The 113,585-nt window shown below is 44.6% G+C and carries 122 protein-coding genes and 3 tRNA genes (1 of these 125 running past the window's edge); 90 read left to right on the forward strand and 35 right to left on the reverse strand.

What is annotated here, in order from left to right; genetic code table 11:
- On the forward strand, positions 1–479 hold a 479-nt coding region (locus CBI30_RS04680), incomplete at its 5' end, for an RNA-guided endonuclease InsQ/TnpB family protein (protein ID WP_143744360.1).
- Positions 480–533: 54 nt separating this feature from the next.
- Here the strand turns inward: CBI30_RS04680 and CBI30_RS04685 are convergent.
- Complete coding sequence (locus tag CBI30_RS04685) at positions 534–1,160, reverse strand: YhbY family RNA-binding protein (RefSeq protein WP_088527167.1); 627 nt, start codon at positions 1,158–1,160, stop codon at positions 534–536.
- 138 nt (positions 1,161–1,298) lie between these two features.
- On the opposite strand from CBI30_RS04685, the gene CBI30_RS04690 reads away from it, so the two are divergent.
- From CBI30_RS04690 to phoR, 11 genes are all read left to right on the forward strand, one after another.
- The gene (locus CBI30_RS04690; RefSeq protein WP_088527168.1) at positions 1,299–1,973 is read left to right on the forward strand and encodes an RlmE family RNA methyltransferase; all 675 of its coding nucleotides are present in this window, start codon (positions 1,299–1,301) and stop codon (positions 1,971–1,973) included.
- A 127-nt stretch (positions 1,974–2,100) separates the two neighbouring features.
- A complete protein-coding gene (gene ftsH, locus CBI30_RS04695; protein WP_169711248.1) occupies positions 2,101–3,978 on the forward strand; it encodes an ATP-dependent zinc metalloprotease FtsH in 1,878 nt (625 codons plus the stop codon).
- Positions 3,979–4,000: 22 nt separating this feature from the next.
- Complete coding sequence (gene folP / locus CBI30_RS04700; protein WP_420812042.1) at positions 4,001–4,873, forward strand: dihydropteroate synthase; 873 nt, start codon at positions 4,001–4,003, stop codon at positions 4,871–4,873.
- A gap of 40 nt (positions 4,874–4,913) precedes the next feature.
- Positions 4,914–6,257, forward strand: coding sequence for a phosphoglucosamine mutase (gene glmM, locus CBI30_RS04705; protein ID WP_088527170.1), 1,344 nt, complete (start codon positions 4,914–4,916; stop codon positions 6,255–6,257).
- A 115-nt stretch (positions 6,258–6,372) separates the two neighbouring features.
- On the forward strand, positions 6,373–7,395 hold the full coding sequence (gene pstS / locus CBI30_RS04710) for a phosphate ABC transporter substrate-binding protein PstS (protein ID WP_206075566.1): 1,023 nt from the start codon (positions 6,373–6,375) through the stop codon (positions 7,393–7,395).
- Positions 7,396–7,482: 87 nt separating this feature from the next.
- Positions 7,483–8,472: a phosphate ABC transporter permease subunit PstC gene (gene pstC, locus CBI30_RS04715; protein ID WP_088527172.1), complete on the forward strand. Its 990-nt coding sequence runs from the start codon at positions 7,483–7,485 to the stop codon at positions 8,470–8,472.
- Positions 8,469–9,335, forward strand: a complete 867-nt coding sequence (gene pstA, locus CBI30_RS04720; protein ID WP_088527173.1) for a phosphate ABC transporter permease PstA — start codon at positions 8,469–8,471, stop codon at positions 9,333–9,335. Before pstC ends, pstA begins: the two co-directional genes overlap by 4 nt.
- 62 nt (positions 9,336–9,397) lie before the next feature.
- Positions 9,398–10,183 carry a phosphate ABC transporter ATP-binding protein PstB gene (gene pstB, locus CBI30_RS04725; RefSeq protein ID WP_088527304.1) on the forward strand — a complete coding sequence of 262 codons (786 nt, stop codon included), beginning with the start codon at positions 9,398–9,400 and terminating at the stop codon, positions 10,181–10,183.
- 12 nt (positions 10,184–10,195) lie between these two features.
- The gene (gene phoU, locus CBI30_RS04730) at positions 10,196–10,903 is read left to right on the forward strand and encodes a phosphate signaling complex protein PhoU (protein WP_088527174.1); all 708 of its coding nucleotides are present in this window, start codon (positions 10,196–10,198) and stop codon (positions 10,901–10,903) included.
- A gap of 22 nt (positions 10,904–10,925) precedes the next feature.
- A complete protein-coding gene (gene phoB / locus CBI30_RS04735; RefSeq protein WP_088527175.1) occupies positions 10,926–11,639 on the forward strand; it encodes a phosphate regulon transcriptional regulator PhoB in 714 nt (237 codons plus the stop codon).
- A gap of 62 nt (positions 11,640–11,701) precedes the next feature.
- A complete protein-coding gene (phoR, locus tag CBI30_RS04740) occupies positions 11,702–13,009 on the forward strand; it encodes a phosphate regulon sensor histidine kinase PhoR (protein WP_088527176.1) in 1,308 nt (435 codons plus the stop codon).
- A 5-nt stretch (positions 13,010–13,014) separates the two neighbouring features.
- Here phoR and CBI30_RS04745 read toward each other — a convergent pair whose 3' ends face one another.
- From CBI30_RS04745 to CBI30_RS04765, 5 genes are all read right to left on the reverse strand, one after another.
- Positions 13,015–13,233, reverse strand: a complete 219-nt coding sequence (locus CBI30_RS04745; RefSeq protein WP_088527177.1) for a hypothetical protein — start codon at positions 13,231–13,233, stop codon at positions 13,015–13,017.
- A gap of 84 nt (positions 13,234–13,317) precedes the next feature.
- The gene (locus tag CBI30_RS04750; protein WP_240553500.1) at positions 13,318–13,803 is read right to left on the reverse strand and encodes an MgtC/SapB family protein; all 486 of its coding nucleotides are present in this window, start codon (positions 13,801–13,803) and stop codon (positions 13,318–13,320) included.
- A 33-nt stretch (positions 13,804–13,836) separates the two neighbouring features.
- A complete protein-coding gene (locus CBI30_RS04755; RefSeq protein WP_240553501.1) occupies positions 13,837–14,928 on the reverse strand; it encodes a CorA family divalent cation transporter in 1,092 nt (363 codons plus the stop codon).
- A gap of 184 nt (positions 14,929–15,112) precedes the next feature.
- Positions 15,113–16,099 carry a hypothetical protein gene (locus CBI30_RS04760; RefSeq protein WP_088527178.1) on the reverse strand — a complete coding sequence of 329 codons (987 nt, stop codon included), beginning with the start codon at positions 16,097–16,099 and terminating at the stop codon, positions 15,113–15,115.
- Complete coding sequence (locus CBI30_RS04765; protein ID WP_240553502.1) at positions 16,099–16,959, reverse strand: hypothetical protein; 861 nt, start codon at positions 16,957–16,959, stop codon at positions 16,099–16,101. Before CBI30_RS04765 ends, CBI30_RS04760 begins: the two co-directional genes overlap by 1 nt.
- A gap of 171 nt (positions 16,960–17,130) precedes the next feature.
- Between CBI30_RS04765 and CBI30_RS11115 the strand changes: the two genes are divergently transcribed.
- Genes CBI30_RS11115 through CBI30_RS04780 form a run of 3 tightly spaced genes read left to right on the forward strand, consistent with a single transcriptional unit; the run spans position 17,131 to position 19,352 of the window.
- Complete coding sequence (locus CBI30_RS11115; RefSeq protein ID WP_161492272.1) at positions 17,131–17,295, forward strand: hypothetical protein; 165 nt, start codon at positions 17,131–17,133, stop codon at positions 17,293–17,295.
- Positions 17,296–17,307: 12 nt separating this feature from the next.
- Positions 17,308–17,814 carry an arsenate reductase ArsC gene (locus tag CBI30_RS04775; RefSeq protein WP_088527181.1) on the forward strand — a complete coding sequence of 169 codons (507 nt, stop codon included), beginning with the start codon at positions 17,308–17,310 and terminating at the stop codon, positions 17,812–17,814.
- 59 nt (positions 17,815–17,873) lie between these two features.
- Entirely contained in the window at positions 17,874–19,352 is a 1,479-nt protein-coding gene (locus CBI30_RS04780; protein WP_088527182.1) for a DUF2252 domain-containing protein, read from the forward strand.
- On the opposite strand, the gene CBI30_RS04785 is transcribed toward CBI30_RS04780, so the two are convergent.
- On the reverse strand, positions 19,345–21,291 hold the full coding sequence (locus CBI30_RS04785; protein WP_088527183.1) for a PhoX family protein: 1,947 nt from the start codon (positions 21,289–21,291) through the stop codon (positions 19,345–19,347). The two genes, CBI30_RS04780 and CBI30_RS04785, sit on opposite strands and share 8 nt — an antisense overlap.
- 167 nt (positions 21,292–21,458) lie before the next feature.
- On the opposite strand from CBI30_RS04785, the gene CBI30_RS04790 reads away from it, so the two are divergent.
- The 3 genes from CBI30_RS04790 to CBI30_RS04800 all read left to right on the forward strand — a co-directional run bounded on the left by CBI30_RS04790 (position 21,459) and on the right by CBI30_RS04800 (position 24,118).
- On the forward strand, positions 21,459–22,175 hold the full coding sequence (locus CBI30_RS04790; protein ID WP_088527184.1) for an MgtC/SapB family protein: 717 nt from the start codon (positions 21,459–21,461) through the stop codon (positions 22,173–22,175).
- A 65-nt stretch (positions 22,176–22,240) separates the two neighbouring features.
- A complete protein-coding gene (locus CBI30_RS04795) occupies positions 22,241–22,453 on the forward strand; it encodes a GDCCVxC domain-containing (seleno)protein (protein ID WP_088527307.1) in 213 nt (70 codons plus the stop codon).
- A 180-nt stretch (positions 22,454–22,633) separates the two neighbouring features.
- Positions 22,634–24,118, forward strand: a complete 1,485-nt coding sequence (locus CBI30_RS04800; protein WP_088527308.1) for a Ppx/GppA phosphatase family protein — start codon at positions 22,634–22,636, stop codon at positions 24,116–24,118.
- A gap of 33 nt (positions 24,119–24,151) precedes the next feature.
- Here CBI30_RS04800 and CBI30_RS04805 read toward each other — a convergent pair whose 3' ends face one another.
- Genes CBI30_RS04805 through CBI30_RS04820 form a run of 4 tightly spaced genes read right to left on the reverse strand, consistent with a single transcriptional unit; the run spans position 24,152 to position 27,378 of the window.
- Positions 24,152–25,087, reverse strand: coding sequence for a GNAT family N-acetyltransferase (locus CBI30_RS04805; RefSeq protein WP_240553503.1), 936 nt, complete (start codon positions 25,085–25,087; stop codon positions 24,152–24,154).
- Between the two features lie 42 nt (positions 25,088–25,129).
- Positions 25,130–25,534 carry a diacylglycerol kinase gene (locus tag CBI30_RS04810; protein WP_088527185.1) on the reverse strand — a complete coding sequence of 135 codons (405 nt, stop codon included), beginning with the start codon at positions 25,532–25,534 and terminating at the stop codon, positions 25,130–25,132.
- A gap of 9 nt (positions 25,535–25,543) precedes the next feature.
- Positions 25,544–26,572 carry a glycosyltransferase family 4 protein gene (locus CBI30_RS04815; RefSeq protein ID WP_088527186.1) on the reverse strand — a complete coding sequence of 343 codons (1,029 nt, stop codon included), beginning with the start codon at positions 26,570–26,572 and terminating at the stop codon, positions 25,544–25,546.
- Positions 26,569–27,378 carry a UDP-2,3-diacylglucosamine diphosphatase gene (locus tag CBI30_RS04820; protein WP_088527187.1) on the reverse strand — a complete coding sequence of 270 codons (810 nt, stop codon included), beginning with the start codon at positions 27,376–27,378 and terminating at the stop codon, positions 26,569–26,571. The genes CBI30_RS04815 and CBI30_RS04820 overlap by 4 nt, the downstream gene beginning before the upstream one ends.
- An 85-nt stretch (positions 27,379–27,463) precedes the next feature.
- Between CBI30_RS04820 and CBI30_RS04825 the strand changes: the two genes are divergently transcribed.
- From CBI30_RS04825 to CBI30_RS04845, 5 genes are all read left to right on the forward strand, one after another.
- Positions 27,464–28,240: a lysophospholipid acyltransferase family protein gene (locus CBI30_RS04825; RefSeq protein WP_088527188.1), complete on the forward strand. Its 777-nt coding sequence runs from the start codon at positions 27,464–27,466 to the stop codon at positions 28,238–28,240.
- 66 nt (positions 28,241–28,306) lie between these two features.
- The gene (ppk2, locus tag CBI30_RS04830; protein WP_088527189.1) at positions 28,307–29,215 is read left to right on the forward strand and encodes a polyphosphate kinase 2; all 909 of its coding nucleotides are present in this window, start codon (positions 28,307–28,309) and stop codon (positions 29,213–29,215) included.
- Positions 29,216–29,264: 49 nt separating this feature from the next.
- Entirely contained in the window at positions 29,265–30,092 is an 828-nt protein-coding gene (locus tag CBI30_RS04835; protein WP_088527190.1) for a hypothetical protein, read from the forward strand.
- On the forward strand, positions 30,089–30,661 hold the full coding sequence (locus CBI30_RS04840; protein WP_088527191.1) for a chromate transporter: 573 nt from the start codon (positions 30,089–30,091) through the stop codon (positions 30,659–30,661). The genes CBI30_RS04835 and CBI30_RS04840 overlap by 4 nt, the downstream gene beginning before the upstream one ends.
- Positions 30,658–31,185, forward strand: a complete 528-nt coding sequence (locus tag CBI30_RS04845; protein WP_088527192.1) for a chromate transporter — start codon at positions 30,658–30,660, stop codon at positions 31,183–31,185. Before CBI30_RS04840 ends, CBI30_RS04845 begins: the two co-directional genes overlap by 4 nt.
- An 8-nt stretch (positions 31,186–31,193) precedes the next feature.
- Here CBI30_RS04845 and CBI30_RS04850 read toward each other — a convergent pair whose 3' ends face one another.
- Complete coding sequence (locus CBI30_RS04850; protein ID WP_088527193.1) at positions 31,194–33,269, reverse strand: TonB-dependent receptor; 2,076 nt, start codon at positions 33,267–33,269, stop codon at positions 31,194–31,196.
- Positions 33,270–33,358: 89 nt separating this feature from the next.
- On the reverse strand, positions 33,359–33,760 hold the full coding sequence (locus CBI30_RS04855) for a hypothetical protein (RefSeq protein WP_088527194.1): 402 nt from the start codon (positions 33,758–33,760) through the stop codon (positions 33,359–33,361).
- Positions 33,761–33,784: 24 nt separating this feature from the next.
- Between CBI30_RS04855 and CBI30_RS04860 the strand changes: the two genes are divergently transcribed.
- From CBI30_RS04860 to CBI30_RS04910, 11 genes are all read left to right on the forward strand, one after another.
- A tRNA-Pro gene (locus tag CBI30_RS04860) sits at positions 33,785–33,861 on the forward strand.
- Positions 33,862–33,899: 38 nt separating this feature from the next.
- Positions 33,900–33,976, forward strand: a tRNA-Arg gene (locus CBI30_RS04865).
- Positions 33,977–34,298: 322 nt separating this feature from the next.
- Positions 34,299–35,126: a cation efflux transmembrane domain-containing protein gene (locus CBI30_RS04870; protein WP_052728766.1), complete on the forward strand. Its 828-nt coding sequence runs from the start codon at positions 34,299–34,301 to the stop codon at positions 35,124–35,126.
- Positions 35,127–35,143: 17 nt separating this feature from the next.
- Positions 35,144–35,479 (forward strand): YnfA family protein, encoded by a 336-nt coding sequence (locus CBI30_RS04875; protein ID WP_046330089.1) that lies wholly within the window; start codon positions 35,144–35,146, stop codon positions 35,477–35,479.
- Between the two features lie 212 nt (positions 35,480–35,691).
- Complete coding sequence (locus CBI30_RS04880) at positions 35,692–36,027, forward strand: hypothetical protein (RefSeq protein ID WP_052728767.1); 336 nt, start codon at positions 35,692–35,694, stop codon at positions 36,025–36,027.
- A 70-nt stretch (positions 36,028–36,097) separates the two neighbouring features.
- On the forward strand, positions 36,098–37,381 hold the full coding sequence (locus CBI30_RS04885) for a TolC family protein (protein ID WP_088527195.1): 1,284 nt from the start codon (positions 36,098–36,100) through the stop codon (positions 37,379–37,381).
- 13 nt (positions 37,382–37,394) lie between these two features.
- On the forward strand, positions 37,395–37,967 hold the full coding sequence (locus tag CBI30_RS04890) for a hypothetical protein (RefSeq protein WP_088527196.1): 573 nt from the start codon (positions 37,395–37,397) through the stop codon (positions 37,965–37,967).
- A complete protein-coding gene (locus CBI30_RS04895; RefSeq protein WP_088527197.1) occupies positions 37,964–39,004 on the forward strand; it encodes an efflux RND transporter periplasmic adaptor subunit in 1,041 nt (346 codons plus the stop codon). Before CBI30_RS04890 ends, CBI30_RS04895 begins: the two co-directional genes overlap by 4 nt.
- 10 nt (positions 39,005–39,014) lie before the next feature.
- Positions 39,015–42,137, forward strand: a complete 3,123-nt coding sequence (locus tag CBI30_RS04900; RefSeq protein WP_088527198.1) for an efflux RND transporter permease subunit — start codon at positions 39,015–39,017, stop codon at positions 42,135–42,137.
- A 15-nt stretch (positions 42,138–42,152) separates the two neighbouring features.
- Positions 42,153–42,521: a hypothetical protein gene (locus tag CBI30_RS04905; RefSeq protein ID WP_088527199.1), complete on the forward strand. Its 369-nt coding sequence runs from the start codon at positions 42,153–42,155 to the stop codon at positions 42,519–42,521.
- Positions 42,522–42,793: 272 nt separating this feature from the next.
- The gene (locus tag CBI30_RS04910; protein WP_088527200.1) at positions 42,794–44,014 is read left to right on the forward strand and encodes a tyrosine-type recombinase/integrase; all 1,221 of its coding nucleotides are present in this window, start codon (positions 42,794–42,796) and stop codon (positions 44,012–44,014) included.
- 29 nt (positions 44,015–44,043) lie between these two features.
- Here the strand turns inward: CBI30_RS04910 and CBI30_RS04915 are convergent, their stop codons facing one another.
- Together CBI30_RS04915 and CBI30_RS04920 are read right to left on the reverse strand one after the other, a co-directional pair.
- Positions 44,044–44,793 (reverse strand): AAA family ATPase, encoded by a 750-nt coding sequence (locus CBI30_RS04915; RefSeq protein ID WP_088527201.1) that lies wholly within the window; start codon positions 44,791–44,793, stop codon positions 44,044–44,046.
- An 82-nt stretch (positions 44,794–44,875) separates the two neighbouring features.
- On the reverse strand, positions 44,876–45,700 hold the full coding sequence (locus CBI30_RS04920) for a hypothetical protein (protein WP_088527202.1): 825 nt from the start codon (positions 45,698–45,700) through the stop codon (positions 44,876–44,878).
- Between the two features lie 272 nt (positions 45,701–45,972).
- Between CBI30_RS04920 and CBI30_RS04925 the strand changes: the two genes are divergently transcribed.
- A complete protein-coding gene (locus tag CBI30_RS04925; RefSeq protein WP_088527203.1) occupies positions 45,973–46,653 on the forward strand; it encodes a hypothetical protein in 681 nt (226 codons plus the stop codon).
- Positions 46,654–46,676: 23 nt separating this feature from the next.
- Here CBI30_RS04925 and CBI30_RS04930 read toward each other — a convergent pair whose 3' ends face one another.
- Together CBI30_RS04930 and CBI30_RS11280 are read right to left on the reverse strand one after the other, a co-directional pair.
- Positions 46,677–47,243 carry a tyrosine-type recombinase/integrase gene (locus CBI30_RS04930; RefSeq protein ID WP_088527204.1) on the reverse strand — a complete coding sequence of 189 codons (567 nt, stop codon included), beginning with the start codon at positions 47,241–47,243 and terminating at the stop codon, positions 46,677–46,679.
- A gap of 364 nt (positions 47,244–47,607) precedes the next feature.
- A complete protein-coding gene (locus tag CBI30_RS11280; RefSeq protein WP_240553504.1) occupies positions 47,608–48,057 on the reverse strand; it encodes a hypothetical protein in 450 nt (149 codons plus the stop codon).
- Positions 48,058–48,428: 371 nt separating this feature from the next.
- Between CBI30_RS11280 and CBI30_RS04940 the strand changes: the two genes are divergently transcribed.
- The 3 genes from CBI30_RS04940 (at position 48,429) to CBI30_RS11215 (ending at position 50,314) form a co-directional block, all read left to right on the forward strand.
- The gene (locus CBI30_RS04940) at positions 48,429–48,869 is read left to right on the forward strand and encodes a DUF6641 family protein (protein WP_088527205.1); all 441 of its coding nucleotides are present in this window, start codon (positions 48,429–48,431) and stop codon (positions 48,867–48,869) included.
- Positions 48,870–48,942: 73 nt separating this feature from the next.
- The gene (locus CBI30_RS04945; RefSeq protein WP_143744362.1) at positions 48,943–49,968 is read left to right on the forward strand and encodes a tyrosine-type recombinase/integrase; all 1,026 of its coding nucleotides are present in this window, start codon (positions 48,943–48,945) and stop codon (positions 49,966–49,968) included.
- A 55-nt stretch (positions 49,969–50,023) separates the two neighbouring features.
- A complete protein-coding gene (locus CBI30_RS11215) occupies positions 50,024–50,314 on the forward strand; it encodes a hypothetical protein (protein WP_206075567.1) in 291 nt (96 codons plus the stop codon).
- Positions 50,315–50,684: 370 nt separating this feature from the next.
- On the opposite strand, the gene htpX is transcribed toward CBI30_RS11215, so the two are convergent.
- Positions 50,685–51,296 carry a protease HtpX gene (gene htpX / locus CBI30_RS04955; RefSeq protein ID WP_088527207.1) on the reverse strand — a complete coding sequence of 204 codons (612 nt, stop codon included), beginning with the start codon at positions 51,294–51,296 and terminating at the stop codon, positions 50,685–50,687.
- 50 nt (positions 51,297–51,346) lie between these two features.
- Here htpX and CBI30_RS04960 point away from each other — a divergent pair, with 50 nt between their 5' ends.
- Positions 51,347–52,573, forward strand: a complete 1,227-nt coding sequence (locus tag CBI30_RS04960) for an RNA-guided endonuclease InsQ/TnpB family protein (protein ID WP_088527208.1) — start codon at positions 51,347–51,349, stop codon at positions 52,571–52,573.
- A gap of 23 nt (positions 52,574–52,596) precedes the next feature.
- On the opposite strand, the gene CBI30_RS04965 is transcribed toward CBI30_RS04960, so the two are convergent.
- Positions 52,597–52,950: a M48 family metallopeptidase gene (locus CBI30_RS04965; protein ID WP_088527209.1), complete on the reverse strand. Its 354-nt coding sequence runs from the start codon at positions 52,948–52,950 to the stop codon at positions 52,597–52,599.
- A 467-nt stretch (positions 52,951–53,417) separates the two neighbouring features.
- Here CBI30_RS04965 and CBI30_RS04970 point away from each other — a divergent pair, with 467 nt between their 5' ends.
- The 6 genes from CBI30_RS04970 (at position 53,418) to CBI30_RS04995 (ending at position 61,048) form a co-directional block, all read left to right on the forward strand.
- Complete coding sequence (locus CBI30_RS04970; protein WP_088527210.1) at positions 53,418–54,854, forward strand: NAD-dependent succinate-semialdehyde dehydrogenase; 1,437 nt, start codon at positions 53,418–53,420, stop codon at positions 54,852–54,854.
- A gap of 57 nt (positions 54,855–54,911) precedes the next feature.
- A complete protein-coding gene (gene ppc, locus CBI30_RS04975) occupies positions 54,912–57,707 on the forward strand; it encodes a phosphoenolpyruvate carboxylase (RefSeq protein ID WP_088527312.1) in 2,796 nt (931 codons plus the stop codon).
- A 177-nt stretch (positions 57,708–57,884) separates the two neighbouring features.
- Positions 57,885–58,784 (forward strand): amino acid ABC transporter substrate-binding protein, encoded by a 900-nt coding sequence (locus CBI30_RS04980; protein ID WP_088527313.1) that lies wholly within the window; start codon positions 57,885–57,887, stop codon positions 58,782–58,784.
- A 33-nt stretch (positions 58,785–58,817) separates the two neighbouring features.
- The gene (locus tag CBI30_RS04985; protein ID WP_088527211.1) at positions 58,818–59,606 is read left to right on the forward strand and encodes an amino acid ABC transporter permease; all 789 of its coding nucleotides are present in this window, start codon (positions 58,818–58,820) and stop codon (positions 59,604–59,606) included.
- A gap of 20 nt (positions 59,607–59,626) precedes the next feature.
- A complete protein-coding gene (locus CBI30_RS04990; RefSeq protein ID WP_088527212.1) occupies positions 59,627–60,295 on the forward strand; it encodes an amino acid ABC transporter permease in 669 nt (222 codons plus the stop codon).
- Positions 60,296–60,313: 18 nt separating this feature from the next.
- On the forward strand, positions 60,314–61,048 hold the full coding sequence (locus CBI30_RS04995) for an amino acid ABC transporter ATP-binding protein (protein ID WP_088527213.1): 735 nt from the start codon (positions 60,314–60,316) through the stop codon (positions 61,046–61,048).
- A gap of 1 nt (position 61,049) precedes the next feature.
- Here the strand turns inward: CBI30_RS04995 and CBI30_RS05000 are convergent, their stop codons facing one another.
- Positions 61,050–61,427, reverse strand: coding sequence for a carboxymuconolactone decarboxylase family protein (locus CBI30_RS05000; RefSeq protein ID WP_088527214.1), 378 nt, complete (start codon positions 61,425–61,427; stop codon positions 61,050–61,052).
- Positions 61,428–61,514: 87 nt separating this feature from the next.
- Between CBI30_RS05000 and CBI30_RS05005 the strand changes: the two genes are divergently transcribed.
- From CBI30_RS05005 to CBI30_RS05015, 3 genes are all read left to right on the forward strand, one after another.
- Positions 61,515–61,898 (forward strand): hypothetical protein, encoded by a 384-nt coding sequence (locus CBI30_RS05005; RefSeq protein ID WP_088527215.1) that lies wholly within the window; start codon positions 61,515–61,517, stop codon positions 61,896–61,898.
- A 95-nt stretch (positions 61,899–61,993) separates the two neighbouring features.
- Positions 61,994–62,659: a DUF3313 family protein gene (locus CBI30_RS05010; RefSeq protein WP_088527216.1), complete on the forward strand. Its 666-nt coding sequence runs from the start codon at positions 61,994–61,996 to the stop codon at positions 62,657–62,659.
- Positions 62,660–62,669: 10 nt separating this feature from the next.
- On the forward strand, positions 62,670–62,933 hold the full coding sequence (locus tag CBI30_RS05015) for an EF-hand domain-containing protein (RefSeq protein WP_088527217.1): 264 nt from the start codon (positions 62,670–62,672) through the stop codon (positions 62,931–62,933).
- Between the two features lies 1 nt (position 62,934).
- Here CBI30_RS05015 and ppk2 (CBI30_RS05020) read toward each other — a convergent pair whose 3' ends face one another.
- On the reverse strand, positions 62,935–63,708 hold the full coding sequence (gene ppk2, locus CBI30_RS05020; protein ID WP_088527218.1) for a polyphosphate kinase 2: 774 nt from the start codon (positions 63,706–63,708) through the stop codon (positions 62,935–62,937).
- A gap of 30 nt (positions 63,709–63,738) precedes the next feature.
- The gene (locus CBI30_RS05025) at positions 63,739–64,044 is read right to left on the reverse strand and encodes a serine/threonine protein kinase (RefSeq protein WP_088527219.1); all 306 of its coding nucleotides are present in this window, start codon (positions 64,042–64,044) and stop codon (positions 63,739–63,741) included.
- A 146-nt stretch (positions 64,045–64,190) separates the two neighbouring features.
- Here CBI30_RS05025 and CBI30_RS05030 point away from each other — a divergent pair, with 146 nt between their 5' ends.
- Positions 64,191–65,375, forward strand: coding sequence for an MFS transporter (locus CBI30_RS05030; protein WP_088527220.1), 1,185 nt, complete (start codon positions 64,191–64,193; stop codon positions 65,373–65,375).
- Positions 65,376–65,413: 38 nt separating this feature from the next.
- On the opposite strand, the gene CBI30_RS05035 is transcribed toward CBI30_RS05030, so the two are convergent.
- From CBI30_RS05035 to wrbA, 3 genes are all read right to left on the reverse strand, one after another.
- Positions 65,414–65,599: a hypothetical protein gene (locus CBI30_RS05035; RefSeq protein ID WP_143744363.1), complete on the reverse strand. Its 186-nt coding sequence runs from the start codon at positions 65,597–65,599 to the stop codon at positions 65,414–65,416.
- A 113-nt stretch (positions 65,600–65,712) separates the two neighbouring features.
- A complete protein-coding gene (locus tag CBI30_RS05040; RefSeq protein WP_088527222.1) occupies positions 65,713–66,111 on the reverse strand; it encodes a DUF2069 domain-containing protein in 399 nt (132 codons plus the stop codon).
- Positions 66,112–66,120: 9 nt separating this feature from the next.
- Positions 66,121–66,717, reverse strand: a complete 597-nt coding sequence (wrbA, locus tag CBI30_RS05045) for an NAD(P)H:quinone oxidoreductase (RefSeq protein WP_088527223.1) — start codon at positions 66,715–66,717, stop codon at positions 66,121–66,123.
- A gap of 23 nt (positions 66,718–66,740) precedes the next feature.
- On the opposite strand from wrbA, the gene CBI30_RS05050 reads away from it, so the two are divergent.
- The 4 genes from CBI30_RS05050 to CBI30_RS05065 all read left to right on the forward strand — a co-directional run bounded on the left by CBI30_RS05050 (position 66,741) and on the right by CBI30_RS05065 (position 70,465).
- Positions 66,741–67,589, forward strand: coding sequence for a YihY family inner membrane protein (locus tag CBI30_RS05050; protein ID WP_088527224.1), 849 nt, complete (start codon positions 66,741–66,743; stop codon positions 67,587–67,589).
- Between the two features lie 77 nt (positions 67,590–67,666).
- Entirely contained in the window at positions 67,667–68,122 is a 456-nt protein-coding gene (locus CBI30_RS05055; RefSeq protein ID WP_088527225.1) for a CBS domain-containing protein, read from the forward strand.
- Positions 68,123–68,165: 43 nt separating this feature from the next.
- A complete protein-coding gene (gene aroC, locus CBI30_RS05060; RefSeq protein WP_088527226.1) occupies positions 68,166–69,281 on the forward strand; it encodes a chorismate synthase in 1,116 nt (371 codons plus the stop codon).
- A gap of 26 nt (positions 69,282–69,307) precedes the next feature.
- Positions 69,308–70,465, forward strand: a complete 1,158-nt coding sequence (locus CBI30_RS05065; protein ID WP_088527227.1) for an MFS transporter — start codon at positions 69,308–69,310, stop codon at positions 70,463–70,465.
- Between the two features lie 23 nt (positions 70,466–70,488).
- Here the strand turns inward: CBI30_RS05065 and CBI30_RS05070 are convergent, their stop codons facing one another.
- Positions 70,489–72,159, reverse strand: coding sequence for an electron transfer flavoprotein-ubiquinone oxidoreductase (locus CBI30_RS05070; protein WP_088527228.1), 1,671 nt, complete (start codon positions 72,157–72,159; stop codon positions 70,489–70,491).
- A 199-nt stretch (positions 72,160–72,358) separates the two neighbouring features.
- Here CBI30_RS05070 and CBI30_RS05075 point away from each other — a divergent pair, with 199 nt between their 5' ends.
- The 7 genes from CBI30_RS05075 to CBI30_RS05105 all read left to right on the forward strand — a co-directional run bounded on the left by CBI30_RS05075 (position 72,359) and on the right by CBI30_RS05105 (position 79,656).
- On the forward strand, positions 72,359–73,057 hold the full coding sequence (locus CBI30_RS05075) for a CoA transferase subunit A (RefSeq protein ID WP_088527229.1): 699 nt from the start codon (positions 72,359–72,361) through the stop codon (positions 73,055–73,057).
- A gap of 50 nt (positions 73,058–73,107) precedes the next feature.
- Entirely contained in the window at positions 73,108–73,758 is a 651-nt protein-coding gene (locus tag CBI30_RS05080; protein WP_088527230.1) for a CoA transferase subunit B, read from the forward strand.
- A 67-nt stretch (positions 73,759–73,825) separates the two neighbouring features.
- Positions 73,826–75,646, forward strand: a complete 1,821-nt coding sequence (locus CBI30_RS11390) for an alpha/beta fold hydrolase (protein WP_088527231.1) — start codon at positions 73,826–73,828, stop codon at positions 75,644–75,646.
- 15 nt (positions 75,647–75,661) lie between these two features.
- Positions 75,662–77,707: a RelA/SpoT family protein gene (locus tag CBI30_RS05090; RefSeq protein ID WP_088527232.1), complete on the forward strand. Its 2,046-nt coding sequence runs from the start codon at positions 75,662–75,664 to the stop codon at positions 77,705–77,707.
- Positions 77,708–77,946: 239 nt separating this feature from the next.
- Positions 77,947–78,023, forward strand: a tRNA-Gln gene (locus CBI30_RS05095).
- Positions 78,024–78,230: 207 nt separating this feature from the next.
- A complete protein-coding gene (locus CBI30_RS05100) occupies positions 78,231–78,530 on the forward strand; it encodes a hypothetical protein (protein ID WP_088527233.1) in 300 nt (99 codons plus the stop codon).
- 367 nt (positions 78,531–78,897) lie between these two features.
- Positions 78,898–79,656, forward strand: coding sequence for a sensor histidine kinase (locus CBI30_RS05105; RefSeq protein WP_088527234.1), 759 nt, complete (start codon positions 78,898–78,900; stop codon positions 79,654–79,656).
- Between the two features lie 158 nt (positions 79,657–79,814).
- On the opposite strand, the gene CBI30_RS05110 is transcribed toward CBI30_RS05105, so the two are convergent.
- A complete protein-coding gene (locus CBI30_RS05110) occupies positions 79,815–82,196 on the reverse strand; it encodes a PAS domain-containing hybrid sensor histidine kinase/response regulator (protein WP_088527235.1) in 2,382 nt (793 codons plus the stop codon).
- A 362-nt stretch (positions 82,197–82,558) separates the two neighbouring features.
- Between CBI30_RS05110 and CBI30_RS05115 the strand changes: the two genes are divergently transcribed.
- The 6 genes from CBI30_RS05115 to CBI30_RS05140 all read left to right on the forward strand — a co-directional run bounded on the left by CBI30_RS05115 (position 82,559) and on the right by CBI30_RS05140 (position 87,336).
- Positions 82,559–82,918, forward strand: a complete 360-nt coding sequence (locus CBI30_RS05115; RefSeq protein ID WP_088527236.1) for a hypothetical protein — start codon at positions 82,559–82,561, stop codon at positions 82,916–82,918.
- A 254-nt stretch (positions 82,919–83,172) separates the two neighbouring features.
- Positions 83,173–84,465 (forward strand): EAL and HDOD domain-containing protein, encoded by a 1,293-nt coding sequence (locus CBI30_RS05120; protein ID WP_088527237.1) that lies wholly within the window; start codon positions 83,173–83,175, stop codon positions 84,463–84,465.
- 470 nt (positions 84,466–84,935) lie between these two features.
- Positions 84,936–85,583 carry a response regulator gene (locus tag CBI30_RS05125; protein WP_206075569.1) on the forward strand — a complete coding sequence of 216 codons (648 nt, stop codon included), beginning with the start codon at positions 84,936–84,938 and terminating at the stop codon, positions 85,581–85,583.
- 176 nt (positions 85,584–85,759) lie between these two features.
- Positions 85,760–86,083 carry a flagellar protein FliT gene (locus CBI30_RS05130; RefSeq protein WP_161492274.1) on the forward strand — a complete coding sequence of 108 codons (324 nt, stop codon included), beginning with the start codon at positions 85,760–85,762 and terminating at the stop codon, positions 86,081–86,083.
- 22 nt (positions 86,084–86,105) lie between these two features.
- On the forward strand, positions 86,106–87,050 hold the full coding sequence (fliK, locus tag CBI30_RS05135) for a flagellar hook-length control protein FliK (protein ID WP_088527239.1): 945 nt from the start codon (positions 86,106–86,108) through the stop codon (positions 87,048–87,050).
- Positions 87,043–87,336, forward strand: coding sequence for an EscU/YscU/HrcU family type III secretion system export apparatus switch protein (locus CBI30_RS05140; protein WP_088527240.1), 294 nt, complete (start codon positions 87,043–87,045; stop codon positions 87,334–87,336). The genes fliK and CBI30_RS05140 overlap by 8 nt, the downstream gene beginning before the upstream one ends.
- Positions 87,337–87,353: 17 nt before the next feature.
- Here the strand turns inward: CBI30_RS05140 and CBI30_RS05145 are convergent, their stop codons facing one another.
- Together CBI30_RS05145 and fliE are read right to left on the reverse strand one after the other, a co-directional pair.
- Positions 87,354–88,457, reverse strand: coding sequence for an RNA-guided endonuclease InsQ/TnpB family protein (locus tag CBI30_RS05145; RefSeq protein WP_088527241.1), 1,104 nt, complete (start codon positions 88,455–88,457; stop codon positions 87,354–87,356).
- 106 nt (positions 88,458–88,563) lie between these two features.
- The gene (gene fliE / locus CBI30_RS05150; protein ID WP_088527242.1) at positions 88,564–88,944 is read right to left on the reverse strand and encodes a flagellar hook-basal body complex protein FliE; all 381 of its coding nucleotides are present in this window, start codon (positions 88,942–88,944) and stop codon (positions 88,564–88,566) included.
- A 231-nt stretch (positions 88,945–89,175) separates the two neighbouring features.
- On the opposite strand from fliE, the gene fliF reads away from it, so the two are divergent.
- The 14 genes from fliF to fliR all read left to right on the forward strand — a co-directional run bounded on the left by fliF (position 89,176) and on the right by fliR (position 100,448).
- A complete protein-coding gene (gene fliF / locus CBI30_RS05155) occupies positions 89,176–90,789 on the forward strand; it encodes a flagellar basal-body MS-ring/collar protein FliF (protein ID WP_088527243.1) in 1,614 nt (537 codons plus the stop codon).
- Positions 90,782–91,780 carry a flagellar motor switch protein FliG gene (fliG, locus tag CBI30_RS05160; protein WP_088527244.1) on the forward strand — a complete coding sequence of 333 codons (999 nt, stop codon included), beginning with the start codon at positions 90,782–90,784 and terminating at the stop codon, positions 91,778–91,780. The genes fliF and fliG overlap by 8 nt, the downstream gene beginning before the upstream one ends.
- Positions 91,764–92,438 carry a FliH/SctL family protein gene (locus CBI30_RS05165; RefSeq protein WP_088527245.1) on the forward strand — a complete coding sequence of 225 codons (675 nt, stop codon included), beginning with the start codon at positions 91,764–91,766 and terminating at the stop codon, positions 92,436–92,438. Before fliG ends, CBI30_RS05165 begins: the two co-directional genes overlap by 17 nt.
- Before the next feature lie 44 nt (positions 92,439–92,482).
- Positions 92,483–93,907 (forward strand): flagellar protein export ATPase FliI, encoded by a 1,425-nt coding sequence (gene fliI / locus CBI30_RS05170; RefSeq protein ID WP_088527315.1) that lies wholly within the window; start codon positions 92,483–92,485, stop codon positions 93,905–93,907.
- A 17-nt stretch (positions 93,908–93,924) separates the two neighbouring features.
- Positions 93,925–94,350, forward strand: a complete 426-nt coding sequence (gene fliJ / locus CBI30_RS05175; protein ID WP_161492275.1) for a flagellar export protein FliJ — start codon at positions 93,925–93,927, stop codon at positions 94,348–94,350.
- Positions 94,351–94,493: 143 nt separating this feature from the next.
- Positions 94,494–95,594, forward strand: a complete 1,101-nt coding sequence (locus CBI30_RS05180) for a flagellar hook-length control protein FliK (protein ID WP_161492276.1) — start codon at positions 94,494–94,496, stop codon at positions 95,592–95,594.
- A 14-nt stretch (positions 95,595–95,608) separates the two neighbouring features.
- On the forward strand, positions 95,609–95,944 hold the full coding sequence (locus CBI30_RS05185) for a BLUF domain-containing protein (RefSeq protein ID WP_088527248.1): 336 nt from the start codon (positions 95,609–95,611) through the stop codon (positions 95,942–95,944).
- Between the two features lie 141 nt (positions 95,945–96,085).
- Positions 96,086–96,595 (forward strand): flagellar basal body-associated protein FliL, encoded by a 510-nt coding sequence (fliL, locus tag CBI30_RS05190; RefSeq protein WP_088527249.1) that lies wholly within the window; start codon positions 96,086–96,088, stop codon positions 96,593–96,595.
- A gap of 17 nt (positions 96,596–96,612) precedes the next feature.
- The gene (fliM, locus tag CBI30_RS05195) at positions 96,613–97,620 is read left to right on the forward strand and encodes a flagellar motor switch protein FliM (RefSeq protein WP_088527250.1); all 1,008 of its coding nucleotides are present in this window, start codon (positions 96,613–96,615) and stop codon (positions 97,618–97,620) included.
- Positions 97,610–98,044 (forward strand): flagellar motor switch protein FliN, encoded by a 435-nt coding sequence (gene fliN / locus CBI30_RS05200; RefSeq protein WP_088527251.1) that lies wholly within the window; start codon positions 97,610–97,612, stop codon positions 98,042–98,044. The genes fliM and fliN overlap by 11 nt, the downstream gene beginning before the upstream one ends.
- A gap of 8 nt (positions 98,045–98,052) precedes the next feature.
- Positions 98,053–98,571, forward strand: a complete 519-nt coding sequence (fliO, locus tag CBI30_RS05205; protein WP_206075570.1) for a flagellar biosynthetic protein FliO — start codon at positions 98,053–98,055, stop codon at positions 98,569–98,571.
- 29 nt (positions 98,572–98,600) lie between these two features.
- On the forward strand, positions 98,601–99,365 hold the full coding sequence (fliP, locus tag CBI30_RS05210; protein ID WP_088527253.1) for a flagellar type III secretion system pore protein FliP: 765 nt from the start codon (positions 98,601–98,603) through the stop codon (positions 99,363–99,365).
- Between the two features lie 12 nt (positions 99,366–99,377).
- Entirely contained in the window at positions 99,378–99,647 is a 270-nt protein-coding gene (fliQ, locus tag CBI30_RS05215) for a flagellar biosynthesis protein FliQ (protein ID WP_088527254.1), read from the forward strand.
- Between the two features lie 24 nt (positions 99,648–99,671).
- Positions 99,672–100,448, forward strand: a complete 777-nt coding sequence (gene fliR / locus CBI30_RS05220; RefSeq protein ID WP_088527255.1) for a flagellar biosynthetic protein FliR — start codon at positions 99,672–99,674, stop codon at positions 100,446–100,448.
- 171 nt (positions 100,449–100,619) lie between these two features.
- Here fliR and CBI30_RS05225 read toward each other — a convergent pair whose 3' ends face one another.
- The 6 genes from CBI30_RS05225 to flgA form a co-directional block, all read right to left on the reverse strand.
- The gene (locus tag CBI30_RS05225; RefSeq protein WP_088527256.1) at positions 100,620–100,991 is read right to left on the reverse strand and encodes a hypothetical protein; all 372 of its coding nucleotides are present in this window, start codon (positions 100,989–100,991) and stop codon (positions 100,620–100,622) included.
- Positions 100,992–101,126: 135 nt separating this feature from the next.
- Complete coding sequence (locus CBI30_RS05230) at positions 101,127–101,900, reverse strand: flagellin (protein WP_088527257.1); 774 nt, start codon at positions 101,898–101,900, stop codon at positions 101,127–101,129.
- Between the two features lie 142 nt (positions 101,901–102,042).
- Positions 102,043–102,822 carry a flagellin gene (locus CBI30_RS05235; protein WP_088527258.1) on the reverse strand — a complete coding sequence of 260 codons (780 nt, stop codon included), beginning with the start codon at positions 102,820–102,822 and terminating at the stop codon, positions 102,043–102,045.
- Between the two features lie 311 nt (positions 102,823–103,133).
- Complete coding sequence (locus CBI30_RS05240) at positions 103,134–103,907, reverse strand: flagellin (protein WP_088527259.1); 774 nt, start codon at positions 103,905–103,907, stop codon at positions 103,134–103,136.
- A 30-nt stretch (positions 103,908–103,937) separates the two neighbouring features.
- The gene (gene flgM / locus CBI30_RS05245) at positions 103,938–104,246 is read right to left on the reverse strand and encodes a flagellar biosynthesis anti-sigma factor FlgM (protein WP_088527260.1); all 309 of its coding nucleotides are present in this window, start codon (positions 104,244–104,246) and stop codon (positions 103,938–103,940) included.
- A gap of 112 nt (positions 104,247–104,358) precedes the next feature.
- Complete coding sequence (gene flgA, locus CBI30_RS05250) at positions 104,359–105,120, reverse strand: flagellar basal body P-ring formation chaperone FlgA (RefSeq protein WP_088527261.1); 762 nt, start codon at positions 105,118–105,120, stop codon at positions 104,359–104,361.
- 180 nt (positions 105,121–105,300) lie between these two features.
- On the opposite strand from flgA, the gene flgB reads away from it, so the two are divergent.
- From flgB to CBI30_RS05300, 10 genes are all read left to right on the forward strand, one after another.
- Positions 105,301–105,726 (forward strand): flagellar basal body rod protein FlgB, encoded by a 426-nt coding sequence (gene flgB, locus CBI30_RS05255; RefSeq protein ID WP_088527262.1) that lies wholly within the window; start codon positions 105,301–105,303, stop codon positions 105,724–105,726.
- Positions 105,727–105,743: 17 nt separating this feature from the next.
- Entirely contained in the window at positions 105,744–106,154 is a 411-nt protein-coding gene (flgC, locus tag CBI30_RS05260; protein WP_088527263.1) for a flagellar basal body rod protein FlgC, read from the forward strand.
- 14 nt (positions 106,155–106,168) lie between these two features.
- A complete protein-coding gene (locus CBI30_RS05265) occupies positions 106,169–106,882 on the forward strand; it encodes a flagellar hook assembly protein FlgD (RefSeq protein WP_088527264.1) in 714 nt (237 codons plus the stop codon).
- Between the two features lie 17 nt (positions 106,883–106,899).
- Positions 106,900–108,243, forward strand: coding sequence for a flagellar hook protein FlgE (locus tag CBI30_RS05270; RefSeq protein WP_088527265.1), 1,344 nt, complete (start codon positions 106,900–106,902; stop codon positions 108,241–108,243).
- 54 nt (positions 108,244–108,297) lie between these two features.
- Positions 108,298–109,038 carry a flagellar basal-body rod protein FlgF gene (flgF, locus tag CBI30_RS05275; RefSeq protein WP_088527266.1) on the forward strand — a complete coding sequence of 247 codons (741 nt, stop codon included), beginning with the start codon at positions 108,298–108,300 and terminating at the stop codon, positions 109,036–109,038.
- Positions 109,039–109,102: 64 nt separating this feature from the next.
- Entirely contained in the window at positions 109,103–109,891 is a 789-nt protein-coding gene (gene flgG / locus CBI30_RS05280; RefSeq protein WP_088527267.1) for a flagellar basal-body rod protein FlgG, read from the forward strand.
- Positions 109,892–109,971: 80 nt separating this feature from the next.
- On the forward strand, positions 109,972–110,607 hold the full coding sequence (locus tag CBI30_RS05285; protein WP_240553505.1) for a flagellar basal body L-ring protein FlgH: 636 nt from the start codon (positions 109,972–109,974) through the stop codon (positions 110,605–110,607).
- Positions 110,608–110,619: 12 nt separating this feature from the next.
- A complete protein-coding gene (locus CBI30_RS05290) occupies positions 110,620–111,744 on the forward strand; it encodes a flagellar basal body P-ring protein FlgI (protein ID WP_088527269.1) in 1,125 nt (374 codons plus the stop codon).
- A gap of 14 nt (positions 111,745–111,758) precedes the next feature.
- Positions 111,759–112,826, forward strand: coding sequence for a flagellar assembly peptidoglycan hydrolase FlgJ (gene flgJ, locus CBI30_RS05295; RefSeq protein ID WP_088527270.1), 1,068 nt, complete (start codon positions 111,759–111,761; stop codon positions 112,824–112,826).
- Between the two features lie 501 nt (positions 112,827–113,327).
- Positions 113,328–113,585, forward strand: the start of a protein-coding gene (locus tag CBI30_RS05300) for a methyl-accepting chemotaxis protein (RefSeq protein WP_088527271.1). It continues 1,659 nt past the right edge of the window; only the first 258 of its 1,917 coding nucleotides appear in the window; its start codon is at positions 113,328–113,330; its stop codon lies off the right edge, out of view.

Genomic DNA, 113,585 nt, shown 5'->3' on the forward strand with positions numbered 1-113,585 from the left:
CCAAGCTCTCGAAGACCATTAGCGCCAAGATTAAGAATCGCCGTAATAACGATCAACACCAGTTCTCACGGCTTTTAGCCAATGAGTATGGTGCGATCTTTGTCGGAAATGTATCCAGTAGCAAACTCATTAAAACCAAGATGGCGAAGTCTGTGCATGATGCAGGCTGGAGTCAATTTAAGACAATGTTGGAATACAAGTGCCATGAGGCAGGTGTTGTCTTTTTAGAGGTCAATGAGAGTAATACAACCCAAACCTGTTCTTCGTGTGGCGAAAAGCCACCGTCGAGGCCGAAAGGTATCGCAGGACTTGGAATAAGAGAATGGGCTTGCGACTGTTGTGGAGTCATCCACGATAGAGACATTAATGCCAGCAAGAACATTCTCCGTATCGGACTAGATACGCTAGCAGTAGGAGCCTCGCAGTTAAATCAAGGGAGATTTGAACCCCCTTGCTTTCGTAATAATCTTGCGCTTTAGCGCTTAGATTGTTGGCGAAGACCTTTACGGTCTTAGCTATGGGGAGTAGTCAGGTTAAGAGCCCAATGATTTTTTCTTGGTGCTGCTCATGCGTACCTTGCGTTTCTTAACTGGCGCAGGAGCTGCGGCTGCTTTACGATAACCTGGTGATGACCAGCCAATTTTGGACTCAGCAGCATCAGCGCGCAGAACACGTTTCTTCGGAGTGGCGCTTTTAACTGCCGCAGCTCTTTCAAAAGGGGACTTGCTTGAGGCGGAGCGTCGATCTGATCTCTCGGAGGTACTGGTGCGAACCCCCGTTTTTGCCACTACGCGGTTTGGCTGGCGCTTTGTACGTGGGGCTTGCAATGATTTTTTGGTTTGCTTGCTAGATCTACCTAAATTAGAAAGGGCTTCATCCACTACATCTTTGGGTTTCCAAAGGACGAGTAACTTTCCGATATGCTGAACTGGTGCTGCATCGAGCTTGTCACAAAGCTCTTCATAGATCGCGGTACGAGCTTCGCGTTCGTCACCAAAGACGCGAACTTTAATTAATCCATGATGAGAAATGGCTAATTTAGCCTCTTTAATAACCGCGGGGGTCAGACCATCGCCACCAATCATGACTACCGGACTGAGGTCGTGAGCGTCGGTTTTAAGGGATTTACGTTGTGCGGGGGTAATAGTAAGTGCTGTCATAGGCTCGATGATAGAGCATTAGGGCATGTAAAACGGGGCTTTCGCCCATATATCAGCTCTAATTTGGAGGTTTTAAGTCGATTCCTTTTGCCTTACGGGGCATAAACAAGGAAAATGGACGCCGAAAGTGGGTAAGTTGTGGCAAAGAATAAATTTAATAAAAGTTGGTTGCAGGATCACTTGAATGATCCGTATGTGAAGATGGCCCAAAAAGAGGGTTATCGAGCGCGAGCTGTCTATAAGCTAAGCGAGATAGACGAGCAAGACAGGCTCATTAAAGCGGGTATGACGATTGTGGATCTCGGAAGCGCCCCAGGGAGCTGGTCTCAGTACGCCCGCAATCGCCTCACAGAGCTTGGTAAAAACAATCCCAAGGTCGAGTCGGGCAAGCCAGATGGAATCATTATTGCGATTGATATTCTGCCGATGGAGGATATTGCCGATGTTTCCTTTATTCAGGGGGATTTTCGTGAAGATGAGGGCTTAAAGGCTCTTGAGGCGCTTTTACCGGCTGATGCTGGCGGTAAAGTTGATCTTGTACTGTCGGATATGGCCCCCAATCTATCTGGGGTGGGTGTGGCCGATGCTGCTCGCATGGCCTTTTTGGCAGAAATTGCCTTAGATTTTTCAGTTCAACACCTAAAGCCAGAGGGTGCGCTATTGATCAAGTGCTTCAATGGCAGCGGCTATAGTCAGATCGTCGAGTCCTTTAAAAAGGTCTTTAAAACGGTGGCCTCCAGAAAGCCTAAGGCTTCACGAGCAAAGTCCTCTGAAATCTTTTTGTTGGGCCGAGACCTCAAATCCACTAAATGACCCACTAAAAATAGGGGTTTATTAAATAAAGTTGCTCTCAGCTCTTGAAAAAGCCTGGTAGTAGAATCAAATACTTAGGTATAGCAATCCGCTTTAACTCCCGGATTAATCCGGCAAAGGTCTACTTTTGAATAGCAATATGTTGCAAAAAATCGGTGTGTGGCTCATTGTGGGTCTGGTGCTATTTACTGTTTTTAAACAGTTTGATAAGCCAAAGGATCAGTCTCAGGTCACTTATTCTCAATTCATGGACGATGCCAAAGTTGGCAAAGTCAAGCGAGTTGATGTGCAAGGTCGCACGTTGCAGGTGACCCCCAATGACGGCAACAAATATTCCATCGTCTCCCCAGGAGATATTTGGATGGTTGGCGATCTCATGAAATTCGGAGTGCAGGTAACTGGTAAAGCAGATGATGAACCAAGCATGTTGGTTTCTGCTTTGTATTACCTTGGACCTACTTTATTGATTATTGGCTTCTGGTTTTTCATGATGCGTCAGATGCAAGGCGGCGGAAAGGGTGGAGCTTTTTCTTTCGGAAAGTCAAAGGCACGTCTGATTGATGAGAATAGCAATACCGTTACCTTTGCTGATGTTGCAGGTTGCGATGAAGCTAAAGAAGAAGTCTTTGAGATTGTGGATTTCTTAAAGGATCCGCAGAAGTTTCAAAAGCTCGGTGGTCGTATTCCTCATGGCATATTGCTTGTAGGTCCCCCAGGTACCGGTAAGACCTTGCTTGCACGCGCAATTGCGGGTGAAGCAAAGGTTCCGTTCTTCTCCATCTCTGGCTCAGATTTCGTTGAGATGTTTGTTGGTGTTGGTGCATCGCGCGTGCGCGATATGTTTGAGAACGCTAAGAAAAACTCTCCTTGCATCATCTTCATTGACGAGATCGATGCGGTCGGTCGTCATCGCGGCGCTGGTATGGGCGGCGGTAACGATGAGCGTGAACAAACGCTCAACCAGATGCTTGTTGAGATGGATGGTTTCGAAAGCAATAGTGGCGTGATTGTGGTTGCTGCGACTAACCGTTCCGATGTATTGGATAAGGCCTTGCTGCGTCCTGGTCGTTTCGATCGCCAGGTACACGTAGGTTTACCAGATATTCGGGGCCGCGAGCAAATCCTGCAAGTGCATATGCGTAAGGTTCCCATTGATCCAGATGTGGATGCTGCTGTATTGGCACGCGGCACACCTGGTTTCTCAGGCGCAGATTTAGCAAACCTAGTAAATGAGTCTGCATTGTTTGCAGCGCGTCGTAATAAGCGTGCTGTAGATATGAAAGACTTTGAAGACGCAAAAGACAAGATCTACATGGGTCCTGAACGCAAGTCTGCTGTGATGCGTGAAGAAGAGCGTCGTAATACGGCCTATCACGAGTCTGGCCATGCGGTAGTTGCCAAGGTATTACCTAAGGCTGATCCAGTGCATAAAGTCACCATCATGCCGCGTGGCATGGCTTTGGGTGTGACTTGGCAGTTGCCTGAGTTTGATCGTGTGAATCTATATAAAGATCGCATGATGGAAGAGTTGGCGATTTTGTTTGGCGGTCGCGCTGCTGAAGAAGTGTTCTTGCATTCCATGAGCACTGGTGCTTCAAATGACTTTGAGCGTGCTACCAAAATGGCGCGTGATATGGTGACTCGTTACGGCATGAGCGATAGCTTGGGCACGATGGTTTATGTGGATACAGAGTCCGAAAGTATTTTTGGGCGCAATAGTACAAAGACGGTTTCTGAGTTGACTCAGCAAAAAGTAGATGCTGAGATTCGGGCATTAGTGGATAGTCAATATGCTTTGGCAAGATCCATTCTTGAGCAAAATCGTGACAAGGTTGAAGCCATGGTTGCCGCATTGCTTGAGCTGGAAACTATTGATGCTGAGCAGATTACCGACATCATGGAAGGTCGTCCACCACGCGCTCCTAAGCCGCCATCAGCAACCCAGTTTGGTAACTCAGCTGGAACGCCAGGTCCTGCTGCGGGTGCTGCTCCTGCAACTGCCTAATTATTTCTAAGTAAATAGTTAGGTGATCAAGCAAACACTGCCCGCAACTTGGCGTTGCGGGCGTTTTCTTTTTGACTTTAGTAAACGTCAACGTCCATTAGTGATGGGCATTCTGAATGCCACACCAGATTCATTTTCTGATGGTGGAAAGTTCCGCACAGCAAGTGATGCCATTGCCCAAGCAGAGCGCATGATCACCAACGGCGTAGACATCATTGATATCGGCGGTGAATCTACTCGCCCCGGTGCTGAGCCTGTTTCTTTACAAGAAGAGTTGGATCGTGTCTTGCCCATTATTGATGCCTTGAAAGATTGTGGCGTAGCGCTGTCTATTGATACCTATAAAGCGCAAACCATATGCCAGGCCCTGCGAGCTGGCGTAGATTGTGTCAATGATATTTGGGCGCTTCGACAAGAGGGTGCAGTAGACGCCATTCTTGAAAGCGACAAAAATCACCCAGAAAAACAGTGCGGCATTGTATTAATGCATATGCAGCGTGATCCACAAACTATGCAATTTGATCCTGAGTATGTTGATGTGATTGCAGAGGTAAAGCTGTTTTTGCAAGAGCGTGCAAAGTTGCTAGAAGAGCAGGGGGTTGCTCAAAACCGTATTGCTATTGATCCGGGCTTTGGTTTTGGCAAAAGTCTGGAGCACAACCTCAATATGCTGGCTAATTTTGATCAATTCTCACAATTGGGATACCCAGTTTTAGCGGGGATCTCTCGTAAGTCAATGCTTGGCAAGCTAACAGGTCGAGATACGAATGAGCGAGTGGCGCCGAGCGTTGCGGCTGCCATCCTTGCCGCTGATCGGGGTGCTCGTATCATCCGAGTCCACGATGTCCAGGAGACGGTTGACTCCCTGAAGGTCTGGGAAGCGATTCAGGGATAACTCGCTTGGCTAAATACTCACAAGTTTTATAATCAAGCCCATGAAAAAACAATACTTTGGTACTGATGGCATTCGCGGTGAAGTAGGTCAATTTCCGATCATTCCTGAGTTCATTACGCGTCTTGGCTACGCTGCTGGCATAGTACTGAGTAGTCATGCAAAACCTGGCGAACGTTGCAAGATTTTGATTGGTAAAGATACACGTGTATCAGGCTATCTACTGGAGGCCGCTCTAGAGGCGGGCTTTGCTGCTGCAGGGGTTGATGTCATGCTGTGCGGACCAATGCCAACTCCCGGAGTTGCTTACCTTACTAAAGCCTTGCGCTTATCGGCGGGTGTTGTGATTTCAGCATCGCACAATCCTTATCAAGATAATGGCATTAAGTTTTTCTCGGCTGAAGGCGGTAAGTTAAGTGATGAGCTGGAGCTTGCTATTGAAGCAGAGCTTGAAAAACCGATGGGCTGCGTTAGTTCAAAGGAGTTGGGTAAGGCATTTCGTATCGACGATGCTGCTGGTCGTTACATAGAGTTCTGTAAATCAACTTTTCCTGGTGAGCTCAATCTCAAAGGTATGAAGTTGGTAGTGGATTGTGCGAATGGCGCTGCTTACCATACTGCACCACATGTGTTTCATGAGTTAGGTGCAGAAGTCGTTTCGATTGGCGTTCATCCTGATGGTCGCAATATCAATGATGGCTGTGGTGCTACAGCGCCTGATGCCTTAATTGCCAAAGTGAAAGAAGTGAGTGCTGATATCGGTATTGCATTGGATGGCGATGCAGACCGCCTACAAATGGTCGACGCTTCTGGTCGTTTATTTAATGGTGATGAGCTCTTATACGTACTTGCTAAAGATCGTATCGAGCGCGGCCAAGCTATCGGTGGTGTAGTTGGCACTCTAATGACTAATCTTGCAGTAGAAAGTGCTATTAAAGATTTGGGTATTGGATTTGAGCGTGCTAATGTGGGCGATCGTTATGTCTTAGAGTTACTCAAGCAAAAAGGCTGGATCATTGGCGGGGAGGGCTCTGGCCATCTACTTTGCCTAGACCAGCATTCCACTGGTGATGGCACGATTGCTGCACTGCAGGTCTTGGCGGCGATGAGTCAAACAAAGAAGAGTCTTGCGAAATTACTTGATTCTGTAAAAATCTTTCCTCAGGTGCTTTTAAACATCAAGTTCCAAGCTGGCTATGACTGGAAGTCAGATGACGCCCTCAAATCCAAGATAAGCCAAGTTGAGAGCGCCCTTAAAGGAGGTGGTAGGGTGCTGATCCGCGCTTCAGGCACGGAGCCCGTCCTTCGGGTGATGGTTGAGGCTCAAGATGGTGATGTTGCTATGAGCTCAGCCAAGAGTATTGCTCAATTGGTTCCTACCCAATAACTCATTGATTTAATTGAACTATTTTTCATTAAGAAGCTTGTCATAAAAGCGTAACACTCAAAACGTATCGTTCAGGTATCGCAATATTGCGTTATTTATCTGAGGAACGATCCATATGAACTCATTTTTGAAAAAAGCGTTAGTAATTAGCGCGATTTCATTTGCCCCAGTTGCTTTTGCGGTCGATATGACTGGCGCTGGTGCAACATTCCCATACCCAATTTACGCTAAATGGGCTGAAGCTTTTAAAGCCAAAACTGGCTCCAATATGAATTACCAATCAATTGGTTCTTCTGGCGGCATTAAGCAAATTAAAGCGAAGACTGTTGATTTCGGTGCAACTGATAATCCAGTTAAATTTGAAGAATTAGAAAAAGAAGGTTTGGTTCAGTTTCCAGCAATTATCGGTGGCGTAGTGCCAGTGATGAACGTTGATGGCGTTAAGCCAGGCGAACTCAAGTTAGATGGCCCAACATTGGCTGATATTTTCCAAGGCGTCATCTCCGATTGGGGTGACAAGCGTATTGCCATCATGAACCCAGGTGTAAAGATTCCTTCTGGCCCAATTACCGTTGTTCACCGCGCTGATGGTTCCGGTACAACTGCAATTTTTACTGATTACTTAGCAAAAACTAGCACCCTCTGGAAAGATGCTGTTGGTGCAGGTGCTGCTGTTAAGTGGCCTGCTGCTTCATCTGTTGGCGGTAAAGGCAATGAAGGTGTTGCTGCAAACGTATCTCGCGTAAAGAACTCTGTTGGTTATGTTGAATATGCTTATGCTAAGAAAAACAAAATGACTTACATCTCCTTGAAGAACAAGGATGGTAATTTTGTTGCTCCGGACGATGTCACATTTGCTGCTGCAGCTGCTGGTACTGATTGGGCGAAGATTCCAGGCATGGGTACATTTATTACCAATGCTTCTGGCGCTAAGTCTTGGCCAATCACTGGCGCATCTTTCATCCTCTTGTACAAGAACCCAGAAAACAAAGCAAATGCTGCTGAAGTGATCAAGTTCTTTGACTTTGCATTCAAGGATGGCAAGAAGATGGCTGAAGAGCTCGATTACGTTCCAATGCCTGATGCAACAACTGATTTCATCCGTAAGAATGTATTTTCTAAGGTTGTTACTAAGTAAGGTTTGATGATTAAGATTTCTTAATCATCACTGAATAACAGCTCCATCAAAAGTGGGGCTGTTTCAATATTTAAATAAGCATAATTTATGATTGAATCGACCCAGTCTCACTCGGCACCGACGCCACAGGCGCTTCGCATTGCTAAGCTGCAGCGCGTTCAAGACTTCTTATTTCACGGCATTACTCAATTCTTTGCCTTATCAGTATTAATTGCCTTGGTCGGAATTATGATTTCGCTGGTAATAAATGCCTGGCCTGCATTAAGTACTTTTGGCATTGGCTTTTTCTTCACCCAAGAGTGGGATATTGTGAATGGTGAGTTTGGTGGATTGATCGCCATATACGGCACCCTAGCAACATCTATCATTGCATTGTTGATTGCCGTTCCCCTCAGCTTTGGTATTGCTGTTTTTCTAACTGAGCTATGTCCAGGCCCTTTACGCAGACCATTGGGAACAGCAGTGGAGTTGCTTGCAGCCGTTCCTTCAATCATTTACGGTATGTTTGGCCTGTTCATCTTTGCACCTTTATTTGCCGAGTACATTCAACCAGGTATTGCTGGGACTCTTGGGCAAATCCCTGGATTAGGTATCTTGTTCTCCGGCGCATTTAATGGTATCGGCATTTTGTGTGCCGGCTTGATTTTGGCAATGATGATTTTGCCTTTTATTGCCTCTGTAATGCGCGATGTATTTGAGATTGTTCCTCCAGTACTCAAAGAGTCAGCATATGGTATTGGCTGCACCACTTGGGAAGTAGTCAAGAATGTAGTTCTGCCATACACCAAGGCTGGTGTGATTGGTGGCGTTATGCTGGGATTGGGTAGGGCGCTTGGTGAAACCATGGCCGTGACCTTTGTGATCGGCAATGCCCATCGCTTATCTCCTTCCTTGTTCGCGCCGGGAACTTCAATTGCCTCTACGCTAGCTAACGAATTTGGTGAGGCTGAAGCTGGCAACCATCTCTCTTCTTTATTCGCCTTAGGTCTGGCGCTGTTTATTATTACCTTCGTGGTTCTAGCATTTGCTAAGTGGATGCTAAATAACATGGAGAAGAAGCAGGGTTTAAGAACATGAACAACACTTCCAATATTGATCCAGCAGTTTTTGCTAGGCGTAAGCGCGCCAATAAAATTGGCTTAGCCTTGTCCATGGGTGCCATGGGTTTGGGTATGATCTTTTTACTTTGGATTTTGAGCGTACTGATATTTAAAGGCTTTGCTGCTCTTGATATCACCTTGTTTACCCAAAGTACTCCAGCCCCAGGTTCTGAAGGTGGTGGTCTTTCTAATGCCATCGTTGGCAGCCTAATGCTCGTTGGTTGCTGTACTTTAATTAGCACTCCAATTGGAGTTTTGGCGGGTCTCTACCTCTCCGAATACGGTGATCGCAGTCGCATTGCAGCCATCACCCGTTTCGTTACTGACATCATGCTATCGGCCCCATCGATTGTGATTGGTCTGTTTGTTTACGCTTTTGTAGTCGCTCAGGTTCGCCACTTTTCTGGCTGGGCCGGAACTATCGCTTTAGCTTTAATTGCCATACCAGTAGTGGTGCGGACAACTGAGAATATGTTGCGCTTGGTTCCTGGTAGCTTGCGCGAAGCTGCATATGCATTGGGTACTCCAAAGTGGAAAGTGGCCTTCATGATCACCTTGAGAGCTGCGCAAAGCGGTGTGATGACTGGTATTTTGTTGGCCTTGGCCCGTGTCAGTGGCGAAACAGCGCCTTTGTTATTCACAGCTTTGAATAACCAGTTCTTCTCTACCAATATGAATGCCCCAATGGCGAACTTACCAGTAGTGATCTTCCAGTTTGCAATGAGTCCTTATGACAATTGGGTTGATCTTGCCTGGGGTGGCGCTTTATTAATCACCTTCGCAGTACTCGGATTAAATATCTTGGCTCGTGTAGTCTTTCGCGAAAAGGTTCAGGGATGATGAGCAATATGAAAACAATGTTTGACTTAAATCAGATTGATAGTCAAGGAGTAAATACAAATATGAATACAAATCAACAAACACCAGTCGCAGCTAAGAATGCTCTTGAAGTGCGCAATCTGAACTTTTTTTATGGATCCTACCAAGGTCTAAAAGATATCAATTTAGATATCGAAGAGGGTAAGGTAACTGCATTTATTGGACCATCTGGTTGTGGTAAATCGACTTTGCTCAGAGCATTGAATCGCATGTATGACCTGTATCCTGGTCAGCGTGCTGAAGGCGAGATTAATTTCTACGGACAAAATATTTTGACTCCAGGTCAGGATTTAAATCTCCTTCGCTCACGGATCGGCATGGTCTTTCAGAAGCCTACACCATTCCCAATGTCTATCTACGAGAACATTGCCTTTGGTGTACGTTTATACGAAAGACTTTCCCGTTCAGAGATGGATGAGCGTGTTGAGTGGGCTTTGAATAAGGCGGCACTTTGGAATGAAGCGAAAGACAAGCTTAACCAGAGTGGTTTATCTCTGTCTGGCGGTCAGCAGCAGCGTTTATGTATCGCGCGTGGTGTGGCTGTTAAGCCCTCCGTTATTTTGCTAGACGAGCCAACATCAGCCTTGGATCCAATCTCTACAGGTAAGATCGAAGAGTTGATCAACGAACTCAAACACGAGTACACCATTGCTATCGTGACCCACAATATGCAACAAGCAGCCCGCGTCTCCGATTACACTGCTTATATGTATCTTGGAAGTCTTATCGAGTATGGCAAGACGGACGAGATCTTTATTAAGCCTAAGCGTAAAGAAACAGAAGATTACATTACCGGCCGCTTCGGTTAATTGGAGACATAAATGACAGAAAAACACCTTTCATCACAATTTGATGCAGATTTAAACTCACTTTCCAGTCGTTTGCTAGAAATGGGTGGTCTCGTCGAGTCGCAGATTTCTACAGCTATGCGTGCTTTTACGCAAATGGATATTGATACCTGTAATGTCGTGATTGACAATGAAAAAGCCGTTAATGATTTAGAAATTCAGATTGATTTAGCTTGTACTGAATTGATAGCGCGTCGCCAGCCTACTGCACGAGACCTCCGTTTGGTGATGGCAGTATCTAAGGCCATCACAAACTTAGAGCGTGCTGGTGATGAGGCAGAGCGTGTTGCCAAGAGAACTAAGCGCTTGATTGAAGCAGGCGCTCCTCACAATATTAACGTTGCTGAGATTCGTTTATCTGGGCAAATGGCAATTTCTTTATTGCGTCGTAGCTTGGATGCTTTTGCACGCCTCGATACGATTGCAGCAGCAGAGGTAGTTGAGGAAGATCGTCAAATCGACGAAGAATTCAGAGGCTTTGTTCGCAAACTGATCTCCTACATGATGGAAGATCCACACACCATTACAACTGGCTTGGATATGTTGACAATTGCTAAGGCGATTGAGCGCATCGGTGATCATGCTAAAAATATTGCTGAGTTTGTGATCTATGTTGCCAAGGGTTCGGATGTGCGTCATATCCCACATGAGGATTTGGTTCGCGAAGCCAATAAACCATAGTTAAATCAATACGGAGCTCATGATGACTCACCGCATATTGATTGTTGAAGATGAGCCTTCTATTGCAGAACTGATTGCAATTAACTTAACTCATGCTGGTTACGAAGTTGAGAGAGCGATGCAAACTGATGTTGCACTCAATGTGATGCGCGATCAGTTGCCTAGCTTACTCATCTTGGATTGGATGTTGCCTGGTAAATCTGGAGTTCAGTTTGCTAAAGAGTTACGGGCTAATGATCGTACTCGCGCCTTGCCAATTTTGATGTTGACGGCCAAGAGTGAGGAGGCTGATAAGGTATTGGGACTTGATTCGGGTGCTGATGATTATGTCACTAAGCCCTTTTCGCCTAAAGAGCTTGTTGCGCGTGTAAAAGCCCTGTTACGTCGCCAAACTCCGATTGAGGATACTGGTCCACTTTCCGTAGGTCCCGTAAAGCTTGACCCCAGCTCGCATCGGGTAATGGCAGTATGGCCGAATATGGAGCCGCAATCCGTTGTCTTAGGACCTACTGAATACCGACTGCTTCAGTTCCTGATGGTAAACCCAGAGAGGGTACATTCACGAGCCAATTTGCTAGATAAGGTTTGGGGCAGCGAAGTTTATATTGAAGAGCGTACCGTAGATGTCCATATCAAGAGATTGAGGGCTGCCCTAGCTCCAACCGACTGCGATAGATATATTGAAACCGTGCGTGGCAGTGGCTACCGCATCACTAAGATGCCAACCCAAACCTAATACACCACCTTATCTGACTGGGGTTTTTAGAGTCCCCGATTGAGATGCTCTAAGATTGCTGCATGTTCTCCGTTATCACTCGATTTGCACTACTCGTTTTCTTAGCATTTTTTGCCGCTACTCTTAGCCTGGCATTTTTTGGCCCCCTTACGGCTATATCCGCTGGTATCGCAGTACTTTCTATCCCTCTTATCTATTCCTACATTAATCTCGCGCGTTTGCGTAAGCATGCGATAGCCAACACCGTTGAAAATATGTCCTTGCCTAGTGGTTATTGGGAAGAGATATTCTTTCGCCTGCAACGCTTGGTGCGCAATCTCAAGCAAGAAATGCGAAGAATAGAAAGGCAACACAATCGTTTCATTGAAGCCTTCCAGGCCTCTCCAAATGGTATTGTGATGCTAGATGATCAGGATCAAATTGAATGGTGCAATGCTATTGCTGAGCGCTTCTTTGGCCTGAACTTTAAACGTGATGTGCTACAAAGAATTAACTTCCTCATTCGTCGTCCAGAGTTTGTTCATTATCTGTATAAGCGTCAGTTTGAGGAGCCCTTGCTACTCGAAAGAATGGGGCCCGCCGCCAACCTAAGCCTCATGTTGCAAGCATTTCCATTTGGAGATAAGCGTAACCTATTGCTCATTCAGGATGTTACGGATTTGCAAAAGGCGGATGCCATGCGTCGTGATTTCGTGGCAAACGTGTCTCATGAGATGAGAACGCCAATTACAGTATTAATGGGCTTCTTGGAAACCATGCAATCACTGGATTTGGATAAGGCGCAACAAAATCAGTATTTCGACATGATGATGTCGCAGGCCCAAAGAATGAAAAGTCTAGTGGAGGACTTATTAACCCTGGCCAACCTCGAAGCCAATACTTTGCCAGCGCCGATGCAGTTAGTCAAAATTTCTACTTTGATGGCCTTGTTGAAAAACGATGCTGAAGCGCTTTCTCAAGGGCGTCACGCCTTTAATTTTGACCTCTCTAGCACTGCTAACCTCATGGGCGAGGAGAGGGAAATCCTGTCTGCATTTGGCAACTTGGTTTCCAATGCAATTCGTTACACGCCGGACATCGCTTCTATTAGCGCAGATTGGCATTTAAACGAGCGAGGAGAAGGTGAATTCTCTGTAACCGATACTGGGCCAGGAATTGCCTCGGAGCACCTCTCCCGTCTTACAGAACGGTTCTACCGGGTTGATCGAAGTCGATCTAGAGATACTGGGGGAACTGGATTGGGCCTGGCAATTGTTAAGCACATTGCAAATCGCCATCAGGCTCAATTGATTATTGAGAGTACCCCGGGGAAAGGGAGCACCTTTACGCTGCGTTTTCCAAAAGAAAGGATTGCGAACTCAGTTGACTGAGTCGTTCAATCCTTTTTATCTTTTTTCTTATCTTTTTTCTTATCTTTCTTTTTAGATTCCTTAGGAAGCTTATCTAGCTTTCCATTGGCGTAAAGACACCATACTTTAATTTCCTCAAAAAGTTCATTGAGATCATCGTAAGAGAGGCTTTTAAGGTCTTGCAAGCCAATGGCGCCAGACTCTTGAAGCTGTTTTACAGCATCTTCATACTTATATTCACTCATGGATTTTTCAAGGGTTGGTAATAACAAGCAAATCGTAACAAAGTAATATGACAAAAGTGCTTTTTTGGGTCTTAAAACCTAGTTTTAGTCCGAATCTGAGGAAATTTCTGAGCCGTGCTTAATCCCAGTCATTCTGGCAAGCAGTCTCTCCAAAGGGCCACCGATAATGAGGGTGATTAGGATGGCGCAAAGAGAAAAGGCTCCTAGGACCAGCTCTCCTGCGCCAAAGGCTGCAGCAATTAAGGCGGAGGACCAAATGCTGGCGGCGGTGGTGAGTCCATGCACTTTTTGAGAGCTATGCTCTCGAATAATCACCCCGGCACCCAGGAATCCAAGCCCAGTAATGAGGCCCTGTAAGACGTGGCTAAGGGCTTGTACATCTGTCGTTCCTAAGTGTCCTATGGACATAACTGCCGTAGCAGACCCTATAGCAACCAAGGAGTGCGTTCGGATGCCAGCAGATTTATGGTGCATCCAACGATTCAAGCCCAGGATGATTCCGGCTGAAAGAGCTAAGAAAAGGCGCAAGGCCATTTCACCGTAAAGATCAAAATATTCCATAAAATCCATGGTACTTCAGTTCATTCAAAAAGTTCAAATCGTCTAAATAATTTTTCTAACCTTGAGGGATAGATAGACAGCGGCCCCCGCTAAAGCCATGAGCACCATGACGATATAGAAAGATTCCTTAAGGCCAGGTAAGTCTTCCATATTCATTCCCATAATTCCAGTAATGAGGGTCATTGGCAAAAAGATGACTGTCATCACCGACAGCACTTGCAAGTTACGCGCATTGAATTCGGCGACATGGGCGGCCTGTTCATCTTGTAGCACTTTGGCGCGATCATACAAGTTGGAAATTTCCTGAACCAGGTAGGAGAGTAAGTCCAGGTCATCATTGAGTCGATATTTATCTTCATCAGAAAACCAATAGGGTAAGCGCTTTTGTAAGCGATTTAATGCAATCAGTTCCGGTGAGAACTGGCGACGCAGACGACTGCATTGAATGCGTATCCTACCGAGATATTCATGTTCAGGCAATTCCTTGCCCTTCAGAAGAATCTCTTCTAAATCATCCATTGTTTCGGAAAGGCGTATCAGCAAGGTGCGTAAATACTCCGCACGCAAATCAATCAATTCATGAAAAAGTTCAATAGCTGAGCATGGGTTCAGTAAGCCACCCCTTAAATCTGATCGCAATCGATCGGTCGTTCTGAGGGGATTATTTCTTAAGGAAATCATCAGACGAGGTGTCAAGATAGCCCATAAGGTTCCAAGACTAGAGTCACTATCCTTCTCACCAAATTCTTGATGAAAGTCATTCATCACCATCAATAGGCAGTCATCCAATTTTTCAATTCGTTCTAGCCGACTGCGGGTAACTCCCTCATCAATCATTTCAACTACGCGATCCGGTATGAGGGGGGTATTTTTTAACCAACGCTGTACTTGAGAGTTGGTTAAGTTGAGGTGTAGCCAAATCGATAACTCTGGGTCATTGAGGGCATCGGCAATGTCAAAGAGCGGGATCTCATGATTTTTCCCAGAGGGTGTCATGGCCCAGGCAAATACGACACCATTAATTGGGAAGGGATGGGTTAGGTTTTCAGTCACAACAGTAGGGGTGTATTTATCGAATATTGATTGATCTTTATGCATTGTAAGGTAGGTGTGTTGTAAATATACCCACGACATCTGTTTGCCATATTTACTATCTAAGATATCCGTAGGGGCGAACTGAATCGCTCCGTGAAAGGGACCCAATCATATGAAGAAATTCATCATTACAGCCTTATCCATATGGAATGAAGCGAGAGCGTCCTACAGGGGAAGATGTCTGAAGCATCGTCTGGGAAGTTAAGTCTCGATTGCCTGATGCTTACTGATTTTGTTTGGCTATTGAGTTTTGCGGAACAAATAGCGGTCGAAAACTGAATGGACCCGATTCTTGCGCATTAACACGCACTTCAACAGCCTGAACTTGATTTGCACCCATCACCTCCAGTCTATATACGTTTTCTAGCAACTGATTTTTGCTGTTCATTAACGGCTGATCAATTTTCAACTGATGGCTATCTCCATGTATCAGAAGAATGGGGATCGCCAATTTCTCAGATTGATCGCGAAATGCTGAAATAGTATCTCGATAGCCACTGCTAGTGCTAGTTGCCAATTCTGGGGAGTAGAAGAGGTCTGCTTGAAATGCAAAAATAATGCCCGCATATTTTTTCTCCCTTGCGAATTCATACGCGTAATTAATCCAAGCTAAATTTGCCTGATTACGTATTTGGTATTCTTGATTTGATTCTTCATCTCTCCCAAGGTTGTTGTTAGATCCCGGAATATGCAAATTAACAAATAGAAAGTGGCCTCTAGTCCACAGAGAGTTTTCAACGTAACGTGAAAATTGTGGCATCAGCTCAGACTGCCGCTGAAGCTTTAGTTTGGCCACTCCAAAACTATTACTACTTTGAAATTGCTTGCTGCGGATGTGCTCGAGTCTCTCAAGCGGATTGAATTGACCAGCTAGCGCTCGATGACAGTCGGTCCACTCATTATCCCCAATGCTATAGATTAAGGGCGCTTTAAATGAATTGAAATACGCCGTCATTTTTTCAATATGCTCATTGCTACAGGGTGAGCTACCTGACTTAGTATCGCCAACAAAAATTGAGAACGCAGGCTTTTGGGAGTTAATGCTGCTGATGAGTTGTTCAAACCGAGGAAAATCAGCGGGCTGTGAGTAGGGCATGTCGCCTAGTGCAATAAACTTAAATGATTCTGCGTATGCAATGCCAATAGATAGGTAGATTACAAGAATAAGAAAAATACCGCTGGTGATTGTTTTTTGACCTCTCAAATACATTAAAACCTCCAAGTAAATCCAACTTCTGAGCGAGAAACACTAAGTCCTGAGTTGCTGATAACAATGCCCATATTGGCAGCGCTACGCATATACGATAGACCGAGATCTACTTGATCTGATACCGAAATGATTGCGGCCAGAAGAGCATAGCTGCTTAGGTACTGCTCTGTGCTCGGCGGATTTGTGGTGATACCTGTATCTAAGGCGAGCCGGACACTTTGCGAGACTCGCCATACCGGCGCTGCAGAAAAGAAAAGAATGTTGATTCTATTTGATTCTGGGCCTACACCGACTGCGTAATTGGTATTGTAAGGGGACTTCGAATACGAAGCATTGAGGTGCACTTCAAGTTCATCCGAATAGTGAGAGCCAATCAGATTGAGGGCATAGTTTGGCAAAGCGAGGTCTAGGCCATGGACCTGCTGCTGGGGTGTTCCTGGTAAGGTAAAGCTTGGCTTAATTGCAAGTGCCCACCGCCCATCTTCGGCTTCGGCAAAGCGCCATTTTATGGCAATTACTTTATTGGCAATTGGAGAGTAATTACCTTTTGGAATAGAGAAGTAGGTGGCGCCGATGGATATCTCTATGTTTTCAGCAACTCCCCTGGTATAGGTAAAAGGGAATGCTTTTGCCCCCTCACCGCCAAAATATTCTTCTCCTGGCGTGATAATGTCGACTGTTGCAGCAGATCCACTACCATGCGATGCAGTCGTAAAAAAATACTGCTCGATTTGATTCGTGCCATTGGCGACAGTTCCAGCATCATCGGTATTGAGGGGTTCAAATGCGATCCCCAGGGTCGGGATAAACAGTAGGAGGAGGGCGGCAAATCGCATTTTCAGGATTTGTAAATTTTCCAAATCCTTTAACTTACTGGTTTTATATTACAAATCCATGTAAAAGCCTGATCCTCCAGCTTAATGTGAAGCCCATGATTTAGGCTTAATCAAACTGAAATATTTGCTCCATATGATTAACCATCGTCAATTTCCACTCTACAAAGGTTAATCTCGATGGTCTATGGGACAAATGTGAATTTAGCTTCAATATTTCGTGCGCATGATGCAAAATTAGAGCCAGATCACTCCAATCTGAATGAGCGTTTATTCGAGCCCAAATCTATTAAGGTGGAATCTCGGGCTGACGCGTTTTTGGTAGATAAAAAGTATGCATTGCAACTCGACGAACTTATTTGATTATTCTCCGGCATGAGTCACCCACAAAACATCCTTTTTCTCTGCTCTGGTAATTCAGCAAGATCCATTTTGGCTGAGGCCCTTGCCACGACTCTGAGTCATGGTCGCTTAATTGGCTATTCTGCTGGTGCTAAACCCACTGGCGCAGTCCACCCTATGGCGATTGAGTTAATTCAGTCGATGGGCTATCCCTTGGAGGTGTTGAGGAGCAAAAGTTGGGATGAGTTTGGTTGCGAAGGCGCCCCCAAGATGGACTACATCATTACCCTGTGTGACTCTGCGGTGGGTGAGGAGTGCCCTTATTGGCCTGGGCACCCATCTACAGCACATTGGGGCTTTCCGGACCCTGCGGCAGTGAGGGCGGGTGATGAGGCAATGCTCCATGCCTTTAAGCAGGTAGAAATGGGCTTGCGCAATCGGATTGAGTTGCTGATGGACTTGCCGATGGATAAGCTAGACCACCTAGAACTCAAAGAGCAGCTCGACAGCATTCATCAGCGGATCAAGTTGGGCGAGTAGTCTGCCAGCAGGCTCCCGGGAACTGTAATAATGTGCCCATCTTCCTTATTGGAGTGGGCATGTGCGTTTCTCATAAATCTCGAGCTGCTTCACCGGCGCCAACTAAGTCTTCAGAGCATTTTTCCGTCCTAACTCCTGCAGAGGTACATCAGGGTAAGCGACTCAGCATAGAAAAGCGCTTAAGAAACGGTAAAGCCTTGCGTAAGCGAGTGAACTTTGCTGATCAAGGGATTTATACGCCGCCCAAGAATAGGGTTGGACCGATCGAGATTCTACAGAAGCAGGCTGAGCAACGGATTCAGGCGCTCATTCCGATTCGATATGAGCGCATGCTGCAATCGCCATTCGATTTTTATCGTGGCGGCGCCGCAATCATGGCGCAAGATTTAGCCAGCCAACCTACTACCGATATTACGGTTCAGCTTTGCGGTGATATGCACGTCTCTAACTTTGGGCTTTTTGGGACTGCTGAACATCGACTTGTTTTTGGGATCAATGATTTTGATGAAACCCTTCCGGGAAGTTGGGAGTGGGATATTAAGCGTTTAGTAGCAAGTGCCGTTATCGCTTGCGAGGCTTTAGGTGGCTCTCAGTCTCTTTGCAAAAAATTAGTGTATCGAATTAGCTCTGAATATCAAAAGCGCATGGCTCAATATGCACGGATGCCTTATCTCGATCTTGCTCAGCAATTTATTGGTGAGAAGGATATTCGCAAGCACTTTAATAGCGTTCATCAGAAAAAGTTAGACGCTTATTTGAGGGATACTAAAGGGCAGACTAATATCCAAGTCTTAGAAAAATTGACAACCTTGGTTGGTAAAAATCGTAAGATTATCAATAGGCCTCCACTCATAGAGCATTTTGATAAAACAACTTATGGAGTGTCGTTCGCTGGTTTGGTTAAAAAGGCGATGCAAAATTACAGCAGCACTTTATTAGCTGATCGCCAAGTTTTATTTGAGCGCTATACATTGCAGGATTTCGCGCGAAAGGTTGTAGGTGTCGGGAGTGTGGGAACGAACTGTATGGTCTTGTATTTTGTTGGCGATAGTCAAAAGGACCCGCTGTTTCTTCAATACAAAGAAGCTCAGGAATCTGTCTTAAGTCCTTATTTAGGAAAGTCCAAATATCCGAATATGGGCCACCGCGTAGTTGCTGGACAGCGATTGCTGCAAGGGGCTCCGGATATCTTCCTGAATGGCGGGGAGATTGAGCATAAACAGGATCGGATTCAAGGATTCTATCTTCGCCAGTTGCGCGACATGAAGGGTGGTATTGATGTGGGTCCTCATGGCGTCTCGTTGAAGAATTTCCCAGACTACGCCAAGTTGTTTGGCTGGGCTCTGGCACTTGGCCATGCACGCTCAGGCGATGCGGCTATGATTTCAGGCTATTGCGGCCAGTCAACAGAATTTGATTCGGCAATGTATTCTTTTGCTACGGCCTATTCAAAGCAAAATAAGGCCGACTACGATGTCTTTTGTAACGCAGTCAAGAGCGGAAAAATTCAAGTAGCCAAGAAGAAAACCCTTAAGTAATTTTGATGCCGCTAGGCTTTGCAGTGATATATCCTACTGCAGCACCAAATCGATCCTTGTAATTCTTTTGAATCAAGGGATTTAATATGGGCATCACTTTTGAATGTAATTTTCCTAGCCAATCACCTGGATGTTGAAAGTTGGCAGTGATATAAGTCCAGCCATTGAGGTTATCTACTACGCTAAGGCCGGTTGCTTCTGCGCCGGAGGGCATAGAGGCAATTCTACTGAGTTTCTTTGTATCCACGTTATAGGCCCAAATAAAATTATTCACATGGGTGCTACTGTCTTCCCCGATAAAGAGAGTCCTTAACTTTTCAGAAAACTTGAGGTTATCTGGATTGGAAATAGTATTGGGGTCAGCCAAGTTCCCGAGCTCATCTTGCGCAATATCTCGACCAACGATTAGCGCCGATAGTTGTCTTGGAACCCAATTACTCTGGATGGCATTTCCTGATTGATCGCGTTGATTGCCCTCCAGCTTGCTGGTCATGACTGCGCCAGCGATTAAGGGTTTTTCGAGCTCAATCATGCTCTGTGAATTCCAGCCCTTGCCACCTTTGATCATTGAATCCTGTATGTTTTGCAGGGCAAAGTACGCAACTTTATCTTTGAGATTAGCGGTGGTACCTTCCATCTTGCTAAAGCCCATGCTACCGCCCATGAGATAAGCATAGCGATGGGTTTCCAAAAATGCTGCCGCCTTTTCCATTCCAGGTTTTAGCCTTACCCAATTGGTAATACCATCGTAGTAAATTTTTGTGAATGTGTCGTCGTTGGGATCAGTCTTTAAAACCGTCATGATGTCGGATGGTTTTAAGGTCGCAGCGAGTTTTTTGATTTCATCGCTAGTGGCATGACCGAGCTTGATCCAGGATAATTTCGCGCCATCGTCTTTTGGGTCTATGGAGAATCCCTGGCCTAGTTTGGCTACATAAAGCGTTCCAGAAGAAAGATCAGCCTCTTTATCCGCAATGAAAAGGAATAGGCCGCTATTGGTGTAGTCATCACCCATTAGAACGGTTCTTCTATCAGGCATCACTTCAACTAACTCATGTGAAATACGCCCGAGACAATAGTGCTTTACAAGAGTACCTGTTCCATCGGGATTGACAGTGACTTCAGGAAGGTGACCATAGTTGTATGGGTTTGCACTGGTCTCATTGCCGTAGAGATTTTTACTAAAGGCCTTAAAGCGCACATTCTCATGTGCAAAGGGCGCATCAGGCTCATATTCCTCGCTCGATAAATGTGTATTCCATGGTGATAAGCTGGCGCCACAGGTGATCCATAGGCCTTGAGCGCTAGAAGTATCTACAGGGGTGTATTTGACTAAGGTGAGCTTGCCACTAGCCGGATCCTGATTGAGTGTTAAGACGGCGATTTGAGAGGGTAGGACTCCGTACATTTTTTCGTTGCCCTGATTGGTATTGGTGTATTCAAATTGAACCACTGCAAACACCGTATTGCCTCGCACCCCTTTAACTTTTGCTCTTTCAAGTTTCAATAAAGACATGCCATCTGGACAATCGGAAAAGAATTGCCTTTCTTTGCCTGATACAGAGTTATCCATAATCGGTCTATTGTGAATATCTACATATCCGCCAGCCAATATTTTTCCATTCTTACCATCTGGAACCAGATCTCCAGTAATAAAGAATGGCTCATAAGCGAGTTTGTATGTTTTTGTATCCCCATTCTGCATGGTGACTTCAAGCATCGATCCCACTGAAGTGGTAGCCATTGCTTCTGGATTAGCTAGAGAAGGCGCCTCCATAGAGATAAATTCTGCGGACCTGAAACCAGAAGCCGCTTCGGCAGCAATCAACGGGGAGCTATTGAAGAGTGCGGTTAAGCCGGTAGATCCTATGGGTAGCATGGGAGCGCTAATAGCCATTTTAATAAATGAGCGACGCTTAAGGGCTTTAGGGTTTGACATAGTGCACATGTTTCTCTTCATTGGGCTTGTGTTGAGTATCAAAAACGAGAATGAGGCCATTGTTTAGGTAATAATTTATTGTCTAGCCAGAATATGACAGTTTGATTAATGCTCTGATGGGGCATCGCCACAGTTAGGGCCTGCTTATAGATGAGTATGATTGCTACATGGAATCACTAAACAATATCAATCTCGTTTCATTGGCTGACACGGCGGTTAGCCTCTCGGCTGCTTTTATTTTCGGCGGCTTAATTGGGCTTGAGCGTCAATTTCGTCAGCGTACTGCAGGGTTAAGAACCAATATCTTGGTTGCGCTTGGTGCAGCAATCTTTGTGGATGCTGCCAATCGCTTAGTGGGGCATGAAGGTGCCGTTCATGTGATGGCCTACGTTGTGTCAGGTATTGGCTTTTTGGGTGCCGGCGTCATCATGCGCGAGGAGGGCAATGTCCGTGGAATTAATACCGCTGCAACACTGTGGGGTTCTGGCGCAGTTGGCGCATTGGCAGGCGCAGATTTAATACTAGAGGCCGCCTTGGCAACCCTGTTTGTGTTGGCTGCCAACACATTGCTTCGCCCAGTGGTGAGTCTGATTAATAGGCAGCCCTTAGATACGGAGTCTGTTGAGGTTACGAATTCTGTTTACATCATTACCCCAAAGCACTCTCAAAAGATTGCGCTGAAGCAATTTATTGAAGCTCTGGAAACTGCCGGCTATCAGACGCAAGATGTTGAAGTCCATCAGTTTGGTAGCGATGATGTGGAGATTCAGGCTGTGCTAACTGCCACAGCCGTGGAGGGTGATCAGATGGACGCTTTAATTGCTAAGTTAGCCGATCTTGATTATGTTAATCAAGCGTTCTGGAGCCCTAGCACTACTGATTAGTTGTATAGCTTGCGTTGGATGCGCCTGTCTTGATTCTGAAATATTTTGAGTCCAATATTCTGGCTGTGAATACCTTATCTAAAAACCAGCACTCCATCATTACATGCCCCAATTGCCAAGGGCATGAGATCCTTGAAATACCTCAGGGGTACTCTCAGCATCTCTATCGTTGCCCGTCATGCAGCATCATTCTTAAGCCCAAGTCTGGTGATTGCTGCATATTCTGTAGTTTTGCTAATGTGGATTGCTCGAGTTCCGGGCAAAATTTAGCAGCTTAGTCTTTTGCCAGTAGACTACGGCTTGGTTTCATGAATATGTCACGTTGTTTTCATAAAATAGACATATTCATTTAAATTTGCTTAGCTACTGGGAACATTTTGACCCTTTTTAAAGACATCTCCGGAAATAATTCCTCCGACCTAGTCGCTGCTGTCGATTTGGGTTCTAACAGTTTTCGTATGCTCGTTGCGCAGGTTGTCAAAACACCTTCGGGTACTCAGTTGCGTCCCATTGATACTCTTCGTGAATCCGTACGCTTAGCCGCAGGTCTTACCGATAATAAATTACTGGGTAATGACGCCTATCAACGGGGTTTGACTGCTATTCGTCGCTTTGGTGAGCGTATTAGAGACTTTGATCCTTCCAAAGTCCGCGCTGTTGCTACTAACACCTTGCGAGTCGCCAAAAATGCCCCTAATTTTGTGCGTGATGCCGAGGAAGCCCTGGGCTTCCCAATTGAAATCATCGCGGGCGTTGAAGAGGCGCGTTTAATTTATATTGGCGCCGCTCATGAAGTTTCTGCGATCCAAGGAAATCGCCTGGTAGTGGACATTGGCGGGGGCTCAACAGAACTAATTATTGGCAGGGGTTATGAACCCAAGTTAATGGAAAGTCTGTATATCGGCTGTGTTTCTCATAGCCTTCGATTCTTTCCCAAGGGCAATATTGATGCCCATGCTTTTAAAGAGGCTGAGCTAGCTGCGCGTCGCGAGATTCAGGTCATTTCAGGAGCCTATTTAAAGTGTGGCTGGAAGCAAGTGATTGGCTCCTCTGGTACAGCGCGTGCCTTAGCAGATCTCATTGCAGAGAATAACTTCAATGGTCAGGTAGATGAAGGTCTGACCATGGGTCGTGTAAATGGTTCTAGTGGACTGATTACACGCGAGGGCCTGAGGGCCATGAAAAAGCATCTTCTCAAGTACGACCATATCAGTCAGGTGGAATTGCTAGGTTTAAAAGATGACCGAAGATCGGTATGGCCAGGCGGCCTTGCTATCATGATTGCCGTTTTTGATGAGCTGGGTATTGAGAGTATGGAAGTGACTGATGCTGCTTTGCGTGTCGGGGTCTTATATGATCTTTTGGGCCGCTCTCAGCATGATGACATGCGCTTTGTGACGGTTGAGCAATTTATGCAGCGTTATTCTGTAGATCGAGAACAGGCAAATCGGGTTGGCCAACATGCGGCTGATTTCCTTGCGCAACTGCCTAAGCCTGATATCGAAAGTAGATCCGATAATATTGCATTGCTCCAGTGGGCAGCTAATTTGCATGAGATAGGTCTGTCGATTTCTCATAATGGCTATCACAAGCATTCTGCCTATATTGCTGGTAATGCAGATATGCCCGGCTTCTCAAAAAATGATCAAGCAAGACTGGCTGCATTGTTAATTGGTCATACTGGAAAATTAGGTAAGCTAGCGAATAACCCCAGCTTTAAAGATTGGCGTATGTTGTTTTGCTTGCGCCTAGCTCAGGCCCTATGCCGGGGTAGAAGCGATGCCAACCTGCCAAAAGTAAAAGTATCTGAGCATGATGGATCTTATCTAATTAGCCTGTCAAAAGACTGGGCTAATGAGCATCCTTTGACAGAATTTAGCCTACAAAAAGAAGCGGCCGAATGGGAGCGTATCGGCCGGCCTTATAAAATCAGTTTGAAATAAATTCCAGCCAGCTTAATGTCAGCTGGCTGCCCTTCACACGCCTAAGAAATGCTTAGCGTAACGTGGATTAATTTCTGATAGACGTAACATGGTGAGTACGTCAGCAGTATTGAAATCGGGATCCCACGCTGGGGCGCTGCAAATCTTGGCGCCTAGCTTCAAGTAGCCCTTAATCAACGGTGGTGGCTCGACCTGTAAGCCGCCGTTCAGACGATCCAGTGGGAGTGGCAGGCGAGGGAAGGCATGGTTCTCTACCGGTGCCATTTGATCGTTACTGAGGGAGTTATAGAGGCTAGCTGCAAAGTGACCACCATCTGCCATCGGAATACTTGCGCAACCAAGCATGATTTCATAATCGTGCTTTTGCATGTATTGAGCCAAACCACTCCATAGGGCCATGATGACGGCGCCAGAGCGGTAGTCTGCATGAACACAAGATCTACCAAGTTCCACCATTTTCGGGCGCAAATGATTTAAGCGTGACAAGTCAAATTCAGAATCAGAGTAAAGGCGACCAATTTCTAAGGCCTTATGTGGGGGCAATACGCGATAGGTACCGACCACCTTGAGTGATTCTTGATCTCGAATCAGTAAGTGATCGCAATAAGTATCAAACTCATCGATATCTAAGTTTTCAGCATTAGCGGGGAGCTTGGCCCCCATCTCTTCTGCAAATACTTTATAACGTAGGCGCTGAGCTTCTTTAATCTCGCTGCCATTGCTGGCCCAGGTAATTTGAAAGGCAGGACGTTTAGGTTTAGTGGTAGCTTTATCAATTGCTACTGGCTCTTGAATGCTTAATTCTGCACGCGCTCTAGTAGCAAATTTCTTGCCAAATAGTTTCTTGGCCATTTTCTTGGAAAAGAGTTTCTTGATGGCCTCTGTCTTGCTTTTAATCTTCTTTGGTTTACCTTCAAATCGTGAGTTGAAGATATCAAATGCAGCTAGCGGGTTTGGAATATCCGACATAGTTTTCCTTATTTATATACCTTGAATCGTATAAGCTCTTTGTTACCAATCCATGACAATGGGTGTGCAAATAGTGATCCAAAGTAGCGCAGCAATCAGTAGGGCCAGCATTACTGCGGCTGACCCGAAGTCTTTCGCTCTTTTTGATAGATCGTGATGATCAAATGAGATCCGGTCGATGGCAGCCTCAACGCTCGAATTGAGTAATTCCACCACTAGGACCATAATTAAAGAGGCAATGAGAGCGCACTTCTCTAATGGGCTGATAGGTAGAAAAAAGGCAACTGGGGTCAATAGCACCAGTAGTGTTAGTTCTTGCCTAAAAGCACTTTCTTCTTTAAAGGCATACACAATGCCGCACCAAGAGTTCTTGGCTGCATGCCAAGCTCTGGTTAGCCCCCGATTGCCTTTGTGGGGGTTTTGATTGATGTTGTAGGGAGTGGTCAAAGTGCAGCCTTATGCTAGAGCATTAACGTGCACTTCTGGGGAAGGCACTGGCTTGAGGTGATTGGCAAATTGCTCAGAAGCCGCTCTCCAAGAGAATTTCTCGGCATGAGCTCTAGCAACTTCGCGTGGAATCTTGAGGGCATGTAGGCAAGCTTCGCGTAAATCTTCATTCATTGCGCCGGCTGGGGAGTTGCCCAAGACATCAATTGGGCCGGTAACAGGGTAAGCGGCTACAGGTGTTCCGCATGCCATTGCCTCGAGCAATACCAATCCAAAGGTATCTGTTTTACTTGGAAATACAAACACATCGGCTGCAGCATAAACTTTAGCTAGCTCATGTTGTTGCAAAACACCTAGGTAGTTAATATCCGGATATTTTTGCTTGATGCCGGCCAGTGCTGGACCATCACCAACTACCCATTTAGAGCCTGGCAAATCAATTTCTAAAAAGGCATTGATGTTCTTCTCTACAGCAACGCGACCTACGTACAAAAAGATCGGGTGAGCAGTATTCAGAGCTTTTGATTCTTGCATTTTGAAGACATCGAGATCAACGCCTCTAGACCACAAGACCACATTGTTGAGCCCAAATTTTTCTAGATCATCTTTAACCACAATCGTAGGCGCCATAACCGCCATGGACGGTCCATGGAACCAGCGAATAAACGCATAAGTAATGGCAAGTGGAATGCCGGTACGTGCTTTGACATACTCTGGAAAGCGAGTGTGGTAGGCGGTAGAAAAAGGGAGATGATTTTTTACTGCATAAGCGCGGGCCGATAAACCCAGAGGGCCTTCTGTGGCGATATGCATTGCATCAGGTGCAAAGGCCTTAATTTTCCGGGCAACTTCTTTGCCAGGAAATAGGGAGAGAGCAATATCGGGATAAGTGGGGCAGGGAATAGATCTAAAGCCATTTGGCGTAATCATTTCAACCTCATGACCCATGGCAATGAGTTCAGCACGTGTTTGCTTGAGTGTTCTCACAACGCCATTAACCTGCGGATCCCATGCATCAGTGATGATCATAATTTTCATACGGTAGCCTCTTTGATGAGTAATTCAACAGCGGGTTGTAGGGTAATTTCAGGAACGTGAACTGGATCGCCTTTAATATGGGTCCAGTAGATAATTTTGAGTTCGCCTTCAGTCGTCTCCACTAAAGCAGAAAGGCTTTCAACCCAATCGCCATCATTGCAGTAGAGTAGGCCGTCAATCTCGCGAATTTCCGCTTTGTGAATGTGGCCACAGACAACGCCATCACAATCACGCAAGCGCGCTTCCCTGGCCATGATGTGCTCAAAGTCCGCGATATAACTCACTGCATTTTTTACTTGATGTTTGAGGTATTGAGAGAGGGACCAGTACTGCAGGCCCATCTTGACCCGCAACATATTGAAATAGCGGTTGATATATAAGATGAAGGAGTACAGAGTGTCACCAACGTACGCTAGCCATTTTGCATATTGCATTACGCCATCAAATAGATCGCCATGGGTAACCCAGAGCTTACGACCATCTAAGGTTGTATGAATAACTTCTTCTTGCACCTTAATATCTCCAAAGGACATGCCGAAATACTGCCGAGCTGCCTCGTCATGATTGCCGGGGATGTAAATAACCTCTGTACCTTTTCGTGCCTTGCGCAATAGCTTTTGAACTACGTCATTGTGGGCTTGAGGCCAGTAAAAAGATTGCTTTAGACGCCAGCCGTCAATAATGTCGCCAACTAAATAAAACTGATCGGCTTCATTGTGCTTTAAGAAATCGAGGAGGTAGTTAGCCTGACACCCTGATGTTCCTAGGTGTACATCTGAAATCCAGATAGCTCTGTAATGCATCATGAGTAGGGATTAGGCCTAGCCATCATGTAATCCTCATGACAGTTTTACGACAATTTGATGACATGATTTATATTGATGCTTGTTTATGAAAAAACTTAGTCAAAATCTCAAGCCTATCGAGATATCAAAAATCATGCGTGTCTGGATATGGACCCAGATTTGGGTTCATGTGATTTGCGGCGTCTGTACGCTGTCTTTTATTTTTCCATTTCTCGATCGCAGAAGTAAGGACCAAAAAATTCAAGTGTGGTCAAAGCATCTTCTGAAAATATTCAATATCAAACTGGTCGTTCAAGATGCGGCCTTACTGACGAATACGCCACACCTGATCGCCTCAAACCATATTTCATGGTTGGATATTCATGTGATTAATGCATTTAAGCCTATTCGTTTTGTTGCGAAGTCTGAGGTAGAGGGGTGGCCTATATTTGGCTGGATGGCTAAGCAACTGGGTACTGTATTTATTCGGAGGGATAACACTCGCCATGCAAGGCAGGTTGTTGGTCAGATGGCGGAAGTGTTAAAAACAGAGTCTATTTGCATTTTTCCGGAGGGAACCTCAACGGCAGGAGCTACGGTTTTACCTTTTAAACCCAATCTGTTTGAATCTGCTTTTGCCGCAAATGTCCCGGCTTTCCCGCTTTCCATTCAATACCTCTCAAAAACAAGCGGATTGAGGAGCGAATCCCCAGCTTTTATTGGCGATATGGGTCTATTGGAGTCGATGTCTAAAACCATCAAAAATCGATCCCTGATAGCCCAAATTATCATCCTATCCCCATGCCCCACCAGCCAGGCGTCCACTCTTGATCGCAAGCAAGTGGCAGTCCACTGCCAGGAATCCATCGCCAAAACCCTTTAAGACGACATATGTAATAAAAATGTCATATCCTTGGAATACAAAGAAAAGAATGCCTAAGAGGAAGAAATGACGTCAACAAAACACAAAGAGATGGCTGAGTGGTATCAGCGTGCCCAAGAAGAGATACTGGATAGCATGGATGAAGAGCTCGAAATGGAGCTCGATGATGCCCGCCTATCCCCAGATGGTGGCAGCGGCTCCGTTATCCCTCGCCAAGTCTATTTCAAAGAGCTGTTTCGTTTGCAAGGGGAGCTGGTTAAGCTTCAAGACTGGGTTGTAGAGAATAAGCTCAAAGTCGCGGTTTTATTTGAGGGTCGCGATTCCGCTGGTAAGGGCGGTGCAATTAAGCGCATTACTCAGCGATTAAATCCCCGCGTTTGTAAAGTTGTAGCATTGACAGCTCCAAGCGAACGAGAAAAGACGCAGTGGTATTTTCAGCGCTACATATCGAATTTACCTGCAGGCGGTGAGATTGTGCTGTTTGATCGAAGTTGGTACAACCGTGCTGGTGTTGAGAAGGTCATGGGATTTTGTACTGATGATGAGTACGAAGAGTTTCTCAGAACGGTTCCAGATCTTGAGCGCATGATGATTAACTCCGGAATTATCTTAATTAAATACTGGTTCTCTATTTCCGATGATGAGCAGTACAACCGATTCATGATGCGTATTCATGACCCACTCAAACAGTGGAAATTGAGTCCAATGGACCTAGATGCTCGTCGCCATTGGGAAGCTTATACCAAGGCAAAAGAGACTATGTTGGAGCGTACCAATATCCCTGAGGCGCCATGGTGGGTTGTAGCGGCCAATGATAAGAAAAAGGCACGCTTAAATTGCATCACGCATCTGCTAGATCAAATTCCCTATAAAGAAATTAATCACCCAGAAATTACCTTGCCGGCCCGCGTACATAATCCTGATTACTTGCGTGGCCCAGTGCCTCGCAATATGTACGTACCCGAGGTGTACTAAGTATTTGCAGAAAGTGTTAATCTCTTAATCATATTGGGGGGTTAACACTATGAAGTTACATGAATCGATTACCAATCGGGAGTTTAAGCTCCTGATTAAGCCAAAAGGCTTGGATCGTCGGAGCAGGATTACGGCTTTGAGTGATCAGATACTCAAGTTTTGCAAAAAAAGTAAGGTGGATTTTTTCCACTTAGATAATGCAACTACTGGCCTTCGCAATATTTACTTTTACGATACGCCCGGAGAAGATTTTCGCCGCAACAACATTATCTTGCGGGTTCGTGAATCCCGCCAAAATGTTTGGGTTGATGATTGGTGTGAGGTAACTCTAAAATGCCGAGCGAGCGATCTTTCGGAATCTTCTCAATTCGATCCAAGTCCCAATAAAAAGATCAAATCAAGAATGCGCTTGAAGGAGGAGATATTGCGTGGCGATGTTCTTGGGACAAAGCGAACAATCTATTCAAACAACGCTATTTTAGATGCCGTTCCTTTGGATAATCTATTTGATCGAAGCCTCATTAGTGTGGGCAAGTTTTTCCCTGGCCTAGTCGATCTACCCATTAATAAAAAATTGCCACTGCGTATTGTGGGTGGGAGTACCAACAAAATTCTCGAAGCTTGCTTGCCAATCGGTAATTTGGTTTTTGGGGATGGGGTGCAAGCGCATTGCGATATCGCTATTTGGATGAAGAGTGTTGGCGATCCGATTGTGGGGGAGTTGGCATTTTCCTATCGAGTAAATGATCAAAATCGCTCGCAAGAAAAAGCGCATCAGCGTGCGGATAAATTCTTTAAAAACCTGCAAATTGAGTTGGCTGACTGGCTGGAAATTGGCAGCACTAAAACGGCTTTAATTTATGGAAAGCCAGAGTGACTCTAGCTACTGACATTTCGATTGCTAAACTAAATTCTCCTAAGCTGAGCGATATATTCGTTCAATTTCTCTTGATTGGCGCCATTAGCTTTGGCGGTGGGATTATGGCGTATGAACGCATCCTTTTAGTAGAAAATCGTAAGTGGTTATCTGCAGATGAGTTCATGGCCTACCTGGCGATTAGCCAAACAATGCCCGGCCTTAATTCAGTCAATATGGCCGTGTTATCTGGGGACCATCTGCGCGGCGCCTTAGGGGCATTGATTGCCACCATTGGTTTAATCTTGCCGGGCAGTTTATTTGTTTTAGGTATGGGAATTTTGTACGCCAGCGCCTCAGATCACCCTCTAGCAAACTTGATTTTGATTGGCATTGCAGCCGCTGCTAGCGGCCTACTAGCAGCGATCACTTACCGAATCGGTGAGGATAATTGGCGTCATCTCAAATCACTTCTCATTATTGTCGCCACCTTTATATTGATGAGTATTGCCAAGCTATCTCTGCCAATAGTGTTATTGATCATGGCTCCCATAGCGATCTACCTTTACCGTCCACGTCAGGGCGTATGAGCCTTTTAATACAGCTCACTCTCAGTTTTGCATTGCTATCCATTTTGGCGGTAGGGGGCGGCACTGCAGTCCTACCTGAGATGCAATCCTTGCTGGCTCATCAGTTTGGCATCGACCATACCCAATTTGTCCATATCTACAGCTTTGGTCAACTGGCTCCTGGGCCCAATATGCTGATGGTATTGGTCATTGGCTACCAATTGGCCGGTCTAATTGGTGCCGGCGTTGTTTTGCTTTCGTTCTTCTTGCCCTCTAGCATTCTCTGCTTTTACGTTGGCAGGCTGTGGAATCGATTTGGCGAAAGCCCTTGGCGAAGAGCTGTTCAGAATGCTTTGGAACCCATTTCTCTTGGACTGATGGCTTCTGGAGTTTATGCCGTTGGCAAGGCATCCATCGTGAGTGGAATTACTGCGGCACTTGCTTTAGTAAGTTTTTACCTCATCCTCAAAACCAAAATTAACCCAGTATGGGTTATTTTAGGATCTGGAGGATTTGGTGCGCTGCTCATGACTTATCTGAAATAGCCCAGGGTTTAGAAGGTACCCCTTAATCCCACCATCAAGCTTCTTCCTGGTTGGGGGGCATAAAGTCTGACCGCCATTGGTGTAGTAGCGTACCGAATTTGCTCATTGAGTAAATTCTTCAGGTTCATATACACAGTCCAGTTCACATCCTTAATTTTCTCTGTATATGAGATGCCTGCATTGAGTAAGTTGTAACTCGGAGCAGGGCCTTGCTCCCAACTTGCTAATCTATTTTGCTGATAGCTATAGATGTAAGTGGCATTGGTAAGCCAACCATTCTGTTGATGCGCAATTTCTGCGCCTAAGCGTGGAGCTGGCTGCAGTGGCAGGTTTCCACCAGCATCAAAACTACCCTGAGAGGCATCGCCAAACACACGCCCACCCACACCATGCTGCTGCCAGTTATAAGTAAGCTCACCTTCAACACCTTTAATGGTAGCTGCAGCCTGTTGTGCAACTACTACCGAGAAGTATTCTACTGCGGGGACGGATTGACCGGTGTAATAACCATAGATGTAATTATTAAAGCGGTTGGCATAGGCACTCGCTTTGCCGCGCAATAAACCACTGGTCTTCTGAATATTGAGCTCTAGGTTATGTGAGGTCTCTTTGTTTAGATTCGGATTACCGATATCAAAGGTGGCCGTTGATTCATGAGCTCCATATGAATACAGTTCCTGGGCACTAGGGGCGCGTTGAGAAACGGTGTAGGCAACACCGGCACCATGACCTTGCATAAAGTTCCATAAACCGCCAGCAGAGTAGGACATTAAATTAAAGTTGCGGTTTTGTAAGGTAATGGCGGGCGTATCACCACCAGTATTTACGGGTTCGGTTACCAGCTCGGTTCCTAAATTCGGTTTTTGCGCAACGTTGTTATAACGCAGACCTAAATTGCCTTGCAAGGAATTCCATTTTCCTTCCTCAATCCAAAACAAGGCATTCGAATTGGTTTTAGTTGGCGGAACGATCGCATAACTTCCAGAGCCTACTTCAGTGGCGTTTAGTGATGCTGCGGATACTTGTGCGCCAAAGGTACCTTTCCAGCCAGCTAAGGGGTTATGGGCAAACTCAAAACGCGCTTCATTGGCGATGTTCTTCCATAAAGATGCCGCCTCACCCGCATTGTTAAATTCAGTATGGTTGTAATTGGAATTCGCAGCGCTAAATTTGAATGATGAGAATCCTGCAAAGGGATCACGGGTTTGATGTTGTAAGTCGTAGCGATTCTGCGACTGGTTGATGGATCCACCTTCAGGCGTTGGTATGCCGTAGTTATTATTCAAGCGTTCGACTGATACACCGGTATAGCCGTTTTGCCCAACATAAGAAACGCCAACCCCTAAATTATTTTGATTGCTAAAGGTGTTAGGTAGCTTCCCAGTGTAATTTATTGCATCAACACCAGCCGGTGGAACTGTCCATCCTCCGGGTGACTGAATAGAGCTACCTGGAATAGTGTAGTTATTTGCATTGTTAATCGCCGTATCTACGTGAACAGCCACAGAACCAAATGCACCATCGACCTCTACCGAGCCAGCCCTTCCATTATTAACCGTTTCATAGCTTGTGTTGATTGCTCCTGTTGGTCTATCAGGTAAGTTCGTCAAGATGCGATCGTTGACCACGTTAACGAGTCCACCACTCGAGCCGGATCCGTAGAGTAGGGCAGCGGCACCACGCAAAATTTCTACTTGATGCGTGTTTTGCATGTTGTTGCCAACAGCATGGTCTTGCGAGATATTGGATACGTCACCAACAGATAAGCCATTCTGCAAAATTTGTACTCGAGACCCTTCAAGGCCCCTAATGACTGGACGGGAAGATCCCGCACCATAACCCGTTGCGGATACGCCTAGCTCATTGGCTAATGTGGCGCCTAGAGTGCCGCCGAGTTTATTTAGTAGTTCATCACCTTGCAAAATCTTGGTCGGAGTCAAAATACTTTGAGTTGCTTCTTGAGATCCCGTTGCCGTTATTTCAAGAGAGGGTTGAGATTGCGCAAAGGCGGCAGTACTAATTAATCCTGAAACCAGTATGTAGATTAGCTTTTGCTTAGCCAATGGCTGATTGATTTGATGCATGGTATTTCCTTCATTCCTGATGCATGCCACTTCTTGAGTGGTGCAATAAATCTAATTGCCAAACAATTCAGTTTGGCGTGTCGGGCGATTTACAGGATGAAGCTAGGCGGGGCTCTTGATTGGTATAGCCCAATATGAATTCGGGTTAGTGAAGAGTCGGCCGATACCAATTGCACTTCACGAAAGAAGTTGATGCCAATGAAATGATTGGGTTCTGAGGTAATAAAGCCAGCAAGAGTGAGTGCGTCAAGTAAATGACAACTAGCTGAACTATGCCCAAGAGTTGGCGCTTGATCTACACAACTGAGCTCAGTGTTCTGGTGATGAATTCCGGAGTGAGCAATGCCGTGAGCGAAGCCGATCCAGTGGGTACCTAATAAGCTGGCCAGTAGAAAGCTGAGGGCGATAAACCCCTTCAGCTGCTTTCTAAATTTGCTTAAATATAAGGCGCCCATACCCCGAATCTTACAGGATTTGCCCCATTGGGCCATCTGGGTGTAGAATATCGATTCCGTCGGAGTGTAGCGCAGCCTGGTAGCGCACCTGCTTTGGGAGCAGGGGGTCCAAGGTTCGAATCCTTGTACTCCGACCACCATCTCTTTGTTTTAAGTATTTCAGTCCCAGTACTCACTGCCTATAGCTCAGATGGATAGAGCAACGCCCTTCTAAGGCGTAGGTCGCACGTTCGAATCGTGCTGGGCAGGCCAAAAACCTCAAGCAATTCAAGCTGTTTCATTGGATTAACTATAGTCTGATCATAGATGAGCTTGGTTAGCGTAAGTGTGGCCTTGGTCTAGCGTGGGGGATCCTGGCGGACTATGAGCAATTCAGTCGAAATTTTTGAACCTGATGATCGGGTGTCGGTTTGACCCGACTGTGTAGCGTACGGTTACGTGACGGTTGGATGGCTCTTATGGGGTGGCTTGCAGACATTCAAAACTGGCTAGTTGGCGGTGTTTGGGTGGCAGAGATAGGCCAAAAGCGGTCTATCCTCATGATCCTCAAAAATTACGCTACATTACTGATTTAATGTCAAATCATCTCAATCCCTCAATCTCTAAAACCATATTCATCGTGCCTGCTATGGATTGTCCATCGGAAGAGCAGATGATCCGCATGGCATTGGGCTCATTATCAATACACACGATGGATTTTGATATTCCCAATCGAAAATTAATCATTTGTCATAGCGAAGAGCCTAATGTGGTTCTCGATAAATTAGTTCCCTTAGGTTTTGGGGCAAAGATTGAAAGCAGCCAAGTATTAGAAGACTTTGAAATTAAGCCAATTCAATTGGATGCCGCCAAAGATGCTCAAGAGCGAAAAGTCTTAATTTGGCTCTTGGCATTAAACGGATTGATGTTCTTTGTTGAGATTATTGCGGGCTGGATTGCCCAATCGGCAGGGCTTATTGCTGATGCTTTGGATATGTTTGCCGATGCCGCAGTCTATGTGGTGGCTTTATATGCCGTTGGTAAAGCCGCACAGCATAAGCTCAAAGCCGCTAAATTAGCTGGTGTGGTTGAATTACTTTTAACTGCTCTTGCTTTTTGGCGTACGGGTTATCAAATTTACATTGGGACAATGCCTGAACCCAATGCCATGATTTGGATTTCGCTACTTGCTTTGACGGTTAATGTCACCTGCCTATATCTAATATCTAAACGCAAGAATGATGGCGTTCATATGCGAGCCAGTTATATCTTCTCCGCCAATGATGTTTTGGCAAATCTAGGAGTTATTGTTGCTGGTGTATTGGTGGTTTGGCTCAATAGCCCCTATCCAGATTGGGTCATTGGACTAGTTATCGGATTCTTAGTATTAAGCGGTGCTATTCGTATACTGCGTTTGAAGTAAAGCTAAAAGAGGGTAATTTGGAATTTATAAAACTCACAGGACTATTTGCTATTACGGCTGTAGCCGAGATTATTGGTTGTTATCTTCCATGGCTTGTATTGAGACAAGATAAGCCTGCTTGGTTGTTTTTGCCAGCGATAGTATCTCTACTATTATTTGCGTGGTTGCTAACCCTTCACCCTACCGCCGCAGGTAGAACTTATGCGGCGTATGGCGGTATGTATATTGTCGTTGCTCTGATATGGCTCAGACTAGTTGAAGGAATTGAACTGACAAGGTGGGATGTAGTTGGGGCAATAGTCGCCTTAATTGGTATGGCAATTATCGCTTTTCAACCATTTAGTAGGAGCTAGTGGCATGTTGTTTAAAACCACAGTCTAGATACAGAGTCGGGCATCCTAAGCTTTGGTCGATTCTGCCTAGGGACATCAAGAAACACTATAATTGTGTGTAGGTGTTTTACTGGTATGAGCTGTCGGTAACATCTTTATCCAAAGCTAATCCATTAAGCGTTTGTGAGAAAGCTCATAATGCAAAATACTAAGAAATATGCTGTAATAGAAACATGAGAAAAATCCTGATAATTCTGGCCCTGCTAGCTTTATCGATACAAACATCCTATGCTACGGTTTCTGCTTACTGCCAAGAAGAGCAGGCAGCAGCTTCTCATGTTTCACATCACGAGCATGAGAAGCCAGTCAGTATTGCCTCAGCTAGCGATTCTGCAAGCTACGATTCTGATTGTGGAGTCTGTCATTTGGCGCATTCTCCAGCATTGCATTCCACTTTTAGCATTTCAGTTACCTCTACCATCTTTCATTATGAAGATGCTCGATTAGAGTTTTTAGTCGATATTTCTCCTCACCGCCCCGAAAAACCCAATTGGCTCGCTCTCGCCTAAGTTAGCGAGAGCCTTAACCTAATTCTTCTCCTCTCGCTAACTCTGTTTTGAACAAACAAATGGAGTTTTTATGTTGCGAGAGTATTCGGGCGTAGTTCGTCGCTGCGTCATTCAATTTACTGGATTGGTTTTTATATTGGGGTCGCCAATAGCGTTGGCTAATAGCGAGCGCAAAGCTGAGTCGGCCTTAAAGTCCTTCTATGAATCTTCATGGGAGCGCCAACCTGACTATAAGTCCTATCAGTATCGAGTAGAGGCCGCGCTTGCTAGGCAAAAAATTGCTAGCAGCCTTTTGGTAAGCCCAGCTTCGGTGGAAGTGTCGCAAAAGACCGATAGAACTAACAGTAATCAAGGCGCTAGTGAAACCATACTAGGTTTAGATATCCCCCTGTGGTTATGGAATGAGCGGTCAAGCTCAATTAATTTAGCGGATGCTGAATATAAAAAGCTTTTGTCTCAATACTATCTATCCCAATTGAGAATTGCAGCTGAAGTAAGGGATGCCTATTGGAATTACCAGAAATCAAAAATTGAGTCTGATTTAGCGCTACGCAGAAATGAGAATGCAAAGAGCTTAGCTCTTGATGTTGAAAAGAGATTTAAGGCTGGAGACTTATCTCGCGCAGATCTTCATCAGGCCAATGGCGCCCTCGCATCATCAGAAGCTTTTTTGGTCGAAGCACAGGCCAACGTCATTAATGCTGAGCAAAGGGTGCGTTCTTTATTGGGAAGTGAGTACCTCAAGAAAATTCAATTCGGTGACATTGCTAAAAATATTGAACCGTTGCCTAAGGTTCCTGAAAACCTGTCAGGACTAGATTCTAGTTTGCCAATCGTTGCAGCCCTTGTAGATCAGTTAGAGGTTGCTAAAAAAGCGCTTGACTTAGCAAAGTCTCAAACTCGGGCTTCCCCACAATTACAAATATGGACTACTAAGGGCCGTGAAGTCTATGGCGTTCCCTATCAGCAATCAGTTGCTGTTGGGTTAAGAATTCCTTTTGGTTCTGATGCTCGCAATACTAATAGATTGGCCAGTGCTACAGCTGAGATGGTCGATTCAGAGGTTCGATTGTCCTATGAGCGAGAGTCTGCATTAAGTAATGTGGAATCAAATGTGGCTTTAGTGAAGTCGGCAAAAATGAAGCTTGGCGCTGCAGATAAGAGGTCTAACTTAGCCAATGAAACACGTCAATTTTTTGACAAATCATTTCGCTTTGGTGAAACCGATTTGCCCACAAGACTACGCATAGAGCTAGAAACAGTGGATGCAAATAGACAGGCTGCGATTGCAAAAATCAATTACGCAGTTTCAGTTTCAAATTTACGACAGGCCCTTGGCCTGTTACCAGAGTAAGGTCACTTTAACTATGAATTTATTGAACAAATATAGTCAGTTGGCGTCAAAACTATTAATTGCGCTATCTCTGACAATCGCATCGGCAGCTTATGCAGGGCCTGGTCATGGGGAGGAAAAACTCACCACTGCACAAACTCAATCATTACCTCGCTTTTATGCTGAATCCGATCTCTATGAGGCGGTAGGAGTGATTAACGGCAAGGAAATTACGCTCTACCTAGATCGCTACTCCTCCAATGAATTGGTCAAAGGAGCCAAGGTTGAAATTGAGCTTGAGGGTTCTAAAATTAGCTCAGAGCCTCATGGCGATGGAGAGTATCTCTTTCGCCTAAAAAATAAAATTAAAGATCAGCCTACTGCGATCACTATCACGATTAATGATGATGATGTTATCGACATACTAGCAGCCACTATCGATCTAAGCTCCTTTGAGCGCTCCTCATTGATCACTTGGAAATCAGCAATAAAGATCTTGCTTTATTTCAGCCTCTTGATGGCAATTGCCTATTTGTCTTATCGCAAGAAAGAGATGTTGATGACGCATACAAAAAAGTTAATTAAACAAATCAAGGAGCGGGTATGAATCGCAAACATAGAGATTTTGTATTTCGCCCATTTATCCTTATTGGTTTATCTGTGGCGCTATTTGCTTTTAAGGTTCACGCTGGGCCGGGTCATGGCGAGTCGGAAGCATCCCAAGTTCAGGGCGACGCCCCGAAAAGACAGTCGGACGGCAGTCTTTTTATTCCCAAGCCTGCGCAACGCCAGTTACACGTGATGACAACTCCTGGCCAGTTCGGGGAGTATGCCAAAACCTATGATTTAGCTGGAAAAGTCATCATGGATCCTAACTTTGGCGGTAAGGTGCAGGCGATTGTTGCTGGCCGTATTACGCCGGGACCAGCTGGTTTTCCATTGCCCGGACAGAAGGTTAGTAAAGGCGATGTCTTGGCGTATGTAACTCCAGAGGCTGGCCCAGGAAAATCAAGATCACTTGCGGAAAGTCGACTAAAGCGTTTGCGAGATCTTAGCGATACGGTCCCTCGTAAGGCTATTGAAGAGGCAGAAGCGGCCGTTGCGAACGAGGAATTAAGAGCCCCAGTGAGCGGAATTATTTCTACTACGGGTGTTGTATCTGGCCAAGTAGTGCAAGCAAGAGATTTAATCTTTGAGGTCGTTAATCCATCCAAGCTATTAATAGAAGCGCTTGCCTACGACTCAAATCTGAGTAAGAACATTGCTGATGGCAAGGTGGATGTCAATGGCAAAGTGATTGAGCTCAAGTATCTCGGTGGTGGACAGACCCTCAGAGAGCAAGCCTTGCCTCTTACTTTTTCTGCTAAATCGGACGATCTCCAATTTTTACCGATAGGCCAACCCATTCGAGTATTCGTAAATACCGATAGCAAGGTCACTGGAGTAAAGGCGCCTTCAAAATCATTAGTCAAAAGCAGCTCGAACCAAACAATTGTTTGGATTAAAAAGTCCCCAGAAATATTTGAGCCAAGAACAGTTGTATATGAGCCTTTAGATGGTCAAAACATTGTTATCACTAGCGGTATTAAAGATGGTGAACGAGTCATTACTGATGGGGCATCCCTCATCAATCAAATTCGTTAAGGACTAAGACATGTTTACTTGGTTATTAGATTTCAGCTTAAAAAATCGCATGATAGTGATTTTGCTCAGTGCTATATCTATGGTCTATGGTGCGTACACCTTAAGCAAGATGCCTGTGGATGTCTTTCCCGATCTGAATAAGCCTACTGTCACCATCATGACTGAGGCTGGAGGAATGGCTTCAGAAGAAGTTGAACAACTCATTACATTCCCACTCGAAACGGCCATGAATGGTTTACCAGGAGTAGAAGCCATTCGCTCAGTATCTAGCGCTGGTCTCTCTTTCATATATGTTACTTTTGACTGGTCTGTAGACATCTATCGCGCTAGACAAATGGTTTCAGAAAGACTGTCATCTATGGACGGAGCAATTCCGGATGGCATTGTTTCGCGTATGGGGCCCATTAGTTCGATCATGGGTGAGGTTATGCAAATTGCCATTCCGATTGATGAATCTAAGATTTCATCCATGCAGGTTCGCGAGTATGCTGATTGGGTTTTGCGACCCAGATTGATGGCTATCCCCGGGGTAGCGCAAGTCATTCCTATTGGCGGGCAAGTCAGGCAGTTTCAAGTACAACCGAATACTCGTCGTATGGCGGAGCTAGGTCTTAGCATATTGCAGATTGAAGATGCATTGCGGGGCTACTCTGCAAATACGTCTGGTGGATTTCTTGAGTCTAATAATCGTGAGTATCTTATTCGTCATATAGGGCGAACTTCTAGCCTTGAAGATTTAAAGAACATTGCGGTATCGAACCGCAATGGACAAACAATACTTTTAAGACAAGTTGCAGATATTACTTTTGCACCAGCAGTTAAGCGAGGCGATGCCGGTTATGAAGGTGGGCCAGCAGTCATCCTAGGTGTACAAAAACAACCTTCAGCAGATACGGTAGCGCTTACAAAAAAGATTGAATCAGCTATTGCAGAATTAAAGCAAGGCTTGCCAACTGGCATGGAAGCTCCAAAAGTAACATTTAGGCAGGCGAGCTTTATTGATGCATCCATTAGCACTTTAGAGGGTAAGCTCATCGGCGCATCAATCTTTGTTGCTGTAGTGCTGTATTTCTTTTTAGGAACAATTCGCCCGGTCCTCATCTCATTAACAGCAATTCCAGTTTCAATTCTCTTAACTGCCCTGGTTTTTAAGTACTTTGGTTTATCAATTAATACGATGACCTTAGGAGGCCTAGCCATTGCAATCGGCGGCCTAGTTGATGATGCAGTAGTTGATGTGGAAAACGTAATTCGTCGCCTTAGAGTAAATCTAGATAAAGCATCTTTAGATCAATTAAGTCCACTAGCGATTGTGAGAGCCGCATCGCTTGAGGTAAGAACCGGAATTATCTACGCTACAGCCATCATCGTTTTGGTATTCATCCCATTATTTGCATTACCAGGTATAGAGGGGCGACTATTTGTTCCTTTGGGTATTGCATTTATAGTCTCTACTCTTGCATCACTTTTAGTTTCAGTCACTATCACGCCAGTACTCTGCTTTTATCTGCTGCCCTCAATGCAGTCCCTGAGGGATCACGATACAAAGATTGTCACTTGGCTTAAAAGCCATTATGAGGTTCAGTTATCAAGGTTGTTAGCGGCGCCTAAAAAGCCTCTGATGTATGCTTTTGCATCCGTCATAGTTGCTGCTGCCAGTGTTCCCTTTATGGCGAGCTCATTTTTACCGCCCTTTAACGAAGGGACTTTACTGATCGGACTGCGTTTAAATCCTGGTGTCTCTCTCTCTGAATCGGCAGGCGTAGCTAGCCAAGCAGAAAAGTTAGTCAGGCAGGTTCCTGAAGTGACTTATGTTGGACGCAGGAGTGGCCGCGCAGAGTTGGACGAGCATGCGGAAGGTGTACACGTTAGCGAGTTAGATGTTGGTTTAAAGCCTGCGGGTGATTTAGATCGCTCCATGGCTGAGATACAGGCAGATATTAGGTCAAGATTAGTTAACTTACCCGCTGCAATTGCGATCGGTCAGCCAATCTCACATCGAATAGATCACATGCTTTCCGGGGTTCGGTCGCAAATTGCGATTAAGATTTTTGGCGATGATTTAGACGTGCTGCGTAGCCAAGCCGATCTTTTGAGATCCAAATTAGCGGGCATTGAAGGCTTAGTTGATCTAGAAATAGAAAAGCAGGTTTTAGCACCACAAATTAAGGTCCGAATTGATTACGATAAAGCAGCGCAATACGGGGTTTCAACATCTCAGATTATGGCCACCTTGCAGGGCATGGTTGAAGGGGAGAGACTCTCGCAAATTATTGAGGGTAATCGACAGTTTGCCTTAGTGATCAAGTTACCAGACTCAGCAAGAAATTTAGAAGGTCTTGCTGATATCTTGATTGATACGCCAAATGGAAAAATTCCACTCTCAAAAATTGCTAGCATTGAGGATGGGGATGGCCCAAATCAAATTAGCAGAGACGGCGGTAAGCGAAGAATTGTCTTATCGGCTAATGCCTCCAAGCGTGCCCTGTCGGATATCGTGGCTGACATTAGAGCTGTTATTTCTAATCAGACCCTTCCAGAGGGATACTTCATTACTTTAGATGGTCAATTTAAAGCGCAAGAAGAGGCATCTAAAGTAATTGGCTTGCTATCAATTGGCTCATTTCTTTTGATGTTTGCAGTTTTAAATAATCGCTATAAGTCCATACGCTTATCTTTAATGATTATGTCTAACATTCCATTGGCTATGGTCGGAGCAGTGATTGGTTTGTGGATTTCAGGCCAGCCACTCTCGATTGCTGCATTAATAGGATTTATCACGCTAGCAGGAATATCTGTGCGTAACGGAATCTTAAAAATTAGCCATTACCTCAATTTGATGCAGTCAGAAGGTGAATCGTTTAGTCTGGCAATGATTATTCGCGGATCAATTGAGCGCTTAAGTCCTGTACTAATGACAGCTTTGGTCACAGCTTTTGCCTTGGCACCATTACTATTTGAAGCAGAGCGTCCTGGTACAGAGATATTGCATCCAGTAGCAGTTGTTATTTTCTCCGGGCTCCTCAGTTCTACCCTATTGGATACTTTTTTAACGCCAGCCATGTTTTGGCTTTACGGGAAAAAAGCATCTGAAATAGCCTTGAGCAATATGAAAACTAACGAAGTATTTTAATTTAAAGGGGTTTATATGAAATCAATGATGTTGATTGCAACTTTGCTCATCAGTTTTGCTGGCTTAGTTCAAGCTGGAGCTGGCCATGAATTAAAACCAATGCATGGCGGTGTCATAGTAGAGGCTAAGGACATTGATGTTGAATTAGTTACAAAGCCTGATAGCTTATCACTGTATTTGACGGACCACGGTAAACCTATACCCCCAGATGGTGGGACAGCAAAGCTGACAGTCTTAATTGGATCAGAGAAAAAGGATTTCGAGCTACTGCCTAATGAAGGGAAATTGGAAGTGAAAGGTAATTTCGCTATTCCCAAGGGTGCTAAGGCCATAGCAGTTATCAAAATAAAGGCGAAAGTGATTACAGCAAGATTTAATTTATAAGTTAAATCACCTCAATCTATCCTATAGATTGGGCTGTTGTTAAGTAATCGGATTGCTATCGTTGATTAGTGGAGCCATGTTCCGCCAAGGTCGGCTTTAGGTCGAACTCTGCCTGCCGCTATTAAGTAGGGTGTGGGCCTGCTTTGTGTTCAGTGAAAGCCCATCACAGCCCTGATGCTGTAGTGTCGGTTTAACCGACAGTAAATAATTCAGGTCGCCCAAAAGTAACTCTGAAATTAAGCTAACAAGTGTCCGGTTTCGAGACGCTTGTAATGAATAATTTATCACTCTTATTTTCTACCGTTATCGCTGATGATGAGCCCATCAAACTGCTTGATGGTGCCGTCACCCTCTACAAAAGACCTAGTAGTCACCAATGGCAATGCCGTTTTAAGCTGTCTACTGGCGCTTGGCATTCCGCTAGCACTGGATCAGATCAAGTGGCCGAAGCCACAACCCAAGCCATTGCTATCTATGAAACAGTCAAGGTCAAGCTGGCTAGTGATCTAGCCATTAAGACCAAGACTTTTCGGCAATTAGCCACGCAAGAGCTGGCTGCTGCTGCCCGAGTAGTCCAGGCCAATCCCAATAAACGTACCCATGTTGACTATATTCACATCTATACCAAGTACTTGATCCCATTCTTTGGTAACTACCAGATCAATGACATTACTCAAGAGCTAGTGGATGACTATGTAGCGTGGCGTATATCGAAGATGGGCAAGAATCCCAAGACCTATACTCAAAGACGTCATGCTGGGCTTTATAAGCGAGTAATTGAGCGAGCCAGAGATCAAGGGCTAATCCATCGAAATCGTACCATTCCATTATTAGAGGTAAACGCTGACAGGGCAGAAATTAGGCCAGCTTTTAATCAACAAGAAGTCAATTATTTACAGGAATACATGCGGGACTGGGAACGATTTGGCCGCAATCAACGCAGTAACCATATGCGTAGGCTTTGCCGAGTCTATGTGGAGTTCTTGTTAGGAACAGGCATTAGACAAGGAACGGAGAGTATGCCAATTCGCTGGAAAGCCCTGCAGTGGCATTGGATTGGTGAGCAGCGTTACCTAAGAATTTGGGTATCAGGCAAAACGGGCCCTAGATACCTAATAGCAAGACATTTTGTGATTGAGGCTTTAGAGCGTTTAATTGCTTGGCAGGCATTGCCTTATGACAATTTGGAGGCTGTGATTGAGGCCAAGCTAGATCGTAAGGTGTTTGTATTTCCCGAAGGAGATGCTCCTCATAGCCTAGATGATGTCTTTGAGCGGCTCATGGTTGAATCTAATTTATTAAAGGATGCGACAGGTAAGAATAGAACCCTGTATAGCCTACGCCATACTTATGCAACCTTTGCTCTAGCTGAAGGTATTGATATACATACCTTAGCTAGGCAAATGGGTACTAGCGTGGGGATGATTGAACGTCATTATTCAAAATTAACACCAATGATGAGTGCGGAAAGATTGGCAGGGGCAATCATGTAGTGTCGGTTTTACCCGACGCTACATATTACTTAACTGCATGCTTTAAGGGTAATTAAGTGAGTCTCATGCTTTTCTCTCACCTCTTGGTTAACACTCATCACGATATCTGAAAAAATGCTTCGAGCTGATCCTCTACCAGCCTGAACCACTTGATCTAATACATCGTCAGGCGGTGCTGGTAGACCTGCATTTTCATAAACACGACGCAAAATTGGTCGCCAATCATTAATTGGTGGAACATTCATATCAATCAAAATTGATCGATTCTGAATGCCTTTATCAATTTGATCTAAGTTATTGCTAGTCATGATGAATATGACGTCTTTACGATTCATGATTGATTTGAAGCCTGCTTGCGCTGCTGGGGTTAAGACATCAACCTCATCCATGATGATGTAATGTAGACCACTACTATTAAATGACATATAAGTGGTTCTATTTTGAATCGATTGAGTTAATTGAGCGCCGTTCTGACCTTGTGCGCAGGCAAAATAATCTGAATTAGGATCTTCTGTATCAACGATAGATCCAGCATTCATTGCTGCACAAGCAGGATTGACTTTGGCCGTTTCAATTAAGCCTGGTAATAAGTTGGCCAGAGTAGTTTTACCAGTTCCGTATAAACCATATAGAACAATCCCACAAATACCGTTAGCTGGAATAGGCAGACTTAAATCAAGTATGGATTCAAGCTTAAATCGACTATTAGGTTGTAAAGCAAAATCATCTAAACATCTGGGTGCTTGTATGACAATAGAGGGTGGTCTAGGGTTATGCATCGCAATCTCCTTAAAATAATGAAATGATTGCTGGATTTATCTTGGAAGGTAAATGCCAGCAATCATATGTAGAACAACAAGCTCAAGCAGCTTTTAATTTAGATTGGGCGGCTAAACGCTCATCTTCAATTGCTTTAGCCTCATCAGCTAGTTTCTGTGCTTTTTCTTTTTCAGCGCCGACACTGGAGCAAGCTGCTAACGCTGATTTAACTGCTGTTCCACTTTGGATGACTCTGCGGATTGCAAAACTGCCATCATCTTCTCGTGTTGCCAGCAATACAACACCTTCCTCTAGTTGCTCATTTGAGAATGAGGCATTAAGAGAATCACTTTGTACCTTCGCTAGTATTTCGCCATCGAGTACGGTACGTCCTAATTCCACCTTCTGAGCAATCGATTTGCCTTTACTAGTAGCAGAGCGTCTAACTTCCTCAACGCCACCTTTTTCACGGAAATATTTTGGTAGATCAAGTACGCTCACTCTCTCAGCCATTGCTGCCTTCATAGCTGTGCTATAGGCATTAACCCTACGACGATCAACACCAAATACACATTTCACGATCTTAGTGATTAGTGGCGAGCTGTCGCTGAACTTGTATTCATGGGTCTTGATGTAGTTCGCTAGACCTTTTTTAAGGCTTTTGGCAATATTGTCTGAGCCTTGCATCGTGTTGTTTAGGGCGTAGCAATGCTGCAAGATTCCATATAGGACATCATTGGCACTAGAAAGCTCAGTAGATTCCCAGTTTTTACGATATTCGACCAGTCGATCTATCGAATCACCGATGGCTTTTTCTGGATTGCTACCTGTTAATAAATTGCCAATTCCCACTGCAAAAGGGTTGGCATTCGTTTTTTCAGCGTTAGGGGCGCTAACGCCTGATTCGACTACAGTAGTTTCACTCATGGATTTTCTCCTGAAATTGTTAAAAATGTGATGGTGAATTCCATTCACAATCTGATTTCACTTCAGCATCCCTGTAGTGAATACATACAAAATTTAGAATTAAAAAAAGTAGGTAAATTTAGGCTGGAGATATCCGCATGGGCGGAAAACTTTGTGCGGAGCAGCAAGACTGTCATCAGGAGATGGCGAGGCTTTTCTTTAACTTTTTACGTATAAGTCCTAGCTATACCGCCGCTAGCAAGTATGTGAGACCAAAACGATTAACTAAGAAAATGAGTCTTGATAATCGTAAGATCTTAGATTGTTACTCCAAGTACGGTTGTGTCTTAGATTGTCTATTTACGACTTGGTTTGAAGGTCATAAGAAGCAGCTGATGGATTCGTCTCCTCCAGTAATTGAAATTATTAAAGGCAAAGACAGGTTTTTTGTTTGTGATGACGACGTATTGCTAAAGCTTTGTAGCGATCAAGACCCCCCATCAATATCCCAACTGGTTAATGCTTTATCGCAAATTTGGCCAAATACTCAAATCAAGCAAATTCATAGTCAAGTACTTAAAGGCGCTAAATTAAAGAATATGTGGAAAGATTTGCTCCTAATCTATACCATGGCTTCAAATCCCGATACTGAGCTCTGGAGGGCTGGGGCAATGGCAATGCTAGTAGATCGCTTTATCGGGAGGTTAGACCCATTGGCAGCAAGGCACAAAAGTGGGGATGATCACATGCGGCGCCATATGACCTTAATGGTCATGAGGCACAAGGAAAGCGCTTTAAATATCTCAGAGCAGGCTGCACTTGGTATATTCCCACAACAAGAATTAGGTAAAAGCTTTCAAACCCGCTTTAATTTTGAAGATGAAAATTTTGCTAGCCGATTATTTTCATTAGGTAATCACGAGTTTGACTGCGCAAAAGATCGAGTATCGCAATTGACTAGGCATGCCTGTTAGAGTCGGTTTTACCCGACTGCCATTTAAATTAGCTCGACAGCATTCCTCTTTTGCTCATCATTGACATCGATATATCTCTGAGTCACTGCAATCGATCTATGACCTGCAAGGCTGGCTAAGATTCGAACACCAATCCCTTTATTAGCGAGGGTAGTAATAAAGAATTTTCTTCCTGAATGGCTGCTGCCACCGCTAATGCCAACATTCTTATAAAGCTGATAGAACCACACACATAAGCCATTAGCACTAAATCCCAAACGATGATCTGTATGAAAGAGGGGAATATCAGCTTCTTTTATGTATCTTGTTGTTAAGTAGTTGGCCAATTCAGCCTGTAAACGCTGTGAGACAAATACAGTCCTAGGGTGCTTACCCTTGGTTTGTGCGGCCGATAGGCGGATTTCATTTTTAATAGTGCCATCGAGATTTAATACATCGCCCATTTTCAAGCTGGCAATTTCGGCAACGCGAAGTCCACCAAGAAAGCTTGTAAGTATTAACGCTCTATCGCGCAAGGCATATTTTTTGGTGCTGACGTAATTAAGAACTAGATCTAGTTCTGTTTGAGATAGTGTTTTTGCTTGTGCCATTTAATTCTCCTTAGATAAATAAAAAGTGTGTATTTAGTATGTTTTCTAAGTCTTAAAAGGTCGACCGAAATTTGTTTATTTGGCCATCAAAAAATATCTTCCAAGAATCAATGACTTACAAGGCAGGTTAAGAAAAGTACAATTTTCTTAACCTGTTCTTTATGCAGTATTTATAAAAAATCGCTTCTTTTCGTGGGATTTAGACAACAGCTAAACGGACTTAAACCAGCGATCCTCGAGTAACACCTCAAATTCGCGCTATACGCTGTTTTTAGTAATTCCAGCTACTCAGTAATGCGAAGCTGTTAGATCTTTGCGTATAGGGCTTTTTTGAGGTGAATTTTGTATAAATTTAAAGCGTCAATTAGTTTAAATCCACATTGGTTGCTATAAACACTGGCTTATTAACGCCAGTACTTTTGCAAAGATGTACATCTAGCGTCCAGGAATCCTTGGTGTTGTTTGCTTGATCTTCAATCTCTAAATGCAGCTCCTTGGTTTCTGGGGAGTAGATGCTAAATCCACCAACAACCAGTTTTGTTTTGGTCAGTGGATCGTAGTGCTGGATCCAGGACATTAGAACGCCCGGTTGTTCTGCAATACCAGCATCGCTGAGTTTTCGAACAGTTGCCATCTGCTCATCTGTTTTGGCAGTATTTTCCCAATTGCTATATTCAAAGTAATCCACTAGGTATTTTTGATTTGGACTGCCTAGCTCTACTGAGCCATTAAACATCGCTCTTCTAAACAAGCCTTTACCGAAGGTGGTATTAAATTTCTCGTTCATAAATCCTCTAACTACAATTTCTCTCATATCGTTCTCCTTTTTTCAAATTGATTGAGTTCTCGTTGCGAGCTGTTGCTTTCGTAGCTTGGTTGCTAGAGGAGTAGATCCAAAAAGATGTTGCTTTGAGTTCAGTTGCAGATCTCAAAGAGATAGTCACTAAGTCGTGTTGCTAGTCAGAGCTACTCATTTGCCACTCGAGTAACTAGTAACTCACTACCAGTAACTTCTTTATCTATTTGCGACCGCACTTTGAAACACAGCAACTCGCAAAAGTATTTAGCTCTTGTTAAGAAAACCCATTAATTTCTGGCTCAAAATTAGTCAAAATAAAAAAGAGGTTGTCCAATCCAATATTCCGAAAATAAATTGAAATGGCTCTTTCATTTACAGGAGGGAATATGAGCGCATTGACCGCATTAAAACTAGTGGCTCTCAAGAAGCCGGTTCATCAACCAGCGATTGTGATTCGGAGGAACAAGCTTTCGAGCCGATTATGGGAGCAGATCCAGTTGGCTAAAGGGCAGATGTCAGGAACGCCTTTTGTACTAATGAAGTTTCGTAGCATTAAAGATAAAGAGACAGGAGTTCGTAAGCATGTAGAAGTGCCAAAGAGGATTAAGCCCTGGTGGTTTCAAACAGAGGAGGGCAAAGTCTGCGTATCCATTAGATATGGAGCTTGCACAATTGAATTGGCCAAAGGAAAGCCCAGTATTCAAGTAGATAGTGCTGAGGACTTAATTAAGGCACTAGAAACAGTTAAGGTTGCTGTGGAAGCAGGGGATTTAGATACCCAGATTGAAAATGCTAGCGGTTCATTAAAAGCAGGATTTCATAAGTAAGTTGGAAGAGGGTGTCGCGCTAAACGTGGCACCCATCGCTGAGCAATCCAACTTTACTTTAATAAGGAAAACTATGCGAGCCGTTGTTATAAAACCCCACTCAATTGTCTTTAATAAAGTCGAACGCTTAATCCATGTAAATGGAATGAGTTTCGAAGAGGAATTCATTGCAAAAGTCATCAGTGAGCATTTGGCTAAACAGAAAAATGGCAAGCTGCCCACAATCACAGATGCCTTTGAGATTTATATGCACGAAGCTAAATCTTCTCATCGCTCCACTTTTGTTAAACACGCAAACTATCACTTTCGCAGTTTTAAGGAATTCTTTGGCGATTTAACTCTAGATGAGCTCAAGCATTGGCACATTACTGAATACAGGGATTACCAATTAAATAGAGGATTAAGCCCTGTAAGTATTCGTAAACATAACAACACCCTTAATGCCATGCTAAATGTAGCTTTTAAACATTTGAATATAGATAGGCTAAGCCCATTTAGAGCATTAAAAATTAGAGGTGAGGGCGAAACAAAACGTTCAATGCCAATCATCACCACTCTGTTGATAAACCAAGTAAAAGAGCATTTATTAAAAAGCCCTTCGCCACACAAATTGATAGCATTAATCCAGCTTAATACTGGATTTAGATTATCTGAGCCGTTATTTGCTAGGTTGGAAGACTGTGTTCTAGATCACGACATTCCGCACTTGTGGATTAGGCGGAATGCTTTAAGTGATAGAAAGACCAAGTCCAGCATTAGGGCTGTGCCACTTTGTGGCGTTTCGCTTGATGCCGCTAAAGAGCTATACAAGATTGCTAAGAAGCGAAATAGCGATTGGTTTGTACCGCATTATGCAAGGGATAACGGTAATTCAAGTTGCTCTCAAATCATTAAGAAAACCTTAAAAGAGTTTGACTTCAAAAGCCATATGTTTAGGCATGCAATCATTGATAGGCTAAAGGCTTGTAATGACATACCTACACGTCTAGCGGAGAGTATTACAGGGCATAGTAGTGGCGGCAGCGAATTTAATATGTATGGGACTGTAGGTTACACACTAGAGCAAAAGCGAGATGTGATTTTGAAGGTATTGATTTAAGTATTGAAAGTGCCCTGTTTAACGCGGTACTATTTCTTATCCGCTAAATACTTGTATGAACAAGTATCAAGCTGGTGTGCGTGTAAAAGGTCAATTGGTTAAAACAGTCGTATTTGCTGATAACCCTATACACGCACGTTTAATTTTGCAGTATCAATTTGGCATGGATTCAATAGTGAGCTATCCCTCAGCCATTACTGAAGTAGCCACAATCAAGCCTTTAACTCCAGATCAGCAACGTATTAAGTCAATGCAGGCTCGGGTCAAACAGGATCAAGCAACCGTGAAGGCTGAACGAGCTAGGCAGAAGATCCGGGCTGGACAGGCACAACTGGCTAAGATTTAATTAAACATCTCTCCGTGATACCGAGTATGTTCAATTGATATTTCATGGTCTGGCTGCTAAGCGTCATTTAAAAGGACGCTTGGAATGTCGGTTTAACCGACTCCGCATCTGCGAATGCCAAGCCATGTCCACCCAATTCCACCCAACCCCAACATTCTCGGTGCGTATGCCACACCTGATCTAGCAAGGCTTAAGTCATTGTTTCTGCTATTGATTTATATCATTTTTAAAGCTTCTAAGGCGTAGGTCGCACGTTCGAATCGTGCTGGGCAGACCAAATTCATATTTCTTTGTATAAACCTAGGCTGTTCTATTGCGCTCAATTGACTTAATCATGAATCAAGCTTGATTGGCATATGAGCCCCAGTCCTTAATTGGAAATATTGCGCAAAACCTCGATGCGCTCACTTAATGGTGGGTGACTCATAAACAAGCGCTTTAAGCCTGTCGCCATACCGCCAGAGATGCCAAAAGCCTCCAATTGCTCTGGTAGATGCGTTTGATTGGCTGATTTTTGCAGGCGCTCAAGGGCACTAATCATTTTATGCTTGCCTTCAAGGTAAGCGGCTCCAGCATCTGCACGGTACTCGCGATGACGACTAAACCACATCACAATTGCAGTAGCTAGAATACCCAGTACCAATTGCGCAATGATTGTAGTGACCCAATAGGCTGGCCCATGCCCTCGCTCTGTCTTGAAAACTAGCCGATCAATAATGTGTCCTACAACCCTCGATAAGAAGAATACGAAGGTATTAACAACCCCTTGGATAAGCGCTAGGGTCACCATGTCACCATTGGCAACGTGACTTACCTCATGGGCTAGTACTGCTTCCGCCTCATCACGAGTCATACCTTGTAATAGGCCAGTGCTTACCGCTACCAAGGAATTATTGCGGAGCATGCCAGTGGCAAATGCATTGATCAAAAGCGCGACAAACCTCGTCTCTTTAGGGCGGGGAAGGATAGCGTATCGGCGCAGCCGATTTTTAGTGTTGGGGTTTCATTAATGACTGTATATAATCACAGTATATGCAACGCCTTTCAGCCTATCGCTTCGAGTTAAAACTCAATGGTGCGCAACAGCGCCAGTGCGCTCAGTTTGCAGGCGTTAAACGCTATATCTACAACAAAGCATTGGCCCTGCAACAGACCAATTACGCACAAGGCAACAAGTACATCAGTTATGCCAGCATCGCAAAACACCTTAGTCCTTGGCGTAATGATCCTTTGGCACCATGGCTAAAAGAGGCTCCATTTCATACCCAGCAACAAGCACTCAAAGACCTCGATCGTGCTTACAGCAATTTCTTTAAAGGTTTGAGCGATTTTCCCAAACCCAAGAGAAAAGGGCTTCATGAATCCTTTCGCTTTCCCGATCCCAAACAGATTCAATTCGATCAGACCAACTCGCGCATTAAGTTGCCTAAGCTGGGTTGGATGCGCTACCGCAATAGCCGTGAAGTATCAGGTGAGCTGCGCAATGTCACTATTAGCCAGTCTGGCGGCAAATGGTTTATGTCCATTCAGACGCAAATGGAAGTCGATCAACCCATACCAGAAGGAGTTGACGCGGTTGGCATCGATGTAGGTATTGCGAACTTTGCGGCCCTATCTAACGGTATTTTTATTGCGCCACTCGCCAGTTTTAAAAAACACGAGCAGCGCCTGGCCAAGTATCAACGGCGCATGAGTCATAAGGTCAAATTTAGCTATAACTGGAAAAAGGAAAAAGCCAAAGTTAATCAGATTCATAGCGATATTGCCAATGCTCGTAAAGACTTTCTGCACAAAACCACTACAACGATTTGCAAAAACCACGCTCTCGTTTGTATTGAAGATTTGCAGATTAGCAATATGTCTACGTCGAGCAAAGGCACTATCGAAAACCCTGGCAAGAATGTCAAAGCCAAGTCGGGATTAAACAAAGCTATTTTGGATCAAGGTTGGGGGGAGTTTAGACGCCAGCTAGAGTACAAGATGGCCTGGAATGGCGGCATGGTGATTGCAGTGCCACCGCAATACACCAGCCAAGCTTGCCCTAATCTTCAGTGTGGCCACATTGCCAAAGAGAATCGCAAGACCCAATCTCGCTTTAAGTGTGTATCTTGTGGTTATGAGAATCATGCTGATACGGTTGGTTCAATCAATATTTTAGAGCGCGGATTGCGCTTGTTAGCTTGTGGAGATCCGATGCCGTTAGATCGGTCTGTGAAGCAAGAACCCACCGAGACGACTTTCGATGCCCTTGCAGCGTAAGCGTGGTAGGAATCCTCTTCCCTTCAGGGAGGGGAGGATGTCAAATCAGGGGAGTCATAAATGGCAACTTCTGGCATACCGATACCAGCAGCCTGTGCTTGGCGTGCTACCGTACTAACTAACCACTGCTCTTGTTCATTTTGGGGTTGCGTAATGACATAAGCGCCAGTTGAGTGCTTAGCCATTGATTTTGACATTGCTAAAGAGATGAATGAACCCGTGATTCCAACGACGGCCGATAACATTAATAATGAACTGAGATCAAGGTCGACGCCCTGTGCATCTAATATTTTCCCCAAGCCAAAAATATTAATAATGATTGTGATCACCAACATAATGGCGATATTGGCCAATAAGAAAAGAAAAATACGTTTCATAAGAGCTAGCTCCTTGCCAGAATAAGAGTAACGCTATCAGGAAAATCTGATTTTTGCTTGAATTTTATTGATTACATAATGCTAAGCGATCAGCTGACCTAATTTTTAGCGCCATTCCAAAAGAGGGTATTTTGGATAATCAAGATCGGATAGTTAAAATAACCAACGTATCATCAGCGCTGGGTCGTAGGTTCGAATCGTGCTGGGCAGACCAAATCTTTATATTGATCTTCTTTGAAATATTTGGATAATCTAGGTCTATGAAACCTTCTCTTGCCATGAATGCCCATCGCGTCGATATGATATTAATCGATTAGCAAATGTTGCGATGTTGCAAACCCGTTTGTTGGCAAATAGCCCACGAGAAATTTCCTTAAAAGACGCCATTCATATTTATAGAGAGGCGTTGTAATTAGGAAATTCCTATTGATTTTTATGTAATTTATTATTAGAAAAAAATTAAAGACATGAATTATCCAAATACGCAATTATTGATCAATGGTAAGTGGCGAGATAGCGGTGATGGACAATCTATCCCGATAGTTAATCCTAGCACTGGGTTGGAAATTGGACGCGTTTCTTGTGCTACCAAAAGTGATCTTGATGAGGCTCTTTCTGCAGCCCAAATTGGATTTGATATTTGGAGAAAAATTCCCGCTATTGAGCGGTCCAGATTAATGGAGTTAGCCTCTAAGAATCTTAGAGAGAGGCTAGAGGATATTGCAATGCTGATCACATTGGAGCAAGGCAAGCCGTTGGCTGAGGCTAGAGGCGAAGTGATGATGGCCATTGAGGTAATTGATTGGTTTGCTGGTGAGGCTAGAAGAGTATATGGAAGAGTTATTCCAGCCAGAAATCTCTGTATTGATCAGCGGGCTTTAAAATTTCCGGTTGGACCGGTCGCTGCATTCACTCCTTGGAATTTCCCTGTAAATCAGATCGCCCGAAAGCTGGCGGCAGCATTAAGTTGTGGCTGTTCAATCATTATTAAGGCGCCTGAAGAAACGCCCGCCTCTCCAGCCGCATTAATTCAAGCATTTATTGATGCAGGCATTCCAAATGGAGTGGTAGGTTTAGTGTACGGAAACCCTGCTGAAATATCTGAATATTTAATTGCCCATCCAATTATTAGAAAAATTACATTTACAGGCTCGACTCCAGTAGGCAAGCAATTAGCATCTCTTGCTGGAAAGTATATGAAGCGATGCACGATGGAGTTGGGAGGACACGCCCCAGTAATTGTTGCCGATGATGCAGATATTAAGCTTGCTGTTAAAAGTGCGGGGGCAGCTAAATTTAGAAATGCTGGTCAAGTTTGCATTTCCCCGACAAGGTTTCTAGTTCATGATTCGAGGAAGGATGAGTTTATTAAAGAGACATTATCTTATATTGAGAATTTGCGAGTTGGTAATGGCCTTGATGATCAGGTAAACATGGGGCCTTTAGCAAATGGCCGACGTTTAAATGCGATGGCTGAGCTCACAAGCGACGCATTAAAAAAGGGGGCTAACATCATTACTGGTGGGAAAAAAATAGGGGATATTGGGAATTTTTTTCAGCCAACACTTTTGGATAATGTTTCATTAGACGCTAAGCTTTTTAATGAAGAACCCTTTGGCCCAATTTTAGGAATTAAGACTTTTAAACATATTGATGAGGCTATTAATGAGGCAAACCGTTTGGATTTTGGTTTGGCGGGATATGCATTTACAAGTTCAATAAAGAATTCACATAAACTGTCTCAAGAGTTGGAGGTTGGAATGTTGTGGATTAACCAACAAGCAACTGCATGGCCAGAGATGCCATTTGGAGGCATTAAAGATTCTGGCTATGGTTCGGAGGGTGGTTACGAGGCAATGGAAGCATATTTAAATACAAAATCTGTCTCCATTTTCGCTGGTTGATTTTGACAACGATGTTTAGGTTTGATGTTTCCTGTAATGTTTGATTGAGGCTATTTGGTGCGCAAACAAAGTAATACCGAAGCTCCTTTAATAGATGACATCCGGTTATTAGGAAAAATTCTAGGCGATATCGTTCGCGAGCAAGAGGGCGAGTCTGTCTATATATTGGTAGAGCAGGTCAGAAAATTATCCGTGGCCTTTCATCGTGATGCAAATCAGAAGGCCAATCACGAACTGAGCAAACTTCTTAAAGGGCTTACTAGCGAAATCGCTGTAAAAGTTCTTCGTGCTTTTACTTACTTTAGTCATTTGGCGAATTTAGCCGAGGATAGACATCACATTCGCCGCCGCGTAGCTTATGAGCGCATTGGCAGTTATCAAGATGGCAGCATTCCTATGGCCATGAAAAAGCTTCATGCTGCTGGCGTGACAAGCAAGATGATCTCTAAGACATTGGAAGAAAGCTTGATCTCGCCAGTGCTCACTGCGCATCCAACCGAAGTGCAAAGAACGAGTATTTTGGAGGCCGAACGCGATATTGCTAATTTATTAACTGCACGCGATCAGATTAAAGAATCATCTAGAGCAAATAATCCCCAAAAGGACGCCTTGCTCAATAAAGAGCTTAAGGCAAATGAAGAGCAAATTCGCGCTCGTGTCTTGCAGCTCTGGCATACCCGTCTATTGCGATTCACAAAGCTCACGGTTGCTGATGAGATTGAGAATTCTCTGACGTATTACGAGACCACTTTCTTAAGAGAGATTCCGAAGATCTATGCTCAACTGGAGGATTCGCTGTCTGGAAATGCCGTAGCCAGCTTTCTAAAGATGGGTCAATGGATTGGCGGTGATCGAGATGGCAACCCCAATGTCAGCGCTAAGACGCTTGGGTATGCAGTTTCTAGGCAGGCTGAAATGGTGTTGCGCCATTATTTAACTGAAGCGCACTACTTGGGTAGAGACTTATCCGTCTCTGCATTGCTTTTGAAGTTTCCTAAAAAGATGCAAGAGCTTGCAGCGAGTTCACCCGATGTCAATGAGCATCGTCAGGATGAACCCTATCGAAGGGCGCTCACTGGCATGTATTCAAGACTTGCGGCTACTTTGAAGCAGCTCACTGGGTCAGATGCTGCTCGCCATGCTGTGGCGCCTCAAAACCCCTACATCAGTGCACAAGAATTTCTATCAGACCTCAAAACAATTGAAGCCTCACTCATTTCTCAAGGTGCAAAGGCGTTAGCAGATCGACGCTTACATGGACTGATAAGAGCAGTTGAGGTATTTGGTTTTCATTTGGCTACTGTGGATTTGCGTCAAAGTTCAGATATGCATGAGGCTGTGCTCTCTGAATTGCTGGCTACCGCATCCATTGAAAAAGATTACCCCAGCCTTTCTGAGGAGCAAAAACGTGAGCTCCTGCTATCCCTATTAAAGGATCCAAGGCCACTTCGGGTAATTGGTCATCAATACTCTGATTTTTCCCTCTCTGAAATTGCTATTTTTGAGATGGCTAAGAGAATGCGAGAGCTCTATGGCAATGACACTATTCGTCATTACATCATCAGCCATACTGAAACCGTCAGTGACTTGTTAGAAGTTCTGCTGTTTCAAAAAGAAGTGGGTTTAATGCATGAAACTTTAGGCAAGAAGTCCTCAGCCGACTTGATAGTCGTTCCATTATTCGAGACGATTGACGATTTACGCAATGCGGCGCCAATCATGGAAGATTTTTATGCATTGCCGGGCATTCTTGATTTGGTAAAGCGATCCGGTGCTGAGCAAGACATTATGTTGGGCTACTCCGACTCTAACAAGGATGGCGGTATTGTTACTAGCAATTGGGAGTTATATTGCGCGGAGCTTGCCTTGGTTCGGGTGTTTGAGCCTTTGGAGCAAAAGCATGGGGTGAAACTCCGGTTATTCCATGGTAGGGGTGGCACAGTAGGTCGTGGGGGTGGCCCAAGTTACGAGGCAATCCTGGCGCAGCCTCCTGGCACAGTACGCGGACAAATTCGTTTAACCGAGCAGGGCGAAGTAATTGGGTCAAAGTATGCCAACCCTGAGATTGGCAGACGCAATCTAGAGACCCTAGTAGCCGCCACACTAGAAGCCACTTTATTAAAGCCAACCAAGCAGGCCAGTAAGGCGTTCTTAGAGGCTGCAGCAAAAATCTCACAAGCAAGCATGAATGCTTACCGAGGCCTTGTATATGAGACGCCAGGATTTGCGGAGTATTTCTTTGATGCGACACCTATTCGAGAGATTGCTAAGCTTAATATTGGCTCGCGTCCAGCTAGTCGTAAAGCCAGTCATAAAATCGAAGACTTAAGGGCGATTCCGTGGGGATTTAGCTGGGGGCAGTGCCGTTTAACACTTCCTGGTTGGTTTGGCTTTGGTTCTGCCGTAGAGGAGTTCTTAAATCACCCTAAGGCTGTAGATAAAAAAGCGGCACTCGCTCTTTTACAAAAGATGTATAAGGATTGGCCATTCTTTACGACCTTGCTATCTAATATGGATATGGCCCTAGCCAAGAGTGATTTAGCATTAGCCTCTCGTTATAGCGAGTTAGTCCCTGATGTGAAATTGCGCAAGAAAATCTTCAATGCCATTGAAGCTGAGTGGAATAAAACGGTAGATGCACTCAACCTAGTTACCGGCGAAAAGGTGCGTTTAGCCAAGAATCCTGCTCTTGCTAGATCTATTCGGAACCGTTTTCCCTACATTGATCCGCTTCATCATCTTCAGGTAGAGCTGGTAAGGCGCTACCGTGCTGGCAAGCATGATGAGCGGGTGCAGCGAGGCATTCATATTGCGATCAATGGAATTGCGGCCGGACTCAGAAATACTGGGTAAATTATCCAGGGCTATTTGCAAAAGACTAATTGAGTTTGAGGTATATCGGTGCTGGGCGGGCCGATTTTCCAGCATCTTTATCGTGACTCTTGGTTGAATGATCTTGTTGCAATATATACTTTCAATTAATACATGGGTGTGGATTCACAATAGGAGAAATTAGTGAAAATCAAAAAAATGAGTAGGGGCTCTCTAGTATTAGCCACACTATTGTTAGGTGCACTAAATGCCTATGCGGCTAGTCAAACACTGGACAAAATCAAGTCAAGTGGCGCAGTGACCATGGGTGTACGCGAATCATCCATTCCAATGTCATACACTACAGGTGATAGCCGTTTTGATGGATACCATGTTGAGGTTTGCCGAATGATTTTGGCGGACATCAAAGACAAGTTAGGCCTGAATACTTTGCGCATTAACTATCAACCGGTTACCTCGCAAAATCGCGTCCCCTTAGTCCAAAACGGCACAGTAGATATTGAGTGCGGTACAACAACGAACAATACTGCACGCGGTAAGGATGTTGGCTTTGCTAATACCCTCTATGTTGAAGAAGTCCGCATTGCAGTTAGGTCCAACTCAGGGATTAACTCCATCTCTCAATTGGCTGGCAAGAGGATCGCCACTACTACTGGTACTACATCAGTGCAGTTATTGCGCAAACATGAAAAGGCCAATGGCGTGAATTTTGATGAGGTATTTGGTAAGGATCATGCTGATAGCTTCTTATTGCTTGAGTCGGGACGTGCAGATGCATTCGTCATGGATGGATCAATTTTGGCCGGCAATATCGCCAACTCCAAGAATCCTAAAGACTACAAAATTGTGGGTGAGGTCTTGGCAACAGAGCCTATTGCCATTATGGTTCCAAAAAATGATCCTGAATTTAAGGCGGCTGTAAATACAGCAATTGCGAAGATTGTGGCAAACGGCAAAATGCCTGCGCTTTGGGATAAGTGGTTCTTGAAGCCTATCCCACCAAAAAATATCGTTGTAGGCCTTGAACTATCTCCAGCGACTAAAAATGCTTGGGCGAATCTGAACGATAAGCCTGCTGAAGATTACGTAAAAAGGTAAGTTGAATTAATTCATTAAAGCCTAATAAATAATATGTCTTTAGATTTAGGTGTTTTCTGTAAGAACACCTTAGACGGGGAGGTGGTAGAGCACTGCTTCTCCGCTCTGCTTGGTCTTGCTCACAACAGCGATCCAAGTTATCTAGATTGGTTGATGAAGGCTTGGGGCTGGACTCTGGCCGTAGCAGGTCTAGGCTTAAGCATTGCCTTGATTTTGGGCATAGTGATGGGTACCTTGCGCACTTTACCCAATACTAGCGCTCTTAATCGATTCTTCATTCGGTTATCGACTACATGGGTAGAGTTATTTAGAAACATCCCCATCTTGGTCCAAGTATTCCTTTGGTATCACGTCATTCCCGCATTTATATTGCCTCTAAAGTCACTGCCATCTTATTGGTTGGTGAGTATTGCCTTGGGATTCTTTACCTCGGCGCGTATTGCAGAACAGGTCAGGGCAGGTATTCAGGCACTGCCTAGTGGGCAAGCCGCAGCTGCAACTGCCTTAGGGCTCACTACCGCTCAAAGTTATCGTTATGTGATCTTGCCAATGGCATTGCGGATTGTCATTCCACCCCTGACCTCAGAGACCATGAACCTAATTAAGAATTCATCTGTAGCGTTTGCAGTTTCTGTGCCAGAGCTGACCTTATTTGCGATGCAAGCGCAAGAAGAAACGTCTAAAGGTGTAGAAATTTATCTAGCGGTCACCCTGTTATATGCACTTTCAGCATTTGCTGTAAATCGTGTCATGGCACAAATTGAAAAACGCACTCGTGTCCCTGGTTTTATTGCATCAAATGATGTGAGCTTGGCTCACTAAGTGTTGATGGGACCGATGCTATGTTGAGCTTAGACCTTAGTTTTTATAATTGGGAATTATTTACTAACTACATTTTGAAGGGCTTGTTATTTAGCGCTCAGTTGACCATCTTGGCCACTGTGGGTGGCATTCTATTTGGGACACTCCTAGCGCTAATGAGATTGTCTGGTCGACCTTTATTAGTTTATCCAGCAACCTTCTATGTAAACACCATGCGATCCATTCCGTTGGTGATGGTCATTCTTTGGTTCTTTCTGCTGATTCCAATACTGATCGGCACGCCGATTGGTGCGGATCTCTCAGCCACCATTACTTTCATTGCCTTTGAGGCAGCATTCTTTTCTGAAATTGTACGCGCCGGTATTCAGTCTGTACCCAAAGGCCAGACTTATGCAGGCGAGGCCTTGGGGATGACTTATGGCCAGAACATGAGGCTCGTAGTTTTGCCGCAGGCCTTCAGAAATATGATCCCAGTATTTATGACCCAGACGATCGTCTTGTTCCAAGACACCTCTTTGGTCTATGCCATCGGCGCCTATGATTTGTTAAAAGGATTTGAGATTGCCGGCAAAAACTATGGTCGTCCAATTGAAACCTATATCTTGGCTGCAGCCACGTACTTTGTCATTTGCTTCTCGCTTTCTAAAGTGGTGCGCAACATTCAAGCTCGTATCGCCATCATCCGTTAACTCATTACCTAGATCATCATGATTGAACTTCAAAATGTCTCAAAATGGTATGGATCATTTCAGGTCTTAACTGATTGCTCTACATCGATTCAAAAAGGTGAAGTTGTTGTGATTTGTGGCCCATCGGGTTCCGGTAAATCCACGCTCATTAAAACAATTAATGCCCTTGAGCCATTTCAGGCCGGCAAGATTACGGTCAATGGTATTTCGCTACACGATCCAAAAACCAATTTGCCCAAGTTGAGATCCCATGTTGGAATGGTGTTCCAGCACTTTGAGCTTTTCCCCCACCTCAGCGTTACTGAGAACCTCACGCTTGCTCAAATGAAAGTATTGGGTAGATCTGCTCAAGAGGCTAATGCCCATGGCCTGAAGTATCTAGAGCGCGTTGGATTAATGGCGCAAAAAGACAAATTCCCAGGTCAGTTATCAGGAGGGCAGCAACAACGGGTTGCGATTGCCCGTGCCTTAAGTATGGATCCGATCGTGATGTTATTTGATGAACCAACTTCAGCGCTGGACCCTGAGATGGTTGGTGAAGTTTTGGATGTCATGGTGAAGTTGGCCAACGAAGGCATGACGATGTGTTGCGTTACTCACGAAATGGGGTTTGCGCGTAAGGTAAGCCACCGTGTGATCTTCATGGATCAAGGACGAATTATTGAAGATTGCACTAAGGATGAGTTCTTTAGCAATCCCGAGGATCGATCCCCGAGAGCTAAAGAATTTCTCTCAAAAATTTTAGATCACTGAATTAAATTCCCATTTCGGTGAAAACTTCTTTCGCACATCTAAAGCTATCAATAGCAGCAGGTACACCACAGTAAATGGCAGCCTGCAAAAATACTTCCTGAATATCTTCTTTACTCAGACCATTATTAATGGCGCCTCTAACGTGAAGCTTGAGCTCATGCGGCCGATTTAAAGCGGTAATCATGGATAGATTGATGATGCTTCTGGTTCTGCGGTCGAGGCCAGGACGGTTCCAAATTTCATTCCAGCAATACTCGGTGACCAATTCCTGCATGGGCATGTTGAATGCATCCGCATTTTTGATGGAGTTATCTACATACTCAGCGCCCAATACTTCACGGCGAGTTTTTAAACCTTTTTCAAATGCTTCTTTATTCATTGCCATCTCCTGAATTAATGTAATAGGGTATTGATGGCGTTATATTGCCACTTTTAAAGCCTTCATGTTTAGCCTAGAATGAAATCCATGAATATCAGTACATCTCTCCGCATCACCCCTTTATTGATTTCCCTTTGCATGTTGGCCGCTTGCACGGCAGATAAATTGGAGGCGAGACTTCAAGCTGATCCCCAATGTAAGGCAGTGTTGAACTCTAAAACTGGCGCTTTAATGCCTTGCCCTGGCACGGATAAAGAGTTCTATAGATCGGCTGGTTTAATGGCTCCCGCACCCGTAGCGCAGGTCAATGTGGTTGAGGGGGTGGTGGCTAGCACTCAAACTGTTGGCTCCTCGGCTCAAAAGGCCCCAGGAAAACCATTGCCAGCCCCTAAGTCGGTTTTTGTACCAGTCGAATGCAAGCCTCAATTGCATCAAAAGTCCGGAAGCCTGATGCCTTGCCCAGCTCCGTAATCGCTCTTACCCAATGATTTACCCTATTTGTAATTATTGGCGGTTATGATCACTTTCATATAGGCATTTAATCTTCATCTCTCATGGGAACAAAAATGAAAAAATTAGGCACTTTAGCCCTCTCAATTGCTGTTGTAGCGATATTGGCCGCATGTAGCAATACAGCTAAGTTGGCTAGCGAGCCTATGCCTAAATCTGGATTCTTACCAAACTATTCACTATTACAACCAGTAGCCACTAGCCAGTCGGATGTGCGCATCTGGAAATATCGCATCGCTGGCGTTAGCCCTAGTGCATACACCGCCGTAATTCTTGACCCAATTTACTTAAATCAAAATGCCACTCAACAAATTACGAGTGATTCCATTAATCAAGCAAAAGTTGCCCTGCAAGCCTCAATGTTGGAGGCGGTACAAGGTCGCGGAAATATCAAGATCGTCACGCAGCCTGGTCCAGGTGTAGCGCGTATTTCTATCGGTATTACAGGCGCTGAAAGTTCTAATGACTATTTGAAGCCATGGAACTTCACACCAATTGGATTGGCTGCGAATGCAGCAGCCTTTGCGGGCGGCGTGAACTCCAAAACACCCGCAATGGTGGTGGAAAGCAAAATTGTTGATAGCCAATCAAAAGTCTTGTTGGGCGAAGGCTTGGTAACTATTCAAGGGGAGTCCTTTAGGACTGGTAGCGGATCAGTAGAGTCATTTGTTGCTATGGCCAAGAAAGTTGTTCTTGCGGCAATGGAAACTTCTGCTAGGTAAGAGCGAGCAAATGTATTTGTCCCTGAAAAACTTATCTGCTCTTGCTGCATTGGTTATATGCTTTACGCCAATGCTGTCTTTCGCTGACGATACATCACGCAACAAAGAAATCCAAGAGCGATTTACTAAATGCGATGCCAATCACGATGGCAAGCTAACTCTGAATGAAGCTAAGGGTTGCATGCCTCGGATCTATGACAATTTCAGCAGGATTGATGCACAGAGCAGGGGCTTTGTCACTATTGCTGAAATTCAGGCAATGGCAGACCGTTAATCTATTTAGAGAGCTTCGGTAACTTTTTAGAATTCGCAGGCCAGCTCAGCACAATCTGCGGGTCGATTTTTAAGAGCTTCTTATTTTTGTCTGGGTAATCAACCCGAGACAATAAATCTGCAATCATGTTGAGGTGTGCAAGCTTCTTATCGTTTGCAATAATTACTGTCCAAGGCGCCTGTGTTGAGTTGGTGTGCTTGAGCATTTTGTCGCGGGCAACCGAGTACTCATTCCACATCTTCTGAGCTTTTTGATCAATCGGGCTAATTTTCCACTGCTTTAATGGATCCTTCGCGCGATCCTTCAGTCGAGCAGCTTGCTCATCCTTGGAGATATCTAGGTAGTATTTGATTAATTGAATATCAGATCCGACTAGCAGGGATTCGAATTCATTGACGGTAGCCATGAACTGTTTGTATTGCTCGTCAGTACAAAAGCCCATAACCTTCTCTACACCAGCGCGGTTGTACCAACTTCGGTTGAATAATACAAATTCACCAGCGGTAGGTAGTTCGGCAACATATCTTTGGAAGTACCATTCGCCTTCCTCGCGTAAGGAGGGTTTATTTAGAGCAACGATTCTGCTATCTCTAGGGCTTAAATGCTCTGTAATACTTTTGATAGAGCCATCTTTACCTGCGGTATCTCTGCCTTCTAGGATGACTAAGAGGCGCTTACCTTTTTGAATCGTGTGACGCTGGAGTTTGACTAATTCAATTTGAAGAAGTCTTAAGTCTGCCTCGTAAGTATTTTCAGAAACAATCGATTTACTCACGGGCAGTCCTTATAGAACGCTCAATATTTATTAAGCGGGTGTTACTGGAGTTGCTACTTTTTTAGCTGGAGTTTTTTTGGCAACAGCTTTCTTCGCAGGAGCTTTCTTAGCTACTACTTTTTTAGCTGGAGTTTTTTTAGCAGGAGCTTTCTTAGCTACTACTTTTTTAGCTGGAGCTTTTTTAGCAGGAGCTTTCTTAGCTGCTACTTTTTTAACTGGAGTGTTTTTCTCCATCTTGTCCAAAGCCTTGGCAAGTTTGTCGATTAATTTTTCTCTTTCGGCTTCCAACTTATCCAATTTTTTCAATAATTGTTTTACTAATTTCTTCTGACTCATGATGTATTCCTTTAAAGAAAGTGCTATTGGTTGAAACTTTAAAAAATGGGCTAATGCCAACCCCCAATCGTACGTTTTATTACGATTACTTTCAAGCGATTGTGACACTTATGGTCACTTTTAATTTGATGCTACATTGACTCATTATGTTCAAGATTTTATTTTCTCTTCCTCGAACCGTATGGCTTATTGGCCTAATTAGCTTTGTGAATGATGCGGCTAGCGAAATGCTTTACCCATTGATGCCTTTATATCTTGCAACTGTTCTCATGGCGGGACCTAAGGCCCTGGGATTAATCGAGGGTATTGCAGAGGCAACCTCCAGCATCTTTAAGTTGGTTTCTGGCGTGATTGTTGATCGCACTAAAAAAACCAAGCCTTGGATTGTGATTGGCTATTTCTTAGCTGGTATTGGTAGGCCGCTTATCGCAATTGCTAATTCTTGGACATGGGTACTGTGCATTCGCTTTACGGATCGACTTGGTAAAGGCTTAAGAACTTCACCGCGCGATGCATTATTGGCGGATAGCATTCCCTCAAATCAACGAGGGCTGACATTTGGGTTGCACCGATCGATGGATAATGCTGGCGCTGTATTTGGTCCGCTGATAGCGGCCCTCTTACTCTCCATGGATATACCTTTGCGTGATATTTTTTTATGGGCGGTAGTTCCAGGAATTATTACTGTCGCACTGGCTTTATGTCTAAAGGAGGTGCCTAGAGAACAGCAGGTTGTACAGCCATTCTCTTGGTCGCTTGAGGGTCTGTCACCTCAATTCAAGCGTTATATTTTGGCTGCTGGAATCTTTGCTCTAGCCAATTCATCAGATATGTTTTTATTGTTAAGGGCCCGAGAGCTTGGCGTTCCGCAAGAGCAGATTCCATTGTTATGGGCTGCTATCTCTTTGATCACCACCTTATTTGGAACGCCACTATCAGCGCTTTCAGATAGATTTAGCCGCAAGAATTTCATTCTGATCGCGTGGTGTGCTTTTGCCTTTTTTTATATCGCAATGAGTTTTTCGGGCATCACGATTTGGATGCTCTGCGCTTTATTTGGAATTTACGGTTTATTTAAAGCGGCTACTGAGGGGGTGGAGAAGGCGCTGGTAGCTGACTTGGCCCCAAAGGGAATGACGGGTACAGCTTTCGGATGGTTCAATCTGATTTCTGGTTTTATGCTGTTGCCGGCATCACTCATTTTTGGATGGCTTTATGAATCCTTTAGCCCCCAATATGCCTTTTTGTTCTCTGGCTCATGCGCCATGCTGGCATTTCTATTGCTCGCTGTTTGGGTCTTTGGGGCCCAAGAAACACAAAACCCCAAATAAATACCGCATCTGGGGTTGTTGGTTGGGATTAAGGCTACTTATTCCGGATGGAAGTTGTTACTAGCCATGAAGCTAATTGTGCGCTCAAAACCCAGGATTCGGATGTAACGCCAGGCGATATCGCGGTATTTGCTATCTAAATAGCCAATTGCGACCTCAGGCGTCCTTTTGGACAAGTCGATCTGTTCAATTGCACGGGCCCAACGTTTAAGTCTTGTTGACATATTTGCCACCTCCATGAGCATACAACGCATGGAAAAGTGACTGAGATGACAGGAATCAGCAATATTTTTTAAAGAAATTAGCTAAATCTGACCAAACTCATCAATTTTTACCTTTAATCCCGTATTTCGGCGGCAGCACGCTCTTTTTTAGCAGCCTTAGCGCGTGCTTTGATGGGTTTTAGGAAGATTAGCAGGCAAACAAAGGCCAATGTGCCCAAGGCAGTTTCTAGGGCAGCCAGCCAAAAATTAGCCCCGGTTTCGAGGATGCGAACTAAACCCTCAGTGATGTAAAGCAAGATCAACATAGATGCCCACTGCATGGTGTAAACCTTGCCTTTCCAGAGTCCCGGAATAGCAAATAGCAGGGGAATGCCTTTGAGGATGAGCCAGGATCCGCCCGGCCTTAGCGGGGAGATAAACCATTCCCAGGAAACGCATAGGATGAATAAGTCTACGAAGGCTGCTGTTGCAATCAGCTGGTATGGGTTTTTATTGAGCCAGTCTTTGAACATGAATTGCCCTTAAATAAGTTTGAGTGCTGTGAGCGCGAGGCGCTTACCTTGCGCAATGGCGAGGCGTTGCTCTTCAGCACTAATCGGCGCCCGACCATCGGCGTGGGCGAGGTGAGTTAAGCCATAAGGGCTGCCACCAGTAGAGGTACTCATCAAATCAGGCTCGCTGTACGGAATGCCCATGATCATCATGCCGTGGTGGAGCAGGGGAATCATCATCGTGAGTAGAGTGCTTTCTTGACCGCCATGAAGGCTGCCGGTACTAGTAAAGACGCACGCTGGTTTACTAATAAGTGCACCATTGATCCACTCAGAGGAGCTGCCATCCCAAAAGTATTTCATGGGGGCTGCCATATTGCCAAAGCGAGTTGGTGAGCCTAGGGCAAGGCCAATACATTCTTGTAAGTCTGCATATTCCACATAGGGTGCACCATCCGCTGGTACCGCCGCTTCAGTAGTTTCACAGACTGTCGAGATTGCTGGCACGGTGCGTAGTCTGGCATTGGCCCCTGGAATGCTTTCAATCCCTTCGGCGATCAAGCGGGCTAAGTCTCGGGTTGCACCATAACGGGAGTAGTACAAAACTAAAATATCGGATTGGCTCATATTCTTCTCTTATGATATGGGCGATGCGCCTCATTCGGAATCCTCAATTATGGCTCTCTCTTGGAAAAGAGATCTGGGAGCGCAATCGCGGCCAAAATTTGAAGCAGGTGGCCGCTAGCCTTGCTTTTACAACTACCCTGGCCTTAGTTCCGATGCTAACTGTTGCTTCTATTTTGATTGGGTATTTACCCAGCGTGGTGCGTATTAAATATGCCTTTCAGGCTTGGTTGCTCGATACCTATATGCCTGGGGGATTAAACCAGCAAGTCTTTAATTACCTGGATCAATTTTCAGCCCAGGCCAAAGGTTTAACTTTGATTGGCCTAATTGGCCTGGTGGTCACCACAATTATGACGCTGGCAGTGATCGAGAACGCCTTTAATCAAATCTTTCGAGTGACCCAGCGCCGGCCTATCTTGAAGAAAATTGCGATCTATTCGGCTGCAACGGTATTGGGTCCCATATTGCTGGGAGTGGGCACCTACCTGAGCGGCCTATTATTTAGTGCGTCAGAAGGGTGGACGGAGGCACTTAGCTTTGGATTGGGTTTCATTGCAACGGTTGTGCCGGTGCTCTTGGCTATATCGGTATTTTCGGTGGCCTACAAAATTCTTCCTTATGCGCAAATTCAGTGGCGCGATGCATTGAGCGGGGCATTTTTTGCCGCACTCACTTTCGAGCTCATGAAGTTTGGGTTTGGGCTATTTTTGACGAATGTCGCCTTTTATAAAACCGTCTATGGCGCCTTTGCCATCTTCCCTTTGGCGCTGATTTGGATTTACCTTACTTGGTGGATTACCTTGGCTGGTGCAGTCCTGGTTGCCAATCTCCCTAGCATTCGGAGTGGGGTTGTTAGGGTTATTCGTTACTGAAATACTACATTTGACCCTTGATTCTATGGGGGCTTGAGAATATATTGTCTTAATAAGAACTCATTGCTGGAGACTAAATGAAGGTTTGTGACATATTGCGTGTAAAGGGGAGCACACTATTTACGGTGGCTCCAGAGACAGCTTTGCAAACTGCTGTCTTGGTAATGAGCGAGCACGACATCGGCTCATTGGTGGTGATGGAGTACGACAAGTTGGTCGGCATTCTGACATTCCGTGAAGTGATTGCGGCTTTGGCTAAACACCACGGCAAGTTGGATGACCTTAAAGTTAAGAGTGTCATGAACGCCAAGCCGCTGACATGCAATATGGAAACTGAGATTGATGAAGTTCGCCGCATGATGCTGGTTGACCATGCCCGCTACTTACCCGTGATTGATCACAAGATGTTGATGGGCGTAATTTCTTTCTATGACGTGGCTAAATCGGTTGTCGAAGCGCAAGATTTTGAGAACACCATGCTCAAGGCCTACATTCGCGATTGGCCGGAAGAGACTGAAAAAGCCTCCTCCTAGTCTTGCTCTAGCCCAAGCCCCTGACAGATGACATAATGTGGGTATGTCAGGAAATACTTTAGGCCTTCTCTTTACTGTCACCACTTTTGGTGAATCCCATGGTCCCGCGATTGGCGCTGTTGTTGATGGCTGCCCTCCGGGAATGTCATTATGTGAAGCAGATTTGCAGATGGATTTAGATCGTCGCAAACCTGGTACTTCACGTCACGTCACCCAGCGTAAAGAAGAGGACAAAGTAGAGATTTTGTCCGGTGTTTACGAAGGTAAAACGACTGGTGCGCCAATTGGTCTATTGATTCGTAATACGGATCAACGCAGCCAAGATTACGGCGACATCCTGCAAACATTTAGACCTGGTCATGCTGATTATGCTTATCACTACAAGTATGGTTTGCGCGATCCTCGTGGTGGTGGTCGTTCATCAGCACGATTGACTGCGCCAGTAGTAGCGGCAGCGGCGATTGCCAAGAAGTGGCTTAAAGAACAATATGGCACCGAGTTCTATGGCTATATGAGTCAGCTTGGTGAGATTGAGATTCCCTTTAAAGATGCTGCGCTTATTGAGACCAATCCTTTCTTTGTCGCAAATACTGAGATCGTTCCTCAATTGGAAGCTTATATGGATGCACTTCGCAAAGCGGGGGATTCTTGCGGTGCCAAGATTGAGGTGCGGGCACGCAATGTGCCTATCGGTTTGGGTGAGCCCTTATTTGACAAGTTAGATGCCGATATTGCGCATGCCATGATGGGCATCAATGCCGTTAAGGGTGTAGAAATCGGCGCTGGCTTTAAGTCAGTAGCGCAACGCGGCAGCGAGCATGGTGATGAACTTCATCCGGATGGTTTTGCTAGCAACAATGCTGGCGGTACTCTCGGTGGTATTAGTAGCGGTCAAGATTTGCGTGTTTCGATTGCAATCAAGCCAACATCTAGCATCTTGAGCCCAAAACAATCGATTGATTTGTATGGCAAGCCTATTACAGTCCAAACTAAAGGTCGCCACGATCCTTGCGTTGGTATTCGGGCTACGCCGATTGCTGAAGCGATGCTTGCCTTGGTATTGATGGATCATGCCTTACGTCATCGCGCTCAGTGCGGTGATGTGAAGCATTCAGTTCCACCGATTCCAGCAGCTCGTCCTGGTTCTGTAACCGACTAATTCAATAAATTAAGCCAAGAAAAAAAATGACACCTTCCGTGCGTTGGGCCTTCGGGTCCTTTTTCTTTTTATATTTTGCCTATGTTGGTTTAGTTTCTCCATTTGCTAGTCTATTTTTCTTAGATCGCGGTTTTAGCGTCATTGAGATTGCGGTCTTGATGTCCATGCTGCAAATCACCCGAATTGTTGGGCCATTCTCTTGGGGCTGGTTATCGGACTATCTCTCCAATCGTATTAGCATTATTCGTTTCTGCGCTTGCTTGGCCGCAGTAGTTTTTCTTTCGATCTTTTTCCTGCAAAGTTATGCCGCATTCTTTGTTTGGATGTTTGTGCTCCACACTATTTTGAGTAGCCTGATGCCATTAGGTGAATCGGCTACTGTGCATGCCTTATTTAAAGACAACTCTTTTGATAAGCGGTATGGGCGTTTGCGCTTATGGGGCTCCATTGGTTTTATTGCCATGGTACTTTTTGCAGGGGAATTATTTCAGCGCGAAGGTATTGAACTTTACCCAATAGTGGGTGCGGTGATATTAACCTTCTTAGCATTCGTCACCTTTCGTTTGTACGAACCTAAGATGGAGCGTCGAAAAATGGTGAAGGGCGAGCTCTTAGTCGTTTTATTTAATCCTGATGTGCGCTGGTTTTTGCTGTCAGGATTCTTCATGATCTTTGCGCATGCTGCTTTGTATGTTTTTTATTCACTTTATTTAGCTGATTTGGGGTACGACAAATTCCAAATCGGTTTGTTCTGGGCTCTTGGCGTTGCCGCTGAAGTTATTTTCTTTTACTACCAAAGCAAGGTGCTCAGTCGCCTCGATGCAGAAGTAGTGCTCCAAATCGCTTTTGGTATTGGCGTATTTCGATTTATCTTGATTGCTTTCTTCCCGGTCACCTGGGTTTTAATCGCCGCGCAACTCATGCACGCGGGCACTTTTGGTGCGCACCATAGTGCCGCGACCAAGTTACTGCAACGCTGGTTTACCGGACCATTACAAGCGCGTGGACAGGCGTTGATGGCAACAGTGTCTTATGGATTGGGTGGAACATTAGGCGGTTTAGTTGCGGGTTGGTTATGGGATGCAACTCAGCCACGCAATGTGTTTGTGATGTCAGCCTTAGCCTGTGGTCTAGCGGGTATGGCGATTCAGAAGATGCGTCCTCGCCACCGCCAAGCTCAGTAACTAAATAATCACAGCGGTAATTTTTACATTGACCCATAGTTAGGGCCGCCACCGCCCTCGGGCGTTATCCAAACAATATTTTGGCTTGGATCTTTGATATCGCAAGTTTTGCAATGGACGCAATTTTGCGAATTAATCTGCAGTTGCGACTGACCATCCTTTTCTACATATTCATAAACACCAGCAGGGCAGTAACGTTGCTCTGGGCCTGCGTAAGTTTTGAGATTGAGATTCACTGGAGCCGATGCGTCTTTGAGTGTTAAATGAATCGGTTGATTCTCTGCATGATTGGTATTGGAGATAAATACCGATGAGAGGCGATCAAAGGTGATCTTGCCATCGGGCTTGGGATAGTCGATAGGCTGGTGCTGCGCTGCTGGTTCAAGGCACTCATGGTCTGCATGCTTCAGATGAATCGTCCAAGGCATATTTCCACCCAAGATTTTTTGCTCCAAACCAACCATCAGGGTGCCAAGGTAAAGTCCTTTAGACATCCAGGGCTTGAAGTTGCGCGCTTGATTGAGTTCGGTGTGAAGCCAGCTATTTTTGAAGGCGCTTGGATAAGCCGTCAATACATCGGCGGAACGATTTTCTGCCAGTGCGGCAACTGCTGCTTGGGCAGCAAGCATGCCAGTCTTAATTGCTGCATGACTGCCCTTAATACGGGACGCATTTAAAAAGCCGGCATCACAACCGATCAATGCGCCGCCTGGGAATACTGTTTTAGGTAGGCTATTTAAACCCCCGGCCGTGAGTGCGCGCGCACCATAGGCAAGCCGCTTTCCACCTTCAAAAGTTTCCCGAATTGTTGGATGCAGCTTATAGCGTTGGAATTCTTCAAAAGGTGAGAGGTAAGGATTCTTATAAGACAAGCCAACTACTAAGCCAACAGCAACTTTGTTATCACCCAAGTGATATAGGAATGAACCTCCATAGGTATCACTTTCTAATGGCCAGCCGGCAGTGTGAACTACTAGACCAGGCTTGCTCTTAGATGGTTCTACTTCCCAAAGTTCTTTAATGCCAATGCCATAGCTTTGTGGGTCAGCACTTTGATCAAGGGCATATTGGGAAATGAGTTGTTTGCCTAAGTGACCGCGTGAGCCTTCTGCAAATAAAGTGTACTTAGCGCGCAATTCCATGCCGAGCTGGAATTGATCGGTAGGCTGACCTTCTTTGTTCAGGCCCATTGCACCAGTAATGACGCCACAGACTGCACCTTGCTCGTTATAGAGAATTTCTGCGGCAGGAAAGCCGGGAAAAATCTCCACACCAAGATTTTCAGCTTGCTGGCCAAGCCAGCGGGTGACATTAGCTAGGCTAACGATGTAGTTACCTTCATTCTTAAAGCAGTGGGGTAGCATCCAATTAGGCACTTGGAAGGAGCTGTCTTTTGTGAGAAACAAAAATTGATCTTGAGTCACTTCGGTATCGAGCGGCGCACCCAGCTCTTTCCAGTTGGGGAAGAGTTCTGTAAGCGCCCTGGGATCCATGACCGCGCCGGACAAAATATGCGCCCCAATTTCTGAACCCTTTTCCAGTACGCAGACACTAATCTCTTTGCCAGCCTCGCTAGCAAGCTGTTTGGCCTTGATTGCTGCAGAAAGACCTGCCGGACCACCACCCACAATTACGAGGTCATAGTCCATGGATTCTCTAGGTCCAAACTGTGCGAGTATTTCCTGGGCATTCATTCAATTTCTCCGACATTGCTTAAAAAGTAGGGCTGCTAAGGCGATTTTCAGTATTTTTGCCATTTATTCGGCTTTAAACCGCAACTATAGTGTAGTTCCAAGCGGGGAAAACTGGCTTAGTGCCTATTGCCAACGGGCTAGAGAATCTAAAGCGTTATGATTGCTTTTTTACCCTTTTTGGCAATATTAGGACGAATTTATGAATAAAACTTACCCATCGGCTGTTGACGCCCTAAGGGATATCTTGAAGGATGGCCAGAAGCTGGCTTTTGGTGGCTTTGGTCTTTGCGGTATTCCAGAGGCCTTGATTCAGGCAGTAAAGGATTTGGGCGCACAAAATCTGACGGCGATTGCGAATAACGCTGGGGTCGATGGCTTTGGCTTGGGTTTGCTGTTGAACTCAAGACAAGTGAAAAAAATGGTTGCCTCTTACGTGGGTGAGAACAAAGAATTTGAGCGTCAATTCTTGGCTGGTGAGTTGGAGTTGGAATTTACTCCACAAGGTACCTTGGCAGAGAAGTTGCGCGCCGGTGGTTGCGGTATTCCGGCCTTCTATACCAAAACGGGTGTCGGTACTCTAGTTGCCGAAGGTAAAGAAGAAAAAGAATTCGATGGTGAGAGGTACATCATGGAGCGCGCCATTGTTTCTGATATCTCTCTAGTAAAAGCATGGAAGGCTGATAAGTCTGGCAATTTGGTTTATCGCTACACAGCACGCAACTTTAATCCAGTGGTGGCAATGGCTGGCAAGATCACCGTTGCTGAGGTGGAAGAGATTGTTGAGAATGGCGAGTTGGATCCAGATCAGATTCATACGCCAGGTATTTATGTTCATCGCCTAGTGCTCAACACTTCGCCTGAGAAGCGTATTGAGCAACGCACTTTGTCTGCAGCTTAATATCCATAGACACTATATAAAAAAAATACAGAATATTTAGGAAGATTGATATGCCTTGGAATAGAGATGAAATGGCAGCACGTGCTGCTAAAGAGCTGAAGGATGGTTACTACGTGAACCTGGGTATTGGTATGCCAACCCTGGTAGCCAATCACGTGCCAGAAGGAATGGAAGTTTGGCTCCAATCTGAAAATGGTTTATTGGGTATTGGCCCATTTCCAACTGAAGCAACGATCGATGCAGATTTGATCAACGCGGGTAAGCAAACCATTACCACCATGCCTGGCTCCTCAATTTTTTCTTCTGCAGATTCTTTTGGAATGATCCGTGGCGGCAAAATCAACATCGCTATTTTGGGTGCAATGCAGGTAAGCGAGCATGGTGATCTAGCGAACTGGATGATCCCAGGTAAGATGGTTAAAGGTATGGGCGGCGCTATGGACTTGGTCGCTGGTGTGAAGCATGTAGTTGTCTTGATGGAGCACGTTGCCAAGAAAAAAGATGGCACTGAAGAAATCAAAATTTTGCCGAAATGCACTTTGCCACTGACTGGTGTGGCGGTTATTAGTCGCATCATTACAGACCTCTGTGTACTCGACATCACACCGAAGGGCTTAAAGCTGGTGGAATTAGCTCCTGGTGTTACTAAGGACGAAGTAGTATCTAAAACAGGCGCCCCAGTAGATACAACAGGTTTCTAACAACTGTCATTAGTTAGTGAAATAATGGGGTCTTAATGACCCCATTTCTTTTTTTATGGAATCTTTTATGAGCGCTGTAGATCATTCACTTCATGCCCATAAGCAGGGCGATGCCAAGCATTCCCATAGCAAAGAAGTGTCGAATCAAAATCTCTTGCTGATTGCTTTAGTTCTCACTCTCGGTTTTTCGGGTGTTGAAGCTGCAGCAGCCTATTTTGCTGGGTCCTTAGCACTGATCTCGGATGCTGCTCATATGGTGACCGATGCTGCAGCATTGGGTCTGGCTCTAGTGGCACAAATCATCGCTAAAAGACCGCCATCACCAAAGCATTCCTTTGGTTTTGGTCGAGCGGAGGCGCTAGCTGCATTCGTTAATGGTATTGCCATGTTGGCCTTAGTTGCTTGGATCGTTGGCGAAGCGTTAACGCGTTTCTTCACCCCCCATCAAGTGGATGGTCTGACAGTGAGCATAGTTGCAGCTATTGGCCTATTGATGAATGTCATCGTTGCTTGGGTGTTATCGCACGATAAAAAGAGTGTGAACACTCGCGCGGCTTTGGTACATGTTATGGGCGATCTCTTGGGTTCTGTAGGCGCATTAATTGCCGGCTTAGTGATTCAATTTACTGGTTGGATGCCAGCGGATGCCTTGCTCTCTATTTTTGTTTCTCTACTAATTTTGAAGTCGACTTTTTCCATCTTGCGTGAGTCCTATCACTTTTTGATGGAGGGGGTACCTTTACATATCGACTATTTAGAAGTTGGTAGTGATCTAAAAAATATCCCAGGTGTATTAGCGGTTCATGATCTCCATGTTTGGGAAATGACACCGAGTTTTCCTGCGCTCATTGGGCATATTGAAATAGCCCAAATGTCTGAGTGGCCAGACATCATGGGGCGCATTAATTTAATGCTATTGAATAAGCATGGCATTGATCACGTGACCCTACAGCCCGAAGTGGCAGGCATGGTGGACGAGCACACGCATGATGAGCAGCTTCAAGTTGAGATTAAAAAATCCACCATTATTCATCAGGGCGAAACCTTTTACGTGACTTGCGCGAGTGGTGACGGCCCTCATCGCATGGCTTATCACGCCTGGGGAAATCCCATCAACCCAAAAGTATTGGTTTGTGTTCATGGCCTCACTCGCAGGGGTAGTGATTTCAAAACCGTAGCGGAGGCGATGAGTCAGGAGTACTACGTTGTTTGTCCGGATATCGTGGGGCGAGGTGATTCTGATCGCTTAAAGAACCCTATGCTTTATGCGGTCCCGCAATACGTATCCGACATGGCCACGCTAATCAAGCAACTAGGCGTGACTCAAGTAGATTGGTTTGGAACTTCGATGGGAGGCCTGATTGGTATGGTTTATGCCTCAATGCCAAAGAGCCCAATTCGTCGCATGTTGATTAATGATGTGGGCCCACGAATTGAGCCAGAGGCAATTCAGCGCTTAGGCTCTTATGTGGGGCAGCCTTTTGCTTTCACTAATCGAGCCGATGCTTTACAACGCTTAAATGAGATCTGCGCTTCCTTTGGCTTGCATACACCAGAAGAGTGGGAAATCTATAACGGCCCAATGCTGGTGCAAAAAGATGGCTTTTGGGTAATGCACTATGACCCAGATATTTCTGTGCCGTTTGCATCAGTCAATCCGATCATGGCAAAAGCAGGAGAGATGGCGATGTGGCATGCTTTTAAACAGATCCATATTCCAATGCTGATTGTGCGCGGTGGAGTCTCTGACTTATTATCTGCAAAAACGGTGGCCGAGATGTGTAAGGTCAACCCTCATATTCGTAGTATTGAAATTCCAGGAGTAGGGCATGCGCCTGCTTTTGTGAAGCCAGAGCAAATCGCTTTAGTAAAAGAATTTTTTAGTTAAGTATTCCCTCCTCCAATGTCACGTGCCGGCAATGCATCTGAGAACTTCGAAATAGTTGATGGCTGGTATGGCGAGCCCTCTGAAGAGCATGCTGCCGGCGTACTAAGCATTCTCAAGCTTCTTCATCTTGATGAGGCAACCTTAACTGCTGCAAGCAATATTGCGCGTACTCATAGCAAAGAAGCGCTCATTAAGTTAATTGGTGAAGAGTCAGCCAAGCTATTGATTGGATACCGAGGCCTTAGACAGGCACAAGCCAAGCTCGTTCGCAATGATGGCGGTCTAGGTATTTCTGGTCAGGAAGAAATGCTCAGGAAGATGCTGCTCGCCTTTGGTGATGACTTGCGTGTGGTACTGATCTATCTGGCCTCCCGTTTGCAAACACTGCGCTGGATTACCCATGAAAAGATCGAGATGCCAAAGGCATGGGCGCAAGAAATTCTCAATATTGATGCAAGCTTGGCAAATCGTTTAGGTATCTGGCAGATGAAGTGGGAGATGGAGGATCTGGCATTTCGTGTCCTTTCTCCAATGGTCTATCGTGACATTGCAAAGATGCTGGCTGGGAAGCGCATTGAGCGTGAATCGTTTATTGAGCACATCGTCAGAAGGCTCAAGCAAGAGTTAAATGCAGCTCATATCGACGGTGAGGTCCAGGGTCGCCCAAAACATATCTACAGTATCTGGAAAAAGATGGAGGGCAAGTCATTGGACTTTGCTAACCTCTATGACGTGAGAGCCTTTAGAGTTTTGGTCGATGACGTTAAATCTTGTTACGCCATTTTGGGTTTAGTCCATAACGTCTGGCAACCAGTTCCACGTGAGTTCGACGATTACATTGCCAGACCCAAGCCCAATGGCTATCAATCACTTCACACTGTGGTGATGGATGAGGATGGGACTGCATTTGAGATTCAGGTGCGTACTCATGAAATGCATCAGCAGGCTGAGTACGGTTTAGCTGCACATTGGCGCTATAAGGAAGGCGCCTATGTTGGTATTGCAACTCCGCCAAAAAATAGGCCCGCCAACCCCCAGCCCTCTAGCACTCCAATGTCAAGCCAACAAACCGGTACGCATAGTGCAGCAGTTGCTTATGAGCGGCAAATTGCTTGGGCAAGACAGCTGATCTCCTGGAAAGAAGATGCTTGGGAGCAGCTCAAGCATCACGAGATTGATGATCATATTTATGTGCTCACCCCTTTAGGTAAAGTGATCTCCCTAGAGAAGGGTTCTTCCCCAATTGATTTTGCTTATGCAGTCCATACCGACTTGGGCCATCGTTGTAGAGGGGCCAAGTTAGATGGCGCTATGGTTCCTTTGGATACCCCCTTACAAAATGGCCAAACTGTAGAGATCATCGCTGTTAAGCATGGGGGGCCATCTCGCGATTGGATTAGCCCAGATCGTCACTACTTAAGATCTCAAAGAGCCCGTACGCGAGTACGTGCTTGGTTTAATGCTCTGGATGATGAGGAGACAGGTCAACAGGGCAAGACGGCCGATATCAAGCCAGATCAAAAGACTGAAGGAAAAGTACCGGTGCCACCGCCTGAGATCGTTCTCAGGCAAAGTAGCCGTAAGCAGGGTCACAGTAGCGATGTCTTGGTTGTGGGGGTTGATTCCCTCTTAACTCAATTAGCACGATGCTGCCGACCAGTACCCCCTGATGCGATTGCAGGATTTGTTACGCAGGGTCGCGGGGTATCCATTCATCGACGCTCTTGTAAAACCTTTCGTGGTCTTTTGGAAAGAGCGCCTGAGCGGGTGATACAAACGGCTTGGAACCACTCAGACACTAGCCATGCGTTAGCAAGTGATTCTAAAAAGGTATTTCCTGCAGACTTGGCAGTGAGTGGTTTAGATCGCCCCGAATTAATGCGTGAACTCTTTGAGATTCTGACAAGGCAAGGTGTGCATGTGATTGATTTGCGTAAATCTGCTAAAAGAGGTTTAGCCCAAATCCTATTAACTGTGGAAATTAAAGACTCTGAAGCGCTACGACTGGTGCAAAACAGCCTGGAAGAGGTCAAAGGTGTGACTCATGTGCGCCGCCGGTAATATTCTATGGCTATATATAGGCTCGTAGCTTAGTTGGTTGGACGTTATTAAAAGAGTCTGCCTGCCTACTTAACATTCAATAGTGGTTTATTAAGACTTTTTTGGTACTTGTTGTTTGTCTTTAGCATTTAAACAAACACTTAATATTCTTGGTTTGAAAAGCACCTAATACTAGGCGCTAATCCATAGATAGCCAATAAAAATTCCGCTTACAATTTGATTTCTTCAGATTGACCTGTAGGGGAATCGCCAAGCTGGTTAAGGCACTGGATTTTGATTCCAGCATGCGAAGGTTCGAATCCTTCTTCCCCTGCCAGAAATAATGCCCCGGCTCGATTTCTAAGCACCTGTTTATGCGAGCAGTAGATTGGCAACTCATTTGCTCGAATTAGGGCATATTTTCGTCTTAAATCTACGTTAGAAATTTAAAACAAACGCTTATGATTTGCAGGTAAGTGGTACCCGTATACACGCATTTCGCGTGACCCATGTGGCTGGGAGTGTCATAACTTAGATATTAAACATGAATCTTAAATTAGACAGTCAAAAAATTATCATATTGGTAGCGTTCAGTCTATGTGCCGCTTTAGGTACTGGACTTGGTTTAACTATCATGAAAAATAAGGAGTTAGAGAGCAAGATTTCTATCGCCCGTGAAGAGGTTCTCGCCAATGAGGTGACCATAGCCACTTTAACGAAAGACGGCAAAGAGCTTGAAGAAAAACTGAAGACTTCTGAAGAGACTCTGGTTGAAATGGAGGCGGAATTAACTGCAACTAAGGCCGCTTTAGAGCTTGCAACTTATAAAAAGAAATCCAAGTAGTAGGAGATGCCACTACGCAGCTCGACCTTTTAGCAGTATGAAGCTGGCGCTGGAGCTAGTGCGCAGAATGGTAACTAGCAGTGCGCCTATTTTAAAAAATACTGATTAAAACCCAAGAAATAGGGTGGTAGCAACTGTAATCAGCATAGCCCCAAGCATTACCTTATCTCCAAGAGGTGCATTGGGATCATTTTAAATAGATTTACCTGTCCTTTTATTGGATTGAAAATTGAAGATTGCTAATCCCAACTTTCAGAGCAAAGATTAAGCAGTTAGAATTAATGATATTGATATCAATATTGCTTGTTTATTTCAGGGGCCTCCCATTTATGTTTAATGCTTTATTGAATTTAAATTGATTTAAACAATGCCTACTTTTGAGCAAAATCCTAATCTTGAAACGTATCTACGGAATGATGACCAGCTATTTAAGGTTCTATTAGCCGTCTATCGCGGGAACCAGGTTGGATTGATGTCTAGCCTGCTGATGCATGATGTAAATCAACCTTTAGTGGCTATTCGACTGAATGCTGAACTACTCATACACCGATTGCATCAAGAGGGCGCTTCAGATTTAACTCAAAAGATTGCCAAAAATATTCTCACAATAAGTGACGGCGCGATTGATTTACTTGCACGCTTAAGAGGTTTTTTATCTTTCAAAAAGGATGTGATTAAGCGCATTGATCTAGGCGTCCTGCTCGAAGATATCGGCGCTATCGCAATGATCGAGTGTCAAGCCAATCAAATTCAATTGCAGTTCAATATCGCGCCTAATTTAATAATGGTTGGCGACACCGATCAATTAAGAATGGCAGTGTCGGCTATTTTGAGCAATGCGGTCGACGCTTTGCGAGGCGCGCAGGGGCCGCGCAATATTTTTGTGCAATTAGAAGGTGATGGTCAACTCATTCGTCTTCGTATTTGTGATAGTGGCGCCGGTTTATCTGCTTCTGATAATGGACATCTTTATGAGATGCTATACACCACCAAATCAGGTCATTTCGGTCTGGGCTTATGGTTATGTAAGAGCATTTTAGATAATCATCAAGCTACAGTTACCGCATCTAACGCAGAGGGTTCGGGTGCTTGCTTTATGCTCACATTCCCGCGTTGTCTGGATTAATTCAGCCGACATCAAAGTGGCTGAACTTTTATGTCGCGCCGTATTCATGCATCAAGCCTATACGGCACTTGTAATCGACGGGGTGGTACTGTCAAACTGAGGGATTTAGATATTGCTGGATGTACTTAGATTTTTAGATGGGCGCTTAGCTGTAGCGATTAAAGCCAGCGCTGCAAAATTTCAATCAATGCGTTTGGATTAATAGGCTTCGCCATGAAATCATTCATGCCGACCTCAGCACAATCAGCACGCTCTTCATCGCTTGCGCCAGCACTGATTGCAATAATAGGGAGGCTATCGTATTGCGCCGCTTCTCGTATTATCTTGGTTGCTTCTAGGCCATCCATCTCTGGCATTTGAGCATCCATCAAGACGGCATCATATTTATTGGAGGCAATAAGCTCTAATACCTCAAAGCCATTGACGGCGGTATCGACCTCGGCACCCGCTCTTTTGAGAAACTCTTTGATTACCTGTAGATTTATACGGTTGTCTTCAGCTACGAGAATACGTTTACCAAGCAGTGTATTTTCTGTGGGGTTGGTAGTTGTTGTGATTTTTTTACTCTTTTGGGAGGATGGGGATTCATTCTCCGAGAGGGCCTTGCCTGGAATTTTGAAATTGAGCTCGAAACTTACGCAGGCTCCGCCTTGTGGATTATTCGCGATCCCTAGCTGACTACCCATGAGTGCAAGCAGTTGACTGCTGATAGTAAGCCCTAGGCCAATGCCTCCATGGCGGCGTGTAGGGGAGCCATCACCTTGATTAAATGCCAGTTTTAATTTATTGAGATCTTTGGGGCTAAAGCCCGAGCCTGAATCTTTAATCTCAAAACGAATGCGTGCAGAATTTTCGAGTAAGTTCACTGTAATGAGGTTAATGCTAACCTTGCCAGACGAAGTGAATTTAAGAGCATTACCCACTAGATTTAATAATATTTGTTTAATTCTGAGAGAATCACCAAGTAGTTTTTTTGGAATGTGTTGGTCAAGATTGATGCAAAGATCTAAATTCTTTTCTGTGAGACTAGGGAATAGAAGGTCGTAGATGTCACTGAGTAACTCTTGCGGATTTAATGGATTATTTTCAATTTGAACCGCATTGGATTCGAGTTTGGAAAAATCAAGAATATCATTCAAGATCCGGAGCAGTCCATTTGAGGCAGCTTCGATATTGGTAAGATAATCCCTCACTTCACTGCTCATGGGGTAGTTGAGAGCAAGCGTGGATAGCCCAATAATGCCGTTCATGGGTGTGCGAATTTCATGTGACATGTTCGCAATGAAGTCATTTTTGAGTTGGGAAAGCGCCTCAGATTTTAGTTTGGCTGTTTCGAGCACTAATTCAGTGGCTTTACGCTTCTCAATATTTCTTTGAATGGATAGCCAGTGCGTTGTTTCTCCAGCACCATTCATGATGGGGGATATATCTAATTCAGTCCAAAATACTTCACCATTTTTACGATAATTGAGAACCTCTTCTCTTATGGCCTTTTTTAATTTAATGGCTAAGTTAATTCGGTCAAATGTAGCGGGGTTAGATTCAGGGCCTCTCAAAATCCTGAGAGATTTTCCGACCACCTCTTCTAATTGATATCCCGTTTCTTCTTCAAACGCCTGATTAACGTAGATGACCTCTAGTTTTTTATGTTCAGAGGTGGAAGGGTCTTTTGCGATCATGATGCAGTCATTGGCTCTTGACATGGCAAAGTTGAGCATATTTAATTCAGTCTGTTTTTTCGCAGTATCTGCTTCAGCTAATTTACGTTGAGTAATATCGCGCTGAATCGAGATCCAGTGAGTAACCCAGCCCAACTCATTTGCAACTGGTGTGATATCAATTTCACACCAAAATTCTTCTCCATTTTTTTTGTAATAAAGTATCTCTTCTCGAATGGGCTGCCATGTTTTTAGGGCAGTGCGCACACGATGCATGGTTGTGGGGTCTGATTTTGATCCTTGTAATAAGCGGGGCGTAAGTCCAATCACCTCTTGAGCGCTATATCCAGTAACCCTACTAAAGGCTTCATTTACATAAACAATTCTGGGGCCTGGCAGACTAATCGGTTCCGCTTCGCAAACAATGACGAAGTCATTTGCACGAGCAAGCACCTTGCTTGCTAAATTCAGAGCTTCCTGTATCTTGGCCTGTTCAGAATGATTTTGAACAAAGCAAAATATTTGGCTATCTTTGTGACTATAAAATGCACTGATATTGATGGGGAATACAGATGTATTTTGATGGCAATGCTGATCTTCAAAGCGAGCGCTACCTAGGGACATAATTTGCCGCAAATAGGTGTCCCGTTTTTCAGGGGAACTTGATGCTTGCACATCTAAAATATTCAGGTGTACTAATTCAGCCTCGGTAAATCCGAGCAGATCACAATAAATCTGATTTGCCTGAGTAAAATTCCCCTTCTCGTCAATCGCAAAAAAACCATTCGCTGATCCTTCTGTAATCAATTCAGTATTGGCTAATTCGGTAGAAGTAATGCATCCATCAGAATTATTTGAGGCGTTTTCAAGTATGGTATTCATGATTGAAGTCTCCGTAAACTTAGCGGGATTATAAGTTCATTGTACTCAGTAACAATATTCGTTATTGATTCTTAAGCTATTTTAATTTCAATTTGATTGAGGTCATTTTTCATATTAGACAATTTTTAGCTGCTATTCATGCGTTTTAACTATCCTTGTCATCCTTCGTCTTACAAATTAAAAATCTTTTGTCCTACAAATCAAAAATTAGAGGTTAGATGTCGCTACAGATTTCTATAAATTAGCCGTTAATGGTTGTGTAAGGAGTTTTTGTAATGAGCAATTTTATTCAGGCGGATCTCGTTTGAATAATTTGACTTCAGGTTCAATGACTTTGATGTTTTAGATTATGGATAATCACTATGGAAATTAATTCGACAACCCCCTATGTACCCTTCACGATTGCTGAGAATATTCAGCAACGTCAAGAGTATTCCAGCGCATTATCAGCGGCTTTGAAAACGGGCAATCTAGGTGCTGCGCAAGAGGCAATTTTCGGGCTTAAAGGGGCGGGAGGCCTAAGCCCAGCTAGCTTATTTAGCAAAATTGAGCAGGCAATTAAGTCCGGCAATCTAGATGGCGCTAAAAATGTCCTTGATGAGTTACAGGGCTTACGCAAGAACCTAGATCTACAGCCCTCCGAGTTAAGGGGTGAGCAAGTTCAAGAGCTTGAGCGCGGCCATTTTCCAGGGATAGGTGCCTTAGTGAGTACCAAGGCTTAGGGGGGGGGGGCTCAAACTAACACACAAAAATCAGATTGCATGGTGGTATTTGACTGCTTAAAGAATTAAGCTAAAAAATGAGTTCTATTCGGGGAAATGAATAGAGCTCTTTTATCTTACATTGCATTCATCCCAATGTATTTCTGGATCATCTTGCTAAATGAATAATGCAGTACTTATCTACAGCCCCCATTTTTTCTTAGCTTTAGCAATTACTCAGGGAAATGTCACTCCAACTTTAATGGTGAGTGGTGATGCCCTCAATTTGCACTCAATGGAATGGTGGGCCAAAGGATCGGGTGCTTGATATAGTGGATGAAGAGATTTTCCTCGGGCGTCAGCCCATTCTTAATGCCAAGCGTGAGACTGTGGCATATGAAATTCTTTTTCGCTCAAAAAATAGCCTTACTAGCGCGGATATTACAGATGATCTCGCATCCAGTACGCATGTGATTGTCAGCGCAATGAGCCACTTTGGTTTGGAGTCCGTCTTAGGTCAATGTGATGGCTTTATTAATGTCAACGCCGACCTACTCATGAGTGACGCGATGGAGTTGCTTCCACCGGAGCGCATTGTTTTGGAGCTCCTTGAGCATGTACAAATTAATCAAGCTTTAGTAGATCGTTGTAATGACTTAAAGAGTAGAGGCTTTCGTCTAGCCTTAGATGATTTCTCCTATCGATCTGAATATGATGCCATCTTGCCTTTGGTGGACTTTATCAAGGTGGATCTGAGGGCTACTCCTTGTAAAGATGTTTTTTCGGTGCTCAGCCATATCCGCAGAACAACGTCAGCCATCTTCCTAGCCGAAAAAGTAGAAACCGAGGAAGAGTTCGAGGCCTGTAAAGACCATGGCTACACGCTCTTTCAGGGATATTTCTTTTCAAGACCCACCGTATTACGTAGTAAAAAACTGAACTCACAAAAACACAGTCTCATGCATATTATTGGCATCTTATTTGGTGATGCCAGCGTCAATGATTTAGAGCCAATTTTTAAAGATAATCCTGAGCTTATTTTGGGTTTATTGAGGCTGGTTAATTCAGTCGGAATCGGTGGTGGGCGCTTGCATATTACGACTGTACGTCAGGCCTTAGTGATCCTTGGTCAAAAGCAATTGCTGCGTTGGATGCTGTTATTGGTTTATGCCGAACCGGGGTGTAGGGCAAATAGTGAGTTAATCCAACGCGTGATTAATCGTGCCAGTTTTATGGAGTTGCTGACTCAGCATGCCCATTTTTTACATTCCGGATTAAGTGACCAAGCGCATATGGTGGGCATGCTGTCATTGGCCCATACAGTGATACAGGACCCCCTTGAAGAGTTGCTCGATCAAATTGGTTTAGCCGATCACCTAAAAAGTGCTCTATTGCGCAAAGAGGGTGCGTTGTGGCAGGCCTTGCTATTGACTGAGGCTATTGAAGCCGCTGATTTTATTAAGGTAGATTCCGTCAGACACGGTTTGGGCTTGTCTGTACAGGATATTACCGAGATTCAATTGCAGGCCATTTCAAGGGCAAATGAATTTAGTAGGCAACTTCCCTAGGCTCCACTCAAAAGGGACGATTTTTTATATTTATACGAAAAAAATCAACAAAAAATTAAAGTTTTATATAAATTTGCCGAAAAAATCATTAAGAACATAGTTTTAGATGAAACGTAATGGCGAGATGCATCCTTTTATGAAAGTAAATTGAAGGGGAGTGGTCATGAGTAAGGCAAAAGAGTGTTTTAAATCACTAATAGTTAAAATCATTTTTGGTGAAAATTTACGGCAGTGGCAATGCAAAGAATGGGTCTGTACCGCCCCCAAGGGGAATTAAAGACTTATAGCATTGCTTTAATGTGCACCCTGCAAAGTGGAGCATGAGATGACCTAGAGGAAATTCTCCTTCTACTTTCTAGTATGATAGGAGGTTCACCCTTCGTCAGTTTGCGTGAAGCGTTGATTAATCGCGACTTTATCTCACTTTCGGCTATTTTTAGCCTGTGGAAGGAGGATATGGGAGCGTATTAATGGCATTAATGAAACCAATACGCATTGCAGTAGCTGATGATCACGCTATTTTGAGGGATGGCCTTTGCCAAATCCTGATGACAAACCCTGGGATTGAAGTTATTGCTCAAGTAGAGACGGGGGCGGAGGCCATTAGGCTGGCTGAAGATCCTACTCTGGACTGCCTTCTTTTGGACATTAGCCTCCCTGATCGCAGTGGCATTGATGTGATTAAGGCGATTCGTCGTGACAATAAGAAGTTACCCATCTTAATCCTCTCTATGCACCCTGAAGATCAGTATGCTATTCGGGCCTTAAAAGCGGGCGCCTCTGGATACGTTAATAAAGCGGCTTCAACAAAGGAGCTGTTAACTGCCATTCGACAGGTTGCGTCAAATATTAAATTCATTAGTCCTGTAGTGGCGGAGTTGTTAGCCGATCGCATTGGTGAGGTGGATCACGAGGAGCCACACACCCTTTTATCTGATCGTGAGTATCAGTTTCTAGTGAAGGTCGCCTCGGGTATGACGGTTACCGAGATTGCCGATGAAATGGCTTTATCCGTAAAGACGGTTAGCATGTATCGTACGCGCGCTTTAAAAAAGATGAATATGAAAACCAATGCGGAATTAACCCATTACGCCATAAAAAATAGTTTAGTCGGCTAAATATCGCCACCTTGAGGGCTGGCTAAGTGCATTAACTGTGCCCCTGCGCGTAAGGCAATTCTCAGAGTTACATGGTTTTTCTTGGTTTTATATCTCCTTTGGCTGGGCATGAGATTGACTAAGATACCTCTCTTCTGACATTCATTGCATTCACACCAATAGATAATTCATAAAACGTGCACAACCAAGAAATGATCTCTCTTTATGAATCAATGGTGGAGATTAGTCGCCAAATGTTGGAAGCTGCACGTCGTCAGGATTGGGATGGTTTGGGTAGATTGGAGGTGTTATGTCAGGGCTATATCCATCAAATACCAGTGTATGACGAGCGTGCACCCCTAAGCCCCCAGGTACTCGAAAAAAAAGTGGCGATGCTAAAAAAAATTTTATCAAACGATAAAGAGATTCGGGAGTTGATGGAGCCTTGGATGGCAAGACTTAATCAGATTATGGGTGCCAGAATTGCCGGAAGCTCTAAATCTGCAGATAAGGAAGGCTAGGTCTTTTTGATCTAAGGCATACATGATCAGTGGGCCATCAAAACTAGATCTCATTACTCCAGTGGATAGGGTTGCTCTCACCCAAGCTAGCAATCATGGGACACGTTTTATTGCTGGTACTCTTATCCTTGGCGAAGTCATTGCCCAATTAGATGAACATATGGTGGCTGTTCGCTTAGGTGGTGATATTTTCTCCATGAAATTGGGTAAGGACATGACGCCTGGACAGATGCTTACTTTTAAGTATCTTAGTGCTGACCCTAGGCCGAGCTTTTTATTGTTAAAACAAGCCTCAGTAGGATCCCGGGTAGATCAGCAGGTGGACATAAGTACTGCAAGTGCTTTAATCAATCAATATCAACACGAATCTGACCTACATTTAACGTTAAACCATGCTACTGGGGTTGAAGTGATGCATTCATATCTAGTGAACGCACCCAACAACCCCCTAGATACAGCGCAGGAGTTGAAAAATGCCATCTCCTTAAGTGGCTTGTTTTATGAATCCCACTTAGCAGATTTTGCTGAGGGCAAGCGCTCTGTCGATTTGATATTTCAAGAGCCGCAAAACCAGACTCAATTTGATGTCTCTCAGGGAGTGGCTAAGCAGTTAGATGTATTGGAGCGTCAGGCTTTACGGTGGAGCGGCTTGATTTGGCCTGGTCAGGTCATGGACTGGACTATTGCAGCAGATGAAGCCAGTAGGGAGGATTCGCAATGGATTTCTACCCACTCTCAAGGATTGGCAGAAGATGTGGGCATCACAAGCACTGTAGAGTTAGATTTTCCAAGTCTTCATAAAGTGGTAGCCAGGTTTAATGTGCGTAATTCTATTTTGCGAATTCAGATTGAGGCGGCCGATCCAGATGTAGAGGCCTTATTAAAAGGCGAACTTAGAGTCTTAAATGATGCACTGAAAAATAGCGGTCAAAATCTAGAATCGCTTTCGGTGAGACCTTATGAGTGAACCTAAATTTGTTCAGCAGGCGGTAGCATTGGCCTATGTGCAGGGGGAGTTTGCCCCTAAAGTGGTTGCGAGTGGACGCGGAGTTGTCGCTGAGCAAATTATTGCCAGGGCAAATGAACATCAAGTGTATGTGCACCAGTCCAAGGAGTTGGTTGGATTATTAATGCAAGTTGACCTAGATGATCACATTCCACCTGAGCTCTATACGGCGATTGCCGAAGTCTTGGCGTGGCTGTATCGTTTGGAGCAGGAAAAACTTGACATCCTCCCCTCCCTAAGACCCTGAAGGTCTTCGCCAGCAATCTAAGTGCTAAAGCACGATATTACTGCGAAAGGGAAGGGGATTCCTAAAGCTAGACGCGAATGTCCTCGCGCAAGAATATTCCTGGCCGCATTGAGGTCACGGTCATTGACCGAACCACAATCTGAACAAGTCCATTCTCTTATTCCAAGTCCTGCTCTACCTTTCGGACTACTGACGGCTATAGAGCCACAGCACGAACAAGTCTGGGTTGTAAAAGCCTCATCAATCACCTCATAGACTACGCCAGCGTGATCGCTTTTATATTCCAACATGGTTTTGAGTGATGACCAACCCGCATCGAGCGTGGATTTAGCCATCTTGGTTTTGATGAGTTTGCTACTGGATACATTTCCAACAAATATTGCCCCATAGTGCTGCGTCAGCATGGTCGAGAACTTGTGGAGCTCGTCTTTACGACGATTCTTGATCTTGGCATGAAGCGCTTTAACTAAGGACTTCTTATTGGCTCTTTGTGCCATGCCCAGTGATTGCTCTAGCTTTCGGTAATGACGCCCAACAAGACGCTGGCCGTCACTGGTTACGGCGCATTCTTTGAGCCCGAGATCAATCCCGATGGACTGAGTAGCGGTATTGGGCTTCTTCTCTACTTTGACCGTGGTGTTGAAATACCAGTGTCCACGGGAGTCTTCCGAGAAGGTACCAGAACCCAGTTCATAATCCGCTAGGCCGTAACTGTCCCAAATATTGAACTTGTAGCCAGCATAGCGAATTTGTCCTCCGCGATAACTAATGCAGTCATGACGAAAGGGTATCCAGCCAAGCGATCTTCGTGATCCATTGCTTTTGCGCCAGGATAATTTGACCTTTTTGAATTGTTTTCGCCTGGTGGCTAGTTCATGACCAATCATTTGGACGGTGGCGCTATTAAGCAATAAACCTTCTTTGCAGGCGCCAGCAGTATATTTTTGCAAATCATAGCCACTCATGAACTTTCCCGTTCTTTGCGTATGACGCAAAGAGAGTTCATTGCAAAAGTTCCAAACAAAGTTCGTCTCACGCGCAAGGGTATTCAACACTTTGGCATGCTTATCTTTGATGCGAAGGCGCAGCGTTCTAGTAACGATCGGAGTACTCCCTGACATACTGTAATTATATACAGTAGTAAGCAGTAGGCAATTTTATTTTTGGTAAGCAAATCGAAAATTCATCACCCGCCAGAACGCGGGGGATTTCTTTTTGGAATTTTTGTTAAACCTGCATATTCATAATGTCGTGATAGGCCGAAACTAACTTATTTCTTACTTGCACGGTAGCTTGAAATGAGATGCTAGCCTTTTGTCCGGCAATCATGACATCGGAGAGGCCCACGCTATCGTCACCTAAAGCAAAACTTTTGCCCATTTCCTCGGCTTTGGATTGAGAGGAGTTAACTGAGTCTAGCGAAGACCTCAGTGCCGCAGCAAAGTCCACAGTAGGGGCGGACTTACTCTTTTGGGTTTTAGTGATTAAGTCATGATCGCCAATTTTGCTGATGGCTTGACTTGGTATTGCAGGGCGATCGGCCGCAGCAGCTTTTAGTTGAGTAAGCATGGACTGGATACGACCAGAATCAATAGCCCCAATATTCATGATGTTCTTCCTCTGCCTTTGAAATCTCTATAAAAGGTAATGTAACAGCAGCAAATGGATTGGGATGAGGTAATAAGAAGGAAAAAAAGGGCTTATTCCTGCAATTGAAACAAGTTGGCCCTACTGATAATTACGTCAAATAATCTAATTACTTAAGGGTCGGTCAAATTTATTTATGTGGATAAACCGCTCATATTGTTTTAAATCAGACTCTTTGTATATGGTGCCGACATGTTAGATCTAATAAAAGGCATCAATAGCAAAATTCTTCTGGGTATCGGTAGTGCCGCAGTAATAGCTGTCATGGCAGCATTTTGGATGTGGTCCCAAGAGCCAAAGTACCGCGTAGTCTTTTCAAACTTTAGCGATAAAGACGGGGGCGCTATTGTCGCCGTATTGGAGCAGATGAATGTACCTTATAAAGTTGCTGATGGGGGTGGCGCCATTATGATTCCCTCTGACCAAGTTCACCAAGCGCGCCTCAAATTAGCATCAATGGGCCTTCCTAAGGGCGGCAATGTTGGCTTTGAGCTCTTAGAAAATCAAAAGTTTGGCGTATCTCAGTTTGTTGAGCAGGTAAATTTTCAGCGTGCGCTAGAAGGGGAGATTGAAAAAAGTATACAAGCCATCTCAGTAGTTGAGAATGCGCGCGTTCATCTGGCCATTCCCAAATCAACTGTATTTGTAAGGGACATGCAAAAGGCTACAGCATCAGTATTAATCAAATTACAACCTGGGCGCTCTATGGATCCGCGTCAAGTCAGTGCCGTGGTGCACTTGGTATCGAGCAGCGTTCCCAATCTGGATATTTCCAATGTAAATGTCGTTGATCAGAATGGCAACTTACTATCGGACCCAAGCAAAAAAGGCGATGCGGAAATGCTTGATCCTAGTCGTCTTAAATACATTGAAGAGATGCAAAAGGGGATTGTTGCGCGAGTCGAGGCAATCATTGCGCCGATTGTGGGTGAGAAAAATGTCCATGCTGAGGCGAATGCAGAAATTGACTTTTCACGCAGTGAGCAAGCTGATGAAATATTTAAACCCAACCAAAATCCTGAAACTGCTGTCATTCGCAGCCTACAAAAAAATGAGTCAATTGTTTCTGGTGCGGGTTCTGCCGGTTCTGGGGCTGCATCTGGCGTCCCTGGCGCTTTAAGCAATCAACCTCCAGCAAATGCGACCGCTCCACTTAGTACGGACCCAAAGGCTACTGCTAGCGCAGAAGCAGCCGGAAACTCTCAAAAGCACACTACTACCAATTTTGAAGTGGATAAGACCGTGCGCTTCTCCCAAAAATCGATGGGCGGAATTAAGCGCCTATCAGTAGCGGTGGTAGTGAATCATAAGGACGAGGTAGACAAGGATGGGAAGGTGACATCGCGTCCGCTGAACGAGGATGAAAAAAAACAAATTAACGAGTTGGCTAAACAGGCAATGGGCTACAGCGAAGAGCGTGGAGATTCGCTTAGCGTAGTGAACTCCCGTTTCTCCCCCGTGAAAACGGAAGAGGTTCCTGACTTACCGATCTGGAAAAATCCCGCCTATATTGAAATGGCTAAAGATGCTGCTAAGTTGCTCTTGGGTATTGCAGCAATGTTCTTGCTGTATAAAAAAGCACTCAGTCCAATGATCACCAAGCTTTTGACTCATGAACCCAAGGCGCGGACTTTGACCCAGAGTCTAGGAAGTGCAAATGATGACCCAAGCAACTACCAGGCGGGCTCAGCACAATTATCGGGACAAGGGTATCAGCAAGACTTGCAAAATGCCAAGTTACTGGCAAAAGACAATCCCAAAATGGTTGCTAACGTAGTGACATCATGGGTGAGTGGTAATGGCTGAAGAGGGGATTATGCGGGCCGCGATTTTGATGCTAGCGTTGGGTGAAGACGAGGCTTCTGAGGTAATGAAGCATCTTGGCCAGCGAGAGGTACAAAAACTCGGCGCTGCCATGGCTACACTGAAAAGTGTAGAGCATGCACAGGTTCAAGAGGCCTTAGGTGAATTTAGGTCGGCTACCAGCGAGACTTCGACATTTGGACAAGACTCTGATGAGTTTATTCGGTCGGTATTAACTAAAGCCTTGGGCGATGATATTGCTTCGGGCTTATTAAATCGCATTTTACAAAGTAGGGATGCGAGCGGCATTGAGAGTTTGAAATGGATAGATGCCCAAACAGTAGCAGATTTAATTCGCAACGAGCACCCGCAGATCATTGCAACAATTTTGGTGCATCTTGAGCCCGATCAGGCTTCTGAAATTCTTGGCTTCTTTACCGATCGTCTACGTCAGGACGCTATGCTGCGGATTGCCACTTTAGATGGGGTAAAGCCGACAGCACTCAAAGAATTAAATGACGTACTCACGAAATTGCTTTCGGGTAATGAAAGTCTCAATAAGAAACAAATTGGGGGTATACGTGCCGCTGCCGAGATCATGAATTTTATGGGCGGCGGTAACGAAGTGACGGTGATGGACGGATTAAAAGAGTACGACAGTGAGATGGCTCAAAAAATATTGGATGAGATGTTCATCTTTGACGACATTATTAATATTGACGATAAAGGGATTCAGGTCCTGTTGCGCGAAGTGTCTTCAGAGATATTAATTGTCGCCCTTAAGGGGTCAACAGAAGAACTCCGTGAGAAGATATTCAAGAATATGTCTACACGTGCAGCTGAGATGATGAAAGAAGATTTAGAAACCAAGGGCCCCGTTAAGCTTTCGGAAGTTGAGACTCAGCAAAAGGCAATCTTGCAGATTGTACGTAAGTTAGCTGAGGAAGATCAGATTATGCTGGGTGGAAAAGGTGGGGATGACCAGTATGTCTAGTGGTGCAACGCCCAAAGAGCAGCAGCGCGCTGCCGGACAATCAATTTTTGCTGACCTCAATCCCAAGCGCACTTCCAGTTCTGATGGCCAAAAAAAACCGGCTCCAGACCCCATATTTTCTCCTGAAAAAGTTAAGGTTATATTGGAGAAATCGTATCGCGACGGCTATGAACGCGGCATGAAAGAGGGCTATGCTAACGGTATGGATTTAGCCAGGCAAAGTGTGACTAATGATAAAAAATCTTTGCTTGAAATGACGTCGCACTTTAGTGGCGCATTGGGCCTTAAGGCAGAGCAAATATCTGAAGAGGTTCTTAGTTTATCGCTCGATATTGCCAAGGCCATGCTAAGGGCCCAGTTAAAAGTAAAGCCAGAGGCCATTCTGTCGCTTATTCAAGAGGTGCTTAGCAAAACACCGATTGTTGCAAAGCCTTTGCAGCTGTTTTTACATCCGCACGATGCGACTATTATCCGCACGCATATGCAAGAGGACTTAGCCCAGAGTGGCTGGGTTGTGTTTGATGACATCAAAATCGAACGCGGGGGCTGCCGAGTTGAAACATCAGCCAATACTATTGATGCTAGCAACAAAAACCGTTGGCAATATATTTGTCATGCCCTCGGCACCCAAAATGATTGGCTTGAAAGTATCTCATGAGCGCAATTGATAGCTTATTGCCTATCGAGGGAACTGATGGGCTGATGAGCGAGTATTCCGAGCCATCTCACGAGAGCTTCTGGAAATACTTTTTAACTAATTGCAAAGACGTCTTGGGCTCTGTTGACGCGTTTGAGATTGCTGGGCGGGTAACCAAAGTGACAGGTTTGGTGATTGAGGTATCTGGCCTATTTTTACCCATTGGCAGTGTGTGTTCCATTCCGATGCAAGATGGGCGTCAACTTGAGGCAGAGGTAGTGGGGTTTGATGATGGACGCTTATTTTTAATGCCCCAAAGTGGTATTGAGGGGATCGGACCTAAAACACAAGTATTCGTTAAGTCAATCTCTGGGGCCATGAATTTGCATCAAGAAAAAAAGTCTAGTTCTAAACCTGCGGCAGGTGGTATCAGTCAATTACCAGTGGGCATTGCTTTACTAGGTCGAGTCCTTGATGCCGCTGGAGCCCCTTTGGATGGACTTGGTCCTATAGGCACCAGTGAGTATGCCCCTTTAAACTCAAGTCCACTTAATCCCCTCAATCGTGCACCGATTGAGAAAATATTAGATGTGGGTGTACGCGCTATTAATAGTATGTTGACCGTGGGTCGAGGTCAGCGCATGGGATTATTTGCCGGATCAGGTGTTGGTAAAAGTGTATTACTGGGCATGATGGCGCGCTATACCGATGCCGATGTTATTGTGGTCGGGCTTATCGGCGAGCGTGGTCGTGAGGTAAAAGAATTTATTGAAAATATTCTTGGTAAAGAAGGTTTGGCGCGATCAGTAGTGATAGCCGCTCCAGCTGATGCTTCTCCGCTGATGCGCTTACAGGGCGCCAACTATACCTCTGCCATCGCTGAATATTTCCGAGATCAGGGTAAACATGTTTTGCTCATCATGGATTCGCTCACACGTTTTGCCATGGCGCAACGTGAGATTGGTTTAGCAGTGGGTGAACCCCCTGCTACAAAAGGATATCCACCTTCAGTATTTGCAAAACTCCCGGTCCTGGTAGAGCGTGCCGGTAATAGTGAGGAGGGCGGCGGTTCTATTACCGCCTTTTATACCGTGTTAACGGAAGGGGATGATCAACAAGATCCGATTGCGGATGCTGCTCGCGCTATTTTAGATGGCCATATTGTGCTTAATAGATCATTAGCTGAGGCTGGCCATTATCCTGCGATTGATATTGAGCAGTCCATTAGCCGTGTTATGCATAGCATTGTTGGTGTAAAACATCAGCAATTAGCGCGTAAATTAAAGCAACTCAATTCTCGCTTTAGTCGAAGCAGAGATTTAATCAATGTAGGTGCATATATTTCTGGCACTGACTTGGTGTTAGATGAGGCAATCCGTAAAAATGCTGCTATTGATATGTTCTTACAGCAAGATTTTCATGAGAAGTCTAGCGTTCAAGAGAGCTTAGAGGAGCTTGCTGTCATCATGAGCGAGGGGGTTACCACATGAGCCGCAACTTAACTAGCATGACAACCTTATTGGAGCTAGCAGAACGCGAGTTAACTGAAGCTGGCGAACGCTTAGCTAAAACCAATCAGCTCATTACAGAAGCAAAAGCCCAGCGGGAACAGCTTGGCACCTACCGAGATGAGTACGTCACGCGTAATCAATTGATTCTGACATCCGGCATGGAGGTGATGGACCTGTTAAATTACCGGGCTTTTCTAAAAAATCTTGATCGGGCTATTATCGGTCAAGAACAGATAGTAGAGGGCTATAGCAATCTGGCTAAAAACCATCTTGCATTATGGCAGGCCAGTCAAAGCAAAAAACGCTCGTATGAAGTTCTGATTGAGCGTGAGAAACTAAAAATGCACCATCAGGAGCTCAAAAGAGAGCAAAAGATGATGGATGAATTTTCCAGCAATCAAAAACGTTTTTTCCCTACTTAAGCGGGTGAGCAATCATGTTAAATATGGCAACAGTTTCAATTAAGCCGATCAAGGAGGATAGGGATTTAATCGGCCCCAATCAGACCCCTCGAAATCTGGATAGATCACATTTTTCAACGTTTGGCCGTCTACTTTTAAAAAAAATGAGCGACACAAATGAAGCTACGGCGGATCAGAAGCTGGCTACTCACGTTAATGCAATAAGAGCGAGGCCCAATGAGGAGAAGTTGGACGATGAGGAATCCAAAAACACTTTAGCGATAGTTGATGAGGCCAATCTGGATCCAGCGGCACGCCAGTTATTCAATGCATCTGAGGGCATTACACCTACTGCGCAAGAGACTGCTACGCTTGATCCCAATGGGAAGTACGACCCGATCACTCAAGCTTTACTGGCATCATTGACTCAGGGCTTAAATATAGATCAAATCCCAGTGGCCAATTCCTTATCCCCAGTTCATGCGGCATCGAAGGTGGCCGGAATGCTCAATACATCCATTCAGTTTGCCCCTGATGAGGTGATGCATGATGTTGCTGGCTCTCAGGAGTTACCCGTAAACAACATGGCGATGCCACTGCCTACTTCATCTGCCGCTAATAACTTCACCCTGAATGTAAAAGGCAGCTTGCAAACCGATATGGATATGGGTGCACAAGGCAGCGCAGCGATCTCGGTAGACATGAATGTCTCAGCGCAGGCTTTACAAGTAGCATCAGCCTTGGCAGAACTGCAACCCAAGTTATTTACTATGGGCGATATACAAGCGCAAGCTAGTACTGTGCTAGCTCATGAGGCAATCAACGCCCCCTTAGGGTCTAGTGCCTGGCCTAAGGAGGTCGGTCAGAAAATCGTGTGGATGCTGGGTGGGGCGGAGCAGTCTGCCACTCTAACCCTAAACCCCCCTGATTTAGGTCCGCTTCAGGTGATTATTCAGGTGAATAATGACATGGTAAACACGGCCTTTATATCTAATAATTCTGACGTACGCCAAGCCCTCCAGGACGGCCTTGAGCATCTACGTCAATCTATGTCGCAATCCGGAATGACTTTGGGGCAGATTCATGTAAGCTCAGGAAATGCACAAGGTCAAAATGCATCTGAACAAAAGCCCACTTCAGGTGGTAGGGCTGATTTAGGCACGGCTTCTGACTTAGGCATTCAGTTGATTGGGGATAAATCAGCATCTGTTTCGATGCAAAGACAAATCCGAATCTCAGATGGCCTGGTCAATACATTTGCATAGGGATCTAGTAGCTTATGTACCAACTCATCTACGTTAGTTCAGCAGTGATGAATTTTGCTAGACCAGAATTTATGGAGTTGGCACTTCATACTGGTGCTAGAAATGTAAAGTTTGGTATTACGGGCATGCTCGTATTTAAAGACGGATCGTTCATGCAAGTGCTTGAGGGTAATGAAGAAATTATAAAAACACTCTATGCGAAGATTGAAGTAGACCCAAGGCATACTCTCGTCAGTGTGATTCATGAAGGCGAAATTAGTATGCGCGAGTATGGTAGCTGGGCAATGACCTACTTTAATCACGATACAGAGCAATACGATCACATTGCCTACCCCACTCAGGTTTTATAAGGCCGAACCTAGAATTGCATAGTTAATTATTTTGCACGCCATCTAAGCCTGTATTAAGGGTAAATTCCCCCGTCTTTTCTTCGTTTTTGCGGCACCGTTTGCAACCCATAATCACTCTGTAAATCAATATTGGGTATTACTATGGCGCAAGCACCAGCGGTAGCAACGGCAGAATCGGTAGAAGTCCCACCCAAATCAAGCAAGAAAATCTTGTTCATCATTATTGCTGTTGTGGTGCTGGCAATTGGTGGTGGCGCTGCTTATTACTTTTTGGGTGGTAAGCATGCTGAGGAGGCTGATCAGGCCGTGGCAAAAGAAAAAGAGGCAAAACCAGAGGTGTATTTGCCGATGGAGGTTTTTACAGTTAATTTACATTCAGACGTAGATATGCAGCAACAATTTTTGCAAGTTTCAATGACCTTGCAAATGCCTACCGACAAAGACGTTGAAAAAATTAAAGAGCGCATGCCAGAAGTGAGAAATCGCATTTTGTATGTACTTTCGACTAAAAAAGCATCTGAAATTAATACCGTAGAGGGTAAAGATCGATTGGTAAAGGAAATTATCGATCAAATTAATCTACCCTTTTACGGTAGCGAAAAATCGCAAGCCGTCACTACACTTTTCTTTACTTCATTCATTATTCAGTGAGCTCAGAATAGATAATCATGGCCGAAGGATTTTTATCGCAAGATGAAGCGGATGCCCTTTTAAAGGGTTTGGATGGTGATCAAGATGAATCCACCTCTTCACAGTACACAGATCAAGGAATTCGCTCGTATAACCTAGCAACACAAGAGCGCATTGTGCGGGGGCGGATGCCCACGCTGGAGATTATCAATGAACGTTTTGCACGTTTATTTCGAATTGGATTATTTAATTTTTTAAGGCGCACTGCCGAGGTATCGGTTGGGCCCTTGCGCACATGTAAGTACAGCGAATTCGTGCGTAATTTAGTGGTGCCAGCTAATCTCAATTTGGTTCAATTAAAGCCATTACGTGGAACTAGCTTATTCGTTTTTGATCCTAGCTTAGTGTTTTTAATTGTTGACAATATGTTTGGGGGGGATGGGCGTTTTCATTCGCGTGTCGAGGGGAGGGACTTTACTCTCACAGAGCAACGCATTATTCAGCGCACTCTCGAGATTTTATTTGATGCCTACTCTCAATCCTGGGAGCCTGTGTATCCAATAGAATTTGAATACATTCGCTCAGAAATGAATACCCAGTTTGCCAATATTGCCACGCCAAATGAGGTAGTCGTTGCTACAACATTTACCGTTGAGTTGGGAGGTGTGAGCGGTGAAATCCATGTTTGCATGCCTTACGCCACGATTGAGCCTATCCGGGACTTGCTGACCTCTCCACTGCAAGGGGAAGCCCTTGGTGTCGATAAGCGTTGGGTCAGACTCATGACCCAACAAATCCAAAGTGCTGAAGTCGAGTTAGTGGCAAACCTGAGCTCCAAGACAGTAACTTTAGAAGATATTTTGGCGATGGAAGTGGGCGATATGATTCCCCTGTCTATTGCCCAAGAGGTAGAGGTAAAGGTCGATAGCGTACCAGTCCTGTCTTGTCGATATGGAACCTTCAATGGGCAGTACGCCTTGAGAGTGGATAAATTTTTGAAATCGAATTCGAGTGAGTACATTAAGGGAGAAAAAAATGGCGAATGAGACTGATCCAATTGAAGAAAAAAAAGAAACGATTGGCGAAGAGGATTGGGGTGCCGCCATGAATGAGCAAATGGAGTCTGAAGGTAGCGCTGTCGGTGAAGCGCAAAAAACACCAGAAGTATTTAATGAATTTGTTGGCAACAATAAAGCGAGTAAACCGACGAATGATATTGAGTTCATTCTAGATATTCCAGTACAACTTACTGTTGAGCTAGGTCGCACCAAAATTGCCATCAAAAATCTCCTGCAATTGGCACAGGGTTCAGTTGTTGAGTTGGATGGTATGGCTGGAGAGCCTATGGATGTTTTAGTCAATGGCTGCATCGTTGCTCAAGGCGAGGTTGTAGTGGTTAATGAAAAGTTTGGTATACGCCTAACAGACATCATTACGCCTTCAGAACGCATTCGAAAACTCAATAAGTAATCAATCAAATGAGCTATTTTTCTATAAATAGGGGTACGAGCTTTTTATTGGCCTCTATCGCGATGGTGCCAGGCGCGTCGTTTGCTCAAGCCACTAAAGTTCCTGTGAGTGATGGCAGCCCCCTTAAGGTGCTGTTTGGTTTACTGGTGGTACTTGCCACGATTGCTGCGTTAGCTTGGGTAATGAAAAAGATGGGCCATACCAAGTTAGGCGGCCAATCGGTTGCCCGAATTGTTGGTGGGGTAAGTGTGGGTTCTCGTGAGCGTGTTGTGGTTGTTGAGATAGCCGGGCGCTGGATTGTGCTTGGCGTAGCGTCTGGACGTGTCAACGGTATAGCGAATTTGGATATTCCAAGTCGTTTTCCAGAATTGGAAGGAGGGCGTCAATCGCAAGCAGATGACTCTACCGACTTCAAGAAAAACTTAAGCCAATATGAATATAAAGAGGGAGATGAGTCTAGTGCGCTAGCAAACCCAGCGCTCACCTCATTGCTTAAAAAAAATATTAAAAAAAAATTGAGAAATTGAATGAAGACTTTGGCTTTTAGGGGAAATAAATGCAGCTAAAAAATAGCAATTGGACTGTATTGGGTATAACAGCTGCACTAGCATTACTCGCTTTTCCTGCTATTGCTGCGGATAGTGCTGCTTTAAGCTTCATTTCTAGTAAGGCGACTGCCGGCGGCGGTCAAAACTACAGTTTGAGTTTGCAGACATTAATCCTGCTGACTTCACTCTCATTTTTACCAGCCGTTTTGTTGATGATGACCAGCTTTACTCGAATCATCATTGTGCTATCTCTATTACGTCAGGCCATTGGGGCACAGTCCTCACCTCCGAATCAGGTGCTCTTAGGGCTAGCCTTATTCCTCACTTTTTTTGTGATGGGACCTGTATTTGACCGTATTTATGCAGACGCTTATCAGCCCTTAAGTGAAAACAAAATCACAATGCAGCAAGCGCTTGAAAAAGGGGCTGTACCTTTGAAGGAATTCATGCTCAAGCAAACCCGAGAAGCTGACCTCGCTTTGTTTGTCAACATGTCGGGCAATAGCACTAAGCTAGACAAGCCGGAGGATGTGCCTATGGCTGTTTTGGTCCCAAGTTTCATGACCAGTGAGCTGAAAACTGCCTTTCAGATTGGATTTAGCATCTTCATCCCATTTTTAATTGTGGATATGGTTGTTGCGAGCGTCTTGATGGCAATGGGCATGATGATGGTGTCGCCCTCGATTGTTTCCCTGCCATTTAAATTAATGCTCTTTGTATTGGTTGATGGCTGGCAGCTATTGCTTGGCTCATTAGCCTCGAGCTTTGCTTAGGTTCAGTAGAGCATGAGTCCGGAATCCGTTATGAATATCGGCCGTTCTGCCATGGAAACTACCTTGATGGTGGCAGGACCTCTGTTGCTTGTTGCATTAGTAGTGGGATTGGTGATCAGTATTTTTCAGGCGGCCACCCAAATTAACGAAGCTACTTTGTCGTTTATCCCTAAGCTCTTGGGAATCATGCTCACCTTATTATTGGCCGGTCCCTGGATGCTCTCTGTCTTAGTAGATTACATGCGCCAGATGCTGAGCAATTTTTCTGTATTGATGGGATAGGGCGGACAAGCTAGATCATTACTCATGATTGATATCAATACCGATTTACTCCAAGCATGGGTTACGGGTTTATTAATTCCATTAACCAGAATATTGGCATTTATTAGTATTGCGCCATTCTTTGGGAATAAATCTATTTCTTTGCCCATGAAGGTGGCTATGGGGTTTATGTTGGCTGTTGCAATTGCTCCCGCGATTCCAGGTATGCCAACTGTCGACTTGCTTTCACTGCAAGGCGTTCTCACCATTACCCAACAAATGATTATAGGGTTGGCAATGGGGTTGATGGTGCAGATCATTTTTACCGCTATAGAGATGGCTGGTCAAATTAGTGGATTGACTATGGGGTTTGGATTTGCCACCTTTTTTGATCATCAGTCACAGGGCAGTACTGCCGTCATTAGCCAGTTTCTTAATGTATTGGCGATGCTGGTATTTCTGAGTATGGATGGTCACCTCATGATGATTTCAGCCTTGTTAGAGAGCTTTTATTCTTTCCCGGTCTCCGATATTCCGGGCAGTATTGATGGCATGCGCATTGCCTTATGGGGTGAAAATATTTTTAGCATTGGCTTGCAGTTAGCGCTGCCTGTAGTTGCCACGCTGTTAATCACTAATATGGCGCTAGGAGTGTTAACTCGCTCGGCACCCCAGCTCAATATCTTTGGCATTGGTTTTCCGCTGACGCTCTGCGTGGGATTTATCGTGATTGCCTTGATGCTTCCCTCTATGGCCTTGCCTTACAGCTACTTTATTGAAAAGGGTATTACGGCCAGCAAGTCAGTACTGAAGTTAAGGTAATTTATTAATTTGCGATCCCGAAAAGCAAGATCAAGGCAAAAGGTCAAGCCGATTAAGCAATCACTACATCAAAAAAAGTTGGTTTATGCTCAGCTTTTTCTACACACCCATTACTACCTGAAAGTATCGGAACAGAATTAAGGCCGCTTGTGTAGCGACATCTTTTTGGTATTAAGCGACTGCTTCGGCCTTCTTATAGTAGGGCTGAGTGATGGTTTCAATCGAGGCAATCACAATGGTTAAGAAATCCATATTTTTAGTCTGAATGGCCCCATTGAGAATCTGAATATTGGTGCTGTAGATATTTTTTAGCATAGTGCGATGTTGAGAGTTTAATTTCTCATTGAGGTTCTCTTGAACCCATTGCAAACCCTCGCAAACCTCAAGTAATTTTTTATGCGTCACAACTGCATCAAATTCACCACCTTGAATTCGCTTTAGAATGATCACAACCGATTCAAACCAGCGTTGCTCAAAGCTAGCTCCAGACAGGTTATCGTCAATGCTAACGTAGGATTTGAGAGCGTTTTGAGTTCCAAACATAGTGCTTCCTTAGGTATCGAGGGAATGAAAAAAAACTTGTATAGATCTATGCTATTCCTAGGTCACAATTTTCAATCCATAAAAAAAGCCGGGATATACCCAGCTTTTCTCTAAGACGGAAAAATTAACCGACAATCAGCGGAAGATAGTTTGCACGGCAGCAGCAGCTGTATTCATCTGGCTAACCAAGTAGTAGTCAATGGACTGTTGGTTATTCAATTGTTGTAATTCAGCTTGCATTGCTGTTTGATCTACGTTTTGAATAGAATCAATGGTGTTTTGCAGGTTAGTACCCAATGCAGCTGCATTTGTACCTTGAGCGTTCAATGTTGCAAGTGAAGCGTTAACACCAGATTGACCTGTGGAAATAGCGTCAAGAGCAAGTTTAACGGCGGCGATGGCAGCAGTAGCGCCTGTGGATACGTCCTCTCCGGTTACATCAAGAGCTGTTACAACTGTGGCAGCAATCGTAGTTGTATTTGAGGATACAGGACCTGTTTGTACTGTCATAGCGGCAAATACATCAATATTATTTAACATGGTATTTATGGATATTGCATTCACTTGGCTAGCCAGAGAGCTAAAAGTCGCTTGCAATGCAGTTTTATCTGAAGCTTGCAAACCAGCATTGCTTGCTTGAGTAGCAATTTGACTCATTTGTTGCAAGAGGTTAGCCATTGAGTTCAGTGCTGTGTTGGCAACATCTAAAGTATTCGAAGCTTGACCAATGTTTTGGCCAGCCTGCGTGTAACCTGTTACTTGGGTTGTCAAACGGGTTACTTGGCCACTTTCAGCTGAGTTCAAATTCTTTTTGCCGGTAGCTAATTGGTTTTGTACATCAGCAATTTTTGACTGGACGTCATTGATGCTGCTTGAAAGTGTTGATGCTAATGCTGTAATTGCGCTCATGATAGTTCCTCTATAGGTAAATATTAAGCAGTCAATTTCAGACTGCGAAACCTATTTTGATGTTAGAAACTCTATTTCAATCCATAAAAAAAGCCGGGATATACCCGGCTTTTTTAGCCTACATTACTTAACTGTTTAGGGATTAACGGAAAATCGTCAAAACTGCAGCTGCAGCCGTATTCATCTGGCTAATCAAGTAGTAGTCAATAGACTGTTGATTATTCAATTGTTGTAACTCGGCTTGCATTGCTGTTTGATCAATATCTTGAATAGAGTCAATCGTTTTTTGCAAGTTACTACCCAATGCAGCTGCATTTGTACCCTGAGCGTTCAATGTTGCAAGTGAAGCGTTAACACCAGATTGACCTGTGGAAATGGCGTCAAGAGCAAGCTTAACGAAGGCGATGGCAGCAGTAGCGCCCGCAGTAGTGGCTACGGTCTGTGCGGTTGCATCAAGAGCTGTTACATCTGTGGCAGCAATCGTAGTTGTATTTGTGGATACAGGACCTGTTTGTACTGTCATAGCGGCAAATACATCGGCGCCATTTAGCTCGGTTGCAGTGGAAAGGCTCTCCACTTGCGTCGCTAATGAGCTAAAAGTCGCTTGCAATGCAGTTTTATCTGAAGCTTGCAAACCAGCATTGCTTGCTTGAGTAGCAATTTGACTCATTTGTTGCAAGAGGTTAGCCATTGAGTTCAGTGCTGTGTTGGCAACATCTAAAGTATTTGAAGCTTGACCAATATTTTGGCCAGCCTGCGCGTAACCTGTTACTTGGGTTGACAAACGTGTTACTTGACCACTTTCAGCTGAGTTCAAATTCTTTTTGCCGGTAGCCAATTGGTTTTGTACATCAGCAATTTTTGACTGGACGTCATTGATGCCGCTTGAAAGTGTTGATGCTAATGCTGTAATTGCGCTCATGATAGTTCCTTAAGTTTAAGTAAAGCAAACCACTATTGGTCTGCAATAAAAATAAAGCATGGTCATACCCAATGTATAAACATACCAACCTACTACAAGGACATCAGTGCGTGATACGTAGACCACATCAACAGTGCCATTTGCCAGTCTTACGACTAACTTGTTTCTAACTTCTAGTGAAGTTAAGTTCTATATACTCTTTATCGGCGGTGCTCTTAAGAACTTTAGGGTTCATTTGAATATTTATTAGATCTTTCACAACTTTTTTCTTTTTTAAGATTTAAGGAGAAAGATTTCGAATGATTGTCCACTTACCCCAGCTTGCTAAGTAGGGTGTAGACCTCTAGCTTATTGTTTAGCATCTGCAGTTGTGATTGCAGTGCAGGCTTATCTAGATTTTGCAATATGGTAAGTTGCTTTTGTGAGCTAGTGGCCATGTTATTAATGCTATCTGCCTTAGCGTTCAACTTATTGACGCTCGATCTAAGCATCATCTGGCCATTGCTAACGGTAGCAATGGCGCTAGAAATAGATGCTACCGCCATATTCGCATCAGAAACAGATTCGAGTCTAATTCCCCCCAAAGCGCCCATAGTGATCATTCCATAAATATTTACTGGCTGTATATGGGTGCGAGAGCTGGGGGTATTATCAGAACCCGTTTTGACATTGACGCCAGCAGTTCCGCTCAACAGGTTTGAGCCATTGACGCCAGCCGATGTAGCTATTTTTCCTATCTCAGTCACTAGCTTTTGGAAGCGATTATTTAAATAAATCGCATCTAAATTTGAAAGGCTTGGATTGGTAGCTTGATTGGCTAACATCTGCATTTGCCTGAGTAAACTCTCAATTGAGGTTAAGCCCTTTTGAGCACTTTTAATAACGCCTTGGGCGTTTGTAATGCTTTGAAGTGTTGCCGTTTGAGTAGTGGCGTTATTAGATAGGCGAGTAATTGTGCTTTGATCGCTTGGGCTAATAATCTTTTTGCCGGTATTTAATTGTGTTTGAACGAGGTTGATTTTCGACTGAGTATCTGTCAAATAGCTTGAATAGATAGAAAAAGAGAAGTTATTGAAAGTGCGCATTCATCCTATCCTTTTCTATTGATGACCTATTTAGGGCTTAAGTAAGCCAACTGCATTTGCAATCAGGCCATCTGCAACTTTGGCTGTATCGACAGTAAAGCTGCCGTCTTGAATCGCCATCTTGATTGAATCAACTTTTGTAGCATCAAATGCTGGGCTAGCTGCAATAGCGGATTCCAGGGCTTTTAATGAGTCCGATTTGCTTATGGCAGTCTGGCTGACAGCAGAATTTTTTGTATCAGCTTTAGTAGTAGGGGCTGAATTTGCGTTATTCGTTACTGCATCAGTTTTATCGATGCCAGCATTCATAATACTTTTTAGGGAGTTATTGATATTCATAAGGTTCGCTTTGCGTGATGGTCGATTACCTATCCTTTAACGGTATGGATATGGAATTCTTTAATGGCTAATTCGTATCTACGCTCTAAGTCCCTGTTTTCAATGTATAAATCTATTTTGAATTGACAATCACTTGCCCGCTAGCATTGGCCGTGCCGGTAATGACTTGTCCGCTTACCATTCTGACTTGGACTGCTTGGTCCTCTGTGGCTGAGCTTAAAGCTTGACCTTCAGTGCTAATACTAAAGCCCTGGCCAATGCTCAGAACTCTCACGGTCTGATTTTGCTGGACTACAGACTGTAATTTAATCATATCTTGCCTAATGACCGACCCAGCAGCAAGAGACATCTTGACGCTTTTACCAATGACTTGAGCCGGGTTGGTAAAGATGCCGGCGGGCAGAATAGTTAAATCACCTTTTTGCATCTGCAAGTCATTGTTTTTTAATACTTGGCCCTGAGCAAGTGGTGCTGCAGCAACACTATATTCTGCGTAAATACTGACATTGGCTTGAATGTAAATGGTCCAGGCGCTAGGGGCGCTACAACGAATTCCTACCGAGGTTTTCCCCCAGGCACGACTACCAACCGGAAAAAAGGCCTCTGGGGCAGGGCAAAAGTTGAGTCTGAGGTTGGGGTCAATGGGGGTTGTGCTCACCTCGACCTTACCCGGAGATCCCGCACTCTGAGTCATTAAGAATTCTTTTACTTTTTGATTGAGAGCCCCTAAGTCTTGTTGGACCTCCTGAGTAGCCTGCCCAGCGGATGCTTCTACTTTGGATTGTGCCTGGGCATTAGAAAGAAGAGTAGTCATGCCGGCTAGCAAATACACGGTTAGCAAATGGAGCGGGGTGGACTTCAGGTGGCGGTTCATATGAAGATTTTACGAACGCCCTATGGGATCAATAGGCAAATTAGCCCAGCAATTCCCTCTTTAATCCTCAGATTGCCATAAGCGCATACCTTATACATTACTTCACATAGAAGTAAGCGCGCTCATGAACTCTTTATCGGTAGTAAATAGGTTTTCTTTAGATCTAAAGGAAAAAAATGTATGAATAATTTAGATACACTTTTTGGTTTTCATCAAACTGCCCTAAAGGTAAGGGAGCAGCGTCAAGAATTATTGGCTGCCAACATTGCCAATTCTGACACACCCAATTATAAAGCGCGTGACATTGACTTTGCTAAGGCATTGCAGGTTGCCCTAGCCAGCAATGGTCAGGCTGCTGGTACTAAAGGTGCGATTGCTACAAGTTCCCCTTTGCATTTAACCCCAGATAGTTCAAAAGCGGGGGCGGTCGGTGATTTTGGAGAGGTTTTATATCGATCATCGATACAAGGCAGCGTAGACGGAAACACCGTAGACGGTGATGTGGAGCGCAACGCCTTTACTGACAACGCAATCCGTTACGAGGCTAGCTTAACAATGCTCAAGTTAGAGATCCGAGATATGTTGGCGGCCATTCAGAATCAGTAATTTAAAAGGAGATCAATATGTCATCCCTATTTAATGTATTTAATATTTCCGGTTCGGCAATGAGTGCGCAATCACAGCGACTTAATACTGTGGCTAGTAATTTGGCCAACGTGGATAGCGCTACCAGTGCAAATGGCCAGCCATATAAGGCAAAGCAGGTCGTTTTTAGTTCTACGCCAACTGGGCCTGGCCAATCGCATGGTGTGAAGGTGGAAAAAATTATTGAAGATAGCTCTCCGGCAAAGCTAGTTCATGATCCCCATCATCCTATGGCCAATGCAGACGGTTTTGTCTCGATGCCAAACGTCAACGTCACGCAAGAAATGGTCAACATGATTTCGACATCGCGTGCCTACCAAAACAACGTAGAAACCATGAATGCTGCAAAAACCATGCTGCAAAAAACATTGGCCATCGGCCAGCCTTAACAAGGAGAGTGTAAATGACGACAATTCAAAATCAATCCATGCCTAGCAGTTTGATGAGCTCCATGAATGGAACCAAGGTTCCGGCAGGATCGGCTAGTGCAACTAGCGCCGCTGCAGCTGCAGCATCAGCCAATTCCACTCAGGGAATTAAAGATAATTTTATGAAGATGTTGGTTGCGCAGATGCAATACCAAGATCCCACTCAGCCGGTGGATAGTGCGCAGATGACCAGTCAGTTGGCGCAGCTATCTAGCGTTGATGGCATCAATAAATTGAATGACTCAATGGCATCTATGGTTGCAAGCTTGCAATCGAGCCAAGCTTATCAAGCATCGACCATGATAGGTCATACCGTGATGGTGTCTGGTTCATCTTTACAGCTTACAAAAGGGCAGGGTTCATTTAGCGTGCAACTGCCATCATCTGCCGATAAGGTGAGTGTAAATGTGCTCAATGCATCTGGACAGACTGTGAAAACCATCAACCTGGGCTCTAATTCTAGCGGCACAATTCCGGTAGCTTGGAATGGTAAAGATGCTGGTGGCAACGTCTTACCCGATGGCGCATACACCTTGCAAGTCATGGCCTCGTCTGGTGGTAAGTCTATTAGTGCAAGTGCTGCAACTTATGCAACGGTTAACAGCGTTTCAAACGCTGGTGGCAGTGTCATGCTCAACCTCAATAACAACACATCTGTTGGCGCTGCCAATGTGATACAAATTCTGTAAATCATTAGGAGATCACTATGTTTTTTGAACAAGGATTAAGCGGATTAAATGCGGCAGCACAAAGTCTGAGCGTGGTTGGCAAGAATATTGCTAATGCAAATACGGTTGGATATAAATCGGCGAGCATTAACTTTAGCGATGTGATGTCAAACTCATTAGGTGCGAATAGTTCTGGCCTAAGCCTTCAAACTGGAGCTGGCCCTACAAACTCCCATATTCAGCAGTCATTCTCACAAGGTACCATTAGTGCATCCACCAATCCGCTGGATGTGGCGATTAATGGCAACGGCTTTTTTCGCATGGTTGACGGGACTACTAGCGATATTTCATATACACGTGCAGGCCAATTTCAACTAGATGCTACTGGTGGAATTGTCAATGCCATCGGGCAGAAATTATCGGGCTATATGGCCACTAATGGCGTTATTAATACTGGTGCATTAACGCCATTAAATCTCTCTGAGTTTCAGACGATGGCGCAAAGTATTACTTCGGAAGTAAGGGCGGATTTGAATTTACACGCAGGAACCACTGGTATTGACGCAACCACTAGTACAACAGTTAGTGGCGTTACAAGTTTTGCAAGTACATTTGATCCTACTGACTCTACTAAGTACAATTTTTCTGCTCCAACAACCGTCTATGATTCATTGGGTGTAAGTCATAATCTGCAACTCTATTTCACAAAAAATTCAACTACAAATACTGGCGCAGATAGCACTTGGAACGTCTATAGCACTCCTGCAACAACCACCTCTGGAAGTGATTTTAGTACCTTGGGACAGGTCAATTTTGATGCTGATGGTGTAGTTACTTCTGCCAATACTATTGGGGTTGATTCTGCAAAGGGTATAGCTTCGAGTGCAGGTGTGGCTTTTGGCATAAATACTTTTACAGGCGTGCCTATTGATGGTAGTGGCGATCTCGCCACTATTGATCTATCCGCACTTACGCAACAGGGTGCACAGTCCTATACCAATAACATGACCCAAAATGGATATCCAGCTGGGATTATGAGTAAATTTCACATTGGTAATGATGGTCAAATTATTGGAACCTATACCAATGGAGAAAGCCAAACGCTTGGTCAGGTAGCACTAGCAACTTTTGCGAGTACTGCTGGTTTGCAAGCGCTGGGCAACAATTCTTGGCTGCAAACTTCTTATTCAGGTATAGCAACTACAGGTGCGCCTGGTGCTGGTGGCCTGGGTGCACTGCAATCATCCGCCTTAGAGATGTCCAACGTTGATCAAACGGCTGATATGGTTGCATTACTTGCGGCGCAGCGGGCTTTTCAAGCAAATGCACAGACCATTAAGGCAGAGGATCAAATCGCACAAACCTTAGTCAATATGGCTTAAAGCCTAATTTACTTGGTTAATGATAAATAGCTAAAAGCACGAAAAGGAACTGATATGGATCGCATGATTTACACGGCTATGACGGGCGCTCAGCACATCCTAGATCAGCAGGCGACTAATTCTCATAATTTAGCAAATGCTACATCTACAGGATTTAAGGCGCAGATTGATTCTTTCCGGGCGGTTCCTGTAGTTGGAGGGGACTTAGATACCCGCACCTTTGCTGTCAGCACAACATCTGGCGCCGACTTTACTCCCGGGGCAATTCAGCAGACTGGTCGTAGTTTAGATGTTGCGGTGGAGGGCAAGGGCTGGTTTTGTGTACAGCGTGCCAATGGTACTGAGGGCTATACACGCAATGGATCATTTAAGGTAAACGCAAACGGTGTGCTGCAAACTGCTACCGGATTGAGTGTACTGGGCGATGGTGGCCCAATCAGTATTCCACCAAATGCATTAATTACGGTAGCTGGTGATGGCTCTATATCTAGTGTGAATGATGGCGTCCTTCCTGGGCCATCCACACCCATGGATAGATTAAAGCTCGTCAACCCAAACGAAAAGAATTTAGTGCGTGGTGATGACGGTTTATTTAATGTCCGAAGTGGTGGCCCAGCGCAAGCGGATGCTACTGTCAAAGTCGTACACGGGGCCTTGGAAAGTTCGAACGTCAATGTAGTGCAAGGCATGGTCAATATGATTTCACTGGCACGTCAATTTGATATTCAAATGAAGCTTTTGCAAAACGCTGAGAATAATGATAGCAAAGCAGCTCAGTTCTATAGTTTGGCTTGAGTGCACGTGTGACAAGATAAGAATAATTGCTGAGAAGTCGTTAGCTTAAATAAAAGGAAACAAAATGATTAGGTCCTTGTGGATTTCAAAAACAGGTTTAGATGCGCAACAAACGCAAATGGATGTGATTACCAACAACTTGGCAAACGTCAGCACTAATGGTTTTAAGCGTTCACGTGCTGTTTTTGAGGATTTGCTCTATCAAAATATGCGTCAAGCGGGAGCCCAATCATCACAGCAAACCCAATTACCATCAGGTATGCAATTGGGTACGGGTGTAAGGCCAGTGGCTACAGAGCGTATTTTTTCACAAGGTAATTTGCAGCAAACAAGTAATAACACGGATATTGCGATTAATGGTGGCGGATTCTTTCAAGTGCTCATGCCAGATGGTAGTGCTGCCTATACACGTGATGGCAGTTTTCAAGTGAACTCCACTGGGCAGTTGGTTACTGCTAGTGGCTATACCGTGCAACCAGCTATTACCATTCCCGCCAATACACAAAGTGTTACTGTAGGTCGTGATGGTGTGGTTTCAGTCACCTTACCAAACTCTACGGCAATTACCCAGGTAGGCACTATTCAGTTATCCACGTTTATGAATCCCGCTGGTTTGAGTGCCAAAGGTGAAAACCTGTACGTAGAAACATCTGCCTCCGGTAATCCGAATACGACAACACCAGGATTAAATGGATCTGGTGTCTTACAGCAAGGTTACGTTGAAACATCCAATGTGAACGTTGTTGAGGAAATGGTCAACATGATTCAAACGCAGCGTGCCTATGAGATCAATAGTAAAGCGGTAACAGCGTCTGATCAAATGCTCCAAAAACTATCGCAACTTGGCGGTTAATTTTTAAAGAATATTTAAATTCTCAGTTGAAAATGACGCTTCTAAAAAATTACACGGTATCAAGATGTGGATTCTTTGCATTGTCAGCATATTTAATATGCGGGTTAAGTGCGTGCTCCATTACGCCAAGCACGATTACACAGAATCCAGGTACCTCGAAGGTAACCAATTACGAATTACCACCACCAAACCCTGGCTCCATTTATAGCTCTGCCTCCTATCGACCGATGTTTGAGGGTAGGCGTGCACGAATGGTCGGTGATGTTTTGACGATTACCATCAATGAAAATACAGCGGCAAGCAAAGATGGTGGCGGCTCGGCAAGTAAAAAAGGCGCAGCTAATAGTGCCTTTAGCAATATGTTTGGTACAACTATAGAGCCTACATTTAAAACTAGTAATGACAGTGGATACGAGGCAAAAGCCGCTAACAATACTAGCAATACCTTTAATGGGTACATTACAGCTACCGTCATCGATGTCAGACCTAATGGCCATTTAGTGGTTACGGGTGAGAAACAGGTTGCATTTGACCAGGGGATTGAGTTCGTCCGATTCTCCGGAGTGGTAAATCCGGACATGATCACTACTGGTAATTCGGTGTCATCCAATACGATTGCTGACGCCCGTTTTGAATATCGCACCAATACCACTTTAGATCTGGCCAATATCGGCAGCATGCTCAATCGCTTTTTCTTAAGCATAGTCCCTTTTTAAATTGATGTGCGCATGAATCGTTTGTTCAAATTGGTTTCTCATTTCGGGTTAATAATCTTGACCGCCATGATCGTTGTGGGGCCCGTATATGCTGAGCGTTTAAAGGATTTGGCAACCATACAGGGTGTTCGAAGTAACCAATTAATTGGCTATGGTTTGGTAGTGGGTTTAGAGGGTACAGGCGACCAAACTACGCAAACACCATTTACACTGCAGACAACTATCAGTATGTTGCAGTCAATGGGGATTACATTACCGCCAGGCACCAATATGATGATGCAATTAAAGAATATTGCTGCTGTGATGGTAACTACTACATTACCGCCATTTGCGCAGATAGGACAAACGCTTGATGTCACGGTCTCATCGATGGCTAATGCTAAAAGTATTAAAGGCGGCACTCTATTGATGACGCCCTTGAAGGGTGCAGATGGTCAAAATTACGCTATTGCGCAGGGTAATTTAGTGGTGGCGGGTGCTGGAGCTTCGGCTAATGGCAGTTCAACAACGATTAATCAATTAAGTGTGGGCCGAATTTCAGCGGGCGCTACCGTTGAGAGAGTGATTCCCAATAATTTGACACAGCTTTCGACCATTAGCCTGGAGCTAAAGGATTCCGATTTTTCAACTGCCAGTTTGGTAGCTAAAGAAATTAATCGATCCTTTGGGCAGGATATTGCATTTGCTCAAGATGGCCGCGTGATTCATGTTCGTCCGAATAACGCTGATGGTAATCGTGTAGCTTTTTTAGCGGCGCTTGAGTCGATTAATGTGAACCCAGGTAAGGGGGCCGCAAAGGTAATACTTAATGCACGCACCGGATCTATCGTCTTAAATCAAACAGTTACACTCGAAAACTGTGCAGTAGCACACGGGAACTTAAGTGTAGTCATTGGTACCGCACCAGTGGTTAGTCAGCCTAATGCATTTGCTTCTGGTAGAACTGTAGAGTCCAAGGTCTCTCAAATTTCTATCAATCAAGATCCAGGCAACGTAATTCAATTGGGTGCCGGCACTTCCTTATCTGATGTGGTTAGGGGTCTCAATGCTATTGGAGCAACACCACAAGATTTATTGGCAATCTTGCAAGCAATTAAAGCAGCTGGATCCTTACGAGCTGATCTTGAAATTATTTAATCCCATTTAATTTGATGAGCTCAATACTGAATACTTCTGGACTTGCCGATTTGAGCGGTCAATTGGCAATGGATGCTAATGGATTAGGCGCTTTAAAGCGGTCGGCAAAAGAAAACTCTCCGCAAGCAATTAAGGAAGTGGCAAAGCAGTTTGAAGCGATATTTATGAATATGATGCTCAAAAGCATGCGTGATGCATCACCGCAAGATGGCTTATTTGATAGTGAGCAGAGTAAAACATTTACCTCGATGCTAGATCAGCAGTTAAGTCAGAAATTGGCATCCAAGGGGATTGGTTTGGCCAATGTATTGGTTCGTCAATTGACTAAGTCTGACATTTCACCTGAAAAGGCACTCGGCACTGATTTAACTAAGCAATTAAATAATCACTTTAATCATCATAGCCCGATTGTAGGGGGTGGAGCATTGCCGACACCAGTGCCTTCCTTGCAACATGATGGCTATTCAACAGTGCATCAGTTAGTCGGCATGGATAAGACAGGGCTGAATAGGGCCAACGGTGTTGCTGGAGTGATTGAAAATACTGGTCCAGTAGAAAATGGTCTTGTTGATGAGCTTAAAAAAGTAGTTAGTAAAGCTGTTGCTAAAGATCAAGTCTCTTTACGCAGCATTAGCGATGAGTTCACTAGCAAAATGGCTTCTTATGCAAAGATCGCTAGCTTAGCTACAGGATTGCCCATGAATTTTATGATGGGTCAAGCGGCCCTAGAGACTGGTTGGGGTAAAAAAGAAATCAAAGGCCTTGATGGCGCAGTAAGTAATAACCTATTTGCTATTAAGGCCTCGGCCAATTGGACGGGGAAGGTTGTTTCGACCATCACTAGTGAGTATATTCATGGAGTAAAACAGCAGCGCATTGAAAGATTCCGCGCCTACGACTCTTATGCAGACTCTTTTAAGGATTTTGCCAATATGATTAAAAATAGCCCGCGCTATCAACAGGTCATGAATAATTTACATAGCGCTACTGACTATGCTCAGGCGCTCCAGAGTGCAGGTTACGCTACAGATCCCCAATATGCTCTAAAGTTGGCCGGTACAATTAAGCAAATTCGGCCTTAAAAAACTGTTTAGACTTAGTAGACTATCTTAGCCAGTCCTATACAAAATAGTAAATCCAAATTTAAAGTGCTGCAAATGATCTTCAGAGCAGATCACTCCTTTGTAACCCACATCAATACGAACATCCCAAGTAAGCGACCTTACTAGAGCAGACCATGTTGTCTTAATTGAGCTATGTGACGGAGCTGGCTCTTGATCATGTAGGGCCTTGTCTTACGCTTTGTTCAGTAGCTGACCTTCATTCACATTTATTAAAACATTTCAACGTAAACCTATGAGATAGCTGGGTTTCCTCGCTCTTATTCGCTAATTCAATTTGTCATTCAAATAGTAAAGTCATCCCTAAATCTCGGTGAAGGCGTATGAAATCTGGAGGCAAAGGGGATTTGGTGGTGAGGAAAAATACGGAAGCTTAATCATTTCAATTTTTATATTAAGAAGTCATAAACACAGCATTATTTTTAAACTTATTTAACGAATAAACCTCTTTAGGAGAAATACATGGCACTAGTTAAAAAACCAACCGCATCAACTGCAAGTTTAGGCGCAGATATTAAGGGTAATGCAGCTTCCAATCGCGAGGCTGATGCCGCGCGTAAAAAAGCAAGAACCCTGGGCAAGCAACAACAGGCTGCTGAGCGTATTGCCGCTGCAACTGCCGAATTGGCTTCGGGTATTGCTGAAGCTGCCGCTGCAACCGAAGAGTTAAAGCGTATATCAGATCAAATTGCCACGGTCGCAGAAGAAGCGTCTGGCGCG

This window comes from Polynucleobacter aenigmaticus (assembly GCF_002206635.1).
Lineage (GTDB): Bacteria > Pseudomonadota > Gammaproteobacteria > Burkholderiales > Burkholderiaceae > Polynucleobacter > Polynucleobacter aenigmaticus.

Bases quoted from the DNA above. Each gene is read 5' to 3' on its own strand.
- CBI30_RS04685 (WP_088527167.1), bottom strand. From the start codon at position 1,160: ATGACAGCACTTACTATTACCCCCGCACAACGTAAATCCCTTAAAACC.
- glmM (WP_088527170.1), top strand. From the start codon at position 4,914: ATGAAAAAACAATACTTTGGTACTGATGGCATTCGCGGTGAAGTAGGT.
- pstS (WP_206075566.1), top strand. From the start codon at position 6,373: ATGAACTCATTTTTGAAAAAAGCGTTAGTAATTAGCGCGATTTCATTT.
- pstC (WP_088527172.1), top strand. From the start codon at position 7,483: ATGATTGAATCGACCCAGTCTCACTCGGCACCGACGCCACAGGCGCTT.
- pstA (WP_088527173.1), top strand. From the start codon at position 8,469: ATGAACAACACTTCCAATATTGATCCAGCAGTTTTTGCTAGGCGTAAG.
- pstB (WP_088527304.1), top strand. From the start codon at position 9,398: ATGAATACAAATCAACAAACACCAGTCGCAGCTAAGAATGCTCTTGAA.
- phoU (WP_088527174.1), top strand. From the start codon at position 10,196: ATGACAGAAAAACACCTTTCATCACAATTTGATGCAGATTTAAACTCA.
- phoB (WP_088527175.1), top strand. From the start codon at position 10,926: ATGACTCACCGCATATTGATTGTTGAAGATGAGCCTTCTATTGCAGAA.
- phoR (WP_088527176.1), top strand. From the start codon at position 11,702: ATGTTCTCCGTTATCACTCGATTTGCACTACTCGTTTTCTTAGCATTT.
- CBI30_RS04745 (WP_088527177.1), bottom strand. From the start codon at position 13,233: ATGAGTGAATATAAGTATGAAGATGCTGTAAAACAGCTTCAAGAGTCT.
- CBI30_RS04750 (WP_240553500.1), bottom strand. From the start codon at position 13,803: ATGGATTTTATGGAATATTTTGATCTTTACGGTGAAATGGCCTTGCGC.
- CBI30_RS04755 (WP_240553501.1), bottom strand. From the start codon at position 14,928: ATGTCGTGGGTATATTTACAACACACCTACCTTACAATGCATAAAGAT.
- CBI30_RS04760 (WP_088527178.1), bottom strand. From the start codon at position 16,099: ATGTATTTGAGAGGTCAAAAAACAATCACCAGCGGTATTTTTCTTATT.
- CBI30_RS04775 (WP_088527181.1), top strand. From the start codon at position 17,308: ATGAGTCACCCACAAAACATCCTTTTTCTCTGCTCTGGTAATTCAGCA.
- CBI30_RS04780 (WP_088527182.1), top strand. From the start codon at position 17,874: ATGTGCGTTTCTCATAAATCTCGAGCTGCTTCACCGGCGCCAACTAAG.
- CBI30_RS04785 (WP_088527183.1), bottom strand. From the start codon at position 21,291: ATGTCAAACCCTAAAGCCCTTAAGCGTCGCTCATTTATTAAAATGGCT.
- CBI30_RS04790 (WP_088527184.1), top strand. From the start codon at position 21,459: ATGGAATCACTAAACAATATCAATCTCGTTTCATTGGCTGACACGGCG.
- CBI30_RS04800 (WP_088527308.1), top strand. From the start codon at position 22,634: ATGCTCGTTGCGCAGGTTGTCAAAACACCTTCGGGTACTCAGTTGCGT.
- CBI30_RS04805 (WP_240553503.1), bottom strand. From the start codon at position 25,087: ATGTCGGATATTCCAAACCCGCTAGCTGCATTTGATATCTTCAACTCA.
- CBI30_RS04815 (WP_088527186.1), bottom strand. From the start codon at position 26,572: ATGAAAATTATGATCATCACTGATGCATGGGATCCGCAGGTTAATGGC.
- CBI30_RS04820 (WP_088527187.1), bottom strand. From the start codon at position 27,378: ATGATGCATTACAGAGCTATCTGGATTTCAGATGTACACCTAGGAACA.
- CBI30_RS04825 (WP_088527188.1), top strand. From the start codon at position 27,464: ATGAAAAAACTTAGTCAAAATCTCAAGCCTATCGAGATATCAAAAATC.
- ppk2 (WP_088527189.1), top strand. From the start codon at position 28,307: ATGACGTCAACAAAACACAAAGAGATGGCTGAGTGGTATCAGCGTGCC.
- CBI30_RS04835 (WP_088527190.1), top strand. From the start codon at position 29,265: ATGAAGTTACATGAATCGATTACCAATCGGGAGTTTAAGCTCCTGATT.
- CBI30_RS04845 (WP_088527192.1), top strand. From the start codon at position 30,658: ATGAGCCTTTTAATACAGCTCACTCTCAGTTTTGCATTGCTATCCATT.
- CBI30_RS04850 (WP_088527193.1), bottom strand. From the start codon at position 33,269: ATGCATCAAATCAATCAGCCATTGGCTAAGCAAAAGCTAATCTACATA.
- CBI30_RS04855 (WP_088527194.1), bottom strand. From the start codon at position 33,760: ATGGCCCAATGGGGCAAATCCTGTAAGATTCGGGGTATGGGCGCCTTA.
- CBI30_RS04870 (WP_052728766.1), top strand. From the start codon at position 34,299: ATGTCAAATCATCTCAATCCCTCAATCTCTAAAACCATATTCATCGTG.
- CBI30_RS04880 (WP_052728767.1), top strand. From the start codon at position 35,692: ATGAGAAAAATCCTGATAATTCTGGCCCTGCTAGCTTTATCGATACAA.
- CBI30_RS04885 (WP_088527195.1), top strand. From the start codon at position 36,098: ATGTTGCGAGAGTATTCGGGCGTAGTTCGTCGCTGCGTCATTCAATTT.
- CBI30_RS04890 (WP_088527196.1), top strand. From the start codon at position 37,395: ATGAATTTATTGAACAAATATAGTCAGTTGGCGTCAAAACTATTAATT.
- CBI30_RS04895 (WP_088527197.1), top strand. From the start codon at position 37,964: ATGAATCGCAAACATAGAGATTTTGTATTTCGCCCATTTATCCTTATT.
- CBI30_RS04900 (WP_088527198.1), top strand. From the start codon at position 39,015: ATGTTTACTTGGTTATTAGATTTCAGCTTAAAAAATCGCATGATAGTG.
- CBI30_RS04905 (WP_088527199.1), top strand. From the start codon at position 42,153: ATGAAATCAATGATGTTGATTGCAACTTTGCTCATCAGTTTTGCTGGC.
- CBI30_RS04910 (WP_088527200.1), top strand. From the start codon at position 42,794: ATGAATAATTTATCACTCTTATTTTCTACCGTTATCGCTGATGATGAG.
- CBI30_RS04915 (WP_088527201.1), bottom strand. From the start codon at position 44,793: ATGCATAACCCTAGACCACCCTCTATTGTCATACAAGCACCCAGATGT.
- CBI30_RS04920 (WP_088527202.1), bottom strand. From the start codon at position 45,700: ATGAGTGAAACTACTGTAGTCGAATCAGGCGTTAGCGCCCCTAACGCT.
- CBI30_RS04925 (WP_088527203.1), top strand. From the start codon at position 45,973: ATGAGTCTTGATAATCGTAAGATCTTAGATTGTTACTCCAAGTACGGT.
- CBI30_RS04930 (WP_088527204.1), bottom strand. From the start codon at position 47,243: ATGGCACAAGCAAAAACACTATCTCAAACAGAACTAGATCTAGTTCTT.
- CBI30_RS11280 (WP_240553504.1), bottom strand. From the start codon at position 48,057: ATGAGAGAAATTGTAGTTAGAGGATTTATGAACGAGAAATTTAATACC.
- CBI30_RS04940 (WP_088527205.1), top strand. From the start codon at position 48,429: ATGAGCGCATTGACCGCATTAAAACTAGTGGCTCTCAAGAAGCCGGTT.
- CBI30_RS04945 (WP_143744362.1), top strand. From the start codon at position 48,943: ATGCGAGCCGTTGTTATAAAACCCCACTCAATTGTCTTTAATAAAGTC.
- CBI30_RS11215 (WP_206075567.1), top strand. From the start codon at position 50,024: ATGAACAAGTATCAAGCTGGTGTGCGTGTAAAAGGTCAATTGGTTAAA.
- CBI30_RS04960 (WP_088527208.1), top strand. From the start codon at position 51,347: ATGCAACGCCTTTCAGCCTATCGCTTCGAGTTAAAACTCAATGGTGCG.
- CBI30_RS04965 (WP_088527209.1), bottom strand. From the start codon at position 52,950: ATGAAACGTATTTTTCTTTTCTTATTGGCCAATATCGCCATTATGTTG.
- CBI30_RS04970 (WP_088527210.1), top strand. From the start codon at position 53,418: ATGAATTATCCAAATACGCAATTATTGATCAATGGTAAGTGGCGAGAT.
- CBI30_RS04980 (WP_088527313.1), top strand. From the start codon at position 57,885: ATGAGTAGGGGCTCTCTAGTATTAGCCACACTATTGTTAGGTGCACTA.
- CBI30_RS04985 (WP_088527211.1), top strand. From the start codon at position 58,818: ATGTCTTTAGATTTAGGTGTTTTCTGTAAGAACACCTTAGACGGGGAG.
- CBI30_RS04990 (WP_088527212.1), top strand. From the start codon at position 59,627: ATGTTGAGCTTAGACCTTAGTTTTTATAATTGGGAATTATTTACTAAC.
- CBI30_RS04995 (WP_088527213.1), top strand. From the start codon at position 60,314: ATGATTGAACTTCAAAATGTCTCAAAATGGTATGGATCATTTCAGGTC.
- CBI30_RS05000 (WP_088527214.1), bottom strand. From the start codon at position 61,427: ATGAATAAAGAAGCATTTGAAAAAGGTTTAAAAACTCGCCGTGAAGTA.
- CBI30_RS05005 (WP_088527215.1), top strand. From the start codon at position 61,515: ATGAATATCAGTACATCTCTCCGCATCACCCCTTTATTGATTTCCCTT.
- CBI30_RS05010 (WP_088527216.1), top strand. From the start codon at position 61,994: ATGAAAAAATTAGGCACTTTAGCCCTCTCAATTGCTGTTGTAGCGATA.
- CBI30_RS05015 (WP_088527217.1), top strand. From the start codon at position 62,670: ATGTATTTGTCCCTGAAAAACTTATCTGCTCTTGCTGCATTGGTTATA.
- CBI30_RS05025 (WP_088527219.1), bottom strand. From the start codon at position 64,044: ATGAGTCAGAAGAAATTAGTAAAACAATTATTGAAAAAATTGGATAAG.
- CBI30_RS05030 (WP_088527220.1), top strand. From the start codon at position 64,191: ATGTTCAAGATTTTATTTTCTCTTCCTCGAACCGTATGGCTTATTGGC.
- CBI30_RS05035 (WP_143744363.1), bottom strand. From the start codon at position 65,599: ATGTCAACAAGACTTAAACGTTGGGCCCGTGCAATTGAACAGATCGAC.
- CBI30_RS05040 (WP_088527222.1), bottom strand. From the start codon at position 66,111: ATGTTCAAAGACTGGCTCAATAAAAACCCATACCAGCTGATTGCAACA.
- wrbA (WP_088527223.1), bottom strand. From the start codon at position 66,717: ATGAGCCAATCCGATATTTTAGTTTTGTACTACTCCCGTTATGGTGCA.
- CBI30_RS05050 (WP_088527224.1), top strand. From the start codon at position 66,741: ATGCGCCTCATTCGGAATCCTCAATTATGGCTCTCTCTTGGAAAAGAG.
- CBI30_RS05055 (WP_088527225.1), top strand. From the start codon at position 67,667: ATGAAGGTTTGTGACATATTGCGTGTAAAGGGGAGCACACTATTTACG.
- aroC (WP_088527226.1), top strand. From the start codon at position 68,166: ATGTCAGGAAATACTTTAGGCCTTCTCTTTACTGTCACCACTTTTGGT.
- CBI30_RS05065 (WP_088527227.1), top strand. From the start codon at position 69,308: ATGACACCTTCCGTGCGTTGGGCCTTCGGGTCCTTTTTCTTTTTATAT.
- CBI30_RS05070 (WP_088527228.1), bottom strand. From the start codon at position 72,159: ATGAATGCCCAGGAAATACTCGCACAGTTTGGACCTAGAGAATCCATG.
- CBI30_RS05075 (WP_088527229.1), top strand. From the start codon at position 72,359: ATGAATAAAACTTACCCATCGGCTGTTGACGCCCTAAGGGATATCTTG.
- CBI30_RS05080 (WP_088527230.1), top strand. From the start codon at position 73,108: ATGCCTTGGAATAGAGATGAAATGGCAGCACGTGCTGCTAAAGAGCTG.
- CBI30_RS11390 (WP_088527231.1), top strand. From the start codon at position 73,826: ATGAGCGCTGTAGATCATTCACTTCATGCCCATAAGCAGGGCGATGCC.
- CBI30_RS05090 (WP_088527232.1), top strand. From the start codon at position 75,662: ATGTCACGTGCCGGCAATGCATCTGAGAACTTCGAAATAGTTGATGGC.
- CBI30_RS05100 (WP_088527233.1), top strand. From the start codon at position 78,231: ATGAATCTTAAATTAGACAGTCAAAAAATTATCATATTGGTAGCGTTC.
- CBI30_RS05105 (WP_088527234.1), top strand. From the start codon at position 78,898: ATGCCTACTTTTGAGCAAAATCCTAATCTTGAAACGTATCTACGGAAT.
- CBI30_RS05110 (WP_088527235.1), bottom strand. From the start codon at position 82,196: ATGAATACCATACTTGAAAACGCCTCAAATAATTCTGATGGATGCATT.
- CBI30_RS05115 (WP_088527236.1), top strand. From the start codon at position 82,559: ATGGAAATTAATTCGACAACCCCCTATGTACCCTTCACGATTGCTGAG.
- CBI30_RS05120 (WP_088527237.1), top strand. From the start codon at position 83,173: ATGCCCTCAATTTGCACTCAATGGAATGGTGGGCCAAAGGATCGGGTG.
- CBI30_RS05125 (WP_206075569.1), top strand. From the start codon at position 84,936: ATGGCATTAATGAAACCAATACGCATTGCAGTAGCTGATGATCACGCT.
- fliK (WP_088527239.1), top strand. From the start codon at position 86,106: ATGATCAGTGGGCCATCAAAACTAGATCTCATTACTCCAGTGGATAGG.
- CBI30_RS05140 (WP_088527240.1), top strand. From the start codon at position 87,043: ATGAGTGAACCTAAATTTGTTCAGCAGGCGGTAGCATTGGCCTATGTG.
- CBI30_RS05145 (WP_088527241.1), bottom strand. From the start codon at position 88,457: ATGTCAGGGAGTACTCCGATCGTTACTAGAACGCTGCGCCTTCGCATC.
- fliE (WP_088527242.1), bottom strand. From the start codon at position 88,944: ATGAATATTGGGGCTATTGATTCTGGTCGTATCCAGTCCATGCTTACT.
- fliF (WP_088527243.1), top strand. From the start codon at position 89,176: ATGTTAGATCTAATAAAAGGCATCAATAGCAAAATTCTTCTGGGTATC.
- fliG (WP_088527244.1), top strand. From the start codon at position 90,782: ATGGCTGAAGAGGGGATTATGCGGGCCGCGATTTTGATGCTAGCGTTG.
- CBI30_RS05165 (WP_088527245.1), top strand. From the start codon at position 91,764: ATGACCAGTATGTCTAGTGGTGCAACGCCCAAAGAGCAGCAGCGCGCT.
- fliI (WP_088527315.1), top strand. From the start codon at position 92,483: ATGAGCGAGTATTCCGAGCCATCTCACGAGAGCTTCTGGAAATACTTT.
- fliJ (WP_161492275.1), top strand. From the start codon at position 93,925: ATGACAACCTTATTGGAGCTAGCAGAACGCGAGTTAACTGAAGCTGGC.
- CBI30_RS05180 (WP_161492276.1), top strand. From the start codon at position 94,494: ATGAGCGACACAAATGAAGCTACGGCGGATCAGAAGCTGGCTACTCAC.
- CBI30_RS05185 (WP_088527248.1), top strand. From the start codon at position 95,609: ATGTACCAACTCATCTACGTTAGTTCAGCAGTGATGAATTTTGCTAGA.
- fliL (WP_088527249.1), top strand. From the start codon at position 96,086: ATGGCGCAAGCACCAGCGGTAGCAACGGCAGAATCGGTAGAAGTCCCA.
- fliM (WP_088527250.1), top strand. From the start codon at position 96,613: ATGGCCGAAGGATTTTTATCGCAAGATGAAGCGGATGCCCTTTTAAAG.
- fliN (WP_088527251.1), top strand. From the start codon at position 97,610: ATGGCGAATGAGACTGATCCAATTGAAGAAAAAAAAGAAACGATTGGC.
- fliO (WP_206075570.1), top strand. From the start codon at position 98,053: ATGAGCTATTTTTCTATAAATAGGGGTACGAGCTTTTTATTGGCCTCT.
- fliP (WP_088527253.1), top strand. From the start codon at position 98,601: ATGCAGCTAAAAAATAGCAATTGGACTGTATTGGGTATAACAGCTGCA.
- fliQ (WP_088527254.1), top strand. From the start codon at position 99,378: ATGAGTCCGGAATCCGTTATGAATATCGGCCGTTCTGCCATGGAAACT.
- fliR (WP_088527255.1), top strand. From the start codon at position 99,672: ATGATTGATATCAATACCGATTTACTCCAAGCATGGGTTACGGGTTTA.
- CBI30_RS05225 (WP_088527256.1), bottom strand. From the start codon at position 100,991: ATGTTTGGAACTCAAAACGCTCTCAAATCCTACGTTAGCATTGACGAT.
- CBI30_RS05230 (WP_088527257.1), bottom strand. From the start codon at position 101,900: ATGAGCGCAATTACAGCATTAGCATCAACACTTTCAAGCAGCATCAAT.
- CBI30_RS05235 (WP_088527258.1), bottom strand. From the start codon at position 102,822: ATGAGCGCAATTACAGCATTAGCATCAACACTTTCAAGCGGCATCAAT.
- CBI30_RS05240 (WP_088527259.1), bottom strand. From the start codon at position 103,907: ATGCGCACTTTCAATAACTTCTCTTTTTCTATCTATTCAAGCTATTTG.
- flgM (WP_088527260.1), bottom strand. From the start codon at position 104,246: ATGAATATCAATAACTCCCTAAAAAGTATTATGAATGCTGGCATCGAT.
- flgA (WP_088527261.1), bottom strand. From the start codon at position 105,120: ATGAACCGCCACCTGAAGTCCACCCCGCTCCATTTGCTAACCGTGTAT.
- flgB (WP_088527262.1), top strand. From the start codon at position 105,301: ATGAATAATTTAGATACACTTTTTGGTTTTCATCAAACTGCCCTAAAG.
- flgC (WP_088527263.1), top strand. From the start codon at position 105,744: ATGTCATCCCTATTTAATGTATTTAATATTTCCGGTTCGGCAATGAGT.
- CBI30_RS05265 (WP_088527264.1), top strand. From the start codon at position 106,169: ATGACGACAATTCAAAATCAATCCATGCCTAGCAGTTTGATGAGCTCC.
- CBI30_RS05270 (WP_088527265.1), top strand. From the start codon at position 106,900: ATGTTTTTTGAACAAGGATTAAGCGGATTAAATGCGGCAGCACAAAGT.
- flgF (WP_088527266.1), top strand. From the start codon at position 108,298: ATGGATCGCATGATTTACACGGCTATGACGGGCGCTCAGCACATCCTA.
- flgG (WP_088527267.1), top strand. From the start codon at position 109,103: ATGATTAGGTCCTTGTGGATTTCAAAAACAGGTTTAGATGCGCAACAA.
- CBI30_RS05290 (WP_088527269.1), top strand. From the start codon at position 110,620: ATGAATCGTTTGTTCAAATTGGTTTCTCATTTCGGGTTAATAATCTTG.
- flgJ (WP_088527270.1), top strand. From the start codon at position 111,759: ATGAGCTCAATACTGAATACTTCTGGACTTGCCGATTTGAGCGGTCAA.